Below are 115,343 nucleotides of genomic sequence, written 5' to 3'. Positions count from 1 at the left end.
CAAAAGATAAGGACAAAGCATGTACTTATTATCGGTGCAGGCGCATTAGGTAGTGCAAACGCAGAGATGTTTGTAAGAGCAGGCGTTGGTCAAGTAACAATTGTTGACCGTGATTATGTCGATTGGAGTAATTTGCAAAGACAACAATTGTATGCAGAGAGTGATGTAGAGAATAATCTTCCGAAGGCTGTAGCGGCAAAAAAACGTCTAGAAGAGGTTAATAGTGAAGTAAGAGTAGAAGCTCGCGTTCAGGATGTAACGGCTGAAGAGTTGGAAGAACTCGTTACAAATGTTGATGTAATCATCGATGCGACTGACAATTTCGAAACACGTTTCATTGTGAATGATATATCGCAAAAATATTCTATTCCATGGGTTTATGGGGCATGTGTAGGGAGTTACGGTCTTTCTTATACTATTCTTCCAGGAAAAACGCCATGTTTATCTTGTTTATTACAATCGATTCCGCTTGGCGGAGCGACATGTGATACAGCGGGGATTATATCGCCTGCTGTGTCTCTTGTCGTTTCTCATCAAGTAACGGAAACACTTAAACTGTTAGTAGAAGATTATGACTCACTTCGAGATGGGCTTGTATCATTTGATGTATGGAAAAATGAATATTCATGTATGAATGTGCAAAAGCTTCGTAAACATAATTGTCTATCGTGTGGTGAACAGGCAGTATATCCATATTTAAATAAGGAAAACACTTCAAAAACAGCAGTGTTATGCGGGAGAAATACAGTTCAAATTAGACCACCTCATAAAGAGGAAATGGATTTTGAACAATATAAAAAATTGCTGAATGATCGTGTGACTGATTTAAATGTAAATCCATATTTATTATCATTTTCGGTTGAAGAAAAGAGATTAGTTGCTTTTAAAGATGGCCGTGTACTTGTACATGGAACGAAAGATATAAGCGAAGCGAAAACAATTTATCATCGCTATTTTGGGTAGAAAAGGATGAGTGGAATGAAAGTGAATAAAGCTTTAACAATTGCAGGGTCTGATAGCGGAGGCGGCGCTGGGATTCAGGCGGATTTAAAAACATTCCAAGAGCTTGGTGTGTATGGAATGACGGCTATTACAGCAATTACTGCTCAAAATACGCTTGGCGTTCAAGGGGTATATCCTGTTTCTTTAGAAGGAATTACGGAACAGCTGAATTCAATTGGTACGGATTTAACGCCAGATGCTGTAAAACTAGGAATGTTATTTAGCAGTGAAATTATTCAAATTGTTGCAGAACATATTAAAAAATTCGGCTGGAATAATATTGTGCTAGATCCTGTTATGATTGCAAAAGGCGGGGCATCATTATTACAACAAGAAGCAGTACAAGCATTAAAGGAATATTTATTACCAGTAGCAACTGTTGTAACACCGAATGTTCCTGAAGCAGAAGTGTTAACTGGGATGGAAATTCAAAATATAGAAGATAGTAAAGAAGCTGCGAAAGTATTGCATGAATTAGGAGCTAAATATGTTCTTATGAAGGGCGGACATGCAGAATATCAAGGTAATGAAGTAATTGATTTACTCTTTGATGGTGAGCAGTTTATTGAATTTAGAAGTGAACGAATTCCTTCGAAGCAAACGCACGGAAGTGGGTGTACATTTGCTTCAGCGGTTACAGCAGGACTTGCGAAAGGCTACTTGATGGAAGAGGCAGTTCAAGAAGCAAAACGATTTATTAGTATAGCGATTGAAGAGCCGTTGAATATTGGAAGTGGTCATGGGCCGACGAATCATTTTGCGTATAAATTGAATAAAGCGCGTGCATAAGTGGAAATTCAACCAGTGGGGCTATATCCTCACTGGTTATTAAGGTTAATGATTAATAAAAGTTTAATATATGGTAGTGAATTTGATTTGGGTATCTTGTTTAAATGCGTCCTTTTAGATAAATAAAATATATAAAAGGTGTGATGATATTAATATTAAAAATATAAGGTATGGAATCATAGCCTTCTTATTATTACTTAAGTATTTACTATAAATTAATAACAAACAAGAAATTAAAAAAATGATTTCTAGTGTAGTACGGAATTCAGTATAACTAGTAATAGTAACTAAAATCACTAGAATTAAAAGTAACGAATTACCTAGAATGTTTATTATTTTAATAAAATTATTCTTTTTATCCTCGGTCATATAGCATCCTCGTTTCACGTTTAATTTTTAATCATTTCTTTATTTAGTATTATTACAATACGACTCATGAAAATTCCTATTGAATATAAATATTTATAATGTCTAGCAACAATGAAAAATCCACCTTAAGGATTTTTCATTGTTTACTTTTTCCAAATACAGGAGTAATATATCAGCCAGAATACATTTTTTGTAATACGCTGAGTCCAAATGTATGGAGCGGAGGAACCAATTTGTGCGTCGTCACTAGGGGTGAATCTTTCAATTTTGAAAGTAGGGCTACTCTCAAAGCCCGAATCCGACAGCTAACTTCGTAAGCGTCTTGAGAGAGGGCGGTGCCATGATGGATATATCACTTCGTCGGTCTGATTAGTATAGGAGAATATCAATCTATGTTTGAGTTCTTTTATACTAAGGAGGATGAGGTACATGGAATTAACGCTTATTTGCGTTGGAGAAGAAAATAAGGTAAAGAGTTTAAGAGAGCTAGCAGCATTTCAGCATGAGTTAATTATTTTTACAGCAAATGAAGAGATAGCAGATCAAGTTAGAAAGTGTGGATTTGATTGGACTTATAGCTGTAATAAGGAGCAGGATTTTACTAGTATTTGCGAGCGTATTAAGAAGGTGATTTTACTAGGAGATGAGCTTCCGATAGTTAGTTTCTTCACAGAACGCATTCGTTTTTCTTTTCAAGCGCCTATTACTGTTGTTACAAAGAATAAACGATATCCGGCCAGGCTCTATGAAACAATTGGAGCTAAATTTGTAGTGTTTACGAACTGTGATAATATTTCTTTTTTATTTTTTGAATAAGGTGGGGGAAATGAAGATGAAAGTGTTGTTACTAGGAGATATAGCGAATCGTTGGGCGATATCGGTAGAGCGAGTTCACGAATTGGTAGTGCTCGATCCTCTTTTTCCAGGGCCATATATTATATTACCATCAAAAGATGTTTTGTATTTAGAGGCGGATATTACCGAATATGAGCAGTTACATGCAGAATTATCACAAGTTTATATTCGAGGGAGAAATTTGCGTGCTTTTTTGCGTGGAGAATAAAGGTTGAATGAAAAAAGAGCGAATGCTGAGTGCAACAAGCTATGCACTTCATGTCATTCGCTCTTTTTATTTCATATTTAAAAGATCATTTCTATGAAAGAAAAAGAAAACACAAGAAAATAGATGAAAGAATATTAATAATAAGTAATGTAAGCGTTTAAATGGCGGAATTTTTTCTTATTTTAAGTAATTTGCCTCTTTACAAGTTAAATTTAGAGGAGTATATTTACTCTCATAAATCATTCATGAAATTTCCAAAAAAAACCTAAAATCGCTGAGTTCCAGAAATGGAGCGGGGGAACCAATTTTGTGCATCGTCACTTGGGGTGAATCTTTCAGTTTTGAAAGTAGGGCTACTCTTTAGGCCCGAATCCGACAGCTAACCTCGTAAGCGTTTAGAGAGGAGGTTTACTTTGTGTTGTTCGTTTCGAACACTAAGTAGAGCTTAGTGTTCTTTTTTTGATAACTAGATGGTAAAATTTAACAAAAAGTGAGGGGTAGTTATGTTAGATGTCGTAATGATCGGTATTTTTGTTGGGTTAGTCGCATCGATGGCAAGTCTTGCAAGTTGGTCAGATAAAGTTGTGAAAGAAGGGAAGCAATCATGATGATTGCCTTATCGGTTATTGTTGCAGCGATTACGGTGTACTTAGTGTACGCATTATTAAATCCAGAAAAGTTTTAATTAGGGGGAATCATTCATTATGATTTGGGTTGCAGTCGTTATTACAATGCTCTTGTTTATTCTAGTAGCAAAGCCAACGGGGATTTATTTAGAAAAAGCTTTTCAAGGTAGCAAAACGCTAGATAAAGTATTTGGGCCTTTTGAAAAACTTATTTTTAAAATTACGGGTGTAAAAGCATACAATCAAACGTGGAAACAGTACGCATTATCATTAGTTTTACTCAATGGATTTATGATTGTTGTCGTATATTTCATTTTCAGATTACAAGGTGTGCTGCCGCTAAATCCAGCGCATATTGAAGGAATGGAGCCTACACTCGCTTTTAATACGGCAATTAGTTTTATGGCTGATACAAACTTACAGCATTATAGCGGTGAAAATGGTTTATCTTATTTATCACAATTAGTCGGAATTACATTTTTAATGTTTGCGGCACCAGCAACGACGTTAGCGCTCGTTATGGCTTTTATAAGAGGACTCGCTGGAAAAGAACTCGGTAACTTTTTCGTTGATTTTACGAGAGCATTAACGAGAGTTTTTCTTCCTATCGCATTTATTGCGGCGTTAGTCTTTGTCGCACTTGGTGTACCACAAACGTTAGATGGAGCAGTTACAGCACAAACAATTGATGGTGCGAAGCAAAGTATTTTACGTGGTCCAGTTGCATCATTCGTTTCAATTAAGGAACTTGGAAATAACGGCGGTGGATTTTTCGGGGCAAACTCTACACATCCTTTTGAAAATCCAGGGCAAATGAGTAATATTTTGCAAATGATGCTTATGATGTTATTGCCAACAGCACTTCCATTTACGTACGGACGAATGGTAGGAAATAAAAAACAAGGTCGTATCCTTTTCGTTTCACTATTCATGGTATTTTTACTAGGATTTATAACGATTACAACATCTGAATTACATGGAAATCCAGTGTTAAATGGAATGGGTATCGAACATGTACAAGGAAGTACAGAAGGAAAAGAAGTCCGATTTGGAACAGTATTTTCTTCCCTTTATGCGACAGTAACGACAGCTGCGGAAACAGGGGCCGTTAATACGATGCATGATACGTTAACACCAATTGGTGGTCTAGTTCCACTCGTAAATATGATGTTAAATACAGTATACGGCGGTGTTGGAGCAGGCTTTGTTAACATTATCATGTATGCAATTATTGCAGTCTTTATATCTGGGTTAATGGTTGGACGGACACCAGAGTTTTTAGGTAAGAAAATTGAAGGGAAGGAAATGAAATTAATTGCGGTAACGATATTATTTCATCCATTGCTTATTTTAGGATTTTCGGCATTAGCTCTTTCAACAAGTTTAGGAACGGATGCAATTTCTCATTCCGGTTTCCACGGTTTAACGCAAGTTGTTTATGAGTATACATCATCAGCTGCGAATAACGGATCTGGATTTGAAGGATTGAGGGATAATACACCGTTTTGGAATATTACGACTGGTTTAGTTATGTTTTTAGGACGCTATTTCAGTTTAATTACGATGCTAGCTGTTGCAGCTTCACTGAAAGAGAAGACGGTAGTACCAGAAACAGTCGGAACGTTCCGTACAGATAATGGTTTATTTGGAGGGATATTTATCGGAACAATTGTAATTGTTGGTGCGTTAACATTCTTCCCGATGTTAGTACTCGGCCCAATTGCAGAATTTCTTACATTGAAGTAATGGAGGGTAAATGATGAGACCGGTAGTAGTAAAAGAAAAACAAGTAGATCAGTCACAAATACATGCTGTAGAAGATGAGGTTAGACAGGCAAAAACGCTGGATCGTGATATCGTGACGCATGCGATGAAACAATCCTTTGCGAAATTGAATCCGAAAGTAATGATAAAGAATCCGATTATGTTCGTTGTGGAAATTGGATTTATCATTACGTTAATTTTATCCTTTCTTCCAAGTAGTTCTAGTAGTGTACCAGGGTGGTTTAATATAACAGTTTCTCTCATTCTATTATTTACAGTTTTATTTGCTAACTTTGCAGAAGCTTTAGCTGAAGGGCGTGGTAAAGCGCAAGCTGATTCTTTAAAACAATCGAAGAAAGATGTGTTTGCAAATGTTGTAAAAGAAAATGGAGACATTGTTCAAGTTTCAGCAACTGAGCTGAGAAAAGGTGACGTTGTTATTGTAAAACAAGGGGAAATGATTCCGAATGATGGTGAAGTAATTAAAGGATTAGCGTCTGTAGATGAATCAGCAATTACAGGGGAATCAGCTCCTGTTATAAAAGAAGCGGGTGGCGATTTTTGTTCAGTAACAGGCGGAACGATGGTCGTAAGTGATGAGATTACGATTGTGATTACGAGTAATCCTGGTGAATCATTTATTGATAAAATGATTTCTTTAGTAGAAGGAGCTGCTCGTCAAAAAACGCCGAATGAGATTGCTTTAAATACAGTATTAACGAGCTTAACTCTTATTTTCTTAATCGTTGTTGTGACGTTGCCGATTTTTACAAATTATTTAGGGTTTCAAATTGATACAGCTGTACTTGTTGCATTGTTAGTTTGTCTAATTCCAACGACAATTGGTGGGTTATTATCGGCAATTGGTATTGCTGGGATGGACCGCGTAACAAAGTTCAATGTATTAGCAATGTCAGGGAAAGCAGTAGAAGCTGCGGGTGATATTAATACAATTATTTTAGATAAAACAGGTACGATCACTTTCGGGAACCGGATGGCACATACACTACTCCCTGTAGGAAATGAAACGATTGAGCAAGTAGGAAAATGGGCTGCGATTAGCTCAGTTTTAGACGAAACACCAGAAGGTCGATCAGTTATAGAATATGTACAAACGAAATCTATATCATATAATAGAGAACTTGCAGAACAAGGTGAATTTGTTCCGTTTAAAGCAGAAACGAGAATGAGTGGTGTTGATTTACAGGATGGAACGAAAGTAAGAAAAGGTGCTGTTGGTGCCGTTATTGAATGGGTTCAATCAAAAGGCGGAACGATTCCGAAAGATGTGAATCAAAAAGCAGATTTAATTTCAAAAGAGGGTGGAACACCACTTGTAGTTGCAGTGGATGATCGTATTTACGGTTTAATTTATTTAAAGGATACAGTAAAACCTGGTATGCGTGAGCGTTTTGAACAATTGCGCCAAATGGGAATTAAAACGGTTATGTGTACAGGGGATAACCCATTAACAGCAGCAACAATTGCAAAAGAAGCAGGGGTAGATGAATTCGTTGCCGAGTGTAAACCAGAAGATAAAATTGCAGTTATTAAAGCAGAGCAAGATAAAGGTAAACTTGTAGCGATGACAGGTGATGGTACAAATGATGCCCCGGCATTAGCGCAAGCTGACGTTGGGTTAGCGATGAATAGTGGTACGACAGCTGCGAAAGAAGCAGCAAATATGATCGATTTAGATTCGAATCCAACTAAAATTATTGAGGTTGTAGGAATCGGTAAGCAATTGTTAATGACACGAGGTGCGTTAACGACGTTTAGTATTGCGAATGATATTGCAAAATATTTTGCAATCATTCCAGCAATGTTTACACTTGCGATTCCGCAAATGGAAGCATTAAACATTATGAAATTAACATCACCGCTTTCAGCAATCTTATCAGCATTAATATTTAATGCGGTTATTATTCCGTTACTTATTCCGCTAGCGATGAAAGGTATCGCATATAAACCAATGAGTTCTAATGCATTGCTTAGCAGAAATTTACTCATTTACGGGCTTGGCGGAGTGATCGTTCCATTCATTGGAATTAAAGTAATTGATATGATTGTCGGCTTGTTCATATAAGAAAGAGGGGAAAAAAGATGGCGGAAAAACAAAGTATACTTTCACCAATTATTCGTATTACTTTTACGTTCTTAGTCTTGTGCGGCCTTGTATACCCGCTTATTGTAACTGGTATTGCGCAAGCGGTAATGAAGGATAATGCGGATGGAAGTCTTATATATAATGATAAGGATGAAGTAGTTGGTTCAAAATTAATCGGTCAAAATTTCACAGATCCACGTTATTTTCATGGACGTATTTCTAGTATAGAATATAAAGCAGAAGCATCTGGCTCAAATAACTATGCGCCGTCTGATCCAGATTTAGCAAAACGAGTTGAGAAAAGTATTGAAGACTGGAAGAAACAAAACCGGGCTGTTCCAGTTACAGAAGTACCGATAGATTTAGTGACGAATTCGGGTTCAGGGCTTGATCCTGACATTAGTCCAAAAGCGGCTTCTGTGCAGGTAGATCGCATCTCGAAATTAACGAATATTCCGAAAGAAAAGCTGAATCAACTGATTAAGGATCAAACGGAAGGTGCTGCACTTGGCTTGTTTGGAGAAGATCGCGTGAACGTCTTAAAGTTAAATTTAGAATTACAGAAATTAATGAAATAGTAACAGTGCTACCTCAATCTAACGGATTGAGGTAGTGTTGTTTCGAAAGAAAGGTTGTGAGTGTTTTGTATGCGGATGACTATAAACCGACGTTTCAAAGGCGAACACCAGAAGAGTATTTAGAATACATTCGTCAACAAAATCGTGGGAAGTTAAAACTATATGTAGGAGCGGCTCCAGGAGTAGGGAAAAGTTATAAAATGCTATTTGATGCAAGAGAGATGAAAAAAGACGGTATTGATATTGTAGTTGGTTTAATTGAAACACACGGTAGAAAAGAGACGGAAGAAGCAATTGCTGATTTAGAAAAAGTTCCTTTAAAAGAAATAGATTATAAAGGGAAAGTATTTTATGAGCTTGATGTAGAAGGAATTATAAAGCGGGCACCACAAATTGTTGTTGTGGATGAACTTGCGCATAGTAATATTCCCGGGTCGAAAAATAAGAAACGTTACATGGATGTGCAGGAATTGTTAGATGCCGGTATATCTGTATTATCAGCATTTAATATTCAACATTTAGAAAGTGTTCATGACATTGTAGCTCAAATTACGAATGTAAAAGTAAGAGAGCGTATTCCAGATTTTATTTTGCAAAAAGCAAATGAAATTCAACTTGTTGACGCAACACCTGAGGTACTCCGGAAGAGATTAATCGATGGAAAGATATATAAGGAAGAAAAAATTCAACAAAGCTTACAAAACTTCTTTACGCTTAATAATTTAGGGGCACTAAGGGAATTGTCGCTTCGTGAAGTTGCAGATGATATGGATGAGAAAATTAGTCAAACAGTTATAGAACCAATTGGGGTGAAAGAAAAAATTCTCGTTTGTGTACAATACAGTTCAACAGCAGAGAAATTAATACGGAGAGGTTGGCGCATGGCTGATCGGCTAAATGCTGAATTGTATGTGTTAAACGTAGAGCGGGAAAATATAGATTCACTTTCAGCAGGGAAAAAGCAAACAATTGAAGAGTGGAAATCGCTAACGAATCAATTTGATGCGAGCTTTGTATTAGAAGAAGCGAAAGGAAGAAAGCCAGCTGATGTTATTATTGAAGTCGCGAACAGACTACAGGTGACACAAGTTTTACTCGGACAATCGGCGAGAACACGGTGGGAGGAAATAAGAAAAGGTTCTATTGTAAATGAAATTATGAGACAAACGAAGTATATTGATATTCATATTGTTGCTGATCAAAGAGCTTAAAATAGAGACCGGATTGTTGAGGAGTCTCTATTTTTCTTTTTTTCAAGCCTTTTGAATATAATTTCTGAAAGAACTCATATATAATAGAAAAAGATACTTAACATAGTGAATAATTAAAGAGTCAATGTATATAAAGAGGAGAGAATAACATGCTTGAAAATACGGGGTTAGTATTAGAAGGCGGCGGTATGCGTGGTGTATATACGGGCGGGATATTAGAATATTTTATGGAACAAGATTTATATTTTCCATATGTAATTGGTGTATCAGCTGGTGCTTGTCATGCAGCGTCGTATCTTTCCAGACAAAGAAATAGAAATAAAACAGTAAATATTGATTATGCATCACATCCGCAGTATTTATCGTATAAAAACTTGTGGAAAAAACGTCAGCTATTTGATATGGAATTCATTTTTCATGAAATTCCAGAAAAGCATGTACCGTTTGATTTTGAAACATACTTTAATAGTCCAGAGCGTTTCCTTGTAGGAACAACTGATTGTGAAACAGGACAGTCTGTTTATTTTGAAAAAGAGGGAACGAATGATGATGCACTAAATTTATTGCAAGCATCTAGTTCATTACCTTTCATTGCACCGGCAGTGAACTACCGAGGTAAGCAATTGTTAGATGGCGGGATTTCAGATCCGATTCCAGTTCGTAAAGCACAGGAAGATGGATTTGAAAAATCAGTCGTTATTTTGACGAGAAATCATGGTTACGCGAAGAAAAAATCAAAATTTGGTTGGATTGCAGCAAAGGCTTATAAGAAGTATCCAAACCTTGTAAATACGATGCTGAATCGTTATGAAGTGTATAATGAAACACTTCACTACATTGAAAAAGAAGAGCAAGCTGGTAATTTATTTGTTATTCGCCCAGAAGTGCCGCTTCAAGTAGATCGTATGGAAAAGGATACGGCTAAATTACAAAGTTTATATGAGCAAGGCTATGAAGATGCAAAGAGACAATTTGCAGATTTACAGGCGTTTTTGCAAAAATAATAATTAGGCTGTGGAGAAGGAGTTCTCTGCAGCCTTTTTTATTATTGGTTTCAATACCGAATGTTGGTTATATACATTTTGGGATTATGGTATAATATGGATAAAAGTATGTAGAGAGGTGATACATATGGAAAATGTATATAAAGGGCTTAGACATACTGGATTTACAATGTTGCTTATTTTTGGTGGCGTATTTCTACTACGCTGGTTCATTCATGATGAAATGTTATTAGATCAGCTTATTGGTTTTAGTATAGGAATGGTAATGGTTATTTCATCAGTGTTCATTCAAAAGTATAGTAAAGAATTGCAGGTAAATGAGAAATATTAAAGGTTTCTAACCTCTTTTAAGTAGTTTGGTCGTAGAGGAGGCTTTCATATGACTTTTTTATTTGCGGTATATTTTGTTTTTATTATGACATTGTTAATTACATTTCTTCTTTCTAAAAGATCATTTGAGAAGCCTTTTATTAAATATATACCAGCGTTCATATTGTTTATTTTGGCTTTCATTTCTTCTATTATTTTTATATTTAATAACGGAATGGGAGAGCTTATGATAGCAAACTTCTTAGGTGTTACAGCAATAGCGAACGGTCTTTTGCTTTTTGCGTTGAAAGTAGTTCGTGTGATTGTTGCAAAAGGAAAGTAGCGCATCGGAATTCGATGCGCTACTTTTTTATTTACGCTTCTTTTTAATAAATGAAAAGGCTAAAGCTGCAATTAAAATACTGCCTTTAATGATATCTTGCGCATAATAAGGAACGTTCATCATTGTAAGGCCGTTTAATATGATTCCAATTAATACGGAACCAAGAAATGTTCCGATGACATTTGGTTTCTTAGCACCGAACATTGCATAACCGATATAGGCAGCTGCAACTGCATCCATTAATAATGGGGCGCCAGCTGAAACTTGTCCTGTTCCAACGCGGCTACATAGAATAATACCGCCAATAGAGGCAAGTAAACCGCTAATCATATAAGCATATACACGGTAACGATCAGTAGGAATACCAGCTAGTCTAGCAGCTTCTCGATTCCCACCTGTCATATAAAAGAAACGACCGTACGTTGTTTTTTCTAAAAATACATATGCAATTAAAACGACGATAAGCATGATAATGACAGGGACTGGAATTCCTAACACAGAACCTTGACCGATAAATAAAAAGGATGGAATAAAATGTCCTTTGGCACCAGACATTCCTTCATAAATAGAAGATCCTTTTGAAAATGTTAAGTGTAGTCCATTCACGATATACATGATACTTAATGTAGCTAGTAAATCTGGTAGTTTAATGCGGATAACGAGTAGTGCATTTAATAATCCAACTAATAGTCCACAAAGAATAGGAATAAGGAGTGTGACTATTAGTTCTTGTCGATATAAAACGAGACAAGAAGCCGCGGTAATTGTGGCTAAACTAGCGGTAGAGCCGACTGATAAATCAAATCCATCTACAATTAATGTAAAGGTAACGCCAATTGCGAGTAACGTTACAATAGAAATAGAACGTAAAATATCACTAATATTGTTGTATGTTAAAAAAGAATCGTTGGCGATAGAGAAGAAAATTGTAACACCTATAATGATAGCAATCGTACTAAATTGATAAAAAAGATGAGTAGGTAAATATAGTTTCTTAGTTTTTGTTTTATGAACGAGATTCAATGGAATAACTCCCTTCAGATAAATGTAAAAGCTGTTCAGGAGATAGTTCGTCTGGTAAGTATTCACCTACAAATTCTCCGTTTGCGAGTATAAGAATGCGATCAGCGATATGTAGTGCTTCATCTTGTTCTCCTGTGAAGTAAATTACGGAACTTCCGCCATCTGTAATGTTACGAATGAATTGAAAAATGTCTTGTTTTGCAGCTATGTCTACACCTTTAGTTGGCTCGTCCAAAAGAAATAGATTCGGTTTGAATCCATGCCACTTTGCAATGGAGACTTTTTGCTGGTTTCCACCGCTAAGTGAATGAATAAATGCTTTTGGGTCATTGGGTGAAATGCTGAAAGAAGAAATTGCTGTAGTAGCATTATTTAATTCGGTTTGCTTTCGTCTCCAACCTGATTGGTGTAAATTAGTGTGGCTTATAATATCTTCCGAAAGAAATACGCCTTGTTTTCTTCTTTCCTCTGGTACAAGTGCGATCTTTGCTTTAATCGCATCTCGCGGTGTTTTAATTGTTATTGTTTGACCATCTATTTCTGCGTGATAAGTATGATGAGTACCAAATAACGTTTCAGCAAGTGTTGTTTTGCCACTGCCAATTAATCCGTATATCACAACAGTTTCACCTTTCCGTACGGTGAGAGAAAGAGGAGAATGGTCTTTGTGTAATGGAAGTTCTTGTACTTTAAATAATTCTTCGTTCCCTCGTTTTGGCGCTGTATTAATAGGAAGTGTAAGTTGTTTTCCAGTCATCGCTTCCACAATTTGTTGATCTGTAACCTTTGTAATCGCTTCAGAAATTGCAACTTTACCGTTATGTAATATGGTTACATCATCCGCGAAATTTCGAATCTCTGATAAACGATGAGAAATTAAGATGATGCCAATTCCTTTCAATGTTAAATCTTTTAATAGTTGCCCGAAGGTTTCAACTTCTTTCGGTCCAAGAGAAGAAGTAGGCTCATCTAATAAAAGATAATTTGTATTGTTGGATAAAGCTCTTGCGATAAGAAGTAATTGTTTTTCATGTAATGAGCAGTTTGAAACATCTTCCGAAACATTTAAATCAGCCTGTACAGTTTGCAAATGTTGTTTAGCGAGTGAGACTAATTTTGACTTTGAAAATAGTACTTTATTTTGCATTGCTAAATGATCGATTAGTACATTTTCTAATACAGATAATCCAGGAATAAGTCCGTGATCCACTTCTTGTGTTACGAAAGAAATACCATGCTTTTTTGCATCACGTGGTGAAGTAAAGGAAATAGACTGATTATCAATTTTTATATTCCCAGCAACGGGTTGAATTTCACCAGTTGCTATTTTTAGTAAAGTACTTTTTCCTGCACCATTCATTCCTAGTAAAGCGTGAACTTTTCCTTTTTGTATGTTAATAGAAACATTTTCTAGTACAGGGGTAGAGATGTGATAAGAATGTGTAATGTTTTGAAGAGAGAATGTCATCATTTTTTCTCCTTCTCTAATTTTTTCATCCAAGGTGAATATGCATCTTTCGAGTCTCCCCAACCGTTTATATGTTTTGATAATTGATCCATCGTTATATTTTCTTGTGGCAAACTATTTTTCTTTACTAAATAAGGTTCTAGTGAATAAATATCTGGCGTTTGTTCACCAGCGATTTTCTTGTATAAGAAACGCACTTGAACTTTACCGACTTCAGCTGGATCGGTTGCAGCCGTAGCAGTCCAAGGTGAATTTTCTTTTTGCATGAGTTGTAAATCTTCATTACTTAAGTCAATGCTGTATACTTTTATATCTGTACGACCAGCTTGTTCGAGTGCTTTGACGGCCCCTTTAGCAAACTCATCCCACGAAGCGAAAATAGCTTGTAAATCACCTTTTTTCGGATATTTTTTTAGTAAAGCCTCTACTTGTGTTTGCGTATCAAGTGGTGTGTTATTACTAGCGGTACCAAAGCGTGCAACTTCTTTTATATTTGGATAACGTTTATAAAAAGCATCAATGATAACATTGCGACGTTCCATTGGAGCAAATCCGCCAACCCATACGACGGCGATATTCCCTTGTCCATTCAGATCTTCCGCTAACGTTTTTAATGATTTCCATGCAAGAATATAGTCATCTTGATCAATAATCGTTACGCCTGGTAAGCGTAGGTCGTTATCAAATGCAACTACAGGGATATTCGCTTGTAATGCTTTTTCTACTCCGGGTTTTAGTGCTTCAGAGCGACCGTGATCAATTAAAATACCATCAACTTTTGAATTAATAGCAGTATCTAGATTTGCTGCCATTTTTGCTAAATCATTATCAGAATTGTAGACTTGCACACTGCCGCCGAATAGCTCAACTTGTTTTTTGACACCCTCAATATATTGAGAGGAAAAAGTTCCGATGGACATTTGCATAATTAATGCGATTTTTAATGGGTTTTTTACTTGGCTTGGAATTTCTGTTTGTAAATGATTTGCTGCTGTAGTAGCTTCTTTCTTCACCGTTTGTTGCTTTTGTGAAGAGATAGCATCTTGTTCATTTGTGCAAGCTGTTAATGCGAGTAAGAGAATAATGAGTACGGTGGAACATAATTTTTTCATAAAAAAATCCCTCCTAAATTAAGAAAAGAGAGGAGGGAGTGAAAATAAAAACGTCTTTTCATATAGAAAAGACGTCTTATCATATTACTCTTATCTTTCAACACAATGTGTTGTAAGAATTAGCACCGTGCCCATAAATGGGTCGGTTGCCGGGCTTCGTAGGGCTCATCCCTCCACCTGCTCTTGATAAGACATCGAATATTTAACTATTTCGAATTATTCCATAAGTGTATGCTGTTGTCAAATGTTTTTTTGTAAATAAAAAATCCCTCACAACGAGGGATTTTAATGTGGTAAGAAAACTAATTGATAAGCGAACAAGATCCCGAATAAATACACAAGTGGGTGAACAGCACGGAATTGTCCTTTTGCCACTTTCATAAGTGGGTATGAAATAAATCCAAGTGCAATACCTGTTGAGATACTTGATGTAAGTGGCATGCTTAAGATTACTAAAAATGCTGGGAATGCTTCATCGAATGTATCCCAATCGATGTGGCGAACTGAGCCCATCATAAGACTACCAACGATAATTAGTGATGGTGCTGTAATAGCTGAAACGCCAGAAACAGCGCTCACTAACGGTCCGAAGAATGCTGCTAATGCAAATAGAACAGCTACTGTAACAGTTGTTAAACCAGTACGACCACCAGCTGCAACACCAGCAGATGATTCAATGTAAGCTGTTGATGGTGTTGTTCCGAACATAGCTCCAATTGTTGCTGAGAATGAGTCAGATAGAAGAGCTCGTCCTGCTTTTGGAAGCTTTCCATCTTTCATAAATCCACCTTGTTGTGCAACGCCAAGTAGTGTACCTGTTGTATCGAATAGTGTAACAAGGAAGAATGAGAACACAACGCCGTATAATCCGTAGTTAATTACATCAGATACAGCAGTAATTGGATTTGAAACGATAATTCCTTCTGGTAATCCAGGCATTGATGTAACGCCGCTTGAAAATGTTAATTGACCTGTGAAGTAAGCGATAATACCAGTTAATAACATTCCGATAAATAGTGCCCCGTTTATATTTAAAGACATAAGGATAATTGTAATTCCAAGGCCAGCTAATGCTAGTAGAACTGGAGCAGAGTGAAGATCGCCAAGCCCAACTAAGTTTGCATCATTTTTTGTAACAATTCCCGTTAAGCGCAAACCGATAAAAGCAATAAAAAGACCGATACCAGCAGTAAGTGCATGTTTTAAGTTCTCAGGAATTACTTCCATTAATTTCGTACGGAAAGATGTGAATGATAACAAAATTAAAATCATACCTGCTACGAATACAGCAGAGAATGCAATCGCGAAAGTCATGCCTTCATGAGCTTTTACAACAGAGTAAGAGAAGTAAGCATTTAATCCCATACCTGGTGCAATTGCGATTGGTAAGTTTGTAAAGATTGCCATAAATAATGTTCCGACAACAGCGGCGATAATAGTAGCTGTAAATGCTTGTTCAAACGGAACACCTGCATCCCCAAGGATGACAGGGTTTACGACAATGATATATGCCATTGTTAAAAAGGTAATAATACCTGCCATAATTTCAGTTTTAATAGAAGTTTTATGTTTTGAAAGGTTAAACATATAAACATCCTTTCTTTTTACGAATAATTTTCACAACAGTTATATATAATATTCGTTTTTTAACTATTTTGCAATAGTTTTGCATAAAAACTTTAGAACAACTCATATTTTATGTCGTAAATTCGAATATTAATCGTAAAACTGTGTGTGAATTTCGGTTTTTTAATGTGTAAGTAGTTTTTTTTATTGTGCGCATTATAAGGGGAAAGGAGTTGAAGGAAGTTATGCCGCAGCAAAAAAACTTTTTAACAATGCCAGCACAACATCAAAATAAACAACCTGGTATTGAATCGTTAATGAATCCTCTTCCAAAGTTTGAAGATCCAAATTATAAAGGAAGTGAAAAGTTAAAAGGAAAGAATGTATTAATTACAGGAGGAGATAGTGGGATTGGAAGAGCTGTTTCTATCGCTTTTGCAAAAGAGGGAGCAAATATTGCGATTGCTTATTTAGATGAGGACGAAGATGCAGCTGAGACGAAACAACTTGTGGAAAAAGAAGGCGTGAATTGTGTATTATTGCCGGGAGATTTGAGTAATGAACAACATTGTAAAGAGATTGTAGAAGAGACCGCCCAGCAGCTAGGGGGGCTAAATGTTCTTGTGAATAACGTCGCACAGCAATATCCGCAGCAAGGACTAGAGTATATTACAGCGGAACAGCTAGAAAAAACGTTCCGTATTAATATTTTTTCTTATTTTCATGTTACAAAAGCAGCACTCTCTCATTTAAAGCAAGGGGATGTAATTATAAACACGGCATCTATCGTTGCGTATGAAGGAAATGAAACGTTGATCGACTATTCTGCAACGAAAGGAGCAATTGTCGCTTTTACAAGATCGTTATCTCAGTCGTTAGTACAAAAAGGAATTCGTGTAAATGGTGTTGCACCAGGCCCAATTTGGACACCGCTTATTCCATCCAGTTTTGATGAGAAAAAAGTGTCACAGTTTGGGAGCAATGTTCCTATGCAAAGGCCTGGTCAGCCGTATGAATTAGCGCCTGCATATGTATATTTAGCGTCTAGTGATTCGGCATATGTAACGGGACAGATGATGCATGTAAATGGTGGAGTAATTGTGAATGGATAGTTTTCATTTATAAGAGCAAAGTAAAGCTAATTGCATTTATCCCGCTATTTGCGGGCAGTAAAATTCCACCTCAAAATTCAGGTGGAGCACAGAAGTTAGGTGGGAGATTAACTGCCCGTAAAAGCCCGATTGGTGAAGGCTAATAATCAGTGGGGGATGAACAAAACCCCCACTGATTAAAGTTTCACTTTATCCCGCTATTTGCGGGCAGTAAGATTCCTACCTCAAAATTCGGTGAATGCAAGGAAGTTAGGTGGGAGATACCTGCCCGTAAATGCCCGATTGGTGAAGGCTAATATTCAGTAGGGGATGGACAAACCCTCCCACCGAGTAAAGTTTCACTTTATTATGATGTTAGTGCTAGGGAGGATTTAGATGAAGAAAGTATGGTTTATCGTAATCCTATTTTTCTGCCTGCCAGCTAGCGTTTTTGCTAATACAGATCATTTAATATTAGTTAACCTTACGACGAATCAGCTGTCTTTTTTTGAAGATGGAAACTATACTAAGACATTTCCGATAACGACAGGAAGAGACAGGACCCCGACGCCTGAGGGTAATTTTTGTATTATAACTAAATATAAAAATAAAGAATACCATCGTAAAAAAATAGCTGGGGGTGCTCCGAATAACCCTCTCGGTACGAGGTGGTTAGGTCTAGATAAAAAGGAATATGCAATTCATGGAACAAATCGGGAATGGACGATTGGAAGCAGGGAGTCGAATGGTTGTATTCGCATGCACGATCGGGACATACAATGGTTATACGACCGGGTACAATTGCAGACGAAAGTAATTATTTCTCGTTTTCATACGAGTCCCGAATATGAAGCATATAAGCTAGGTTATCGTGTTGTGAGCTGGAATGGTCGTAAAGTAGAAGAAGAACAAATTGGAATGCTTACGTTAGTAGATCGTGTAAATATATATTGGCAAGAACCAAATGGACAATTGACGAAAGTAAAAACAGTATTGCCAAATGAAAGATACACAGTGTATTCCAAACGAAAAGATGGAATCTATTATATAGGAAACAATTTGTATATTGTAGATGAAACAGGAGAAAAAATTCGTTATGAACAATTACCTTATTCGATTTTAAGTAACCTATATAAACGGAAATATAATGTCCCGTAATAGCTACCGTAAATAGACGGTAGCTTATTTGTGATGAAGTTTAGTTGGTTTTAATGATTTCATACCAATCGAGCGCCTGTAAATAGTGAGATGAAAAAATTGAAACAGCAACTATTATGTTTTTCTGAATATAATACAGTACAGACTGGGGGGCGGTCACATTATGAAAAGTGAATTTGCATTTAAAATTTTCTTAATCACGACTTGTTTATTTATCGTGTATTTATATGCGTTACTCGTCTTTTCCTTTTATGTTCCATATATTGATTTAATATTGTTCGTCGGATTTATTTGGGCATTTGTTAAAGCGAGGGAAGGGGAGAAGAGTGTATATCGACGCATTACTTTATGCGGGACGGTCCTTCTCGTTATTTTGTACTTTTTTATGATGCATGATGTTTGGAGAGGAATGTAAAAAAGCATACGACTAATCGTATGCTTTTACGTTTAATATTTCGGTTTAAATGTATGACAACACGTTTCTACACTCGTTGTTACAGAACTTTCAAGCGTCTCGTTTGTTAAAGTAGCGTTTGTATATGAACTGTTTTCAATTTGACCTGCTTCTTGTGCATCAGGTTGAACAACGATTGCACTTGCTTGACAAAGGTTACCTTGTCCCCAAAATGAACAATTGGAAACAGAGCATTTCACTTCTGGCATAAAACCCCCTCCTTATACATTAGTGTGGGAGTTTACACGCATTTCATGTATAGAAGGAGTTTCCTTTTCTTATTATTTTTTCGTTTGCTCAAGCCACTCTTTTAATTTGTCTTCCGGTTGTTCGCCGCTAATACGGCTCACTTCTTTACCATCTTTAAAATGAATGATTGTTGGAGTTCCTTTAATTTTATATTCATCCCAAGGAGCATCTAATTTTTCAATATCCATAACTTTCATATCAACATTCAAGTCTTTAGCCATTGGTACTACGATAGGAGATAGCTTTTGACAATGAACGCAAGATGTTTGATAAAAGTATACTGTTTCTTCTTTTTTCTCTTTTAAATTCTTTTGGAGATCTGAAAGAGAGATTTTATTTGTATAGTAGTCAGGGCCATTTGTCTTACTATCGGTAGCATTATCAATTTTTTGGCTTGTTGAAGCATTTTTTTCTTCCATTTGTGTTACAGCGAAAATTGCTGCAAACAAGGCGATAATAATACCGCCAAATATAAGCATTTTTTTCATTCTTTCATCTCCTTATTTGTTTTTAATTACGATGAAGCTACAAACAGCGATTGTGATAAAGCCGATAAGTGCTAAAAACGGGATTGTCACAAAGCCGAACCAGTTTATGTATTCTCCCGTACAAGGTACGCGGCCGCAAGCTGCCCCAGCAGCTGAAAATGCTGCGATTTTTTGAATTGCATAGTGATATAAAGAAATACAAGCACCAATACTTGCGATTGGTAAAGAATAACTTGCAATGCGATAGTCTTTCTTTACTACAGCGATACCGAGCCATAAAACAAATGGATACATAAAAATACGTTGATACCAACAAAGGACACAAGGCTCAAATTTCATAATTTCGGAAAAGTATAGACTTCCTAATGTAGCAATAAACGAAGCTCCCCATGCAGTAAGTAAAGCATATTCTTGCTTTTTTTCTCGTCCCATATTTTATACCTCACTTATAATAGTTACATACTAAATTATAGTATGAAGTAGTAGGGAAAAGAAAGAAAAAATATGTTTATCAATAAAAGTTTTATGAAGAGAAACATTTATTGATATGAACATTTTAAAAAGCGCCATTCTCATAAAGAGAATAGCGCTATATTTTACATTTGAATTTGCTCTACTTCTTCTACATGTGACTTTTGGGATGCGTGGTCAATATATTGAAATAGGAGCTGCAATTGTTTATCAACTTCTGGTAGTTCTTTACTGTATTGATAAGCGTGTAAAAAATGCTCAATACGCTTAGAAAATAATTGATCGTTCGTTTGAACCATGAGAACGAGTAATTTATCCCAATTACAGCAATACGTGTAATAGAGAGCTTTATCATAGTCGTTATATGTTTGCACTGTGTACCCTCCTTACCGAGGAGTTATATATAGTGTGTGACAAGTAAGGAGAAATACACTTGAAAGAATTTGTTAAGAAAAAAGGTGAATGAAAAGAGAAAAACGAGGGATTTCCTCGTTTTTATGCTTTTGGCATTGGCGTAGGTGTTGGCTTGCCATAGCCTTCTTTGTATTTATTGTCGATATAGTTACGAATTTCGAGCGTTGATTTTCCTTTTTGTTTCATGGAAGCCGATTCAACCGCGATTTCTAGGCAGTTGACACAAGTTGTTGCATGGGAATCCCAAACAACTTCACCATTCTTTTTGATTTCACGAATAAAGCAATTTTTATTATTTTTATGTCCTACACTTTCACCACAACCGCAGTAACAAGGAATCCAATCCAATAATTCAGCATTTTGTCCAGCGACAGTGTAGATGTCTTTCATTTGTGGATCAAGCTTGTCTAGAAAGGTAGGGAGTGTGTCGACTCCTTTTGTCTTTTCTTGAATGTCAGCTTGCTGAGTGTGCGTGGCATGATCATGTTCTTCTTTTGATTCAGAAGATTTTTTGTCATTTGTACTAGTACTCCCGCATCCAGCAAGAATTAGGCTCAGTACTGCAAGTAAAGAAAATACATACTTTTTCATTCGCTTGTCCCCTTTACAAATGTATTAACCAAATTGTATCAAATATCATGGTGTGTCGGGTGAAGATTTTTTCGACTGATTTTTGAAGCGCCATCGTAGTGAATGGAATAGAAATAAAATTGGGATATAAGCGTATACAATATATAAACCAGCTTGAGACAGTACTGTATTTAATGTATTAATACTTTCACGGTTTGTGAAAAATAAGGATGAAATAAATATAGCTGCAATAAAAAATGGAAGTGTAATTTTAAATGGTACGTGAAAAGACCTTTTACTAATGCAACAAGAAGACCAAATTGTTAAACAAAGATTAGGTAAAATAATAAGATACCATATGAAAATAATGATGTACTCAAACCTTTGGATAAAAGGAATCTTTATAATTTTTAGCATTGTTAATGTTGGCCAAATTGTATGATGTAGTTGTCCTTGGCTATAGTACATAAGGGAAACGATGGCTAGTATTACGTATAGAATTGTTGTAAAAGCAATACCACCATGCGCCCATTTATTTAATGATTTTTCTTTTTTTATAAATGGATAAAAAACAAGAATTGCTTCAAATCCAAGAAATTCTAATGCAGATGATTTCGCTGCAGTTAGAATTTCTAAAGGTGAATGAGTTAGAATTGGGAGGATGTTACGGACATGCGCGTATTTCATTGGGAAAACTAAGAAAAATAGGACGAAAATCGGTATTACGACGCCCCAAAAACACATTCCTGTTACAGAGCGAAAACCACCTTTAATTACGTAGTAAGTCACAAGTAAAAATAATAAAGTTAATTTCCACGGTTTAATTGTAGGGAAGACCCAAACTTGAATGACTTCAATATATGTACGAAGGACAGTAAGGCAAAATAATAGAAGGTATGCAGCAAAGCATACGGACAAAAATGTTCCAATCCACTTTCCGAAACATGTCGTATGAATATTCATTAAATCATTATCTTTTTCTAACATTTTAAGCATGCAAAATAGCACGATATGAGTTGCAATGCCCGCAACAATAAGAGAAATCCAAGAATCATAACCGGCATATTGCGCAATAATCCTTTGGTAACCTAACACACCTACTCCAATTTGAAGGGAGTGTAATAGAAGAAATGTGAAATAAGGGGAAACAGTATGTGTTTTATCTTGTCCAGCCATTACAGCACCTCACTATTCTCCGATACCAGATTGTACGACATTAATTTTCACATTAACTGCAACGTCTACGCTAGGATACATTTCTTGAATTTGTTTCATGCTCCATTTTCTTGAGTGACTACGAATTTCTTCACGTATACCGATTGGATCGATTTCTTTTTCTTGGAATTGTTTTATTAATTCGTTTAAATGTTTTTCAAGTGTCTTTTCTACATGTTTTTTTACGTAAGTTACATTTTCGCTCTTTGATAAATCAAGCCAGTCAGGGGCATTTTTTATAAGTCCATTTAATTTCAGTTGAATGTGAACTTTCGGAATGTCACCGGCTTCGGAAAGAGAACAAACACTATTTCCAGATAAGTTTTGGGTTGCGATTAAGCCTTTATGTTTACCTTGACGTATCGGAACTTCGTAACGTCCATTGTTAGTTGGATTAATGAGTAATTTAAATAAAAAAGATCCTGTTTTATCTGTATACATAGCTACTTTATCCTTTTTTAAAAAAGCGAGTCCTTTAATGGAAGCAGACTTGTCTTCTGCAACTTGAATGTAAGGAAGAAATGGATCGCAGCCAGATGAATAAAAATCATATAGAAAAATATTTAAGGCCATCCGAGGGATTGTCTCCGTTTCTATATTTTGCTCCAATAAATCAGATAGATATAGCGATCCATTTGTTTTGACATGTTTAAGTAATTCTTCTGTTGAACCGTCTACAAGCGCTAGCTGCACATCTCGGCCAATGTTAGGGTCACGTTGTAAGTTGTTAATAATATCTCCGATTCCACGTTCACCGAATGATTTTCCAAATAGGACAACGCGCATTTGACCTACAGCAATCGTATGTGGTGATTTTGCGTTTAGAAGTGAAGAGATTGTTTCAATGGTACCAGCAGTAGTGGATTGAGTTTCTGGTTTTGATTGCACTCCTTTTGTGTAATCTGGATAGAGAATCGTCCCACGAAATTTCTTCTCTTTCGTTATATCGAATCCACCCACATGAATAATCCGCTGTGTATCTACTATGTTAGGTTGTGTACAGCCAGATAGAAAAATTAAAATGATAATGGAAAAGCGTAATAAAATATTTTTCATTTTTCCTCACCGTCGCGTTTTTCTTCCGCTTGGTTTGGATCATAGCGCCATTTCTTCTTTGGTCTTAGAAAAGAAGCCCGTCCTGCAGTTTGACTAAATGGAAGACGAAGGAGCCCTTCAGCTGTACCTAACCCGCGAAATGGATATAAAGGTAATAAATAAGGTGATCCAAGTGATTTTAAGCGAATTAAATGAGCTAATATGAATACAAATCCGACGATTAGCCCTACACCTCCAAATGCTCCAGCTAAAATGATGAGGGGAAATCGTAATATCCGGATAGTGGAAGACATTTTTACTGTTGGTGTTGTAAAAGAAGCAAGCGCAGATAACGCAACCGCAATTAATAAAATAGTACTCGTTAAAGCAGCCTCAACAGATGCTTGGCCAATGACAATCCCCCCAACAATACCAATCGTTTGACCAACTTTAGTCGGTAAACGAGCTCCAGCCTCGCGCAGTAATTCGATTGTAATTTCTAAAAAAAGTGCCTCCAAAACAGGTGGGAATGGTACATTGGCTCGGGAATAAATAATTGGTCCAAGTAAATCTGCGGGAATCATTTGATAGTGATACGTTAATACAGCTGTATAAATAGCTGATGAAAATAGGGAGAATGCTGCTCCGAAAAAACGAACCAATCTAAGAAATGAGCCTGCTATCCATGGTAAATAATAATCTTCTGGAGATACGAAGAAATCGAGTAATGTCGCCGGTCCAGCTAATGCGTATGGTGAACCATCTGTTAAAATGACAACACCGCCATTAATGAGTGCATAAACAGAACGATCTAAGCGCTCTGTAGGTAGTAAAACAGGGAAGGGAGAGTTACTATTATCGCTAATAAATTGTTCGATCATAGTCGCATCGAAAGGAACATCAAAGTCAATGCCCTGTAGGCGCTGCATCGCAGTATTGACGTGCTGATCATTTGTAATGCCTTCGATGTAAGCAACTATGACCTTTGTTTTTGATATAGAGCCAACTACAACTTCTTTGAAAATTAATTGCTCCGTTATAATACTTCGGCGAAGTAAGTGTGTATTTGTATCAATATTTTCAACGAATCCGACTTTGGGACCGATTACACTATATTCATTTTCTGTATCGTTATATAATCGTGTACCTAAAGCTAAACTTTCAGCGCGAAGAAGTGCATATTCGGCTGCTTTGGAATTAACTTTTAGCTGCAAAAGTACATATCCACCTAACAGTTTTTCACGGATATCATCAATAGAAGGATTGGTGATAATCTCCTCAAGTGTGACGATATTTGCTATGTCACTTATATTTTGAATGTGATCTAATTCTTTTTTGATAGGTGTTAAAATGAATCGATTAATAATAAGTGATTCTACTGTAGATTTATAATAAAACAAACATAATGTCCCATCGGCTACTACGTTATAAGAAACGAAATCACTAGATTCTTTCATCGTGTGGATAAACTCGGGAATGGAACAGATTGTTTTTTTATTCTTTTTAGATGTTGAACGAAACATTTTCTCACCCCTGACATGCACCATTTACTTGTGTTAGTTTTTGGGAAAGACGGGAATTTATACTTGAAAACTGAAAGTTCATAAAGTGAAAATTTAATCAGTGGGATTTTATTCATTCCCCACTGATTATTAGCCCGCACCAATCGGGCTTTTACGGGCAGCCCGACTCCCACCTAACCTCTTTGCTCCAGCAGAATTTTGAGGTGGGAGTTTTACTGCCCACAAATAGCGGGATAAAGAAAAGGAAGAGTATTGAATATCTCTTCCTTTTTGGCAGGCTAATTTGTTTTCTTTTCTTTAATAGACTTCACTAATTTAATCATCTCTGCTCGTATATCTTCTTTTTTAACATTTAATTTTTCCGCAATTTGTTTAATATCCATCCCATCTTTTTTCATTTTTAGTACATCGTCAAGAGGGGTATTACTTTTTTGAGAGATGATTGTTAACACCGCGAGCTGACGTAAGCCGATGTTATACTCTTTCATTTTTTGTTTTAGCTGATCAGGTGTAGATTTGTGCATGTTTGCTAATTCTTGCAGTAGTGCTTTTTTCGTTTCTTTATTCATATGATGTTTTTTCAATTTACTTGGGTCTACACCGAAATGCTCGGCTGTTTTCTCCCAAGATTTATTTTGCTTATAGTAAGCTAAAACGTCCTTAATTTCTTTTTTACTTATTTTTGCAATGTGGGCAGCTTTCCAAATTTCATGTTTATTATAGCCGAGTTTTTCGAGCGACTGCATTTCTTCTTCTGAAATAGGCTTATGATGGTGCATTGTTACTTCTTTTGGCTTGGCAGCGGAAGCAGAAGCGGGAAAGGCAGATATCCCGCACAATAATGCTGCCATAGTCATACTTACTGCGATTTTCTTGTACATATAAACTCCTCCTAGATGGGTAATGTGGAAAACTTACACATATCATTTCCATAAAATGTGAAAAACTTGTGAACAAGTTAAGTTTTTTTATTCACAGTATAAAAAGAAGTTTTTCATGGTTTTCCAACATAAAACATTGATTAATAGTGAAAAACTAGGTTATAATCGAAATTGAAAATCAATATCAATGACGGATTTATACATATAGATAAAAATAAGGGAGAGAAAAATATGACTACATATACTTCCATCGCAAACGTTATTAAAGAAAGACGTTCTGTTCGTACATTTACAGATAAAGCAGTAGAAAAAGAATTATTAATTGAACTATTAAACGACGCAACATGGGCACCGAATCATAAACACCGTGAACCATGGAATTGTAAATTATACATTGGAGAAGGCCGTCAGAAATTAGTAGACGCAGTATTAAACTCTTTCACAGAAGAAGAAAGAGCGAAACGCGGCAAGATTTTATCTGATCGTTTCTTAAGCACACCTGCACAAATCGTTGTTTACATTAATGAAGATCCGCGTCAAATTCAACGTGACGAAGATTACGCTGCAACATGTGCATTTATGCAAAACTTCCAATTACTTGCTTGGGAACGCGGCTTAGGGTGCGTTTGGAAATCAGGTGGATTAAACTACAATCCACTATTTATAGAAGGAATCGGTTTAACAAGAGGTCAACGCGTCATTGGAATTCTTCATATCGGCTATTTCGATAAAGCACCAGAAGGAAAAGCTCGTACGCCGATTACGGAGAAGATGGAGATTATTGAAGGTTAATTAGAAAGAGGCATTCTCGTTTTTTAAGAGGGTGTCTTTTTATTATGCAATCAATCCTCATGAAAGCTTGTTCCTCATCATACACTTTCTTAAGGGAAAGTGTAAGGAGGGAAAATAATGAGAGCAAGTGAAGATAAAGCGCTGCAATATGCGATTGCGGAAATTACGGAAATTGCGACTGGATTTGGGCTTGATTTTTATCCGATGCGTTATGAAGTATGTCCAGCGGAAATTATTTATACATTTGGTGCATATGGGATGCCGACGAGGTTTTCACATTGGAGTTTTGGAAAGCAATTTTTCAGAATGAAATTACAATACGATTTAGGACTTAGTAAAATTTATGAACTCGTTATTAACTCTGATCCATGTTACGCCTTTTTATTAGATACGAATTCTTTAATTCAAAATAAACTAATCGTGGCGCACGTTTTAGCGCACTGTGACTTCTTCAAAAATAATGTTCGTTTTTCTAATACGAAACGTGATATGGTGGAGAGCATGTCAGCAACAGCTGAACGTGTAAAAGCATATGAGCATAAGTACGGAAAAGAAGAGGTAGAAACGTTCTTGGATGCAGTACTTGCCATTCAAGAACATATTGACCCGTCACTTATGCGCCCGAAACTTGCATGGAGTATTGAAGATTTAGAAGAGGATGTAGAAAAGAAAAAGATATCACAGTACGATGATTTATGGAATTTAGATGATCGAAACAAAAAGAGAGAACGACCTAATATGCATAAAAAGAAGAAAATCCCTCCGCAACCAGAAAAAGATTTACTACTCTTTATTGAAGAATACAGCCGTGAGCTAGAAGAGTGGCAGCGCGACATATTAACGATGATGCGCGAGGAAATGTTATATTTCTGGCCACAGCTTGAAACGAAGATCATGAATGAAGGCTGGGCTTCGTACTGGCATCAACGTATACTTCGTGAAATGGACTTAACATCTGGTGAAGCAATTGAATTTGCGAAATTAAATGCAGGTGTCGTACAGCCATCAAAAACAAGTATTAATCCATACTACCTCGGTATTAAAATGTTTGAAGATATTGAAGAACGCTATAACAACCCGACAGAAGAAATGAAGCGGCGCGGTGTGAAGCCAGGTTCTGGTCGTGAGAAAATGTTTGAAGTACGAGAAATTGAATGGGACGTATCGTTCCTAAGAAACTACTTAAATAAAGAACTCGTAATGAGAGAAGATATGTACTTATTCCAGCGCCAAGGTAAAGAATATAAAGTAATTGATAAAGAGTGGGAACATGTACGCGATCAACTCGTAAATATGCGCACAAATGGAGGTTTCCCGTACTTAGTAGTAGAAGATGGAGACTACTTAAAGAATGGGGAATTGTACATTAAACATAGCTATGAAGGAATTGAGTTAGATTTAAAATACTTAGAAAAGGTATTACCTTATCTGCATCAGCTATGGGGAAGAACAGTGCATATGGAGTCGATGGTGGAGAGTAAGGGTGTTGTATTTTCTTATGATGGGAAGATGGTGCATCGGAAGTATGTGTGATGAAAAGAACGGACATAGAATTTCTTGTCCGTTCTTTTTATTTTGAAAATGGTAAATATGCTATTCTTGAAGAGAGGGATTTACATAGAGAAATGGAGCGATTCAAATGAGCAAAGTAGGGGTATGTAAGGTGGATATTACACCACCCTTAGGTATTGATTTTATCGGATATCATAGAGATACAGGAATTAATAATATTGAAGAGCGTATTTACGGGACGGTCTTTGTGTTTGAAAAAGATGAAATGAAGACTGCGTTTATAAGCATTGATAATATCGGGATGTTAGTAGAAGATACGAATATTATTCGTGAACGAGTAGCGAGTGAGCTTCATGTACCAGTTGAGCGAATAACAGTTGTTTATACACATACACACTCTGGTCCGGAAACGGTTGGTAATCATCCTTTAATAAAGTCGTATAAAACGATTTTACTAAATAATGTAGTGCAAGGTGCTGTTATTGCAAATACCAACATGACGCCATGTGAAGTTGGGTGGGATGTTACGACAGGTGATATTGGAGTAAACCGAAGAGAGAGGACACCTGATGGAAAAGCAAAGATGGGAACAAATATAGAGGGCATTGTAGATAAACGAATTGGCTTGTTGGCAATAAGAAATGCTGAAACGAAGGAGCTATCTGGTATTGTAGTATTTTGTACTGCGCATCCGAATGTTTTAAAAGGTGATAGCGATGTATTATCAGCGGATTATCCTGGAATGACGAGGGAGATTCTTGAGAGGATCGTAAACTGTCCTGTTATTATTGTGCAAGGAGCTGCTGGTAATGTAAATGCGAAGTATCGCGGTTCAAGGGAAGCATTAAAGAAAATGGCTTACACACTTAGTGGACATGTATTAACGATGTTGCCAATAGTTACATATAGCCCAATTGTAAATTTAAGAACAGTTTCGAGTACGATGCAAATGAAGTTGAAAGATATTCCTGAAATGAATGAAATACGAAAAATGGCTCAATTGGTGGAGAAGCAGTGGGGTGTGAACACGGATGAATGGCTTACTCACGTTTTAGAGAAATATAAGCAAGGTATTCGGCAGTTACGTGTGGATTTAGAAGTTCAACTGTTTCAAATTAATGATGGTATATTCTCTGGTATACCGATGGAACCTTTTTCAGAGACTGCGTTAGAAATGAAAGAGAGTCTTCAAAATGACCTAGCTTTTTTGTGTGGATATACGAATGGATATATTGGCTATTTACCGACAAAGGAAGAGTATGCATATGGTGGATATGAAGTGGAATTAAGTTCTATTGTGTATGGAATGGTTACAAATTTGTTGATGCCGTCAGAGGAGAATACGGCAGAGTTGATTGTGCAGAAGGTTACTTGTTTATGTAATAAAGTGAAGCTTTAGTGAGACAGATTTTTGAACGCAGAGTAAAGAATATGACTCATTGTTTGATTTTGTTAAGTCAATGTAATTAATAATGATAATCATTATTAATTACATTGACTTCTGAAAAAAGAAAAACTAGAATTTATAAAGGGATCTTCAATTGTTCGCTATCATTTGTATAGGAGGTAAGTTATGTTGGATAGCTTTATTTCTATAAGATGTAGGTTGGCTCTTTATAGTTTTGGTGTTCTTTTTATCTTTTTTTGTACAGTATTTTTGGTGAATCAGAAGGTGTATGCAGAAGATGTACCGTGGACATCAGTTTCAAATGAGGGAGAAAGGGTGCTTTTTCAAGAACAATTTTTGCGTATTAAGGATGGAGAAAAGGAGGATCTCATTTCACCTCCTTTTGTAGGTCGTAAACACCTTGGAGAAGATTGGGGATATTTATTAAGAGACAGTAACTTTAAATATTCATCTAATATCCTTACACATTCTATAATAGGAAGAGATGATCGAATTAGAGTTACTGATACAACTTTGTATCCTTATAGGACTATAGTGCACCTAGTAATTCAATTTAATGGACAAGAGGTTTATGGGTGTACAGGAGCGATGGTCAGTAAAGATACAGTGCTTACAGCAGGGCACTGTGTTTACGATAAAAAGCTTGGTGGATGGGCAAAAAATGTTATTGCGACGCCTGGTCGAAATGGAAATCAGGCACCCTATCTACCTTTTAGTTGGAAAAAGCTCTATTCAGTAAGTGGATGGACTGATGACGGAAATTCAGAATTTGATTATGGAGCTATTAAATTAGATGGATCTCCTGGAGATTATACGGGATGGTTAGGGTATAGAACCACTAATGTAGAATCACCAAAAGGTTTACTCGCGGTAGTTCCGGGGTATCCATGTGATAAAGTAGGAAATGAAAAATATACTATGTGGACAGATTATGGGCCAATTGAAGGTACTAGTCCTAGAATTTTAACATATAGGATGGACACTTATGGGTGTCAAAGTGGAGCGCCTGTATATCATGACTATTCTCGTACGGGTGTAACAATAATAGCTACCCATACAGTAGGAAGTAATTCTTGGAATTCTGGAAATCGGGTGACAGACGATGTTTTTAATAATCTTAAAAAATGGTCTGAATAAATATAGTAAACTTATATGGATTTTAGTTTGTGTATTAGTCACTATTGTTACATCCGTTTATATAGAAAATTATAAAATGAAATGTAGTAAGGTTGTTAATTCTGTAACTTTTTACGTGAAAAATAAAGAAAAACAGCCAATAAAAGATTTTGAAATTATACTTATGAAAGACGAATCACCTCAGCCGAGTAAAGAAATTGGAATTTCAATAGGGAGAACGGATGAGGAAGGAAAAGTTATTTGGAAGAATGTGAGAACGGGAAAATATATCGTATTTTTGCCAAATAACGAGGCGCAGAAGGTTAAGATTAATGATAGAGATGAGACGAAAATAGTAAATATATCATTGTAAAAAACGAATCCATTTTGAAAAAGAATAATCAAAGTGGATTCGTTTTTTATATGGAGTTTTTATTTACCAAACAGGTCGTATGTTTGATGATAATTTCCCTGTATTTTCTTTAGTAACGAATGTTGTTAGATCTTCTTTAAGCATTTGCATTCGTTCTGCACCTATGTTTTCAATCCATCGTTGTTCTATTTCAGCTACTATTTCTTCTTTTGCTTTCAATACTGACAAACCACGTTCGGTTAAAACAATGATTTTACCTCTTTTATCAGTAGGATGCGTTTGGCGCGTGACATAACCACTGTTCTCTAGAGAATCTACCATTTTACTTACAGCTTGTTTAGAAACTCCTAAATATTCGGCTAGTTCTATACCGGTTGCTCCATTAGGAAGGATGCGTTTGAACATAAAACCGTGCGCTGGTCTAATATCTTCAAATCCCAATTCACTTAATCTGTCATGTAGTTCAGTAATTAATGTGCTGAAGGATAAGGATAAAAGTGATGTCAGGTCTAATTCGTTAAATGTTTGCTTCATGTATATGGCCTCCTTACTTATAGTCAAACAAATTGACTATAAGTAAAATCTATTGTACTATACGGAATATAGTCAATCAAATTGACTACATAATAGTGATAGAGCACAAATGATTTATCTAAATAGAAGCAATGGAGGTTTCACATGGTTAATATCGTTAAAATTAGAGGGAGTGTATTTGCACCGTATGCTTTGCTGAAACCTATTCAGGATCCTGCGACGGGAAGAGTGTTTGAATATGCCGGAGATGCACGTGAATTTACACCATACGCTGTGAACACAAAGCGTTCAAGATTAGAACAAGAAGTGGTTGTTGATTTTTATAAAAGAGAAATTTTCACATATGCAGATGCTTGTATCGTTACTGTGAAAATTACAAATCCAGATGGCTCAATTGAGTATCAAAAAGGAGAAACAAGTACAGAAAACATTGCATGTACAAATATTGTATGGAGTGAAGATGAAGTTTCATTTGAAATGAGAGCAAGTGCAAGTAATCCGTTAAACGCGGCAGCACCTGCAGCTGATTATTTTTTGACTATACGAGTTAATGAAAGTGGTACTGTGCATGTTGAAGGTTTACATGATGGTTTTCCTTGCTATGAATTTTATAAACAAATCGACTTTGGTTCATTTGAATTAATATATACACATGATTTCAGAAAAACGGATGATACCCCAGCAGCACTAGCTGGAGAAATGGAATATAGCTTTAAAACGAAAATCTAGATATAAATATAGCGCTATTTTTTAGAAGGAAGTAGCAAACGTAAAAGAGAAAGCTATTGGTTCTAGGATTGAAATTGTGGTCTATTTTATTCAATAGCATGCAGTATATAAAATTAGAATTATAGGGGTGTTTCTTATGACGAATATCGTTAAAATAAGAGCCAGTGTATTTATTCCAATGTCTTGGACAGAACCGCGGAAGGATGCACAAACAGGGAAAGTAATCCAGTTTGAAGGTGATTCACGTGAATTTACACCACATGCGGTAAATACTATGCGCTCTAGAGTTGAGCAAGAGGTAGTAGTGGACTTTTATAAAGAAGAAGTATTTTCATATGCAAACACGGGTATTACGACAGAGAAGGTCACAAATCCAGATGGTTCTGTGAATAAAAGAACAGGAAAAGCGAGTACTGAAAATATTGTGTGTACGGATATTTCATGGAATTCTGATGGTGTGCAATTCAAAATGAGTGCAAGCGCTAGTAATCCGTTAAATGTGTATGCCCCTCCTGTGGACTATTTATTAACTGTATGTGTGAACAAGGATGGTAGTATCGATATTCAAGGAGAACATGATGGATTCCCTTGTTTCGAATTTTATAAGCAAGTAGATTTCGGTTCATTTGAACAAATTTATACACATGATTTTAGAGAAACTGGTGATACACCTGAAGCGTTAGGTGGAGAAATGGATTATAGTTTTACAAAGAGGTTATAGGAAGTATGACAATGGAACGATGGATTAATTCATTCGTAAATAAAATGAATTAGTTGGACTACAATGCAGTGTAGTTACTAAATGCAAAAGCCAATGAAATCAGTGGCTTTTGCATTTTTACTATAGAAGGTTTCAAAATGAAACTACTTTACAATATACCCTAAAGGGTATATGATATTATACAAAGTTACAAAGTAATGTATAATATAGTTATAATTACGGAGGTGATCTACAGTGGAATATAATCAAGATATGAAAAATAGATTGAAACGTATTGAAGGTCAAGTTCGTGGTGTGCTTCGCATGATGGAAGAGGGAAAAGATTGCCGAGATGTTATTACACAGTTAACTGCATCCCGTTCTGCACTTGATCGTACAATTGGACTCGTTGTTGGAACAAATTTAGAGCAATGTTTACGTGAGCAGTTTGAGACAGGCAATGGCTCAAATGAAGAGTTAATTAAAGAAGCTGTTCAATTGCTTGTAAAAAGCAGATAATCTGTCAAACGTATGTGTTGACAGATTTTCAAAAACATTTTATTATACCCCTACAGGTATATGTATGCTAATTAGGGAGGAAATGATTATGAGTATAAAAGTTGATATGAATTTAGACTGTAAAGGCTTGGCTTGCCCGATGCCAATTGTGAAGACAAAAAAGGCGATGGAAGGCTTGGCATCAGGGCAAGTTATTGAAATAGAGGCGACAGATAAAGGTTCTATGCTAGATATTCAAAGTTGGTCAAGTAAAGTAGGGCATCAATATATCGGAACGAAACAAGAGGGAGATATATTAAAGCATTATGTACGAAAATCCCATAAACATGAAGTAAATGAAGTTGTGAAGTATCCTCATACAATTACGAATGGGGAATTGCAAGATCTATTATTAAGTGGTGAAGAGTGTATTGTAGTAGATGTTCGTGAAGCGGCGGAATTTGCCTTTGGTCATATTCCATCTGCCATTTCGGTTCCATTAGGTGAAATAGATAGTGCTATGTTAGACAGTGCGAAACCAATTTATGTTGTTTGCCGAACTGGTAACCGTAGTGATGTAGCTTGCCAAGTGTTGAAAGAGAGAGGTTTTTCAAACGTGAAAAATGTCATTCCAGGTATGTTAGAGTGGCAAGGAAATATAGAAAAATAAAATTTTTTAAATATAAATATACCTCAGGGGGTAATTGAATGGGTGTTAAACTGTTACAAGCAAAAGATGTCGCAGAGAAAGTTTTATTCGGAGAATTGTTTATTTTAGATGTTCGTAATGAAACGGACTATGAAGATTGGAAAATTGAAGGGAAACAAGTTTCTTCTATAAATAAACCGTATTTTGACTTATTAGATGGTGTAGATCATATTGTAGATGAATTGCCGAGGGAGAAAGAAATTTTAGTCGTATGTGCGAAAGAAGGTTCTTCGCAGTTTGTCGCAGAGCAATTGTTACATGCTGGATTCAATGATGTTTATTATTTAGCTGGTGGGATGAAAGCTTGGAGTGAATATGTAAAGCCGTTAAAAGTAGGAGATGTACAGGGTGGAGGAAGTATATATCAATTTAACCGTCTTGGAAAAGGCTGCTTATCTTATATGGTTGTTTCAAATGGTGAAGCAGCAGTCATTGATGCGGTGAGAACGATTGAGGCGTACGTAGATTTTGCAAAAGAGCACGGAGCTACTATTACTAACGTAATGGATACACATCTACATGCAGATCATATTTCAGGTGGCCGTAAATTAGCTGGAAAAGTAGGCGGTACGTATTGGTTACCTCCAAAAGATGCGGGGGAAGTTGTTTTCTCTTACGAACCGCTAATAGAAGGTACTGTTATTACGGTAGGGGGTACCCTAATTAATATTGATGCACTATACTCACCAGGGCATACGATTGGAAGTACATCATTTATTATCGATGAGACTTATTTATTATCAGGTGATATTTTATTTGTAGATTCAATCGGGCGTCCAGATCTTGCTGGGAAGGCGGAAGACTGGGTAGGCGATTTACGAAATACTTTATATACACGTTATAAGGAATTATCTCAAGATTTAATTGTTTTACCAGCTCATTATTCAAAAATAAGTGAAATGGACGACAGAGGCATTGTGAGTGCGCATTTACAAGATTTATTTAAGGAGAATGTAGGGTTAAATATTGTTGATGAGGGAGAGTTTCGTAAAACTGTGACAGAGAACTTACCGCCTCAGCCGAATGCTTATGAAGAAATTCGTCAAACGAATATGGGTAAGATTTATCCGAGTGTGGAAGAAGAGCGTGAAATGGAGATTGGCCCAAATCGTTGTGCAGTTCATGATTCATTATAAAATAACAAACTGGAGGAATAGATGATGAATGTAAAACAAGTATTAGATGCGAAGGGTTTAGCATGTCCAATGCCGATTGTAAGAACGAAGAGAGCGATGGATGCTTTACAATCTGGAGAAGTGTTAGAAGTACATGTAACGGATAAAGGATCAGTAAAAGATATTCCAGCATGGTCAAAAACAGGCGGTCATGAAATAGTAAAGCATAATATAGAAGACGATGTGCTGAAGTTTTGGATTAAGAAGGCGTAGTGAAGAACTAGTTTTGTAAAGGCGGAGAGGTTGTTTATATGAATACAATATTAAGTACGCTTTTCATTGTAATTGCTGCATGGCTTGTTATTTCACGTTTTTTACCGGTGAAAGGTGTTCAAAATATAAATGGAAAAGAATTAAAGAGTATATTGGGGAAAAAGGGAAAACAATTTATCGATGTTCGTACAGTTGGAGAATATAGAGGAAATCATATGAAAGGATTTCAGAATATCCCACTAAATGAGTTAGCTAGTAAAGTAAATCAGTTAGATAAAAATAAGGAAGTAATTGTTATTTGTCAGAGTGGGATGAGAAGTAAGCAAGCAGCAAAAGTATTAAAGAAATTAGGATTTCAGCGCATTATAAATGTTTCAGGCGGTATGAACGTTTTGTAAGGGGAAAAGTAGCATTAGGTGTAGCTAGATAATTTGAGCCTTTTTACAAATTTCAAAATACCCCTATAGGTAATTAGGAGGAGAACAACATGGAACAACAGAAGAAAACGACGATTGTTTTATTTAGTGGAGATTATGATAAAGCAATGGCTGCGTATATTATTGCAAATGGTTCAGCGGCGTACGATCATGAAGTGACTATTTTTCATACTTTCTGGGGTTTAAATGCTCTTAGGAAAGATGAGCATGTGAAAGTAAAGAAAACATTTATAGAGAAAGTGTTTGGAAAAATGATGCCGCGCGGCGCTGATAAGATGGGATTATCAAAAATGAATTTTGCTGGTATGGGGCCAAAAATGATTAAAGGTATTATGAAAAAACATAATGCGATGCCTTTACCAGATTTAATCGATTTGGCGAAAGAACAGGGAATTAAACTTGTAGCTTGTCAAATGACAGTAGATTTATTAGGGTTAAAAGAGGAAGAGATTATGGATGGGGTAGAGTTTGCAGGAGTAGGAGCTTATTTAGCAGATGCTTCGGATGGGAATGTAAACTTATTCATTTAATTCACCTTCTTTTTAGAAGGGAGGGGATGTAAGATGAGCTTAGTCGTATTACTTTTTATAATTGGGTTTATAGGATCGTTTATATCAGGAATGGTTGGAATTGGCGGTGCAATTATTAATTATCCGATGATCTTATACATTCCGGTATTGCTAGGATTTGCTGGATATACATCACATGAAGTGAGTGGTATTACAGCGATTCAAGTATTCTTTGCAACTTTTGCAGGCGCGTGGGCGTATAGGAAAAGTAACGATATGGATAAAACTTTAGTTGTGTATATGGGAGCTAGTATATTAATAGGAAGCTTTGTAGGTAGCTTTAGTGCGAATCTATTAAATGAGCATGCTGTAAATGTTGTTTATACAATATTAGCTACTATCGCGGCTATTATGATGTTTATACCGAAGCGAAGCAATCGTAAGGGATCAGAGGGAATTACGTACAATAAGTGGCTCGCTAGTTTACTAGCGTTTATTGTAGGAAGTGTTTCCGGCATTATTGGGGCTGGTGGTGCATTTCTTTTAGTACCGATTATGCTAGTTGTTCTAAAACTACCGATACGTACAACAATAGCAACATCTATCGCTATTACTTTTATTTCCTCGATAGGAATTACTACTGGGAAAGTGATTACTGGACAAATAGTTGTTATTCCGGCTCTTATCGTTGCGATAGCAAGTTTATTTGCCGCTCCTCTTGGAGTGAGAGTAGGGAAGAGAGTGAATCAAAAAGTTTTGCAGTATGTATTATCTATTTTAATTGTAGGAACTGCGATAAAGATGTGGATCGATATGATATTGAAGTAAAAGGATGGTGCTGCTTGCAGCCCATCCTTTTATTTTATGCCCAAATAACTTTCATTAAGTTCTTATATTCATCGTTTGCCAGTTTATATAGCATTCTCGTATGTTCAAAGACAAGTGCGGGATTAAAGTTTGGTTCTGAGAATGCAAGAGATGTTGAAATATCAATTGCATTTTGTTTGTTTAGCGTGAATTTTGCAAATCGATAAGATGTGTTTAATTCATTGATGACATGTAAAATATCATTTGTTGATGTTGAATCAGGTACAAGAGCAACATTGAAGCAGTATATATCCACAGCAGGATGTTCGCTTTGGAAAGCAGCGATAAGTTGAATTTTTGCGCCAGCTTCTGTTTCTAATCCTACTGAAAAATGTACCGAACCATCATTTTCATCTATATTTTCTTCCATGTATATATCGTTTGATTTTAAGTACTCTTTAAAATCTGAAATGTTATGTTTTACTGCAGCTTTCATATGCGTGGGCCCCCTGATAATTGGAATAGATTACTACTATTTATTATAATTTAAAAATATTAAAAAAGATAGTTGGAAAGTTCTGATTTTTTATTTTGAAAGCATTAAAAAGAAGCAGTGCTCTACCTCCATAGAGCACTGCTTCACTTTATTCATTGTTATTAGACGATGTTTCTGTATCTTCACTGTTATTCTTATTTTGAGTTTCATCGTTACTTGATTCGCGTTCACTCGTATTTTCAGACGTAGATTCTTTTGTTTTCTCTAAGCTTGTTTTTTTCGAATCAGAATCAGATTTTGTATAGGCAGGTAGTCCAAGGTGACTACGAAGTTCGTTTGTAACATTAGCTAATTCTTTTTTATCTGGATTGTAGTAGTAAGTTCGGCCACCACCAGCTGACTTACTACATGTATCATCACCTTTTGCCATGTAACAATCTTCACCTTGAAGTTGTAATTTCTCAATTTCCGAATCCGATCCATATTTATAGAATGAAAGCATGTCATCGAATGTTAAGTTTGTAACGAATTGTCCGTTAATATCATCAATGATGTTTCCAACTTTTGTTACAGATCCAGCGCTTGTTAGTTTCTTTAAAATTGCTTCAATAACAAGTTGCTGACGTTGTCCACGCATTGCATCACTATCAATGTGCCTTGTTCTGGCAAGAGCAAGAGCTTCTTCACTATTTAACTTTTGAACACCTTTTTTCAGGTGAATTGCATCGGCGTTATCATTACTATCTTGTTCAGTAAACTCAACTGGTACGTCAACTTCAATGCCGCCTAAATCATCAACGATTTTCATGAATGATTTAAAGTTGAATTTTACAAAGTAATCGACGGGAACATTCATTAATTTTTCAACTGCATCAATACTAGCTTGTGGTCCACCATCTTTTCCGTTTTTGGTAGCACCGAATGCATGAGCGTGTGTAATTTTATCTTTTTTCTTTTCTACTGGAATATAAGTATATGTGTCACGTGGAATACTTAATAGCTTTACAGTTTTGCTATCTTTATTAAACGTTGCAAGTAATAGTGCATCCGTTCTTATAGCTTCACCATATTCTTTTCCGCGGACATCGCTTTCATCAACGCCCATTATTAAGACAGAGACGTTATTTGTAATAGGTTTTACAGCTTTAGCGCGTAAATCAGACTTATCACCGCGTGCTAAATCGTGAGCGGCGTTTCGAACAGCAGAAGATGCTTTATTTACTAAAAACCATGTATAACCGCCACCTATTATTAAAACTAATAGAATAACGCTTATAATAATTTTTGCTTTTTTCTTACTATTTTTCGGTTTACTTCGTGTATTTTCTTGTAAAGATGGGTTTTGCTCCATTTCTTGTACTCCTTCATTTGGATTGAAATACGACACTCATATCCACTTATTATAATGAAATTTAGCGAAAAAAAACATTACAAATCATTTACATTTCGTAAAAATTCAATTTATTTATAAAAAGTTAGATTTTCTATATTTTATTTTAAAGATGTAGAACAAGTATAATGTGTTTTAGTAGAAATGAAAATATGTAATGTGAGAAAGTGATAGAGAAGTAAGATTTGTTGAAATATAGCCAAGAAGATGTGATTAGCTGTATATGTACTTCTTATATAATAAAGAAAGATTTTACGGATGAAGGAGAGAGCGTAATGAATCATACATCATTCCGAGCAATGGTCGTGAAAGAAAAGGAAAATAATCAATTTGAAAGAACCTTTGTTGAGAGAGAAGTAAATAGTTTACCTGAAGGAGACGTAGTAATACGTGTTCATTATTCTTCATTAAATTATAAAGATGCCCTTTCAGCTACTGGTAATAAAGGTGTAACGAGAACATACCCTCATACACCAGGTATCGATGCAGCGGGAGAGGTAGTTAGTAGTGAAAATAACGCCTTTCAGGAAGGCGATCAAGTTATTGTAACTGGATATGATTTAGGTATGAATACTTCTGGTGGTTTCGGAGAATATATTCGCGTGCCATCATCTTGGGTTGTGCCTTTACCAAAAGAAATGTCTTTGAAGGAAAGTATGATGTACGGGACAGCCGGTTTTACAGCTGCCTTATCGGTATATAAGCTCATTAGAGCGGGAATTACGCCTAGTATGGGAGATGTTTTAGTAACGGGTGCTACGGGCGGAGTAGGCAGTGTAGCAGTGAGCATTTTAGCGAAGCTAGGATATAACGTAGTAGGATCGACTGGGAAAATGGAAGAGGAACAGATGCTGCTACGTTTAGGTGCAAAAAAGATGATTCATCGCGCGGAGTTGAGTGATGAATCAGGAAGACCGATGCTTAAAGGAATATACGCTGGGGTTGTCGATACTGTAGGCGGGAACATGTTAGAAAGTTCTTTAAAGGTAGTTAAGTATGGAGGCTGTGTAACAACGTGTGGTAATGTAGCAGGGCATGAATTAAATACAACTGTATACCCATTCATATTACGAGGGTAACTAACTGTTACGATTTATTTAACCAATTATAACTAAAGTTAATTAAATATATCAGTAAGCCCTGCTAGTCAAGTGATTGGCTAGTAGTGAGGGGTAACTGCGGGCAATCCCTAAAGCTGATTGAACTACAGCGTGGCTAGAAATAGCGAGCGCGAATGTCGCGAAAGCAGAAAAAATCAATCAGATCGTGCAAGGTTAAATCCTAAACACTAGAACAATGGGTCTTCCGCCTCGAATCATCTAAGTCAAAATGGATAAGATGAACGTTCAACGACTATCTCGTATAACTGACGAGAGTACATCACAAGCCTATGGTGGTGGAAAAATCCTCTATCTCTAAGTAGATAAACATATAGTCTGCGCTCATGTGAAAACATGAGAAGTTCATAAGAGAACTGGCTAAGGAATTGCGCCCTTAGTTGAACAAGATAAATTTTATTGAATCTATCAAACTTCATTGAACCAAACGTATGTGCTATGTTTGGTTCAATGAGGTGAGAATCATAATGAAATTTTCACGAGTTAGTCAAGTATCAGAATTAACAGGTTTGCATCCGAGTAGTCTAAGGAGAATGCTGGTGGAACACGCTACTATTCAGAAGAACAAATCTTTCATTAAAGGAGTTAAATTCTGATGATATTGGCGAAGAAAGTCAGACTAATTCCAACGCCTGAACAAGAAAAAGTGCTTAGAAACCATGCTGGTGCTGCAAGATTCGCTTATAACTATTGTAAAAGAATGAGTGATAGGTACTATAAGCTATTTGGAAAATCTGTTTCACAGTTAGCTTTACAGAAACGATTTACAAAGATCAAGAAGCGAAAGAGATATAAGTGGTTAAAAAATATCAATGCACAAGTGCCCAAACAGGCTTCAAAAGATTTTGACAAGGCGAGGAAAAATTCGTTCGAAAAGTGCAAAAATGGTTATCATACTTCTTATAAATCCAAAAAAGATTTAATCCAAGGATTTTATGCTAATTATGAAAGACTGATTATAGGAAAGAAAGTAGTTCATATTCAGTCTATTGGAGAAGTGAAAACAAGCCAACAACTACCAAGAAACAAAAAAACATCAAATCCAAGAGTTACATTTGATGGTCGTCACTGGTGGATTAGTGTAGGGTTCAAAGAAGAATTCGAACCACAAGAATTAACCGATGAGTCGATTGGTGTGGATGTTGGTTTAAAAGATCTGTTTGTAGCTTCTAATGGTACGAAAGAACGAAATATAAACAAAGATGCCAAGGTTAAAAAACTTTTGAAAAGGAAAAAGTCAGCGCACAGAGATATGTCTAGGAGATTTACAAAAGGTGTAAAAATTCAATCCGCAGGATATGAAAAAGCAAAAATCGAACACCTTCGGTTGTCTAGGAAAATTACGAATATCCGAAATAGCCATATCCATCAAGCAACAGCTAAATTGGTGAAAACCAAACCAATGAGGATTGTTGTGGAAGACTTAAATATCTCAAACCTGTTAAAAAACAAAAAACTATCGAAAGCATTTTCATTTCAAAATTAAACTTCTTCTTTCAATGTTTATCATACAAGTGTGAGAAGTACGGCATTGCATATGTAAAAGCTGATAAATGGTTCGCCTCAAGCAAGATTTGCTCATGTTGCGGAGTAAAATACGACCATTCAGTTCAACCAGAAGGACAGTGGAGTTTAAAAATACGTGAGTGGTGTTGTGTTGGGTGCAATAGCCATCACGAGAGGGGTTTAAATGCGTCGATAAATTTATCAAGATGGGTAAAATAAATGCTTGATAATAGGAGGTAACGATACTGCCTCGTGTGGAGTGTTATACCCCTCGTCCCTTCGGGGTTGCGAGAACACTTTGAAGCACTAACTTGTGTAAATTTGATTGAATTGTATAGATTTAGTTAAGTTTATCGTATCGGATTAGCCTTTTAGGAATAGATTCAGTTCAATGTCCAGTAGATGTGAGAAGAGACGTGTGGGCATTGCTAGCAGGTGAGTGGAAAAATTCAGAGCTATTATCTTATACAGAAGAATGTACATTAAAAGAATTAGATGAGAAGTTTGCACTTATACTGCAAGGAAAGTTAAAAGGAAGAACGGTTGTAAAGATGAAATGAAAAAAGAGACGCTTAAATTAGCGTCTCTTTCCTATTATAATGATTGTTTTAAATTTACTTTTCCTTGTTCACCTAAAACACCATCAGCGATATTTACAGCGTGATCACCGATACGCTCTAAGTTACTTACCATATCAACGTAGATGATGCTTGCATCACCTGAACAGCTACGTTCGTTCAGACGTAACACATGGCGTTTACGTAAAACACGTTCCATTTGGTCAATTTTACGTTCTTTTGCAATAACAGTTTGAGCTAGTTCAGTGTCAAAGTTTGTTAAAGCATTGATTGCATCTTGTAATGTTGAAATTGTTAATTCAAGCATTTCATTTAATTCAGCTAGTGCTTCATCTGATAGTGAAACGCGGTTTGAAATTTGGAAATCTACAAGTTCTACAAGGTTTTCTACATGATCACCGACACGTTCAATATCTCCAACAACACCTGCTAAAACTGAATGTTTCTCAGAGTCTGTTGGTGAAAGTGGTTTTTCTGATAGTAAAACTAAATACTCAATAATTTTTTTATCTAAATTATTAATAGCTCCTTCTAATTGAGTAGCCATGTCAGCATGTTTTTTATCTTGTGTATTTAAAAATTGGTTTGCTTCTTTTAATCCATGTAATGAAAACTCAGCCATACGAACGATTTCTTTTTGAGCTTCTGTTAAAGCGATAGCTGGAGATTGCTCAATAAAGATTGGATTTAAATGTTGCGGTTTGAAGTTAATAGATGCATCTTCACCACGAATAATTTTTGTTACAATCCAGGCTAATAATGCAATGAATGGGAACTGAATGATTGTATTCGTTACGTTAAATGTTCCATGTGCAAATGCAATTGTCATTTCTGGATTTAAATTTAATGACGTTTGGAAATATTGAATTAAACTTGTAAATGGTATTAATATAATCGTAAAGATAATGGTACCGATAATATTAAAGATAACGTGAACTAATGCTGCACGTCTTGCTGCAATTGAAGTACCGATTGCTGCTAATACGGCTGTAATTGTTGTACCGATGTTATCACCGAATAATACAGGAAGAGCAGCTTGTAAATCAATAGCACCCTGGCCGAATAGTTCTTGTAAAATACCGATTGTTGCGCTTGAGCTTTGTACAATTAAAGTGAACACTGTACCGACAATAATTCCTAAAATTGGATTATCACTCATGCTAACCATTAACTCTTGGAATGACTCTAAAGAACGAAGAGGTTTCATACCTGCGCTCATTAATTCTAAACCGAAGAATAACATACCAAAACCGAATACAACTTGACCTACAGAATGTACTTTTTTATTTTTAAAGAAGAATAGTAAAATCGCTCCAACTGCCATAATTGGGAGAGCGTATTCTCCGATTTTAATCCCTATAATAAATGCAGTAACTGTCGTACCGATGTTCGCACCCATAATAACACCAATTGCTTGTCTTAATGTCATAAATCCAGCACTTACAAGTCCGACTGTTAAAGCGGTTGTTCCTGAGCTTGATTGAATTAATACTGTAACTAACATACCTGCTAGTACGCCCATAAGAGGGTTTGTTGTAAAACGATCTAGAATATCGCGAAGACGATCTCCAGCTGCTTGTTGCAGTCCATCGCCCATGTATTTAATCCCGAATAAGAAAATACCTAATCCACCAATGAACTGGAAGATCATATCTTGAATATTGTATTCCACGCATTCCACTCCTTAAATTTCATGTACGATGTAATTATTAACTAAACCTTGAGGCACTGTAAACGGTTTATCAGTAAAATTTACACTAAATTTACAAAGGGATAAAAAGTTTACAAATCTTTAAAGAAACACCTGGATTTAATTGGTTTTTTAGACGATATAACTAATCGGTTTGTAAAGAAGTCACATTTGTCACACTATTTGCGGATAGTAAAAATAGGAGAGGTAAACTATCCAAATTGGATGCGCTAAGTAAAGTTTCACCTTATTTATAATAATGGTTCTTTGTATATTTTTTGATTAAAGTTAGAAAAATATGTAGGGGAAATGAGGAGGTTTGAAATGAATGTATTAAGTGAAAATGAAAAAAGCAATGTGATTTTTTTAGGAATCCACTGCTTTTACAAATGTGTATACATGATTTTTTGGTCCAAGTACTTCGAAAAAGAACCAATTAGCATTACCCAACGGCTTTTTCTTTTGTTTTATCCCCCTGTTTTTGCTTCCGTAAGCTTGTGATGTAAATGAAAAGAAAAGCGATAAGTAATAGAGAGGAATATCGATATACTGTTGCATAGTTGGTAAAGTGTGCAATGAATCCAAAAATAATCGCTCCAGCACCAATTCCAAGATCAAATGCTGAGAAGAATGTTGCTGTTGCTACTCCTCTCCGGTGCGGTGCTACTCGGTCAATCATCCATGCTTGTAGTGCCGGTTGAATTGCTCCGAAACCACTGCCGTAGCACGCTGCGGCAATAATTAAACTCGGAATTGTAGTTGTATACGACAGCAAGATAATACCTGTAAACGTAATAATAACTCCTGGAATGATGACGAATGTATGGCCTTTCGTATCATATAATCTTCCAGAAAACGGACGAGTTACAGCGATTGCAAGTGCGTTAAATAAAAAGAAGAGACTAATATCAGCAATCCCGACTTCTGTAGCAAATAATGTGATAAAGCTCCCAATTCCCCCGTACATTAATGTAATACATAATATTAATAATGAAGGAAGTAAAGCTTTACGCTCAATAAATCCATCGAGAAAGGTACCAGATGTTTGCTGTGGTGGTTGCGGCGATTTTTTGATTTGAAGTAGTTTCGTTAATATTAATGAAACTATTGTGCATGAAAGTGCACATAAAAAAAGAATCGTGAAGTTATATGCTTGCATAAGCCAAAGTCCGATAAGCGGACCGAGCGCCATGGCGATAGTTCCAGAAAGACCGAAATACCCCATGCCTTCACCGCGGCGAGCTTGCGGAATTAAATCTGAAACGACAGTTCCGTATGTAGTCGTTGTAATACCAAAACCAGCTCCGTGTAAAATTCGAACGGCAAGCAATAGAAAAATGGTTGAAGCGAAAAGATAACTGCCCATAGCGAGTAAACAAATAGCGGTACCAATCATTAAAATGATTTTTTTGTTGAATTTCTGCAAGGCATTTCCAGTTAGCGGCCTAATAAAAAGTGCTGCAACGGTAAACATGCCGACAACGAATCCGATATTTGAACTTGTGCCCCCAATTTCTTTCACATAAACAGGTAAAGTTGGAATTAACATTTGAAATCCTAAAAACATACATAAGTTTGCTAGAATTAGCGCAATAAACTCTTTTGTCCATAACGGTTCTCGTTTTACGAGTACTGCCTCTCCCATATATTCATCCCCTATATAAATTTTTTCCTGCTATTTGTGGGCAGTAAAACTCCCACCTCAAAATCCGGCTGGAGCAAAGAAGTTAGGCGGGAGCCCTGCTGCCCGTAAACGCCCGATTGGTGAAGGCTAATAATCAGTGGGGGATGAACAAAACCCCACATTGATTAAAGTTTCACTTTATCTCTGTTCTTTCGAGTATATGTATTGGTCAATGTAACAGTCAAGGGAGGTGTCTTGAAAGCGGATAACAATTTTAAGCTGGAAAACTGACAAATTTGTGTAAATGCTACACAACTATGAAAAAAAGATGTAAAGTATAGATGTATAGACTTGTAGTTGTTATGAATGATAGAAATTGTTTTTTCTTTAAAGAAAGCGGATTCAAATTGTAGTGGAAGAAAAGGGGATACATACTTTTTCGCTACATATATTTGAAAAGGTTTACAATATGATGAAGAAAGAGGCGTGTACATATGAGACGATTAGGTATTTCTATTTATCCAGAGCATTCGACAGTAGAGAAAGATAAAGAGTATGTAACATTAGCGAGTAAATACGGATTTACACGTGTATTCACATGTTTATTATCTGTAGATGGCGAGAAAGAGACAATTATAGAAGAGTTTAAAGAAACGATCTCTCATGCAAATGCATTAGGGTTCCAAGTATTAGTTGATATTAGTCCGTCTGTCTTTACACAATTAGGTATTTCATATAATGATTTATCGTTCTTCCATGAGTTAGGAGCGTACGGTATCCGTTTAGATGTTGGATTCTCTGGTTTAGAAGAATCGATTATGACTTACAATCCATACGGCTTAAAAATTGAAATTAATATGAGTAACGGTACGAAATATGTAGATAACATTATGAGCCATAGACCAAATCGTGAAAATTTAATTGGTTGCCATAATTTTTATCCACATCGTTATTCAGGATTATCATACGATCATTTCATTAAATGCTCGAAACAATTTAAAGATTACGGTATGAGAACGGCTGCTTTTATTTCATCATTTGATGCAACATACGGACCTTGGCCAGTAACAGAAGGGTTATGTACGTTAGAGCAGCATCGCGAATTACCGATGACAACACAGGCGAAGCATTTGTTTGCAACAGAATTAATTGATGATGTTATTATTGCGAATGCTTATGCTTCAGAAGAAGAATTACAAGCACTAGGTGCGTTAAATAAAGAGAAACAAACATTTGATATAGAACTATACGATACAACAACAGATTTAGAAAGAATTATCGTATTAGAAGAACCTCATTTTTATCGCGGGGATGTATCTGAATATATGATTCGTTCTACACAAAGTCGTGTGAAATATAAAAAGGAAGAGTTTAAACCGCATAATACGCGTGAAATTAAGCGTGGCGATCTTTTAATTGATAATGAGCAATATGGCCAATATAAAGGTGAATTGCAAATTGCTTTAAAAGATATGGTGAATACAGGAAAAACAAATGTAGTTGGCCGAATTATAGAGGAAGAAATCTTCTTATTAGATTATTTACAAGCTTGGGATAAGTTTGGATTTACGCTAAAGAAATAATGAACGCGGGATAAAAGGGAAAAAACTACTGATTTCAGTGGCTTTTTCCCTTTTATATAAAGAGCGAGAGGAAGAGCTATGACAAAAGTGCATCAGCGATTAATTTCCATTTTAGAGGAGTTTTTAGAAGAGAAATCGATGCTAAATCGAGCTTTTTTAGCGAGCCGTTTACACGTATCAACGAAGACGATTCAAAAGGATATAAAATTATTAAATGATATATTGGAAGAACACGGGGCGAAAATTGAATCACAAAGAGGGAATGGGTACGAACTAGAAATTATGCAAACTAAGAAATTTGAAGATTTTTGCGTAAATGTATTTCAAAAACAGACAGAAAAGATTCCAACTTCTTATGAAGAAAGAGTAGCGTATATTTTACACCGTATTTTAACGACAGATGGGTATGTGAAGCTTTCACAGCTAGCGGAAGAGATTTATGTGAGTAAATCTACTGTAAACTTAATTATGAAAGATGTTACGGATATTTGTAGTCGCTATGAGTTACAAATTGAAAAAAGACCATATTATGGTATACGTATTGTAGGAGAAGAATTTAATATTCGTTCTTGTTTATCACAATATGGTTTGCCACGTTATGACCATACTCCGTTTCATGAGAACTATGAGCAGACGGACACATATTTATCGTTACCCCATATTTCTCTCATCCGCTCAGTTATACTAAAGTATATCGAGGGAGGAACGATATATTTATCAGATATAGAAATTGATAATTTATCAATTCATATTGCGATTGCTTTAAAGAGATGCAGGGATGATCATTACATTCAAGCACTACATGTAGAGGAATCTGAACTTATAATAAAGAAAGAATATAAAATTGCGAAACAGATTTTAGGGAATTTAGGGGAAGAGCTAAAACTTCAATTTCCAGAAGAAGAAATTTTATATGTGACGATGCATTTATTAAGTACTGCTGTTACAGCGAGAGATCGCTATGAAAATGTGGAAGAGCTATTAGGGAAAGACGTATATGCATTCATGCAGCATATTCTTTTCAAGGTAGCGGAAGAACGGAATCTTACTTTTTATTATGATGAAGAATTATTATTTGGTTTTGGTGTTCATTTAAAAACGTTATTAAATCGTTTGAAATATAAGTTAAATACGAGAAATCCTCTTTTGGCAGAAGTGAAAAAAAATTATCCATATGCTTTTGAAATTGCAGTTCTCGTTGGAGATATAATTGGTGAATATACGGGTGAATCCATTCCAGAGAGTGAGATTGGTTATATTGCCATTCACTTTGGTGGGGCGATGAGCCGCTTGCAGGAAAATAATCAAAAGAAAAGAAGTTTATTAGTTTGTGCAACTGGTCAAGGGAGTGCACAACTACTGAAATATAAAATTCTATCACATTTCCGAGATAAATTAGAGATTGTAGGTATTACAGGGTACTATCAATTGAAAGTGGAAGATCTTTATAAAGATAAAATAGATTGTATTATTAGTACGATTCATATACCAAGTGGTTTGCCAGTGCCAGTTATAAAAGTGAATTCAATATTTGATGATAAAGAGATTAAATCAATTGGTCAGCAATTGTTTACGCATGTGAATAATAGTGTGCAGCAATATATTAAGGAAGATTTGATCTTCTTAAATCGTAGTGCTTCTACGAAAGAAGAGGTTATCCAGTTTTTATGTGAGAAAGCTGCTGAGAAAAACTATGTACCCGCAAACTTTTATGCTTCTGTTATGGAGAGAGAGAACACATCTCCTACAGCGGTTGGAAATTTAGTGGCAATTCCGCATCCGATGCAGTTATTAAGTGAGAAAACATTTTTGATGTTTTGTACACTCGATAAGGCGATTGACTGGGGAGATAAAAAAGTACAAGTTATTATTTTATTTAGTGTGAAGCGCAATAATAATGAAGATTTACAAAAGCTTTATGATTTTTTATATGATATTATGTCTAATCAAACTATAATAGAAAAATTGCATCAGGCTCAAGCTGTTGATGATTTTCAAGAAATCTTACTATCATTATGAAAAAGTATATTAAAACTTCCGTTACACAACGGAAGTTTTTTATGTTTAATTGTATGCGTTTTCATAATAAGATAAAAATATAGAAAAAACATAACTTGGGGGAATTTTAAATGACTGATATGCAAACTCCATTTGCGTTAATTTTACATGGTGGCAACGCGAGAAGCGCGGCGCTTGAAGCAATTGCTTTTGCAAGACAAGGAGATTTTGAGAATGCGAGTGAAAAGATGACACTTGCTAGTGAGGAAATATCATCCGCTCATCGTATTCAAACGGATTTAATTCAAGAAGAAGCAAGAGGAAATCATGCAGAAATAAGTTTATTATTAGTGCATGCACAAGATCATTTAATGAATGCCATTACAGTGAAAGAACTTGCTGAAGAATTTATTACTCTTCATAAACGAGTGGAAGAGAAAGTGACAGTATAAGATGTACATTTTATTATGTTGCGCGGCAGGTATGTCAACGAGTATGGTTGTAAGAAAAATGCAAGAAGAGGCAAAGAAACAAGGGAAGGATTATAAAATTAAAGCAGTTGATTCAGAACTTGTGAAACTGGAAATAAAAAATGCTGATGTTGTTTTAATTGGACCACAGGTGAAGTATTTGTTTCCAGCAGTAGAGTTTCTTGCGAAATCATACGATATACCAGTTGCAATTATAGAACAACGAGATTATGGCATGTGTGATGGTTTGAAAGTACTTAAGCAAGCTGAACAATTAGTTTTAGCGTAATTATATTTTTTTAAATATAAACATTATAATGTTATAACTTTTGAATTTCGCCACATTGAACATAGGGAGGGTTATCGATGAATGGTTTTATGAGTTTTATGGAACAGAAGATTATGCCGACAACGCAAAAGATTGCGGGGCAACGACATTTATTAGCAATTCGAAATGGAGTTATTTCTACATTACCGTTAACGATTGTCGGGTCATTTTTCGTTATCTTTTTAAACTTACCAATTGATGCATATATGGAGTGGATTGCACCGTTTCGCCATATTTTAGATATTCCATTCCGATTTACAGTAGGATTAATGGCATTATACGCAGCGTTTGGGGTAGGGGCTTCACTCGCGAACTTTTATCAGCTCAATCAATTAAGTGCAGGATTATTATCTGTACTCGCCTTTTTACTAGCATCAGTTGAACCAATTCAAATAACAAAAGCTGTACCAGGTGTTATTGATGCAGGTAGATATATTTCAGTAGGAACATTAAGTGCAACTTCTTTATTCGGAGCAATTGTTACAGCATTAATTGCAGTAGAAATTTATCACTTTATGATTAAGCATAATATTTCGATTAAATTACCAGATAGTGTACCACCAGCAGTTGCAAACTCGTTTGCAGCATTAATTCCAACTTTAGTAGTTATTCTTTTATTCTGGGGGATTCGTTACGGTTTAAAATTTGATGTAAACACAACAATCACATATTTAATCGCACCATTAAAATCAGTATTAGTAGGAAATAATTTATTCGGCGGTTTATTAACAGTATTCTTAATCGTGTTCTTCTGGTCGTTCGGTATACATGGCCCAGCGATTTTAGGACCAATCATTCGTCCGATGTGGGATTCAGCAATTCTTGAAAATATGGAAGTATTTACGGCTACAGGAAATGCACATCAGTTACCAAACTTATTTACAGAGCAATTTATTCAATGGTTCGTATGGATCGGTGGATCAGGCTCAACGTTAGCTTTAGTTATTATGTTTATGTTCTCTAAATCTAAGTTCTTAAAAGAGTTAGGTAGATTATCATTCGTACCAGGATTATTCAATATTAACGAGCCAATTATTTTCGGGGCACCAATTGTAATGAATCCAATCTTAATTATTCCGTTCGTTATTACACCGTTAGTTACAACGACGGTATCATATTTCGCAGTTGTTTCAGGTATGATTCCGCTCATGATGGCGAAGCTGCCATTTACGATGTTAGCGCCAATTGCAGCGATTATTAGTACGGACTGGACAATTATGGCTGGTGTACTTGTACTTGTTAACTTTGTTATCTCATTCGTTATTTACTATCCATTCTTCAAAATGTATGAAAAGCAACAATTAGCAGGAGAGGAGAAAACAGAATGCTCGGAGCAATTATCATCTTAATTACATTCGTGGCGGGGCAGTGTATTGCACATTATTCAAAGTGGGTACAAAGTAAATCGCTATTAGTTTTACTACTTGTGTCGATATTATTTATTGGATGTTCAATGGGAGCTTATGTGGCATTTAGTTTAGAATCACCGTACTTTATCATCGTACCAACGATTTTATGTGCAACATGTTTATCTGCAAAATATAGATTTACGAGCATGGCATTAATACAACGTGTGAAGGAGATGCAAAAGCATGGAGCGTAAATTAGGAATTTCACTTTATCCAGAGCATTCAACGAAAGAACAAGATATGGCATACATTTCGGCAGCGGCACGCCACGGTTTTTCAAGAATATTCACATGTTTACTGTCTGTTAATCGTCCAAAAGAGGAAATTGTAGCTGAATTTAAAGAAATTATTGGGCATGCAAAAGAGTATAATATGGAAGTTATTTTAGATGTAGCTCCGGCTGTATTCGATCAACTTGGTATTAGTTATAGTGATCTATCATTCTTTGCAGAGTTAGGTGCAGATGGAATTCGTTTAGATGTAGGGTTTGACGGGTTAACAGAAGCGAAAATGACGAATAATCCATATGGCTTAAAAATTGAGCTGAATGTAAGTAATGATATTGCCTATTTAGAAAATATCCTTTCGCATCAAGCGAATAAATCAGCTTTAATTGGTTGTCACAATTTTTATCCGCAAAAATTTACTGGTCTTCCGTATGATTATTTCATTCGCTGTAGTGAACGCTTTAAAAAGCATGGTATTCGCACGGCAGCATTTATTACGTCACATGCAGCTGAACTTGGTCCATGGGATATTAATGACGGATTATGTACGTTAGAACAACATCGTAACTTACCAATTGAAGTACAAGCGAAACATTTATGGGCAACAGGGCTTATTGATGATGTTATTATCGGAAATGCTTATGCGAGTGAAGAAGAGTTAGAGAAACTAGGAAACTTAAATCGTTACATGTTACAGCTAAAGGTACAATTTGTAGACGAAGCGACTGAAGTAGAGAAGAGAGCGACACTGCAAGAATTACACGTAAGACGCGGTGACATAACAGAGTATATGGTACGTTCTACAGAAGTACGTAAAAAGTACAAAGACTATGACTTCCCAGTGCGCGAAAGTGTACGACAGGAAAGAGGGCAAGTTGTAATTGGTAATAACTTATTCGGAAAGTATAAAGGTGAACTACAAATCATTCTGAAAGAAATGCCAATAGATGAACGGAAAAATATTGTCGGTACAATTGCAGAAGAAGAGTTATTCTTACTAGATTATGTAGGAGCTTGGACACAGTTTACTTGTGTGGAATAGGGAAGGGAGGAGAGGATGCTATGGCATCCTCTTTTTTCTGTTGAAATAGTAATCTATCGTATATAGAATGCAAAGAGATAGATTTAATTTGGACGGGAGAGAAGGAGATGGAAGAGTATATAGATGATTTATTAAGGAGGATGGCGGATGAAGAAACAGAGATTTGGCATCGTGCGTATGATGAAGCAAAAGAGCTAACTGACCTATTAGCTTTTCCTTATTTACAGCAGAGGATAATCAAAACCAAGAAGGTATCTATGAGGAAAAATATTTATTATTTAATGACGAAACTCGCTATAAATACGAAAGAAATCTGTATTGCTGATTACCTTATAGATCGTTTGGAATGTGAAGAAAGTCCGACTCTGTTAAGTGAAATGCTTAGTAATATTTATCAGTTACCAGAAGTAAGTAATACCAATAAAATTATTCCTTATATTTATCATAAAAACGATGGAGCTCGTTCTTGGGCTATTTCTTCCTTAAAGTTATATAAATCATTAGAAGCGGAAAGTGCTTTACTAAAGTTACTAGCTACTGAAGAAAATAAGGGTGAGATTACAAATATTTGTTATACTTTGCTTGAGATTGGAACAAATCAATCGATTCTTCCATTAACAAAGCTTTTATATAGGGATAGTGCTTATGTTCGTTCAACCGTTATTGAAGTGTTAGCGAAAATAGGGGGAGTGGACTTACAAATAGTTTATATTGAAGCTTTAAAGGATAGAAATATTATGGTGAAATACGAGGCCATTCGAGCTATTTATGCATATGGAGATGAGATGGCGATTAAGCCAATTTGTGAACGTGTGAATAAGATTGTTTCTAGAAGGCGTAAAAATGAAGTAGTACCTACCGATGAATCAGAGATTGTTATTGCTCTTCGTTTCTTACATAAGTTTGCTGATCAAGAAGAAGTTTTAAAGACGTTTGATAAAGTATATAAAAAACGAGGGAACTTGTTTATGTCAGAGAGAAAGTGGCTTCGAGATAATATTAGTTACTTTCAAGAGAAAGAAAGAATGTAAGAATCATAAAAAAAGAGTCAGCCTCAATAATGAGACTAACTCTTTTTTTATAATTAGTTTAAAATTTTCACTGTAACTGTTTGGCGTCCCCAGTTACTTGATGTACCTTTATCTGGCATTAAAACGTCAATTTTATTTCCTTTAATAGCTCCACCAGTATCACCAGCGATTGCTACTCCGTAACCTTCAACCCATACTTTTGAACCTAATGGAATTACACTTGGATCAACTGCAATTAGTTTCATGTTTGGATTAGCTGTTAAGTTATGGCCCATAGCTGATTTTACTTGATCTCCGGCTTTGTAACCATTTTCAAGTGGATCTGCTGTGTAAGCTGTTGCTACAACTCTTAATTCACGAGAAGAAGATGGTGCACTTGTTTCAGTTTCTTTCGCAACAGGTTGTTGTGTAGCTGGTTTTTGAGCTTTAGCCGCTTCACGAACTTTAGCTGCCTCCCCGGCCTTAGCTGCTTCACGAGCTTCAGCTGCCTCTTGAGCTTTAGCCGCCGCTTCACGAGCTTCAGCTGCTTCTTGAGCTTTAGCCGCTTCACGAGCTTTAGCTGCCTCTTGAGCCTTAGCTTCTGCTTGAGCTTCAGCTGCTTCTTGAGCTTTAGCTGCTTCACGAGCTTTAGCTGCTTCTTGAGCCTTAGCTTCTGCTTGGGCTTTAGCTGCTTCAGTTGCTTCTTGAGCTTTAGCTGCTTCACGAGCTTTAGCCGCTTCTTGAGCCTTAGCTTCTGCTTGAGCTTCAGCTGCTTCACGAGCTTTAGTTGCTTCTTGAGCCTTAGCTTTTGCTTGAGTTTCAGCTACTTCCCCGGCTTTAACTGCTTCACGAACTTTAGCTGTATCTTGAACGTTAGTTACTTTTTCAGCTTTAACTACTGGCTGAACTTTAACTGGTGCTTTTCCTGTTAAGTAAGGAATGTGTACATAAGCTGTTTGGCCGTTATATTCAAATTGGATCCAATCATTTTGTACTTGGTGTGTTGTTTCGATTACATCATCTTTTTTCAATTTACCAAGAATCGCTGAATCTGTATTCGCTCCAGCACGTACGTTTAATACGTTTGCTGTTACGTAGTAAGTATCTTTTGTGTAGTCAGCGCTTATGAAAGCCTCTTTACCACTATTTAATTTAACTTTTGACCAGCCGTTTTCTGTATGTAAAACGTTAACTTTATATCCATCTAATAACTTTCCGACAACTTGTGATTCAGTAGTTGGGTTTTCTCGTACATTTAGTACATCAGTCGTTACGATTGTTTCTGCTTTAGCAGATGTTGTGAAAATCCCAAGACCAAAAACCGCTGCTGTTGCTATACCCATAAATTTTTTCATAATAGCCTCCATTGCATTTGTTTTCGTTGACCTCATTATAGCAACCATTATTTTCTTATTTGCGGAAAACACAAAACTACAAAGCATTCGTAACGAGGCATTAATATTCTGTAATAATTCCATTAATATCCTGATAGCGTTTTCTTTGCGTTTTTTAGGGGATTAGAACATAAGAATCATAAAATCAATACAATTTTAATTGCTAATAGATTAATAATGTATCAGTAGTGTTGCATAAATGTTTCTGTAACATTACAAAAAAGGGATATTTAACTATTTGAATCGTAATGTAGTTATGAAAATATAATCTTCTTGTGTGTGAAGTCGTATATATAGGGGGGATTTTAATGAAATAGAGATATAATTGTTACAAAATAAATTGTAGTATGGAAAAAATTACGCCTTGAATTTGTGTTATTACATATTATTTTTGCAATAATAGGATTGCTTGATAGCTTTCGCGAGAAATGAAAGTTTAAATGATAAAAAGATATTCGTAACATGAAACATATATAATAGAAGAAACATGATTTAGAGGGACGATATCGTTATGAATTGGTTCACGAATTGCAGTAGAATTATCCCGCTATTTGTGGGCAGTAAAACCCCTACCTCAAAATTCGGCTGAAGCAAAGAAGGTAGGTGGGAGATTAACTGCCCGTAAAAGCCCGATTGGTGAAGGCTAATAATCAGTGGGGGATGAACAAAACCCCCACTGATTATAGTTTCACTTTATATAATAGAAGTTAGAGGTTCTTATTTTTGTCAAAACGTCGATGAAATTACATTTGCCTTCAACAAAATAAAAAACGTAGGAGTGTAAACTCCTACGTTTTTTTATTTACTCATATCGTAAACATTCAATTGGATCAAGTTTAGCAGCTTTGTTTGCTGGTAGTAAACCGAATGCAATACCGATTAGCATTGAGATACCTACTGAAAGAAGTCCAAGTTCTTTTGAGATAACGAGTGGCCATCCGGCAAAGATTGAGACGATCCAAGCGAAGAAAATACCGAGCATGAATCCGATGAAACCACCGAGTCCTGTTAAAATACAAGATTCAATTAAGAATTGTGTTAATACTTTACCGCGCGTTGCACCAAGTGCTTTACGAATACCGATCTCACGTGTACGTTCTGTTACAGATACAAGCATGATGTTCATTACACCGATACCACCAACAAGTAAGGAGATAGCGGCAATGCCACCGAATACCATTTTCATCATACCGATGGATTCGTCTAATTGCTTCGTAAATTCACCTAAGTCCTGTGCTTCGAATTTGTGCTCGAATTTAGGAGCTTTCATGTCGTTTAAAACAGAAACAGCTTGTTTTTCTACACTTTTACGTTCTGTTGGAGAGGTCATTGTTAATTTTACAGAGTCATACTCATTTACTCCTGAAATGACAGGCGCGTTTTCAAGAGATGTATAACCTTCAGGCATAGCCATTCCAAATTCGTTTTTCGTTTCGTATACACCGACTATTTTATATGGCTTTCCTTTTACATCTGTGTATAAATTTGATTCCCAACCACTAAATAATTTGTTGAAAGCTTCTTCATTTAATATAACAGCAGGAATTGCTTGGTTTAATTCGCTGTCGTTTAATTCACGACCGTGAACTAATTTTATTTTCGAATCTGTCATAAAGGCGCCTGTTCCACCTTTTAAATCAAGAGAGACATCTTTTGAACCAGAAGATGCTTTTACTTTCATACTTACATCTGGATAAACATCTTTAACGCCTGGTACAGTTTGAAGACGTTTTAGCATATCAGGTGTGATTTTGGCACTATCAGTTCCATAATCAGGGTTGTTGTAGTAAATCGTTACTTCAGTATCTTTTCCTTGGCCTAACTCTTTTTTAAACTTTGCATTTGTACCATCACCCATTGAAATGATAGTAATAATGGCGCTAATACCGATAATAATACCTAGCATTGTTAATATAGAACGCATTTTATGAGCAAAGATAGAGGAAAGGGCCATGCGTATATTTTCACTCGTGTTCAAAATTAACCTCTCCAATCTTGGACGATATTTCCGTCACGAATTACAATTTGACGTGCTGCCGCTTCCCCAATTTCACGATCGTGGGTAATCATAATGATTGTTGAGCCTTGTTTGTTTAATTCGTAAAAGAGATCCATAATTTGTGTACTTGTTTTCGTATCAAGTGCACCCGTCGGTTCATCTGCTAAGAGAAATTTCGGGTTATTTACGATTGCACGTGCGACTGCGACACGCTGCTTTTGTCCACCTGACAATTCATTTGGTAAGTGAGTAGCACGATCAGCTAAACTGACTTTTGTTAAAGCTGCTAATGAGCGCTCACGTCTTTCTTTTTTATCGACTCCAGCGTAAATAAGAGGTAGTTCTACATTTTGAAGTGCTGTAAGTCTCGGTAATAACATAAAGTTTTGGAATATGAATCCGATCTCTTTATTACGAACATGTGCAAGTTCTGTTTCAGACATGTCTGAAATGTTTTGACCAGCTAGTTCGTACGCACCTGTCGTTGGCTTATCTAAGCAACCGATAATGTTCATTAATGTTGATTTACCAGAACCAGATGGTCCCATAATAGAAGTGAATTCTCCTTGGTTTAGTGTTACATCAATTCCGTGTAATATTTGAACGGACTCTGCACCATTTTGGAAAGATTTCGTGATGCCTTTTAAGTTAATCATTGAGTGACAACCTCCATACCGTCTTTTAAGTCTTTTTCAGGTTTAGAGATAATTTCCTCTCCTTTTTTCACTCCGGAAACTTTTGCTTCGCTATCTGTCTCGAATTCAACAGTAACTGCTTGTTCTTTCGCTTTACCGTCTTTTACAACGAAGACAACATTTTTGTCACCTTTTTTCACAATGCTGCTTTTCGGAACAATCGTACCAGTTGCTTCGCCAGATTTACTTGTTACGTAAACATGGAAGCCGTTTTGTAATTCTTCACTATTATCTAATGTGACAGTGAATTGATAATTAGAAACAGTTTTATTTTCGTCCATGCTCTTTAATGGTGTAGAACCGATTTCTGTTACTTTTCCTGTCCAAGTCTTACCAGCGACAGTTTTTGATGAAACAGTTACTTCTTGCCCAACTTTCATACTAGCAAGTTCATATTCAGAAAGTTGACCTTTTACTTTAAATTGACCAGCGTGACGAAGTGTAATGCCACTCATACCTGTTTTTTCATCAGCAGTTTTTACGATATCATCAATTACACCGTCGGCTGGACTCGTTACAGAAAGTGTGTTTACTTTCTCTTTTGCTACTTTAATCATTTCATCAGCTTTTTCTACTTCAAACTTCTTCATTTCAAGTTGTGATTCTAATTGCCCAACTTCAATTTCTGATGCTTTTAATGCTTCAGCGGGAAGGCCTGCATTTTTATCTTTTTGTAATTTTTGTTTCGCTGCATCAATTTGTTTTTGGAACAATGTTACTTCTTTTTGTGCGATTTTCTTTTGCATTTCAGCTTCTGTTACACCTTGTTTAGCAGTAGGGTCATTATATTTAAACAGAAGCTGACCTTTTTTCACTTCATCACCTTTTTTAACAGCTAATTCATACGTACCTTTTGTTGGATCGAATGAAATTGTTTCAATACCATTTGGAATAACTTCGCCGCCAAATTTTTGTGCATTTTCAATTTGTTTTTCCGTAATTTTATAACCGCTATATGCCATTGCTACTTCTGAACCACCGCCAGCAAATGCAAAATATGATCCAGCTGCAATTCCGATCGCTACTACACTAGTAATTAACACTTTATTTTTCTTCTTCATCTATTTATCACCTTTTCGTTCGTTTTAGTATCTACATTAAGTATAGAAGAGGTGAAGAATCTGACAAATCGTTTTAGCTTACAATAACCTTACAGTTTTGTAAGGTATCGATATGTAAATGTAATGTAGAGGTTGTACATGGTTTAAGCAGATGAATTGACTCGTTGTTTCTTTCTAACAATAATATTGTATGAAGGAGAGGAGGAAGGAAGATGGAAGCTTATTTTAGTGCGCATCCATTAAAACCATTTATTCCGTACTCGAGGCAACATGTCATTATATTATTTATTATGTTGGTGGGGATATTTTTTCTGTATCAATACCAAGATTTATTGCGTCAAAGTGAGTGGAATATAACGGTTCGATATGCGATTGCATTTCTATTTATAGGAAGTGAGATTGGACTTCATATGTGGGAATGGAAAGCCGGTATTTTTGAGCTAGGCACTTCATTACCATTTGAGTTATGTACGATTAGTTTATTGTTAGCATCGATTATGATTGTAACGAAAAGCTATCGAATATATGAGATTGTGTTTTTTACAGGAATTATCGGTGCATCGCAAGCTATTTTAACGCCGAACGTGCAATATGCTTTTCCGCATTTTCGCTTTATAGAATTCTTCGTTGCACATGTATTACTCATTTGGGCACCGCTCTTTATGACGTGGGTAGAAGGATATAGACCTACCTTGCAATCAATTAAGCGTACGATGATATTTTTAAACATAATAATTCCAATCGTTTCTTTTGTGAACTACAAAACAGGTGGCAATTATATGTTTTTAGCTCGTAAGCCAGAAACTGCTTCATTACTCGATATGTTAGGGCCACACCCTTACTATATTATTTCATTAGAAATAGCTGCACTTATTGGATGTTTTATTTTGTATATGCCGTTTGCGAAAAGAGAAGGGCATGCGCATAAAGAATCACTAGAATCATAACCTAGTGATTTTTTTATGTATAAATATTTACAATTCAGAAAATTAAGAATAAAATTAAAGGGGAAATTATATAGAGAGAGAAGGGAAAACGTGGTCAAAAAAGTTTTTCTGAATGGGATGGAAGTGACGGTTCAATTTATTATTTCGATTTTGGGTATTATTTTTTTAGGGGCACTGCCAAAATTATTTTATGGATTTGAGTTGCATGCATCAAAGTACATACAGAGTTTAAAAGAAGTGTTTGTGAACTTAATGGATATCTCCAATTTTCAATATGTGAGAGGTAAATTTTTATTTCCGCAGTTGTTCGTCCATTATAAAGAAACGATTGTGATTTTTTTGGCGGCTTTTTTCATTTCATTATTTGTAGCATTTTGTATTGTTTATGTCATTATGAATAGTTCACCGCGTATACAGCATCGCATTAAATCATTTCTCATCTTCCTAGAATCTATTCCAGACATTCTACTTATTTTAGTATCACAAATTTTAGTTATATGGTTTTTTAAAAGAACAGGCTTTTTACCTTTTCAAATTGCGTCAATTGGAGGCGAGTCGATTAGAGGATTGCCGATATTTTGTTTGAGTATACCGACTACGATTCTGTTTGTAAAAATGTTAGTGCTTCGTTTTGAAAATGAGCTAGAAAAAGATTATGTACTATTTGCTAAGGCGAAAGGGCTGAATCGTTTTCATATTTTAAATCGTCATGTTTTACGAAATGTGTTGCTTAGTACACTTTACTTTGCGAAAACGAATATCTTTTTTATGTTATCTAATTTATATATTATAGAATGGATTTTTAATACGGGTGGTATTTTTATGTTTTTGAAATCGTATGAGAGTATTAGGGTTGAGGTTTTCATCGTTAGTGTGCTGCTTATTTATATTCCGATTTTTATTTTGTTTAAATTGTTTCATTATCTCATTCCAGCTGCGATGAAGGAGAGACTATAATATGTGGACGTATATAAAACGCGATAAAAGATTTTGGATAAGCATTGGGTTTCTTCTCATATTAGTTCTTTTGAGCATCGGAAATACGATATGGAATGATGGACATATTAGACAAGTTACATTGCAATATGATGCGGATGAAAATCCACAAGTGCCACCGTTTTCACCTTCATTACAATTTTTACTTGGGACAGACCGGAAAGGATACGACCTGTTACATTTAGTCATTGAAGGCGCGAAGTGGACGATTGGTATATCTATTTTAATTGCGGCACTTAGAATGGTGATAGGTGTGTTTTTTGGTGTTGTGCTTGGAACATATGTAAAAAGAGGGTTTTCAAAAATCGAGGCTTTTTTTGATAGTTTTACAGTTATTCCAACAGTTATGATTGCGTATTTTTTTCTTCACCTTGCAAATGCATTTGGGAGTGGGGAGGAAACAACAACCTTTTTTGAAAGAGCTTCGTTTCAAGTTTTATTACTTGTAATGCTTGTGATGCCAGTTATTGCACTGTATGTTGCGAAGGAAGTACGTAAATTGAGAACCGAAGAATTTATTGAAGCTGCGTGCATATTGGGTGGATCGAGAAGGCACATTGTTATAAAGCATATTTTCCCGCATCTCTATATGACGTTTATACTTGTATTTTTTCAGCAGTTTACGCAAACTCTTACTATTTTACTGCACTTAGGATTACTGGAAATATTCTTTGGTGGAACAGTTCAGTTTTTAGGACCGATAGAAGAAATAGAGTCTTACACGCATGAATGGTCAGGTTTAATTGGAGTCTATTTTAGATCATTAACAGTGCATCCATGGATCCCTCTCGTCCCAATTACATTTTTCGGGCTTACTATTTTTTCAGGAAATATGATTGTAAAAAGTATAGAAGAGGCGATGACAAAAGTTCGATTAGGGGGAGAGATAAAGAAGACGGATGTAGAAGAGGAACAGCCTGCTGTGCAGTCAAAAGAAGAGTTATTTACTTTTAAACATACGATGTGAAGAACCTAGGAAACTAGGTTCTTTTATTTTGTTATATTACAATATCGTAAGAGAGATGTAATGAAAATCGATAGGGGAGAAATACAATTTTGTGTACACTTCATGTATAGAGAAATGTGAGAGCAGGTGAAGGTGTACGATGGATTTTCTAGAAGTATCAAAACGTAGTATAAAACGAAATATGAAAGATTATTTTCTATACTTTATTTCATTAGTAGGCAGCATTATTATTTATTTTACATTCGTATCGATTAAACGAAATGAAAGTGTAGTAGCTCTTTTAAAAGAGTCGGATAAAGTGGAAACGACATTTACGTTTGCACAAATATTGTTGATTATCTTTTTAACGATATTTGTTTTTTATTGTAATAGCTTCTTTTTGAGAAAGAAGAAAAAAGAAATTGCGCTATATAGTTTATTAGGTATCCGTAAAGAAGAAATTGCGAAGTTACTCTTTTATGAAACGTTATTAGTTGGTGCTGCGGCAAGTGTATTAGGTATTATTTCTGGTTTATTTATAGCGAATATATGTGCAGGGCTTCTTGTGAAGTTAATGGGAAGTGCGTTTACGTTCACATTTACGATTTCATTTTTATCTATAGTAGAAGTCCTTATAACGATAGGTGCGATTTTCTTTATTGCATCATGGAAAAGTAAAAAGTTAATTTATGAGCATCGTTTAGTTGAATTACTATATGGTGAAAATCAGAAAGAAGAGGCACCTACGTATTCAAGTAAGAAGGCAAAACGAGCGATTGTTTTATTAATGACAGGTTATATAATTGCGTTACTCACACAAGTTTTTGGGTTTGGAGCAATTTTTATTACAGGTCTACTTATTTTTGGGTGTATTGTAAAAGGTACGTTTTTACTATTTGAGCAATATACAGTGAAATCACTCCATAAAATAAAGGGAGATAAAACGAAATATTGGAATGGAACGAACATTTTATCCATTTCTTCATTGTTCTTTAGAATAAAAGGGAACGTAAAGATGCTTGCGCTATTATCTTTATTAAGTGCAGTGACGCTATGTACGATTGGAATTAGTTCTAGTATGTATTATGGAGCGCAGAAAACGGCGACATTAATGAATCCAGTTAGTTATGAGTATGTAACAACTGGAAAAGGATTAGATAAGAAAGTTAGAGAAGAAATTCAAAAGCATGAGTTAGCAATCAAACATGAAACGTCTGTAGCTATGCTCTCTATGCAAGGGAAGATAGATGGAGAACAAATATTAACTGGGTATTTAATAGGTAATGGTAATGTACAAGTTATAAAAGAGTCGGATTTTAATAAATCAGCTTCTATGTTAGGTAATAAAAAAGCTGTGCTTCATTCGGAAAAGGAAGCAATTTTATTAGATACGTATAAATCATATAACATTGAAAAGAATTCGCTTGAAGGAAACAACGTGTCTTTTGAAGGGATGAAGAATGGTATAACAATTGTTGATCATCGTGAGGAAACAATTGTTAGTGCGAAACTGGCACCGGTTGGACTTGTTGTTCAAGATTCGTTATTTAATAAGTTGCAGCAAGGAAATGCTGTTTCAAAGGTAAGGGGATTTATCGTTGAAGGAAACGGTAGTAGAGAGCTAACGAAAGAGCTAGAGACTATTCTTTTTAAGGAAGCGAAATTCCAATCATTTGAACAGGCGAGTCAAGCTGAGTTGCAAGATGGTGCAGTGTTGTTATTTGCAAGTGTATTTTTAGGGATTGTTTTTATTCTTGCTACTGGCTGTATTTTATACTTTAAACAAATAACAGAAGCGATGGCAGAGCGACCAGCATACGGAATGTTAAAGAAAATCGGACTAACGAAAAGAGAAGTAACAGAGTCTGTAAGAAAACAAGTAGGAGCGATTTTCGTAGTACCATTACTGCTTGCGATTTGTCATACGTTCTTTGCATTTTTAAGTTTGATGGGCTTTACAGGAATGTTTGAATATAGTCTTCCTATACTAGGTAGTATAGGAGTGTATATCATGATTTACTTTAGTTACTATATGTTAACGGTTCGATCGTACACAAATACAGTATTCAGCGATAGAAAATAAAAAAGAAGCGAGCAATTTTTCATGCTTGCTTCTTTTCTTTATTTTGTAGAAACTTCACCTGCAGCTTCTGTTTGTGGAGTACAGTATCCGATTATACCACCGATTATTGCTGGAACAATCCAGCCGATTCCTAAGTTATAAAAAGGAATTGTGTGTACGATATTAGCGATAAAACTTGGTATCATTCCCACATTATCAAGTGCATGAATACAGCTAATAATGAATGCTGCGATCATCGCTCCGATATAGACAGAAGGTTTACGTTTCGTATATTTATCGATAAATGATACGAAAATTAAAATGATTGTAATTGGATATAAAATAATTAATACGGGTAATGTAATTTTGATTAATAAACTTAATCCTAAGTTTGAAATAACGAAGCTAAAAATACAAACGTATAGTACAAGCTTCTTATATGAAACATTTGTTAATACTGTTGTGAAATAGTTGGCGAATGCACTTACAACACCGATTGCAGTCGTTAAACAAGCAGCTATAATTGCGATACTTAATAAAACATTACCGCTTGTCCCAAAAAATTGATACATAATAGTTGCTAATAGTTGACCGCCATTTTCAAATTGTCCTAAGTTTCCGTTTGAAGCGCCGATATAACCTAGTAAGAAGTAAACAATTGTTAAGAAAAGAGCCGCAATGCTTCCGCAAATAATTGTATATTTCGCAATGGATTTCTTATCTTGTATACCGTTTTGGCGAATTGCATTTACAACAATCGTTGATAATACGAGTGCTCCGATTGCATCTAATGTTAAAAAGCCTTCAAGAAATCCTTTGAAAAATGGAATTTCTTTATAGTCACCAACAGGTTCTGCAAATGATCCTGGTGAAAGAATCGCTTTTGTTGCCATAATTGCAATAATTCCAAGCAAAATTGGCGTTAATATTTTTCCGATATGATCTACTAATTTGGATGGATTTAACGATAAGAAGTAGACGACTATAAAGAAAATCGCACTAAAAACTAACATAGAGTACCATTGATCTGGGAAAAGTGGTGCAATCCCAATTTCATAAGATACAGTTCCAGTTCGTGGAATAACAAATAGTGGGCCGATGGAAAGATAAATAATGATAGCGAATACTGCTGCGAATTTTGGGTGAACACGGCTCGCTAAAGTATTAAAACTACCACCAGCAAGGGCAACAGCGACGATAGCTAGTAAAGATAAACCGACATCTGTAATAATAAATCCTGTAATGGAAACCCACATATTTTCTCCGGAAGAAAGACCGAGAAGAGGCGGGAAAATCATATTACCAGCACCGAAGAAAACTGCGAATAGTAATAAACTAATCGAAAGTATTTGCGCTGGTTTTAAAGTTGTACGCATATAAAGAAAAGCCTCCTAATGAGCGTTTTTTTGTCGAAAATTCAAATAATTTGTCGATTGACTGTTATTATTTTAAAGGTCTGATGACTAGAAAGCAAGAGGGAATTTTAAAAATATTTTAAAATAATGCGTAAAATTGAATAAATATACTATTTATATGTTAATGCAGGAAGAATTTCACTTTTAACGTAAAAAAACACATATCGCTAGGATATGTGTATTAAAAATAAATTTGCCTATCACGTTCTTCTTTTAAAATTTCTACAGCCTCTCGGAAACGTTGAGAATGGACAATTTCTCGTTCGCGTAAAAAGCGTAAGCTATCATTTATATCGGGATCGTCTGATAAATCAATTAGCCATTGATAAGTCGCTCGTGCTTTTTCTTCAGCTGCAATATCCTCGTATAAATCTGCGATAGGATCTCCTTTCGCTTGAATGTAAGTGGCAGTAAAAGGAACACCACCTGCATTATGGTAAAACAAGGCACTATCATGATTCGCATAATGCGCGTCTAATCCGGCAGCTTTCATTTGTTCAGGTGTTGCATCTTTTGTTAATTTATAAATCATTGTAGCAATCATTTCTAAATGTGCGAACTCTTCTGTACCAATATCGGTTAGTAAGCCAACGACTTTATCAGGAATTGTATAACGTTGATTTAAGTAGCGAAGAGCAGCCGCTAATTCACCGTCCGCACCACCGTACTGTTCAACTAATAATTTTGCGAGTGCTGGATTACAAGTACTCACCTTAACAGGATACTGTAATTTTTTTTCATAAATCCACATAGTTTCTCTCCTTCATATTTGCCATGGCCATGGTCCTTTGCTCCATTCCCATGGAGCGTTAGAATAACTGTTTCCAAACTGCTGAAGTGGTCCGTATCTTTCTTCAATTTTTTGTTTTAATACTCTTCGTTTATAAGAAAAATCGTTGAATTGATTTATAGCTACAGTATCGTCGGGATGCGTATCTAAATAGAGAGTAAGTTCAACTAATACAAAGTCTAATTCTTGCAGCTCTTCAATCCATTTGTAATATTCATCAGGCAATGTTTGTGTCACGTTTTTGTTCACCGTCCTTTTTTGTAAGGATTTTCATAATAATCATAAAAAGCAGGCCATAAAGTCCCTTTTCTTAAAGCTTCTTTTGGTGTGAATTGGAGTAAATTAGTTGGTTGAAAACCCATATATAAGTGAGGGGGAGTTGAGTAATATTTCTTTCCAATTGGAGGGCAAGGATCGTTTGGGCCATGAAAAGGTATGTAGGATTTCATAAATTCATCCATGTTACACGCCTCCTTTATAAATGAAATATTCATCACTACGTATTGTATTCGTACATAATTGCAAATTATGACTCATATAGAAAACTAAAAGGGGCAGGGGGAGTGCGGATGGAAAGTGTTACAACATGTATTGTATTAGAATCTAAAAACTTAAAGGAAACATTATATTTTTATGAAGGAATTCTAGGGTTTAAACCGAGCAAGGAGAGGCCACAAATACGTGTAACAGGTGTGTGGTATGATATCGGCTCAACGAGAATTTGTTTTGTTGTAAACAGGGGACTGGGAGAACATAGAGAGACTGTCACATCATCAGCTACGGAGATATTTTTAAGAACCTCAGATATCGAGCGGATAAAGAAAAAGTTAGAGTTTTATCATATATCATTTGTGGAAGATTGCTGTGGTGAAGAAGTAAGAATAACTTTCTATGACCCAGATCGTTTTAAACTCCAATTTGTATCAAAAGAGAATACAGAATAGCTTCTTTTGTAATGTAATAATCTTAATGGCGATGAAAAAAATATTGACAAGCTCCTCCAAATATTTTAATGTGATTGTATAAAATTGTGTATATAAAGGGGAGTAACTTATTACAATAAAGTCGTCATTACAGGGAGAAACCCTCGGCTTTATTGGCAACGATTTCGTTGTTAGTGAGACCTTTACCAGCAATGGTAAAGGCCCCTTATTGTCTTTTTAGGACCCTTACCATATTTGGTAGGGTCCTTTTTGTATACAAAGAGAGGAGATATAAAAATGAAAAAACTTTTTAGTAGATTAAGAGTTGTATTTCATGTCCGCAAGTTTGTTCCATTCCTATTTGACTTTTTTACTTCAAAAGAGGTTTCAATAAAGAAGAAAATCTTATCTATAGCTTTTTTAGTTGGCTATGTTGCGATGCCACTCGATTTAATTCCAGACTTCTTACCGTTTATCGGTATTTTAGATGATATTGGAATTGTTTTATTCATTTTGAACCGAATTGTAAAGATGGCACCAGTACAATTACAAGAAAAGCATAACGTAAATGTAGGATAGGAGTTAAAAATATGGAGCAAATTATTTTAGATATAATCGAGTATTTAAAGCAGTTTTCTTATTTTGGAGTTGTGTTAGCTTTAACTTTTGAATTTATTCCAGCAGAGGTAGTTTTGCCTCTTGTTGGGTATTGGGTATACGAGGGTGATATGAATTTTTGGCTTGCTGTATTAGCTGGAACAATTGGAGGAACGACAGGACCATTAACGTTATATGCACTCGGTTATTACGGTGGTCGTCCTCTGTTAATAAAATACGGGAAATACTTCTTTATTAAAGAAGAACAAATTCAAAAAGCAGATGATTTCTTTGAGAAATATGGGCCGGTTGTAGCATTTTTAGGACGCTTCATCCCGGGAGTTCGAACACTTATTTCCGTTCCATGTGGTATGGCGAAAATGAATATATGGAAATTTAGCATATATACATTTGTAGCAATGTTCCCGTTAACGACTTTGTATATTTATTTTGGAATGAAATTAGGTCCGCATTGGGAAAAAGCAGGGGCTATTGTTGGGGAGTACATGTTACCTATATTAGTAGTTGTCCTTGTAATTGTGGCTTGTATCCTAATCTATAAATATATGAAAAAGAGGGACAAAACGGAATCTATTTAAAGATAAAGGCGCATAATTTTTGGTGAATATAGATGAATAATACAGGCAAAGGACTCTTAAGGACATACACATATAAGGAATAAGTAAGAGAGAGGGGAAATTTCTATGGCTTGTGAATGCTCAGGGGCGGCGTTAACTTGTTGTCCAGATAAAAATTTTGTACAAGATAAAGTGTGTAGTCCATGGTCAGGAACTGTAGTTGCTACTGCAATTACAAATGTGCTGTATAACAACAATATTAATCAAAATATGATTGGAACAGGGTTCGTTAGGTATGACGTCGGGCCAGGTCCAATCACGCTGACAGTTTTGGATGCAACAGGAGCTACACTTGATACACAAACATTAAATCCTGGAACGAGTATAGCTTTTACGTACCGTCGTTTCCAGACAATTGAAGTAACTTTACCTGCTGGAACAGCTGGAACATATCAAGGAGAGTTTTGTATAACAACACGTTATCCACTTTCATAATAGAAAAGGAGAGGACTAAGATGTGCAATTCTAACTTATCATGCTGTTCCAGTAAAACACTTGTTCAAGATCAGGTGTGTATAGATTGGGCTGCTACTGGTGCGGTCACTGAAACGGTATATACGGATAATATTACACAAGACTTGTACGCATCTGGATATGTAAAATATGATGTGGGTGTAAATCCAGTTACAGTAAACTTTCTAGTAGGAGCGACAGTAGTTAATACAATTACTGTACAACCACAAAGTAGTGGATCGTTTACAGTAAGGTATTTTACTACAATTCAAATTGTAACAACAGGGACGGCAACGAGCCAAGGGCAATTATGCCTTACAGTGCGTTATCCGATTTCATAAGGAAAAGCATACCGTAATGGTATGCTTTTTTGTATAGTTTGTAAGTTAGGGTGGTAAAGAATTTTATAAGCAAAATGAGAATTGGCAACAATATTTTCCCTCTATATATTGAATTGGGTTATTTGGAATATTAACGATTGTCACAGATTGTAATGATTGACCTGTATATGACATTGTGTTGCCAGGATAGACAGTAAAAGTATTTGTCACCTGCCCAATAATTTGAACGGTAATCCCTCCAGTACTACTAGTGCTATTATACACAGAAATGGTACCTGATATTTTAAGTAAACCATCTCCTTCCCATAAAACTAATGTGGAATTTTCAGAAGGTGGAGGGATTTCTTTTGTTATAAAAAAATTACCAGCGAATTCATTCGTGACTAGTTCACAGCTTGGTGGTTTAGGTGGTTTAGGTGGATCGTAGGGAGGGCAGATGATAGATAAAGGGGCATAGCAGCCGATATTTTTTTTACAAGCCATTAATAGTTCCTCCCTTCATAGCTACTATTTATTACTATTAAATGTTGTAAAGCGATAGGTTGTGTTAATAAAGGAGCGAAAAATTTCACGAAAGATGTTTAATAGGCTTACAGCTCATAATAAGTTATGAGAATCTGTAAGACAAAAGGTGGTTGTATAAGATAATACAAGTAATGTGGGATGTTACACAAAATTGACTGTATATTTACAAAACTTAAATAAATTTCATTCTTAATTCAAACTAAGTTAATATGCATTCGATACAATAACCATTGTAAATAGTTTATTATATGAGGAGGATTTACGTGGAAAGAACTGCTTTAAGAAAAGTAAAAGGACTTATTGGATTATTGATGGTTTTTGTATTAGCATTCGTGTCATTTCCGTGGAGTGCGTCGGTTAAAGCGGAAGAGAAAAAGCAAGAAAAGGCACCAAGTGAGAAGAAGCTTGTTTTTCCAGTTGTAAGTGATGTGCATATTAAAGATAGTGGAACAGATGATACGTTCCGCTGGAAAAGAGCGATTGAGCAATTTAATACGCTTGCACCAAAGCAAGATGCGTTTGTCATTGTAGGTGATTTTACTGATTCGGGTTCAGTAAAGCAATATGATCGTTTTATGCAAGTGTATAACGAAAATGCAAATAAAGATGCGGTACGAATGAATTCTCTAGGTAATCATGATTATTGGAACGGCTTATCTGTAGAGGGAGCACAGAAGCGTTTCTTAGAAAAGACAGGAATGGAATCGATTTATTATCATAATGTAGTAAAAGGGTATCACTTTATCGTAATGTCACCAGAGGATGGAACAACGCATGGCTATTATTCGGACAAGCAAATTAATTGGTTAAAAGAAGAAATGGCAAAGGCACAAAAAGATGATCCAGAAAAACCGATTTTTGTGTTTTTACATCAACATATTAAAGATACAGTGTACGGTAGCCAAGAATGGGGAACGAAAGATAGTGCAAAAATTAATGCGGTATTAAAAGAATTCCCACAAGTAATTACGTTTTCAGGTCATTCACATTATCCGTTAGATGATCCAAGATCGATTCATCAAAAAGACTTTACGTCTGTTGGAACATCTTCTGTAAGCTATATGGAAGTTGAAGGTGGTAAAGTACAAGGGAATATCCCGCCAGGAGCTAGCACGTTAAGCCAAGGTCTATTAGTAGAAGTAGATGATAAAGAAGTAACAATTAATCGTCGTGATTTCCATACAAATTCTTGGACAGGTGAGCCTTGGAAAATTAAATTACCAACGAAAAAAGAAGGATTCAACTATGGAGAAGATCGTGATAAAGAAAAGCCATACTTTGCGAAGGATGCAAAGCTTGCTGTATCAAATGTAACGGAAAATGCGGCAACAGTAACATTCCCGCAAGCATTGGACAACCTTCTTGTTCATTCTTATCGCTTGCAAGCAAAGGATAAACAAACAGGTGAGATTAAAAATAAGCTATTAGCGTTCTCTGAATTTTATCGTGATCCAGTGCCAAAAGAACTTACATTTACGCTTGCTGGATTAGATGGCGGGAAATCATATACACTTGAAGTGGTTGCAATTGATTCGTTTGGCAATGAAAGTGAGCAACCATTAACTGCAGAAATCACAACGAAAAAAGATAATATTGATCCGAATGTGAAAGTACCAAAGGCAGACGTTTTTGATGTGAATTTCTTAGATGGTACATTTAAAGATAACTCACCGTTTGGGACGAAAGGTGATGTGAAAGGGAATGTATTTATTGAATATGATAAAGCTCTGAAAACAAATGTAATGAAATTAAATGGAAAAGCAAATACATTTGGGTACCTTCCATTTTCAGCAGCACAAAAAGAAAAAGTAGCGAATACGTTTACGTTAGAAACTGTATTTTCGATGAATGAAATTCGTGGACAAGGAATTTTACAAAATACAGAGAGTGGCGGAATTGGTTTTGAATCTACAGGAAATGGATATGTAGAACTATGGGCTCATATTGGTGGCAGTTATAAACGTGTAGGCGTTCAATTAGCAGCAAACAAAACGTATCATTTAACAGGAACGTATAACGGTAGTGAAGTAGCAATTTATGTAGATGGTAAAAAAGTAAATAGTCAACCAGCTCAAGGGAAAGTATATCACCCGAACGTGCCATTTGCACTTGGTGCAGACCCAGATAGTAACGGAAATGGTGGTATTCCGTTAAATGGACAAATTGCACTTGCAAAATTATATAGTAAAGCGTTGAGCTCTTCAGAAGTATTAGCAGCATATAACGAGTTTTCTAATCGTACAAAATTAGAGCAAGTAAATGCGTTATATGAAGAGAGTGGAAAAGTGAAAGAAGTGTTAGCTGGTACTTATGAATTTGGTGAAAAACCAGGTCAGTATTCACAAGCAGCTTTTAACGAATTACAAAGAAGTTATGACAATGCAAAGAAAGTGTTTGAGAATATAGCAAGTACAGGAGAACAAATTGTTCAAACGTATAATGAATTAAAAACAGCAAACCAAACATTTGTACAATCAAAGGTAGCAGAAGAGCAGCCAAAAACACCGAAAGAAAAATTAAAAGTGAATGTTGAGTTTGCAAAAGCTTTAGTAAAGAAAGCGCAAGATGGAAATGTAACAGACGGTTCTGTTAAATCATTAAGTCAAAAAATCACAGTTGCAGAAGCTGTGTTAAAAGATAAAAATGTAAAAGATGAGTATGTGGAATCAATGAATCGTACGCTAGAGCACGCTATTTCACTTGTTGAAAAAAGCATTAACAAATAAGGTATAAGAAAAAGAAGCTTATCATGATAGGCTTCTTTTTTGTTATACTAAAAGTAGCATAGAAAAAGGGTAATTAACTGTTACGATTTATTTAACCAATTATAACCAAAGTTAATTAAATATATCAGTAAGCCCTGCTAGTCAAGTGATTGGCTAGTAGTGAGGGGTAACTGCGGGCAATCCCTAAAGCTGATTGAACTACAACGTGGCTAGAAATAGCGAGCGTGAATGTTGCGAAAGCAGAAAAAATCAATCAGATCGTGCAAGGTTAAATCCTAAACACTAGAACAATGGGTCTTCCGCCTCGAATCATCTAAGTCAAAATGGATAAGATGAACGTTCAACGACTATCTCGTATAACTGACGAGAGTACACCACAAGCCTATGGTGGTGGAAAAATCCTCTATCTTTAAGTAGATAAACATATAGTCTGCGCTCATGTGAAAACATGAGAAGTTCATAAGAGAACTGGCTAAGGAATTGCGCCCTTATTTGAACAAGATAAATTTCATTAAATCTATCAAACTTCATTGAAAATTTAGAACGTACGTGCTATGTTGGGTTCAATGAGGTGAGAATAATAATGAAATTTTCACGAGTTAGTCAAGTATCAGAATTAACAGGTTTGCATCCGAGTAGTCTCAGGAGAATGCTGGTGGAACACGCTACTATTCAGAAGAACAAATCTTTCATTAAAGAAGTTAAATTCTGATGATATTGGCGAAGAAAGTCAGACTAATTCCAACGCCTGAACAAGAAAAAGTGCTTAGAAACCATGCTGGTGCTGCAAGATTTGCTTATAACTATTGTAAAAGAATGAGTGATAGATACTATAAGCTATTTGGAAAATCTGTTTCACAGTTAGCTTTACAGAAACGATTTACAAAGATCAAGAAGCGAAAGCAATATGAGTGGTTAAAAAATATCAACGCACAAGTTCCCAAACAGGCTTCAAAAGATTTTGACAAGGCGCGAAAAAATTCGTTCGAAAAGTACAAAAATGGTTATCACACTTCTGATAAATCCAAAAAAGATGTAATCCAAGGATTTTATGCCAATTATGAAAGACTGATTATAGGAAAGAAAGTAGTTCATATTCAGTCCATTGGAGAAGTGAAAACAAGCCAACAACTACCAAGAAATAAAAAACCATCCAATCCAAGAGTTACCTTTGACGGTCGTCACTGGTGGATTAGTGTAGGATACCAAGAAGACTTTGAATTACAAGAACTAACGAATGAGTCGATTGGTGTGGATGTTGGTTTAAAAGAGCTTTTTGTAGCTTCTAATGGTATGAAAGAACGAAATATAAACAAAGATGCCAAGGTTAAAAAACTTTTGAAAAGGAAAAAGTCAGCTCAAAGAGATATGTCTAGGAGATTTAAAAAAGGTGTAAAAATTCAATCTGCCGGATATGAAAAAGCTAAAACTGAGCACCTGCGGTTATCTAGGAAAATTACGAATATCCGAAATAACCATATCCACCAAGCAACAGCTAAATTGGTGAAAACCAAACCAATGAGAATTGTTGTGGAAGACTTATTTATCTCAAACCTGTTAAAAAACAAAAAACTATCGAAAGCATTTTCATTTCAAAAATTAAACTTCTTCTTTCAATGTTTGTCATACAAGTGCGAGAAGTATGGCATTGAGTATGAAAAAGCTGATAAATGGTTCGCCTCAAGCAAGATTTGTTCATGTTGCGGAGTAAAATACGACCATTCAGTTCAACCAGAAGGACAGTGGAGTTTAAAAATACGTGAGTGGTGTTGTGTTGGGTGCAAGAGCCATCACGATAGGGATGTAAATGCGTCGATAAATTTATCAAGATGGGTAAAATAAATGCTTGATAATAGGAGGTAACGATACTGCCTCGTGTGGAGTGTTATACCCCTCGTCCCTTCGGGGTTGCGAGAACACGATGAAGCACTAACTCGTGTAAATTTGATTGAATTGTATAGATTTAGTTAAGTTTATCGTATCGGAGCGAATAATTTGGAAGAGAAAAAGCTAAAAAGAATTCTTGAATATGTATGGATCGCGGTTGTGCTCCTTGTAGGATATTATTTCTTAAAAGAGAAAAGTATATGGGTTCTATTTTTAATGACGTTTTTATTAGCGGGGTTAGGAACGCTATTTATTAACTTTTTCTTTGATAGTGTAAACGCGTGGAGAAAGAAAAAGAAAGAGACGAAGTAAGGGGAGATAAGTATGCAAAAGTTGCAGGTTATGTACTCACTTGCATCGGTATATTTATCATTTTACAAACGTTAACGAAAAAACATAATAGAACATGAAAATAGCTCGCCTTTATTATAGGCGAGCTATTTTGTTATGCTTCTTTTTCTCATCATTTGTTTTTTCAGTAGCTAAATGACTAAGAAGGGAACCGAATAGTGTGAACCCATTGGAAAAGAGTATGTAAGTGAATGAAGATACAGTTATGGCATGTAGTTTTTTTGAAATTTCTGGATTAATCTTATTATAATTCAGAATATTTTGTCAAATAAAACTTTAACAAATAAAATGCTGCTTGTAAGGAGAAACTATGTGCAGAAATAGATGTAGGAACAAAAAGATTTACTTTATATAGTAGGAGAAGATGCTATGTTATTTTATTTTGAACTTGTCGTCATTTTACTTTGTACGAAATTAGCTGGTGATATTAGCGTTAGGCTCGGCCAGCCTTCTGTACTCGGTAAATTAATCGTTGGTATTATTATCGGTCCGGCTTTGCTAGGTATTATTAATAGTTCAGAACTTATTGATGAGCTTAGCGAAATTGGTGTTTTGCTACTTATGTTTATGGCGGGACTTGAGACAGATTTAGAAGAGTTAAATCGGAATTTAAAATCTGCATTCGCAGTAGCGATGGGAGGAATTATTTTCCCATTCCTTGGTGGGTATTTAGCAGGACTTGCGTTTGGAATGTTACAGTCGCATGCGATCTTTTTAGGGTTATTACTTTGTGCCACTTCGGTTAGTATTTCTGTTCAAACACTAAGAGATTTAGGGAAAATGAATACGAGAGAAAGTACGACGATTTTAGGTGCAGCTGTATTTGATGATGTAATTGTCGTTATTTTATTAGCGTTTGTCATGAGTTTTTTAGGCACACAAGATGTAAATGTAACGCTAGTCATTGCAAAGAAAATCATCTTTTTTGTAAGTATTGTTTTCATCTCTTGGAAAGTTGTTCCGTGGATTATGAAAATGCTCGTACCACTTCGCGTAACAGAAGCGTTAATTAGTGCTGCACTTATTATTTGTTTCTCTTTTTCGTATTACAGTGAAATGATGGGAATCGCAGGTATTATTGGGGCATTTGCAGCAGGAATTGCGATTTCGCAAACAGAGTATAAGCATGAAGTGGAACATAAAATTGAACCGATTGCTTACGCGATATTCGTACCGGTTTTCTTCGTAAGTATTGGAATGGAAATTACATTTCAAGGTATCGGAAGCCAACTTTGGTTCATTATAATTATGACGCTCATCGCAATTTTCACAAAGTTAATCGGATCAGGTTTAGGAGCAAGATTAACAGGGTTTAACTTACAATCTTCTATTAGTATTGGTGCGGGAATGGTGTCGCGCGGGGAAGTAGCGCTTATCATTGCAGCAAATGGACTTGCGGCGAATTTGTTAGCGAAAGAAAATTTCACAGCGATTGTCATTGTTGTTATATTGACGACAATTATTACGCCGCCACTTTTAAAGAAGTATTTTGTATAGAGGGAAAGAGCTTATCTGACGTAGATAAGCTCTTTTTTATTACAAAATGCAGTGGTCATGTAGCATGAATGGATTGTAATTATGATAAAATCTATGTATGTGATATGACAAGGAGTGGGAAGTGTGAGGATTACGAAGGGGAAGGTTATCGGTGTAATCATACTTATTGCACTATGTATGCCATTTACCGCATGGAAAGAATCAAAAGTGAAAGATTTTCCAGTTTCTATTTTTTCTTCCTATGTAGAAGACGAAAACCCGAAAGACTATAAGTACACTGCTTTTGTACCTGACTTTGCAATTTGGATACATGGATGGGAAAAACAGCGATCTGAAGGTGAAATAACGTCATATAAAAAAGGGGATCGAACTGTAATTGTTCACCATCCTCCTGGCGATGATGGTTTTTATCTTTTTGAAGCAAGAGAAAATAAGTGAAAGCAACCATAAGAAGTGGAGGTTAAATAGTGAAAGCTTCAACATTACTATTTAAAATTGAAAGTAATATGGATCAATTTTCACCAGCCGAAAAGAAGGTTGCCATGTACATAATGGAGAATGCAGAGATTGTTCCGAACTTAACGACGAAAGAAGTGTCAACGAATGCAGGCGCAAGTGAGGCAAGTGTTGTTCGCTTTTGTAAGTCGATTGGGATTGGGAGCTTTAAATCATTTAAAATCGCGCTCGTTCGTGAATTAACGATTGCTGATTATAATATTAATGATTTTTCAGTGATGAATACGGAAGATGGACCGTACGACTTGTTTAATAAAGTTACATATGTGAATAAAGCTGCAATTGAGGCGAGTGTCACGGCGATAGATAAGAAGGAACTTGAGAGAGCTGCAGATCGTATTGTAAATGCGGATAAAGTTATATTTTACGGAGTAGGTGGTTCAGCTACTCCAGCGATGGACGGGGCTTATAAATTTACACGACTCGGATTTACAGCGATGATGCTATCTGATTTTCATATGATGTTACCGCTTGTGACGAATTTAAAAGAAGATGATATATTTGTTGCGATTTCAACTTCTGGTCGTACGAAAGATGTACTTGAAATGGCGCAATATGCGAAGAAGCGAGGAGCTACAGTTATTGCGATTACGAAGCTAGATCAATCATCTCCTTTATATAAAGCGGCAGATATTCGCCTTTGTATGCCAGATGTAGAGCAAGACCATCGCATTGCGAGTATTGCTTCGAGAATGACGCAACTGAATATGATTGATGCTTTATATGTGATTACTTTCAATCGAATTGGTAATAAAGTATTAGATCAATTTATGGAGACGAGAGAAGAAGCATTACGGTTACGGAAATTGAAGTAGAAGAAAAGATGGGGAGACTCATCTTTTTTATTATCTTTGACACAAATATGTCATGTTATGAAATTTTATTTCATAAAATAAGAAAGAGTTATTGATTTTTAGTTTCTTAAAGTTATAATAAAAGTGTGAAATATAATTTCGAAGAGGGTGGCAATATGTTAGAGAATTTATCGACAGAACACCGTAATGAGAAAACGATGAATCTAGATGAGATGAGTATAAAAGAAGTGTTACAAAGTATGAATGAAGAAGATCGAACTGTTGCGTTAGCAGTTGAAAATGAAATAGAAGAAATTGAAAAGGTTGTACAAATTGTTACTAAGTCTTTTGAAGAAGAAGGCCGTTTAATTTATATTGGGGCTGGTACGAGTGGCCGTTTAGGCATTTTAGATGCGGTTGAATGTCCACCGACATTTGGAACAGATGATAAAATGGTGCAAGGATTTATAGCAGGTGGATTGAAAGCGTTTACCAAGGCGGTGGAAGGTGCCGAAGATCGTGAAGAGTTAGCAGAAGAAGATTTAAAAAGTATTGGATTAAATGAGAAAGATACAGTTATCGGAATTGCAGCAAGTGGCAGAACTCCTTATGTAATTGGCGGCTTGAAGTACGCAGGCAGCGTGGGAGCGAGTACAGCTAGTATCTCTTGTAATAAAAATGCTGAAATAAGTAAATATGCAAAACTAAATGTGGAAGTGGAAACAGGCGCAGAAATATTAACAGGCTCAACACGGTTGAAGGCTGGCACAGCGCAAAAATTAGTACTCAATATGATTTCTACAGCGTCTATGATTGGTGTAGGGAAAGTATATAAAAACTTAATGGTAGATGTTCAATCTACAAATGAAAAATTGGTAGAACGCTCAAAACGAATTATTGTTGAAGCGACAGGCGCTAGTTATGAAGTAGCTACAGAGTGTTATGAGAAAGCAGATCGTAATGTGAAAGCTGCGATTGTTATGGTATTGCTACAGTGTGAGTATGGGGAAGCACTGGAGAAATTAAAAGAAGCGAAAGGATTTGTGAAGAAGGCATTATAAAGTGAAACGATAAGAATAGGGAGGGGGATTCTATTATGAAGAAAGAAGAGAGAATGGCCAAAGAAATTTCGGAGCAACTTGGGGGAATAAAAAATATTCGTGGCATTGCTCATTGTATGACGAGACTGAGGTTAACGCTTCATGATGAAAGTAAAGTGAATATGGATCTTTTGAAAAAGGTTGAAGGCGTTATGGGCGTCATTGAAGATGAAACACTTCAAGTTGTTGTTGGTCCAGGAACGGTAAACAAAGTAGCAGCCGAAATGGAAGTTTTAACAGGATTACGAATTGGTGAGGTTGCAGATCATCATCTTGAAGATATTGGTCAAGAGATTAAATCAGAGATGAAGAAGAAAAATAATACACCAGTGAAGAACTTTTTACGAAAAATAGGTAACATTTTTATTCCGTTAATACCTGGTCTTGTTGCATCAGGAATTATAAACGGAGTTGCTAACTTCGCAAAAAACGCAGGTGCTGATCCGAATGCAACATGGCTACAAATGTTACTACTTATTGGCGGCGGTATCTTTACATTTTTAGGGATTTTAGTCGGTTGGAATACAGCGAAAGAATTTGGCGGGACACCAGTTCTTGGAGCGATTGCGGGTATTTTAATTTTCAATCCAGCGATGGCAAATGTGAAATTATTTGGTGAAGCAATGGTACCCGGGCGGGGCGGATTGTTTGCAGTTATTTTTGCAGCATGGCTTATGGTAGTAGTTGAGAGAAGAGTACGAAAAGCAGTGCCGAATGCAGTTGATATTATTGTAACACCGCTTATTACTGTATTAGCTGTAAGTATAGTAACGATGTTAGCGATTCAGCCAGCAGCGGGATTTTTATCTGATGGTATTACGAGCGGTATTAACGCAATTTTAAATGTTGGTGGGGCATTTGCTGGAGCAGTGCTAGCCGGAACGTTTTTACCACTCGTTATGGTCGGATTACACCATGGTTTAACACCGATTCATATGGAATTTATTAATCAAACGCACGTAACACCTTTATTACCAGTACTCGCGATGGCTGGTGCTGGGCAAGTGGGCGCAGCAATTGCGATTTATGTAAAAACAAAAAATAAACGACTTCGTAACGTAATTAAAGGTGGATTACCAGTTGGGTTTTTAGGAATTGGCGAACCATTATTATACGGGGTTACATTACCACTTGGGAAACCGTTTATTACCGCTTGTTTAGGAGCGGCAGTTGGTGGTGCATTCCAAGCAGTTATGAAAACGGCTTCACTCGGAATTGGCGTATCAGGATTATCTTTAATCCCGTTAATTGCTGATAATAAATATTTACTATATTTCTTAGGTTTAGTCATTGCGTATACTTTCGGATTTATCTTCACGTACTTCTTCGGATTTAAAGAAGAAATGGCAGAAAACATATAGAGAAAGGGATTCCTTTCTCTTTTTCTATTCATAGAAAGGGAGATTCATATGATAGGAGTTTCAATTTATCTTTCAAAAGGGCAAGTAGACAAACAAAAAGAGTGGCTAAAAATAGTGAAGGAAAACGGGTTTTTGTCTATTTTTACATCACTTCATATTCCGGAAGATGACCCAGGTACGTATAAAGAGTTAATTCAAACATTAGGGAAACAGGCTCTCGAAAATGAAATGGAATTAATGGTTGATGTCTCTCCGAAATCGCTACACCATTTAGGAATGACGTATGAAAATGGGGAAGAATTATTGGGGTGGGGCATTACTGGTTTAAGAATGGATTACGGCATTGCGCCAAAAGAAATTGCCCACGTATCTCATAAGATGAAAGTGGCTTTAAATGCGAGTACGATTACAGAATCTTTTTGGGAAGAGTTACTTGCGGAAAATATACGAGTAGAGAATATAGAAGCATGGCACAATTTTTACCCGCGTCCAGAAACAGGACTAGCAAAATCCTTCTTACAAAAACAAAATAAGTATTTACATGAGTGCGGAATAAAAACGATGGCATTTATTCCGGGAGATGGTGAAAAACGTGGTCCGTTATATGAAGGTTTACCAACGTTAGAAAAGCACCGCAATATGCGCCCGCTGGAAGCGTATTTAGAACTTGTACAAGATTGTGGTGTCGATAAGGTGTTAATCGGGGATATAAGCGGAAGTCTAGAAAGTGTACAAGAAATAGCGAGTGCGAGTGGTGGGATTATTCCAGTGCGATATGAGTCATTTATAAATGCAAGTGAAGTATTAAAAGTGGTAGAGCAAGTGCATACGAATAGATTAGATCCAGCACGTGATGTCATTCGCTCTGTCGAATCAAGAGAAGGAAATAAAGTTGTATTACAACCGATGAATACAATTTCAAGAAAGAAAGGTAGCATTACAATTGATAATGAATTGTATGGTAGATATGCTGGTGAAATGCAAATAGTTATAAATGATTTACCTGAAGATAGGAAAGTGAATGTTGTTGGAATGGTGATGGAAGAAGATGTGTCTTTATTGTCTTATATAGGTGCTGGGAAAAATTTTCAACTTTTTTCTAAGTAATAGAGCGAAAGCTTGAATTAGCGCTATTTTGTAAAAGACATTATTCGTAAAACGGATAATGTTTTTTGTTTTCTTTAAAAAAAGCATTTGACGAATGAAAAGAAATACCGTATTGTTTTGTCTTGTGAATAAATGTTCACCATAACAAAACAAAAAAGGAGAGTTCAAAATGAATCAATATATTGGTAATTTAATTATTCGTATCGTATTAGGAGTTACGTTCTTTGCACACGGTTTAGCAAAGTTTCAATCAGGTATAGATAACGTAGCAGGATGGTTTACAAGCATCGGTTTACCAGGTGGTCTTGCATATGGCGTAGCGACAGTTGAATTAGTAGGTGGTATATTATTAATTATCGGTTTAGGCGTGAGGTATGTAGGATTGTTATTCGCTCTTATTTTAGCCGGAGCTATCGTGAAGGTAAATGGAGCAGCAGGATTATTAGGAGATGGAAAGAACCCAGGGTATGAATTAGATCTTGCGTTATTATCAATGGGTGCGTATTTATTCGTTGTAAAAGCAGAAGGATATGTAGATCGTTTCTTAAAAGAGAAAGTAATGAAAACGAAGTAAATTTCATTTTTTAAGTGTTGACTTGACGACTTGGTGTAACTATAATGATTACATCAAGTCGATTAGTAATAAAATGATTCGTATATTTTTTTATTCTAGTTGTAACTAACTTAGTTACAACTAGAATAAAGCTTAAAGAATAAAGGAATATAAAAGAGTAAATAAAAAGTGGAGGAAATAACATGTCAAAATTACATTTAGAGGTTTTTACAGGGTCTGAGCAAGCATTTCAAGTTACATCCACAATTGTATACGGAGAAAAAGATGCAATTCTTATCGATGCACAATTTTTATTAAGTGATGCGCACCGTTTAGCAGCTCAAATTATTGAAACAGGAAAGAATTTAACTCATATTTATGTGACTCATTTCCATCCAGATCACTATTTTGGATTAAATGTATTACATGCAGCATTTCCAGAAGCGAAGATTGTTGCATTACGGAATACTGTTGAAGATATTCGTAACACATTTGAGAAGAAAGTGGAACAGTGGAAACCATCTATTGGGCATAATGTTCCTCATCAACCAATTGTTCCAGAGGAATTAACAGAAGAGAAATTGATTTTAGAGGGAAATGATTTAATCATTAAAGGTGGTTTGCAAGGTGATACACCGAATAATAGTTATGTATGGATTCCATCATTAAAAGCCGTTGTTACAGGCGATATCGTTTATAACAATACTTTCGTATGGACGTTAGAAACAGATGCTGAAGCTCGTCATAAATGGTTAGAAACATTAAGTGAACTTGAAAATCTTCATCCTGAAATTGTTGTAGCGGGTCATCGTGATTATGACGTACCAAATACAGCAGACGCGATTAAACATACTCGTAAATATTTAGTTGCATTTGATGAAGTTCTTGCAGGAAATCCTTCAAGTGAAGAAATTCAAACGGCAATAAAGGAGCGGTTCCCGCACGTTAAAGCGTTAGAAATTGGACTTGTTTTAGCGGCAAACGCGTTTGGGGTGAAAAAATAATGAAGCAAAAAACAAATTTAGAAATTGTTCGAAGCACATATGAAGGACCATCTTCTTCAAATGCAAAACATTTAGCGGAAGCTTTCTCTGAAAAAGTAGAGTGGACAGAGGCAGCAGGTTTTCCGTACGGCGGAACGTATATAGGTACAGAAGCTATAATGGAAAATGTATTTAGTCGTTTAGGATCAGAATGGGATGATTATAAAGCGAGTGTAAATACGTACCATGAAGTAAACGGAAAAGATGTGATTATTGCTGAAGGTGTTTACTCAGGAGTTTATAAAGAGACGGGAAAATCATTTGAGGCGGAATTTGTTCATGTATGGCAGCTTGAAAATGGAAAAATCGTGAAATTTAAACAATATGTGGACAGTTACATTGTACGAGAAGCGATGAAGGTTTAAAATGAAATAAGGAAACAAATGGAATCGGCTGTGCGCAGGCGATTCCATTTGTTTATGTAATTATTAGGGGAATGGGGAGTACATAATATGAAAAAATGGATAATAGGGGCAATTACAATGATTGTAATTGCGATAGGAGCTGTATTCGGTGTTACTAAACTTCTTAATTATATAGAGGAAGAGGAGAAGAGTCTTAAAACACAAAAAGTGATGAGCCAACAGGACAAGAAAGTTGCGGAAGAGAAGCCACAATTTAGTGAGGATGAAATTATTTCTACAATGCATAGGATGGTACATCAAAAAGTGAAATCATCTGATAAATGGGGATTTATCGAAATGACAAATAAGGAAATTCGTAGTGCGAAGAACGCAGTAGAAAGCAGTACAAATTTTAAATATAAAGCAAAGCTACTTTCTACTTTGGAGCGTTGGGAGAAAGGAGATTTTTCACAAACGGTTGAGGATCATAACTTTTTGTGGGAAATTCAAGGTGGTGATACCGGAAAGGCAACAGAACGTTTATCGCCAGAAGAAGAAAAGCAGTATGTGAAAGAAATGAAAGGTAAATAAAAGCATCGCCACTTTGGTGGCGATGCTTTTTCATTAAGAATGCTTTCGTACTAAAGCTCTAGTCGTCTGAGGAGAAACAGTTTTAAAATGAGAGAATAAATAGCACCCTGTAACGACGATAATTGTCCCGAAAATTTGAATCCATGTTAGTTCTTCTCCAAGGAAAATAAATGCTAAAATAGCTGTGAAAATTGGATTGAAATTTAGAAAAATCCCCGATGTAGTAGCGCCTAATTTCTGTACACCAATATTCCAAAACACCATACAAAGTACCGTTGAAATGAGTCCTGTATATAAAAGTGATGTAATGAAAGAAGAATTAATATTGGAAACAGTGAAGCTTCCTATGTTAAATGGTAGTAATAAAATAACGCCGAAAATACCAGAATATAATGTTGCCATGAGTGGTGTAGTTGTTTTTGTAGCCCATTTACTACAAACAGAATAGATTCCCCAAATACAAACAGCCGCAATCATCCATAAATCCCCGCTATTAAAATGTAGTGAAAATAAAAGAGCAAAGTTTCCTTTTAAAAGAACGAGGATGACCCCGAAAAATGAAAGAATCATAGAAAGAACTTGAAGCGTATTTACTTTTTCTTTTAGAAATAGCACAGAAAATAATGCAATTGAAATAGCGTTCAATGTAGAAATAAGACCTACATTCGTTGCGGATGTTTTTTCTAATGCTAAAAATTGAAAAATGTTGAAAAGAGCGACGCCTGTAATGCCCATAATTACTAACGGGATTATAGCAGCACGCGGTGGAATAATTTTCTTCTCTTTAAACCATACGAGTGGTAATAAACAAACAATCGCAATCATCCATCTTAAACTTGTCAGTGTCATTGGTGATGCATGATCAACGAGCGATTTCCCAACGACGAAATTCCCTCCCCATAGTAAGCTCGTTAATAATAGTAAAAAGACGTAAAAATAAGGCATGTCAAAATCCCCTTTGCCGTAATTAATATGAATTGTAAATAATTTTAGCATTTTTCTTTATTATGTAATATATTCTTTTGTATAATGATTAAAAAACAATAAAATATTTTGTTGTAAATATAATTTATAGAAAGATGTTCAGTTTTGTGTAAGGTGTGAGGTGTTTTTTCGAATAATCATCGGTAAGAAAAAGGAGGGATTTTGATGGAGTCATCTGTTATTAAAGTGCTTGATGATTTAGATGTACAAATTTTAGATATATTGCAGAAGGAGTCACAAGTAAGTAATGCAGAGCTTGCACGACGCGTTAATTTATCACCGGCTGCTATGCATGCAAGAATAAAAAGATTAGACGGGGAAGGATTCATTGATAAGCAAGTAGCAATTTTAAATCAAGAAAAGCTTGGATTTGATTTATTATGTTTCATTTTTATGAGCACGAATATTCATCAGTATGAAAAGCTTGAAGTGTTAGAACGAGAATTAGAATCTATGCCTGAAGTGTTAGAATGTCACTGTTTAACAGGAGAGTATGATTATTTATTAAAAGTTGCAAATCGTGATCGTAAGGAACTGGAGCATTTTATTAGGAAACTAAATAAATTAGGTATTACACGTATACAGACGAGTTTAGCACTTCGTGAAATTAAATATTCGACGGTATTGCCGATACGAAATGAGGAACCGAGCATCGATTAAGTTGCTTGGTTTTTTTGTTTGTGTAAAGTGAAACTTTAATCAGTGGGGGTTTTGTTCATCCACCACTGATTATTAGCCTTCACCAATCGGGCGTTTAGGGGCAGCCCGACTCCCACCTACCTTCTTTGCTTCAGCCGAATTTTGAGGTGGGAGTCTTACTGCCCGTTAATGCGGGATAAAATTCAGAAAAGTGATTGACGGAGAGAAAAGAGAGATGTATTATTATATAAAATTATGAATTAAAATTCATTCATTGTTATAAATATTAATGCTGGGGGCAAGGGGATATAATATGAAAATCTTTAATGCGGTTACAAGTGATGTGAAAGAAATTTATAATCTCATTGAAATGTATGCAAAAGAAGGAGTTGTTTTGCCGCGTTCTCTTTTGTCTCTCTATCAATATTTACAATGTTTATATGTTATGAAAGAAGGGGAGGAAGTCGTTGGAGTTGCTGGTTTGCATGTGTTAGGAGAGGATCTCGCAGAAGTACGATCGTTAGTAGTTTCGCATACATATGCAGGAAAAGGGATAGGGCGTAAGTTAGTGAATCATGTAATGAATGAGGCGGCGAAGATAAAAGTGAACAGGGTAATTTCTTTAACATATGAAACAGAATTTTTTCAAAAGTGCGGGTTTGATTTTATGAATAGAGAAGCATTGCCAGAAAAAGTGTGGATTGATTGTAGACATTGTCCAAAAGTTGATTATTGTGATGAGGTGGCGATGATACGGTATGTGGGTGAAATTTTTAGAGAGAAAAAAGGCCCACTATTATTTAAGAAATAGTGGGTATCTATATTTTGATCAGAAATGAGATGTTGTTAAGAATTTGAATTCGTTTGTCTCACTGCAAAATTAAAAATGGGATTTTTAAGCTCATAGTTATAAGTAGAACCATCGACCAGCCCTACAACTTTATCGCTATCATAAAGGTCGAGCATAAATTGTGCCATTTGTTTTGCCGTGTGGAATTTCGGTACAACACCATCATATTGGAACTCATCAATATTAAATGAACGTTTCGCAAATTCTGTTTCAGTTGCACCAGGAGCTAAAACTTTTGCTTGTAATTTTGCACCTTGTTCTTTCAGTTCGTGAGATAGTCCTTCTGTAAATGCACTTACATAAAATTTCGTAGCGCAATACGTAACAGCATTGGCAACAATCGTGTATCCACCGCCTGATGAAACGTTAATAAGCTGTGTTCCTTCGGTCATTGAATAATCTCGAACGAAAAGGGAAGATAGTATTGTTAGTGCTTCTATATTTACATGCAACATCGTTTCTATCTTGTTTAAATTTTGTTCAGCAATTGAGGCGAAATTACCAAAACCTGCGTTGTTAATCCACGTTTCAATTTGAAAAGTTTGTAGGCTTTCATAAAGTTTATAAACATTTTCAGTGACGGATAAATCAGTTCTTCGAATGACAACATCCAACTCTGGATGCATTTCGTTAATTTTTAATTTTAATCCGTCTAATTCTTCTTGTCTTCGAGCTACAAGTATTAAATTTTTTCCGCGAGATGCAAAGGCTAAAGCGGATTCATAGCCAATTCCTGAACTAGCACCAGTAATAACAGTATATTTCATATAAAAGCCTCCTAAATTCAAATTAATTTATCATGGTTAGATTGTATTTGTTAGAGTATACTCTAAGTCAAATGTTTTTTATAATTTGGATAAGGCAGTAAAATATATGAGAGTAAATGGCGTGCGGAGGGAGAATGGTTATGTACACAATTAGCGAGGTAGCTAAATTATTAGGAGTGAGCACACATACATTACGTTATTATGAAAAGGAGAACATATTAATTGCAAATCGCGATGCAAATGGGAATAGATTGTATGAAGAGTCACATATAAAGTGGTTGCAGTTTGTAATGAAATTAAAACAAACACAAATGCCAATAGCGAAAATAAGAGAATATGCTAGATTATATTTAGAAGGGGAGCATACAACCGAAGCTCGTTTACAACTGTTAGAAAATCATAAAAAATCTATTCGAACTCAAAGAGAAAACTTAGAAATTACAGAGAAGATGCTCGAAAATAAAATTATTGCATACAAAGACTCGTTGAAAAGTAAATAGCGTACAAAATATTTCGTTCTTTGTTGCATGTTGAAAAGGGAGTACAGGTCTTTGTTTTGGAATTTATCTATGAGTATTTTATTATAATGTGCCGATAAATTAAAAAAGAGCAGTTAGCTAAAAGCAACTGCTCGATTCAAAGGGATCTCCAAGGGGGGAATGGAGAAAATATTATGTTACTACCATTATTCACAGATTATTAAGAAATATTCATGTGGATTTAAGAAATTTAAAATATTTTTGGTTAATAGAATCCGGGTGTTGACACTTTATCAATTGGTCATGTAGAATGTTTATGAATGACATTCAGTCATTTTTTTATGAAAGGGTGTAGATAAGCAACTTTTATATGTAGTTAGCTTAATAACGGAACAAATATAAGGATAAATGAGGATGATATTGGTTTTTTAAATAGTAGTTAGAGTGAGATTATATTTTTTAAATTAAAAATGACTGACGGTCAGTCAGTGAAAAATAGAAGGTGAGAGATATGAAAAATAAAGCTTGGTTATATGTCATATTAACATGTATCTTTGAAATTTTTTGGGTGTTTGGTTTTAATACAGCTCATACTTGGTGGCATTGGGTCATTATTGTAGGAGTTATCGCTGTTGATTTTTACTTCCTATCGAAAGCGTGCGAACATCTTGCAACAGGGACTGTATATGCTGTGTTTGCCGGAGCTGGTACGGTAGGTACTTTCCTAATGGATGTATTCCTTTTCGGCGGCAGTTTCAGTGTAGGAAAACTATTCTTTATCGTAATGGTTGTAGCGGGCGTTATCGGTTTAAAACTGGCTGATAATAAAGAAGAAACCGCGGAAGAAATTGTGAAAGGAGCTGCTTAAAAATGGGTTGGTTTTTCGTATTTTGTGCTGCAATTAGTGAAATAGTCGGTGTGATAGGCCTTAAAATGTATAGTAAAGATAAGACGTTAGCAAATGGAGCGATTTATATAGGTGGATTTGCAACTTCCTTCGCATTTTTATACACATCTTTCTTGTTCTTACAAGTAAGTGTGGCTTATGCGGTTTGGATTGGCATTGGAACAGCAGGCGCAGTTTTATTAAATATGTTTCTGTTTGGTGAATCGAAAAGTAAGGCACGTTTGATTAGTGTAGCTCTTATCGTATGTGGAGTTACGGGATTAAAGGCTCTTTCATAAGAAAATGGTATTAAAGTTGAATCTCCTAACGATTTGTTGGGAGATTTTTATTATGAAAAGTGCACTATAATTGACAGTACAGCTAGTTATTTTATAAAATGAGTGACAGTCATTCAATACGCGTGTGAAAGGGTTTAGATGATGAATAAAAAAGAAAAAATTGTCTATGCAGCTATTGAAGTGTTTCAGGAAAAGGGCGTTGAAAAAACGAAGATTTCTGATATCGTGAAATTGGCTGGCATTGCACAAGGAACTTTCTATTTATATTTTCCTTCTAAGTTATCTGTTATGCCTGCAATAGCAGAAGTGATGGTTGAGAAGATGATACTTGCAGTGAAAGAAAAAGTACAGAACGATTCACCTTTTTCAAGTAAAGTTGAGCAAGTAATAGATGCAGTGTTTAACTTTATAGCTGAATATCGTGAAATACAAGCATTAATGTATGCGGGCCTTGCATCAACTGAACATATAAAGGAATGGGAAGCTGTATATGAGCCTCTTTATATATGGCTAAGCGACTTTTTAAGTGAGGCAAAAGAATCAGGTGAAATTCGTGATTCGGTTCACGCAGAGCGAACAGCGAAGTTATTTATCGCTCTTGTTGAATCAGCAGCGGAACAAGTTTATTTATATGATCATAAAGATGATGAGCAAGTCGAGCTACAAAAGACAGAAGTACTAGATTTTTTAACACATGCACTACATATAAAGAAGTAGTAAGATGAACCTGTCTGAAAAGGTAGGTTCATTTCTGCGGGAAACTGAATGATAGTCATTCACCCTGTGTTTATGTATGTGTGGAAGGATAGAGTGAAATTCTAATGAGTGGGGACATCTTTACTCAGTATGAGCCCACAAATAGCAGGATAAAGAAAAAGCTTCTTGGGCATTATTTTTGAGAGGAACTACGGGAAGAGGTGTTAAAAATTGAAGAAACCGATAAAAGAACAAAAGATGGTATTGATCATTCTTTTGAGTAATATATTTATCGCTTTTTTAGGGATTGGATTAATCATTCCGGTTATGCCGTCCTTTATGAATGATATGAATTTAACAGGAAAGACGATGGGTTATCTCGTTGCAGTGTTTGCAATGGCTCAGCTTATTACTTCACCAATTACAGGTCGTTGGGTTGACCTGTACGGCAGAAAGAAAATGATAATCATTGGATTATTTATTTTTGGTGTTTCAGAGCTTCTTTTTGGATTAGGTACAGATGTGTGGATGCTTTATGCAGCGAGGGTGTTAGGCGGAATTAGTGCCGCGTTTATTATGCCGGGTGTTACGGCATATGTTGCTGATATTACTTCTATTCAAGAACGTCCAAAGGCGATGGGATATCTTTCAGCGGCTATTAGTACCGGATTTATTATAGGGCCTGGAATCGGCGGGTTTATTGCAGAATACGGTATACGTGTGCCGTTCTTTGTGGCAGCAGTGATTGCTTTTGTCGCATGCGTGATTTCTATATTTATTTTGAAAGAGCCGTTAACGAAAGAAGAGCTTGCAGAGATTTCTGCTAATACGAAGGAATCAAGCTTTATCGGGGATTTAAAGAAATCATTAAATCCAATGTATGCAATCGCATTTATTATTGTATTTGTACTCGCATTCGGATTATCGGCATATGAAACTGTGTTTAGTCTGTTTTCTGATCATAAGTTTGGTTTCACACCGAAAGATATTGCTGCAATTATTACGATTAGCTCCATCTTTGGGGTAGTTGTGCAAGTATTTATGTTTGGCAAATTGGTTGACATGTTCGGTGAGAAAGTGTTAATTCAAATATGTTTAATTGTGGGTGCAGTATTAGCATTCGTCTCAACTGTAGTCTTTAATTATTGGATTGTACTGCTTGTTACTTGTTTTATTTTCTTAGCATTTGATTTACTTCGTCCAGCTTTAACGACGTTCTTATCAAAAGCAGCTGGAAAAGAGCAAGGATTCGTTGCTGGTATGAACTCAACGTATACGAGTTTAGGAAATATCGCAGGACCAGCGATGGGCGGAATATTATTTGATATAAACATTAATTATCCATATGCATTTTCAGGTGTTGTTTTAATCGTTGGTCTCGGCATTACATTTATGTGGAGAGAGAAACAGCTAGCTCAAAGTTTTGCGAAGTAATGTAGTGAATAACGAAAAGCCTCTTACTATTTTTATGGTAAGGGGCTTTTCGTTTATAAACTTAATCCAAACCGCTTTAATTCAATAAATATCCCCTCTAATTGCTTTCCTTTATCCGTTAACGTGTACTCTACGCGAGGCGGAACTTCTGGGTATACTTTTCGCGTTATAATCCCTTTCGTTTCCAATTCTTTTAGGCGAAGCGATAAAGTTTTCGGACTAATCCCATCCATTGATTTTTGTAAATTACTAAAGCGTAAAGTTCCTTCGATAAGAAGGTCACGAATGATTAAAAACGTCCATTTTGTACTAATTACGTCAAGCGTTTTAGCGATAGGACAAGGTATACCAGGTAAACCTTTCGTTAATACAACTGGATCTATATTGTTCATGGAACTAGCCTCCATAAAAATTTTTTGAATGAATGTGCTTTATAGTATCACAAAACTATACTTTTGGTAACTATATGAAAAAAATATCACTACTTCCATAAAGGAAGTTAGTGCATATACAATAGCAATACGAAATACAAAGGGTTTGTATGAGGAGGAGGTGATTTCCATGGATATGAAAAAGTTGTTTATGTTCCTTAGTTTTTTTGTCATTTGTATTGTGCTTGTAGCATGTAGTGGTGAGCAAAAAACTGAAATTCAGTTATTAAAGGAAATGCCGAAGCCAAAAGCAATGACAATTGATTCTTCATTAAGTAAAAAGGAAGCGACAGAAATCGTGCATGCAGCTCAGCGTTTTTATGCATTTTGGGATACAGGTAAAGAGGAGCTTATTCCGGAGACTGTTACGGAAAATTTTTTCGATAATACACTGCCGAAAGGGCGACCACAAGGCACTGAAGGATTAAAGTTTGCGGCACAAAATTTTCGGAAAGTCGTTCCAAATATACATTGTGAGATTGAAGAATTACTAGTTGCTGGTGATAAAGTAACGGCTCGTCTTTCTTTTACAGGAACTCATAATGATAAGGAAATTAATTTTTTTGCAATTGATATTTTGCATGTGAAGGATGGCGAGATAACGGAAGATTGGCATTTAGAAGATAATCTTACGCTGAAGCAGCAACTGGGCTTAATAGCTGAAGAGTAGATCATATAGGGGAGAGAAAAGCGATGAAAAATATTTTTATTATAAATGGACATGAAAAATACGGTACGAAAGAAGGACGATTAAATAAAACGTTAGTTGATTATATGGTAACTGTATTAAGCGAAAATCATCATGTGAAAACAACAACGATTCAAGATGGATATAGTATTAAAGAAGAACAAGAGAAGTTTTTATGGGCCGATGTTGTGGTTTATCAAACACCAATTTATTGGTTTAGTGTCCCGGGATTATTTAAAACATATATGGATGAAGTATATGAATACGGCTTGTTCTTTAAAGGTGCAGATGAATATGGAACAGGTGGTTTATTAAAAGAGAAGCATTATATGTTTTCTACAACTTGGAATGCACCTGAAAAGGCATTTGGAGATAAGACGAAGTTCTTTGAAGGAGAAAGTTTAGAATCAGCGCTTAGTCATTTACATCGTGTGCAGAAGTTTCTCGGTATGAGTCTGTTAAAGAGCTTTGCTTGTTATGATGTGGTGAAAAATCCTACTGTTGAGAAGTATTTAGAGAACTTGAAGAACCATTTAGAAGAAGTCATTCAATAATTACAGTCATCCCCGTATTTAATGCGGGGATGGCTGTATCCATAACTTCGCAAAATTCGCCCAACCGAATGAATCAATTGTTACGTTTTTTAAAGAAGAAGGGTATGTTTTTCTTTTTAAAACGTGATAGTTAAATAAAATGATGTTTTCAGCTTGTAAAAACTCTTCAATCTCATACATGAGCTTATACCGTTTTTCTTTATTGTCTTCTAATAAAAAGGTATCAAGTAAACAATTAATTTGTTTTGCATAGTGTGGGTCCATGAATCGATTTACGAAGCAACTTTTATTTTTAAATACATTTAAAAATGCAATTTCATGATCGGTAGCAAATACTTCCCCCATGAAAATAATATCCGCATGTTTATCAATAGAACGATCCATATAATCTGAAACGAGAAATGGGTGAAGTTCTACTTGTATACCTAAACTTTCGCAACGCTCTTTTAGGAAATATGCATCATTTGCACTATCTTTAAATGCGAAGAAGTAAATATGAATCGTCTCTCCATTATAGGTGCTCTTTTTTAAATACTCTTTCGCTTTTTCTAAAGAGTAGGACCTGTTAGGAACTTGGCGGCTTCTTTCAGGAAAAAAGCTTGATGCAGCAATTGTTCGTCTGCCTTCTATGCTATGAAGTATCGTTTCAACGTCATATAGTTCTCTCCAAGCTTTTCGAAAGTGAATGTCGTGATGAGGACCAGGTTTTGTAAAGTTGAAGCTAGCATAAATACAACCTATTTCTTCTATTTGTATATCATGCCTTTCATTTTCCTCTTCATTTGGTAGTTCATAATCAGCATTTATTTGCAAATGATCAGGAATACCCCAAAATTCAATACGGTCTAATAACGCACGCTCTTTAAAATAATGGGTGAACGCTTCGAGTACGATATTGTCTTCAGAGTAATGAGTAAGTTTAAAAGGTCCAGTACCTATGTAGTGATGATTTTGAATAACTGCATCATGCGGTAAAATTGCGAGTTGCATGGAACTCACATAACGTAAGAAAAATAAATTTGGTTTTGCTAAATGGAATCGAATTTGCAGTGGTGATGGTGTTTCAATTTGGACAATTTCCTGTGTTAACCATGCGTAAGGAGATTGAGCTTGCTGCAATCTTTCAAATGAAAATTGAACATCTTTAGAAGTTAAAAGAGTTTCATTATGAAAATGTATATCTTTTCGTAAATAAAACGTCCACGTAAGTTGATCCTGACTTAATTCCCACGTATGAGCAATGTGCGGTTCCATTTGTTCTGTCACATCGTTATAAAAGACTAATGTATCAAAAATCTGACTAGTAAGATGGCTCTCCGTAGTTACAGCCACAAAAGCCGGATCTAATGGGAATATCTTTCTTGATATAGGAATCTTTAATACGTCGTACATATCATTTGAAGGTTCGTATCCAAAATGATGATGTAGTTTATTTTCTATTTTTTTTTGAAGTGCAAGAGGAAGGGGCTCTTTTAAAAGAAGAAAGACATCTTTTAATTTTTCTTGGGCTAACAGTTCATCTGTATAGGATTCAATTGCTTCTAGGAAACTATGTACAAATATAATTTCTGTTTTATTTCCGCGACCACGCCCTGGTGTCCACTTAATGAATTGTTCCTCGCTCATTTTCTTTAATAAAATCTTCACGTTTTTCGTACTGCAATATAAAATATCCGCTAATTCTTGTAAGCTATTTCGTATAAGTTGCTGATCTTGTGAATGTAACCTTAAACGAACATAATAGTCCATAATCTTCATATGTATGCACTTCCTTCTATTTAAAAGGGGAAACTCTTTAGAATATTCTAACCTTTTTCTTCCTCTTTTTCAAAGTAAAATGAATAAGCATAAGGAGGGGGAACCGATGGGATTCTGGAGTATGCATCGAAATATAAAAATTAGAATTATAACATCATTTTTAACACGAGCGGTATCAACGATGATTTTTCCGTTTATGGCAATTTATTTTTCAATAAAGTTAGGTAGTGCGATGGCTGGTGCTTTACTACTAATTAATGTAATAGCTTCATTAGTAATTGGTTTATACGGTGGATATATTGGAGATCGACTCGGTCGTAAAAAAGTGATGATTATCGGCCAAAGTATACAAGTCGTTTCCATTGCTTGTATGGGAATTGCGAACTCAGATTATGTAGATTCACCGTGGTTAACATTTTTATTTATGCTAGTGAACAGCTTAGGATCTGGACTTATGAACCCAGCGACCGAAGCGATGTTAATCGATGTGAGTACACCTGAAAATCGAAAAATCATGTACAGCATTAACTACTGGGCTATTAACTTGTCAATTGCGATTGGAGCAATATTTGGCGGGTTACTATTTGAAAACTATAGATTACAATTGTTTATCGTATTAACGGTTGTTGCAATCATTACTTTATATGTGATGGCTGTATATATGGAAGAAGTGTATGTAGCACGAAAAACAGTGGAGAAGAAAAATGTATTAAAAGATATGGCAGATAGTTATAAAGTCGTGATGAAAGACCGAGCGTTTTTAATTTTTTGTGCAGCAAGTATATGTACATTATCTTTAGAGTTTCAAATTAATAATTATTTAGGGATACGTTTGCAGAAGGAATTTGAAACGATTCACTTTTTCTTCGGAAATGGTTTTACGTTTGATTTAACAGGTATTCGAATGCTGAGCTGGATATCTACAGAGAATACAATTTTAATTGTATTATTTTCGGCGCTTGTTATTAAAATGTTGAAGAGCTTCAACGATTTAAAGATTTTATATGTAGGCTTATTCATTTATACAATTGGATTTACCATACTCGGAACGAGCAATAGTTTATGGATTTTATTAATTGCAGGGCTTTTCCAAACTGTAGGAGAGATGATGTATGTACCGGTTCGTCAATCCATAATGGCAGATATGGTGCCAAATGAGGCGCGAGGTTCTTATATGGCGATTAACGGAATGGTCTTTCAAGTGGCGAAAATGAATGGTGCATTAGGTGTTATGCTAGGTTCATTTATTGCATCTTGGGGCATGAGCGCTCTATATTTCATCGTTGGTATGAGCAGTATTTTATTATTTATGAGGGCGATAGGGAAAGAGCAGTATGAGGATGAGAGGAAAGTTTCTCATATTGGGTAAATAATATAGATGTATTAAAAATAATGAATTCCTCTTGAACCTACAGTTACGTGAGGTAGTATGATGAAGGTGTAGAAGGACGATAACATCATTTAGGGAGCAATATAAGATGAACCAAAAACAGCATTATTCTATTGGCGAGTTCTCAGAAAAGACAGGAGTATCCATTAGAACATTACACTATTATGATGAAATTGGATTACTAAAGCCTGTAAAAAATCCTAGTTCTGGCCATCGTTTATATACGAATAAAGATGAACTTGTTTTACAACAAATCGTAAGTTTTAAATTTCTAGGTTATAGTTTAGAGGAAATAAGCGAAATCATTAATAGTCCTATTTTTAACGTAGACTTATATGAAAGTTTAAAAATACAAAAAAAGGCATTTGAAGATAAGAGAGAACACATTGAGACAGTTCTTAAGGCTATTAATCGCACATTAAATTTATTAGAGGAAAAAGAGGAAATAGATAGCGGATTTCTCATGCACTTAATTAGAAGTATAGAATGGGAGAGAGATAACCGGAAATGGTATGAGCAGCATACTTCGGATGAAGTAGTTAAAGTTTTATTTGATCACTCCAAAGAAGTGTTAGTAAAAGGAGATAAAGATTTTATTCGCTATACGAAAGGTGTAAAAGAATTAGTGGGAAGACCAGTGGATGATCCCGAAGTACAACAGTTAATGGGCTGGTGGATGACGATAGCCAATGAGGCAATTTGTTCTACATTTTCATCTATGAATGAAGAAATGGTTAATGAGCTGGAAGGACTAGGTGGAGAGGAAGAGGGAGAACTCCCACCATCTCCATTTACAGAGAAGGAAGAAGAATGGCTAGACCGCGTAATGGAATATTATTTTGAGTATGGTGCTGGTGCTACTCATGAAGAAGAGAGATAAAGGGAGAAATCAAATAATTTCTCCCCTTATTTCTAAAGTTAAAAAGAATCAGCTTCAGCTAAGTTAGGATTAGCGTTAGGATTAGTTAATAAATTCTTCAGTTCACCTACTTCTGAGAGAGCGACGAGGATATAACCACTAATGAGGACGATGAGTCCGATGACCCGTAATGTTTGCAATTTAATGTCACGGCTATTTTCTTCTGAGTTGTTTTGGGGCGTTGAAGGCGGATTGTTGTTCATAATAGAGCTCCTATCTTTTTTATTTATATGTGCGAAATCATTATTTAACGTATGGATAGGAATTGTATAGTCATTTTCACTATATGAGAAATGCCTACGAAAAGTGATTAGAAATTTTAGGACGAGAAAAAGAGGCTGTTATGTACAGCCTCTTTTTCGTTAAAATGAAGAAATGCGTTTCTTCGTTTTTGGTACAATAATAAACCTTATCCAAAGTACACCGATTACCATAATAATCAAAGCATGTAGTAATTTTCCTGTAGCAATGAGTATAACACTTGAAAATACAATGAGTTGAGCGCTTAGCAATATAAAGATTAAGCTAAGAAATTGACTCATTCGTTCTTCAGTATCAATTGGATATAATGCTACGATAATATTTCCTGAAAAATATTTCCACAGAGAACGAAGCTGCATAGAAATCATATATAGGATGATATAAACGATAGCACCTTTTACGTATATATTCGGAACAAAATATAGGATGAAAGCACCGATTACCCCCAAGCGAATATATATACCGAAATAATCATTACCACGTAAAAATGCAAGTGTATGTAAATAGAAGAAAGTAGCTTGTTTTTTATGTAGTAAAGGTTCGATCCAATTTGTAAGCCATTTTCTGCCGTTTACTTGTTTTTTAATTTGCGGAACATCGGTAAAGATGCTAGCGAATTGATAAAATCGTATGTCCATTTTTTCTTCTTGCTCGATTATGTATTCCCACGGTATTCGCTTTGTGGGCTGTTTTTTTGTATATAGGAGTAGGAAGGCAAGAAGTAATAGTAAGCCGCCTAGCACAATGATATTTGCAACATAAAACAGCATGTAAATGAAAAGTGCATTACAAGCAACACGAATGATAAGCCATATGCTTTTTTCATAACTATCACGCCATATCCAATGTATGTATATGTTCCAGCCTTTTAAAATCATTAAAACGATAAAGATTGTACATAAGAAAGGTACGGTCAATTGTAATGATTGCAGTGCAAGTGGTACGAGAATAAGGAACGTAAATAATAATGGGAAGAGCTGAATGATGTAATTATATAGAAGAGATTTTTTAAAATAAGAAGTTAATTTCTCTTCTAGTGCTAGTAAATAGACAGCATCGGGCTTTTGAATAAATGTACGTATTGGGCATCTCGTTATAATCGCTGTTAAGACGATTGTAATAAGCAATAGAGATATTCCTTTAGAAGGATCCGTTTTAAGAAACTTAGCGTAATAATATGCACCTACACATGAGACGAAGATGAAGCTATATAGTAAACCGTTAATCATACGTGCAAAGTATGTGATGGCATTTTGAATATGTTGTTGAAAGCGAGAGCTCCATAGTGATTCGATTGACATGTTTTTCACCTCTTTTTTCTATTATATATGTTTTATAAAGTAAAAAACGAGCAAATTGCGTTACGCAACTTGCTCGTTTTTCTTTTCTTTATTTTTTTTCTGATCACGATTCATTAATGGATAGAAGGCAAAGCCAACCCCGAATAAACCAATTCCGAGAAGGAATGTTTTTATATCGGACGCGCCTGTTTTAATAACCCATAACGCATAGCAAATTGCAATAACTGCGACCACACCATCTATAATTCTTGCCCGTAACTCATTTTTATAAGTTTCACCAGTTGCGACCAGTTTTAACTGGAATATTGGTGAAACGAGATATGGAATGAGGTAGGCTAAAGTTGATACTGTAATAACGAATGTATAAGCTTCCGCAATGGTTCCAGATAGTGTTGAGAATAAGAACACTTGTGACATAATGTTTGTTAATCGTAATGAGTAAATTGGACTTCCTTTTTTATTTGTTTTTGTAAAGAAGGAAGGGAAGAAACCTTCTTTGGCTGCTTGATAAGGTACTTCTGAGCTTAATAAAATCCAGCCTAATATTGAACCAAATAGGGAAGTAAGAGCAAGTAATGCCATAAGTTTCCCGCCACCATGACCCATTGCAGCGTTTAATGCATCTGCTAATGGACGTTCAGAAGCTTGTAATTTATCAACGTGAAGCACACCCATTGTTAAAATTGTAATTCCTAAATAAATTGCAACCGTTATTAATAAACCGGCAACAGTCGCACGTTTTACCGTTTTTGGAGAGGTAGCTCGGTTTGATAAAAGAACGGCTGATTCAATCCCGATAAATGCCCAAAGCGTTGTAAGAGCCGCTAAATTTACTTGTGAAAGGAGGCCATGTGATACGCCTTCTTTATCGATCATTGGTGTGTACCATTGTCCAAATTTTGAAGCTTCGAACGCAAATAACGTAACGACGATGAATAGAAGGAATCCAGTTACTTTCGTTGTTGTTGCTAGGAAGTTGAGCTTCCCAGCTCCGCTTACACCGTTTGTTAAAATTAAATGTGTGCCCCATAGTAAGACGGAACAAATAGTAAATGTAATGAGCTTTCCAACTTCTATATCGAACGAGCCGATTGAAAATAATAGTCGCGTATCTTTCATAATCGGGAAGAAGAGTGATAAATATCCCGCGAAAGATGTAATGATGGCAACGTTACTTGCCCAGTTTGCAACCCAATATCCCCACACCATGCTGAAACCAGCCATTTTCTTTCTTTTTGGTGTTGAGAATAAAGCATATGCATGACTTTGTGGTCCTGTCGTTAAATCAGGACGACGAATTGCTAAATTACCGAAAACAAGAGCTAGCATTAAAACACCAAATCCTGTTGTTAACCAAGCTAAAGTGACACCGAGTGGGCTTGCTGTTTGTGCCAACGTACTTGGCACCATGAAAATACCAGCGCCAACCATGTTACCGACAACGAAAGCTGTTAGTACCCAAAAGCCCCATTTTTTTTGTTGCATAGAAAATACCTCCAAAGTTAGTATAACCAAGTCAAGCGAGGAGATATGTATGTCTTCCTGATAAGGAAGAGAAGGTCCAAACAAAACAAAAAAAGCACGTAATTTGCCGCTACATGCTTTCTATCTTATAAGAAACCCACGACATACCTCTCGATAGCTCTCCACAAACGAAACGTTTGTGACAGTTCTGCACTTATTAAATGCAGACCCAGCAAGCGTGCATGGTGGACACGACTTACTTCGGCAATCATTCCTTTCTCATTTCTTCATCAATGCCACTACATCTCCTGAAATGATACTTTTAATGATTGCAACCTCTACCTCACCGAGATACGAATGAGGATTTATGTATTAAATTAACATGTTTAAGAGTAACAAATGTATTTTTATACGTCAATGGATATAGTAATAATCAGATTATAGAGAAGAATTTGTTATTAGGTCCCGGAGGATTTTAACTAAAAAGCAGCTGACCTAAATATTAGATCAGCTGCTACATATAAGATTAAACTAAGTTTAATACAGTTACTTTTTGACGAGTCATAGACTCAAGGCTCTTACGAATACCTTGTGCGCCCATACCTGAACCTTTTACACCGATGAATGGGAAGTGGTCAGGGCCGCGCTCTGTGCGTCCGTTAATTTGAACAGAACCAGTGTCGATTTTGTTAGCAATTGCAAATGCTTTGTTAATGTCTTTTGTGAAGACACTTGCTTGCAGACCGAACTCTGATTTGTTAGCAATTTCAATCGCTTGTTCGTCAGAAGAAACACGGATGATTGGAAGGATTGGGCCAAATGGCTCTTCCCAAGCAACTTTCATTTCTTCTGTTACGTTGTCGATTAATGTTGGATAAATTAGGTTACGCTCACGTTTGTTACCGATAACGATTGTTGCACCTTTTTCAGCAGCATCGTCAATTAAACCTTGAACGAAGTCAGCAGATTTGTCGTCGATTAATGGAACGATTGTGCTGTTTTGTTCTGGAGATCCAACTGATAGTTCAGCTACTTGCTCTTTTAATAAGCCAGCTAGTTCGTCTGCTACATTTTCATGTACAAGTACACGCTTAATAGCTGTACAACGTTGACCTGAGTAAGAGAATGCACCGCTTACGATATGCTTTGCAGCTTCTTGTAAGTCTGCATCTTCACAAACGATACCAGGATCTTTACCACCAAGTTCTAATACAAGTGGAATCATCGCAGCTTTTTTCGCTAAATGTTTACCTGTATTTGTACCACCTGTGAACGATACCATATTTACGCCAGGATGTTCTACTAAGTAGTCACCAATTACAGAACCGCGTCCTGTAGCTACGTTTACAAGACCTTTTGGAAGGCCAGCTTTATGAAGTGCTTCAACCATTTTAACACCGCTAATTGCACCTTGAGTTGCTGGTTTGAAGATAACAGCGTTACCCATAATAAGTGCTGGTGCAAGTTTTGCAGCAGATAAGTTTACTGGGTAGTTAAATGGTGCAATTGCTAATACAACACCAAGTGGTGCGCGCTGAATAATCGCAAGTTTAGATTTAGATCCACCAGGGAAGCTATCACCCATCATGCTTTCACCGTGCATGTGAAGTGCTTCGTCAACTGTGTAACGAATTAAGTCAGCTGTACGAACGACTTCTTTTTGCGCATCTTTATAGCCTTTACCGACTTCTTTCATAATGATATCGGCAATTTCATCTTGCATATTTACGAGCTCATCAGCCCATTTATATAAATATTTTGCGCGATCTTGTAGAGAAGCTTCAGCCCATGATTTTTGAGCTTCTTTTGCAGATGCAATTGCTTCATCTACTTCTCCTTGAGTAATTGCTTGTACTTGCCCAATTACTTCGTGTAAGTATGGAGATGGAATGTCGATTGTTTGACCTGAAGAGCTTTCTCTCCATTCTCCGTTTAAATAAAATTTGTACGTATTGCTAGTTGTCATGATTAGTCCTCCTAAAATAGCAACTTGTAAGAGTGAGTATAAGGTGATTGTAGGTGGTTTGATAATATTTTTCAAATGAAATGTTTGTGAAAACGATTTCTTACTATTTTTTTATTTTGTATGCCCTTTCTTACAGAAGATTCTCTTATTTCAAGCTAAATTATAAGCAGAATGCATCACTTTTATTTTTTGTGATAAAAGATTATTTTATTCTAAAGTGAAAAAAATAATTGACAGAATACTCAATAAAGTTGTAAGATTATAAATGGAAAATAAATGAAGGGGGTGTGCGTAATGATTGTAATCGTAAATGTAATGGGCTTAGCTCTGTTAAATGGCGGAAAACATTCATATCATTACGCAACCCGTGCGGATATATAGGACCTTTTTGTCTTATGAGAAGCGTACGTTGCGTATATCGTAACGTACGCTTTTATGCATTCTATTGCATATCGTCAAAGCGGCGGTATGCTTTTTTTTGTTTATTTTCCTTGTTACTATAAAAAATCAGAATTTGGAAGGTGGAAAAATGTGATGAAATTGTATGGCTTACGAAATGTAAATGTGATGGGTTTGGATAGCGGTTAAAGAAATGTGAATCAAACGGGAACGAGAAAGGGGAGGTTATATTGTTTTCAGTATTACTAAAGTTAAGCTGGTTTTTTAGAGAGCATTGGAAAAGGTATAGTATCGCAATTGGGGTACTTTTAATTGTAAACGTGATAGAGGTAATTCCTCCGAAAGTGTTAGGAATTACCATTGATAACATTAAAACAGGGGCCTTAACGAACGAGGCGATTATGCAATATATTTTTATTTTACTTGGGGTAACGATTGGTGGGTATGTGCTTACTTTCATTTGGCAGCACCAACTATTTGGCGGTGCGTTCGTACTTGAGAAAACGATGCGTTCAAAATTTATGGGGCATTTACTTAAGATGACACCGACGTTTTATCAAAAAAATCGTACTGGCGATTTAATGGCGAGAGCGACAAATGATTTAAAAGCAATCTCCATGACAGCTGGTTTTGGTATATTAACGCTCGTTGATTCTAGTCTATATATGCTTACAATCGTTTGTATGATGGGCTTTTCAATTAGTTGGCAGTTAACATTTGCTGCGCTTATACCGCTTCCGATTATGGCGTATGCGATGAATAGATACGGAAAGAAGTTGCATGAAAGATTTACAGTCGCGCAAGATGCGTTCGGGGATATGAACGATAAAGTACTTGAATCAATTGCGGGTGTACGCGTTATTCGTGCGTATGTACAGGAGAACGCTGATCAAGAAAGGTTTCATCAGTTAGGAGATGACGTATACGAGAAAAATATGAGAGTAGCAAGAATCGATGCATTATTCCAGCCGACTGTGAAAATGCTCGTCGGTCTTAGTTATTTAATTGGTTTAGTGTACGGTGCATATCTCGTATTCCAATCAAAGGTGACACTTGGCGAGCTCGTTTCTTTTAACGTCTATTTAGGGATGATGATTTGGCCGATGTTTGCAATTGGTGAATTGATTAATGTTATGCAAAGAGGAAATGCGTCGCTCGACCGTGTAAATGAAACGTTAGCTTATGAACCAGATGTAAAGAGTCCGAAAGATCCAAAGGTTGTACAAGAGCCAGATTACATTCAATTTGATAACGTTACTTTTTCATATCCTTCATCAATTGAAACAAATTTAAAAAATGTTTCGTTCTCATTAAAACAAGGAGAGACACTTGGAGTTGTTGGGAAAACAGGAAGCGGGAAAACGACGCTCGTTCGTCAGTTTCTTCGTCAATATCCACTTGGAGAAGGGGATATTGCGGTTTCTGATGTGAAGCTAGATAAAATTACGAATGATAACGTACTTGGCTGGATTGGGTATGTACCTCAGGAACACATTTTGTTCTCAAAAACAGCGAAGGAAAATATTTTATTCGGAAATAGAGAAGCGACTGAAGAAGAACTTGAAAAAGCGATTGAAATAGCTGCGTTTAAAAAGGATTTAGAGTTTTTACCGGAAGGTTTAGAAACGCTCGTTGGAGAGAAAGGTGTTTCTTTATCAGGTGGGCAAAAGCAAAGGATTTCGATTGCGAGGGCTGTTATTCAAAATCCGGAAATTTTAATTTTGGACGATTCTTTATCAGCTGTTGATGCTCGTACTGAAGCGGCAATTATTGAAAACATACGAACAGAAAGAAGCGGGAAGACGACGATTATAACAACGCATCGTTTGTCAGCAGTGCAGCATGCGGATTGGATTCTCGTTATGGATAACGGTGAGGTTATTGAAGAAGGTTCGCATGAAGCGCTCGTTCGAAATGGGGGCTGGTATGCAGAGCAATTCGAAAGACAACAAGGTGAAAGTGAAAGTACGGATAGTGGGGTGAAAATATGAGTGTTTCAAAACGATTGTTTCAATACGCGATGAAAGTAAAAGGGCCGATTTTTGCAGCGATGGCGATGCTATTTGTTTTCGTTATTGCAGAACTCGCGGGTCCTTTCGTCGCAAAAACGATGATCGATGAGCATATCGTTGGAATAGAGAGACCTTGGTATGAAACAGAAAAGAGTGAGGATGCTGTTTCATATAATGGCGCCTTTTATAAGCGAAGTGATCGCTTTGAACAAGGTGAGCAAAAAGGGAAAGAAGTCCGAGTGATTCAAGTTGGTTTTCAGTACTATTTTGTACCGAATAAAATAACGCTTGAAGGAACTCGTTCTGTTAAGGGTGATGTGCTTACAGTACAAAGTGGTAAGGCAGTGCAAGTGTATAAATCGAAAGCCTTAACGAAAGAAGAAGTATTTGCGTTTTATAAACCAGAAATAAATAGGTTATTACTACTTGGCGGTGGATATTTCGCTTTATTAGTAGTCGTATCATTATTTGCATACGGAAAGCAGTTCTTCTTACAGAAGGCGGCAAACAAAATTATTCAAATTATGAGGGAAGACGTCTTTTCCCATATTCAAACGTTGCCAATTCGTTATTTTGACCATTTACCAGCAGGGAAAATTGTATCGCGTGTAACGAATGATACAGAAGCGATTCGTGATTTATATGTAACAGTGCTTGCGACATTCGTCTCTAGTATCATCTATATTATCGGGATTTTCGCTGCGCTATTTTTACTTGATGTAAAACTGGCGGCGCTATGCTTACTTATCATCCCAATTTTAATTGTCTGGGCGATTATGTATAGAAAGTATGCGTCTGTATACAATCATAAAATGCGTTCGCGTTTATCGGATATTAACGGAACAGTGAATGAATCAATTCAAGGGATGCCAATTATTCAAGCATTTCGTCAAGAACATGAAACGAAGAAGGAATTTGAAGAGTTAAATGGTGATTATTTTAAATATCAAAATAAAATTTTAAATTTAAATGCAGCAACTTCGCATAATTTAGTGTCTGTATTAAGAAATATCGCTTTTACAGGTGTAATTTGGTATTTCGGTGGTGCTTCATTAAGTGCTTCTGGCCTCCTTTCTCTAGGGATACTGTATGCTTTCGTCGATTATTTAACGAGGTTATTCTCGCCAATTACGAACATGGTGAATCAACTTGCTAACTTAGAGCAATCGCGTGTTGCATCAGAGCGTGTGTTTGAATTGCTAGAGGAAAAGGGAGAGGCAGTAGAAGAAGAACGTATGCCTCGCTTAACCGGAAATGTGAAATTTGATAATGTTTCGTTTTCTTACAATGGAAAAGATGAAGTGTTAAAAAATATTTCTTTTGAAGCGAAACAAGGGGAGACAGTGGCACTTGTCGGTCATACTGGATCAGGAAAAAGTTCCATTATGAATGTGCTCTTTCAGTTTTATGAATTTCAAAAAGGGAAGCTTACGATTGATGGTCACGATGTAACAGAGATGCCGAAACAAGCAACACGTGAACATATGGGAATTGTATTGCAAGATCCGTTTTTATTTAGCGGGACAGTGGCATCCAATGTAAGCTTAGAAAATGAAAAAATTTCAAAAGATCGCATCGTAAAGGCGTTACGAGATGTTGGTGCGGAAAGGTTTGCTAACAATATAGATGAAAAAATTACGGAGAAAGGAAGTACACTTTCAACCGGAGAACGTCAGCTTATATCGTTTGCTAGGGCACTTGCTTTTGATCCTGCTATTTTAATTTTAGATGAAGCGACTTCCAGTATTGATACAGAAACAGAAGCGATGATTCAACAAGCGCTAGAAGTTGTGAAAAAAGGACGAACGACGTTTATTATCGCTCATCGTCTTTCAACAATTAAGAGCGCTGATCAAATTATTGTGCTTGATAGAGGAACGATTTTGGAAAAAGGTTCCCATGATGAATTAATGAAAAAGCGCGGGCGTTATTACGATATGTATAAAACGCAAATGGAAGGAAACCAGAGTGCTTAATTTTTAGAAGAACTTGCGATTTTCGCAAGTTCTTTTTTGATTGGATTGTCCGCTTAGAAGTTAATATATTTTACCGGCTGAAAAACTTATAAATAAGTAGGTATTGTTTTACCTTTTTCTTTATAAATGCTATATTAAAAAATGTTACTTATTTTTTGTATGTAGCGCTATTTTTCCATTTTGTTTGATTATGAAGAAAAAGGTTAAACTAAATAAGAACATTTTCATTGAAAAATTGTTCGAAATTGCATACAATCAATATAGTTTTTAAATTCCTATCAGAATACTTGGAGGACTACTATCATGAAAAAATTATTTTCAGTGCTTGCAGTAACTACATTAGCGATTGGGATTGTAGCGGGCTGCGGTAAAGAAGAGAAAAAAGATACAGCTAATCAAGATGCATTACAGAAGATAAAACAAAGCGGTGAGCTTGTAATTGGTACAGAAGGTACATATCCACCATTTACGTTCCACGATACAAACGATAAATTAACTGGGTTTGACGTTGAATTAGCAGAAGAAGTTGCAAAACGTTTAGGTGTAAAGCCTGTATTTAAAGAAACACAATGGGATAGCTTACTTGCAGGAATAGATGCAAAACGTTTCGACATGGTTGCGAACGAAGTTGGTATTCGTGAAGATCGCCAAAAGAAATATGACTTCTCTAGTCCATACATTTCTTCTTCAGCAGCATTAGTTGTTGCGAAAGATAAAGATAAACCTGCTACATTTGCTGACGTAAAAGGATTAAAAGCAGCACAATCTTTAACAAGTAACTACGCAGATATTGCTAAGAAAAATGGTGCGGAAATCACAGGTGTAGAAGGATTTAGCCAAGCAGCAGAATTATTAAGTTCTGGCCGCGTTGATTTCACAATCAATGATAAATTATCAGTGTTAAACTATTTAGAAACGAAAAAAGATGCAAAAATTAAAATTGTAGATACAGAAAAAGAAGCGTCACAAAGTGGATTCTTATTCCGTAAAGGTAGCGACAAACTTGTACAAGAAGTAAATAAAGCGTTAGAAGATATGAAAAAAGATGGTACGTACGATAAAATAACGAAAAAATGGTTCGGTGAAAATGTATCTAAGTAGCGCATTGATGTCAGATCGATTGTCTACTTGGATAGATATTATGCAGACTTCCTTCGCGCCTATGCTGAAGGAAGCTGTCTTTACGACAATTCCGTTAACGCTTATTACATTTATTATCGGTATTATACTTGCGACGTTAACAGCGCTCGCACGTATTTCAGGTAGTCGTATTTTACAATGGATTGCTCGTATCTATGTATCTATCATTCGCGGAACGCCACTTCTTGTACAGTTATTTATTATTTTCTATGGCCTTCCAACTCTTAATATTGAAGTTGAGCCGTATACAGCAGCAGTTATTGGATTTTCATTAAATGTAGGTGCATATGCATCTGAAATTATTCGTGCTTCTATCCTTTCAATCCCGAAAGGACAGTGGGAAGCAGCTTACACAATTGGGATGACATACCCGCAAGCATTAAAACGTGTTATTTTACCACAAGCAACACGCGTATCAATTCCGCCGCTTTCGAATACATTTATTAGTTTAGTGAAGGATACGTCATTAGCGTCGTTAATTTTAGTAACAGAAATGTTCCGAAAAGCGCAGGAAATTGCGGCAATGAACTATGAGTTTTTAATTGTTTATTTTGAAGCAGGTCTAATTTATTGGGTAATTTGCTTCTTATTATCTATTGTGCAACAAATATTAGAAAAACGTTCAGAACGTTATACTCTAAAATAACCCTTTCATAAAAGGAGTTTTTGTTTTTATGATTTCAATTCAACATTTACAAAAAAGTTTCGGAGATAATACCGTATTAAAACATATAGACTTATCAGTTGAGAAGGGCGAAGTGGTTGTTATTATCGGGCCATCTGGATCTGGTAAAACGACATTCTTACGTTGTCTCAACGTGTTAGAAACGCCGAACGCTGGTAACATTCGCATCGGCAATAAAGAGCTCGATTTCTCTCAAAAAGTATCGAAGAAAGATATTGTAAATCTTCGTACGCAAACAGGTATGGTATTCCAACACCATAATCTATTTCCCCATTTAACAGCAATTCACAATGTAATGGAAGGGCTCGTTACAGTGAAAAAGATGGGGAAAGAAGAAGCGAAGAAAAAAGCAAACTATTTCCTTGAAAAAGTTGGTCTTGCGGATAAAGTAGACTTATATCCGTTCCAATTATCAGGTGGACAACAACAGCGTGTTGGAATCGCTCGTGCGCTTGCGATGGAGCCGGAAGTTTTACTATTTGATGAGCCAACGTCAGCACTTGATCCTGAGCTAGTTCAAGAAGTTTTAAAGGTTATGAAAGAACTTGCTAAAGAAGGAATGACGATGGTCATTGTAACGCATGAAATGCGCTTTGCTCATCAAATTGCGAACCGTGTTATTTTCATGGATGGCGGTGTCGTTGTCGAACAAGGTACACCGGAAGATGTATTTACAAATCCAAAAGAAGAACGAACGAAGAAGTTTTTACAAATGTTGCAGTAAATTAAGGAAGGTCTCAGGGCATATGCCCTGAGACCTTTTTGCCATATATATTTATTTTTGGAATCCGCCAAGACTTTGCTCAGCCATTGCAACTAGACGTTTTGTAATTTCTCCACCAACAGAACCGTTAGCGCGAGCCGTAGAATCTGCTCCTAATTGTACACCAAATTCTTGAGCGATTTCGTACTTCATTTGATCGATTGCTGCTGTTGCACCTGGTACTACTAATTGATTGTAAGAGCTTTGGTTTGCCATAGGAATATATCCTCCTTAGAGTTATAAAAATTTTTTTGGTTGGACTAGCTGGATTTGAACCAGATTATCGCCCCGTTTGGCGCTAATCCATCGGTAATTAAGTTTGTACTCATAGTATGGATGTTACCTAGAAAGATATACAAAAAAATAATTTGTAAATTTTGTAAAAAATATTTCATCATTTCGTAAATTATGAAATAAGAGTAATCGTTGTATTTTTAAGAAAGAAGGCTAAACTAAGAGCGAAATCATATGCGTTTTTTTCTTTGTATAACCAGCTTGGCTTACTTAACTTATGATTTGTTAAAGTGAGACAAATTCCAGTTTAGTAAAATGAAAATTAAATCGGGAGCAACTGCATAGTTCTGTTTTAAACCAGGGCAGGGCAGAAAAAGGAACTGACCGCGTCTATGCACGGCTAGATGCTCTCTTTAATCTAAAAAAGAAGCTTTTAAACGAAAATGTAATTAAAGTGAGATAAATTAAAGCTTAGTAAAATGAAAATTAAACGGCAACAACTGCATAGTTCTGTTTTAACCCAGGGTAGGGTAGAAAAAGGAACTGACCGCGTCTATGCACGGCTAGATGCTCTCTTCAATCTAAAAAAAGGGCTTTTTAATTGTTTTTAAACGATAACGTATGGAGGAATCATGATGGGAATTTGCCCGCTTTGCAACGCGCTAGAATCACAAACATATTCTTGTCAAAATTGCCAAGGTATACTCCAAGATTATGGGAAAACTGTAGATTACATAGATGATTACAGTGCATATATGGATCAAGAATTATTAAGTGCAGTAGACGGTTTAACACATAATAATTCACAGGAGTATTGCAATCATGTTTTTTATTGCGGAGTATGTAATGTGGAAACTGAAGTTGTAGTGAAGCTCGTTTAAATAAAAAACTTCCACCTTATGAAGGAGGTGGAAGTTTTTGTTTTTGTATTTGTGAGTTAATCATAGGGGAAGGGATGTTTTCGGTATGTGACGAAGGATCTGATTTTATTTGTGACATTTTTTCTTTCGTATCGCGCAAAGAGTGTTCAGTTAAATAGATGGCATATTCATAAAATAATTGGCGCGTAAGTTCACTTTGTTCTTTTAACTTTTCATCTTGGAATACAGTTCGCCCCGGTTTAGAATTTGCTTCAAATAGCCACGGGTTTTCCGTGGTGTCTAAACCAATGTCAAAACCAATCTCTCCAATGTTCCCGGTTACTTGCCCATCAAGTGCATAACTGATTTGTAAGGCTGTTTGTTTTAGTTTATTTTCAATTTGAACTTGCTTTGTTGAATCAGGAAATAGTTCCTGAAGTAATTTCGTATCACCGCCGCTATTTACATGAGTTGTTAAGCTACCTTTGCCGGCGATTTTTGCGACGATTGCACTGACTACCCAATTACCAAAATGGTTTTTATTTGTATGAATGCGAAAATCGACGGGTTGCCCTTCGAAGCGGAGCAGTGAGATACCTTGTTGTACGATAAACTTTTTTAAATCATGTCCTTTTAACACATGGTTAAGAAGGGCTTCTAATGATTGATACTTTCTTAGTTTGTTTTGTTCATTTTCACGATAACGACAATAGTAGCAATTATCAGTTTGAGAATAGAGTATTTGATGAATATTTCTTCCGAAGCTACCGTGTATTGGTTTCATATAAATGTACTTATACGTACCGAGAAGTCGTTCTACTTGTTCAAAATGTTGAAATACTTCTGTATTTGGTAAGAATGGTTTAATTGAATCTTCTTTCATTAAAAGTTGATGCACTTCCCATTTATTGAAAAATCCCGGATTAAACCACGGAATCGCATAGTCGCTTTCTAAACGTTTTTTTGCTCTTACGATAGGTTTGTAATTTTCTGCTTGCCGATTTGGTAAACGGTCGTAAATGACATTTGGTAAAGGGACTTTGTTTTTTACCCATTTTCCTTCTTGAAAGAAGTACCCTTCAATTGTTTCCTCTTCCCAGTTTATATGTTGAAGGCCAAAGACAAATACAAATGGCTGTAATGTGAATGGTGGTGTTAATAACTCACTGAGAGAGATGGAACGACTTCCTAAAGGAGAATTAGAATCATCGTTAAAGCCAGTTGTGAAAATCCCGATTAATGGGCCGAAAACAATGGTTTGATTGTGTAAGAAGGCATGGATTGTCGTCGAATGCGGTAGTAAAAGATCGGCTGCAATCTGTTCGCCAATAATAATTTCTCGCGTGAATGAATAATGAATTTTAATATTCTCACATGTAATATAACGTAAGCCAAAGAAAAAGGATGTAATTGGTGGTGTAATAGAAAAAACGTAAGGTAAAGTAATACTATTTGGATGCTCATCTGAAATACTTAATGTATATATGTGCTCTTTCAACGGGGATTTCCTCCTTTCGTTATGGTGTAAATCGGCTAAACTTTAATGGACCATGAAAAATTTGTTCAGCCAGTTCGTCGTTGTACCTAGTATAAACTTCGTAAGAAGGCATCGTATTGACGTACATAAGCCAAATGGCACCTTTTTGATCCATAATGGTAGAAAGCTCTAGTTCAAATAATGAAGAATAGGACTGATCGAGTGTTTTAAAAACTTCGGTTACAACATCATGTAAAGCATCTTTTAATAATTGGACGCCAGTTGGAGAAAGTAAATATTTAATTTTAGAAAATGGATGTAACATAGAACGTTCTGTTGCTGAAAGTAAAAATTGTGCTGGGAATGAAGATTTTTGTATAAATTGACCGAGCACTTTCCAATTCTGTTCTTTATTTTTTTGCATAATGGTTCGAATATGAATCGGATATGATAGTTGATTTGGAGGTTGTAACATTGGATGAATCATATAACGGAATGAGTGTATGTTCGATTTGCACCATGATATAAATTCATCTGTTCGTTTGAATTGAGTAGAAGTATGATGTTGTTCATTTATTGTCTCGATATGAAATGTTTTATTTTTGTAAGTGGCCCGATATAAATTTTCATTGGAGTGTATATTGATTGGTCTTATAATAATATCTCTTGTTTCTAGTAGTAATTTAAAAATTCCTTGTACTGTTCCTTTTATTATTTTTGGTACGTAAGGGGAAAGACGTTTATTAGTAAGAAAAAGATTGTGCAAATCGCTTGGGTTAATAAGTGTGTTGTTTAAAAAAGTAGTGGAAGAACGTTTGTGTAATGAATGAATAATCGCATTTGCTTGTTGGAATTCCTCATCCTCTTTGAAATGACAACGATCATATATATATGAAGGAATGGGAAAGGTTTGATCTATCCAATTTCCTGTATCTGTATCGTAAATAAGACCAGAAACAAGATCTGTCTTTGAATCAATGCTAAACGGTGTGAATTGGGCAACGACGTTATGATAAAGACGAGCTCGCTTAGCGATTTCGGTGTAATACGTTTGCTCGTGATGGAGCTCGGAAGTTAAAAGACCAAGAACCAACGAAATCACTCCTTTAGTAATAAGATGTTTGCATTATAGGCGAAGCTATATATTGCAAATACGTTTTTATACCATTATACTTTTGTCCGTATGATGATATGCTATAGTTTTGGAGAAGTGAAAGGTTGATTGTGATGAATATATGGTTAAATATGTTAATAACGACAGGGCTCGGGGCAATTATTGGAGGATACACAAATCATTTAGCGATAAAAATGTTATTTCGTCCTCATCGTCCGATTTATATTGGAAAGTTTCAAGTTCCATTTACGCCAGGGTTAATTCCAAAGCGCCGCGATGAGCTTGCTGTTCAATTAGGTAAAATGGTTGTAGACCATTTGTTAACACCAGAAGGAATCGGAAAAAAACTAACAAATAAAGAGTTTCAAACCAGTTTAATTCGCTGGACACAAGTGGAAGTTGATAAAGTAATTACAAATGAACAGTCGTTACGGGATATGTTAGAAAAATGGAATTTAGAACATGTAGAAGAAGAGGCGATCGGGAAAATCGAACATGTTATTACAGAAAAAATTCATGCATTTTTAGCAGAGTACTATACATATACATGGGAACAGGCGTTACCTCATTCTGTTCATGAAAAAGTAGAGAATGCGATTCCGAATGTAGCATCTTTTATTTTAAAAAGAGGAATTAGCTTTTTGGAAAGTGAAGAAGGAAAGGAACGCCTTTCAAAAATGATTGATGACTTTTTCGCTTCTCACGGGACGATGCTTAACTTAGTTGGTATGTTTTTAGGGAATGTAAGTTTAGTTGATCGCGTGCAGCCGGAAGTCATTAAGTTTTTAGGACAAGATGGAACAGAGCGTCTGTTAACTGATGTACTGCAAAAAGAGTGGGAAAAGTTAAAAGGAAGAGACGTAAAAGAATTAGAAATGTTCGTAGAGAAAGAAATGATTGTGAACTCCATATTGTCAGCAGTTAAAGTAGAGGAAACAGTGAGTAGATTTTTAAATCAGTCTGTTCAGCAAGTATGTGAGCCAGTTCGAGAAACAATCGTTGAAAAAGTCGTCCCTAGCGTAGTAGAGAAAGGCTTGAAGTGGGGGACAGAAAATGTGGGAAGTATATTGGGAAATCTACAGCTTGCGGAAATTGTCCAGCAGGAAGTATCTACATTTTCAACAGAGAGACTAGAAGATCTCGTATTGTCCATTACAAAAAATGAGTTAAAAATGATTACATATTTAGGGGCGTTATTAGGGGGGACAATTGGATTTATTCAAGGCTTGTTACTCTTGTTCCTTAAGTAATAAAGATGGGTGTATAGAAATAAAAGTGAAATTTCTTCCCATCTCATGCATAGTTTGATATGGTAAGAAGAGGTGCGTATGTAAATGCACTTAAAAGGCAGTGTGAGCGAAAAGCGCTAGCCTTCTAAAGGAGGAAAAATAAAATGACAAAAAACATTCATGATGTTGCATATGAATTACAAAAAACAATCGCTGAAAACGAAGATTTCCAAACATTAAAAGCAAGCTACGCAGCAGTACAAGGAGATGCAGAGTCAAAGAACTTATTCGAAGAGTTCCGTACAATGCAACTTGGCCTACAACAAAAAATGATGCAAGGCCAAGAAATCACTGAAGAAGATAACCAAAAAGCACAAGAAGTTGTAACTCGCATTCAACAAGATGCAAAAATCACAAAGTTAATGGAAACTGAGCAACGTTTAAACATCGTTATCACTGACGTTAACAAAATCATCATGAAGCCACTTGAAGAATTATATAGCGCGCAACAAGCGTAATGATGGAAGACGCTCCTAGTATGGGGGCGTTTTTTTTTGTGGGTAATTTGATAGTCCTTCCACAAAAAAATCCCCGCCGAAATAGCCATTTGTTAGTGACTATTTTGACCGGAATATATGATGTATCTTTCAATTTCTCTTATATATATAATTACTTGTTGAAATACTCAGTTCTAATATTTTTTTCTTTCAAAAACTTTTCAATCTCTTTTTGCTTTCTACCATTAACTTTCTCAAAGCGCTTTGTAAAAGAAAAATCGGTCTTGAATAAGTTACCATCTTGAGCGATTTTTTCTATTTCTTGATCTAGTTCTACTGAAAGTGCTGTAGACGATGAAATAAATTCATAGATTTCTTTCGAAGGCTTTTTGTAATCATCGGGTATAGTATTGTTACTAATAAAATCATGGAAATTCGCATCATTTTGTTTCGCTAAATTTATTAGTTTTTTTAATTTCTCTCGGTCGGATTCAGTGACATTCTCATCAGACATGGCTGATGAAAGGGGAACGATGTTTTCGTATAACTCTCCGCTATAATCTAAATAAGTCTTTATATTTTGTTTCATTTCGTTTTCATTAATATTTTCATTTTTCTTTGAGGAACTAAATATAGTTTCTGGAATTTTAACCGTAACATCTTTAATGGATTGTACATCGTTTTTTTCATTAGATTGGTTACTGTTTGAACAAGCTGATAGAAATAAAATTGTAAGTAACATGAGTGGATATAAAATATACTTTTTCATATTAATCTCCTTTTACATTCATTATTATCTTTGTAAAATAGCTACATTCCATTTCAAATATTTTACTAAAAGTGCGTATATATGTTTTATCATTTGGTAAGATATTACGGATATGAGTAAGCCGATGCAAAAAGCGATGAACACATTATAAACATCGGAATAACTGATTTGATGAAAACCGTTAAAAAATCCTAACCCTATTAATAAAATAGGTGAAATGATTAATAATGGAGTGGCAATTATAAGTGCTAGAAGAACCGGTAATAAAAAGAGTAGTACGAAAAAGGCGATAATGATAAAGGCAAAGTTTAAAACACTTAAGCTCATAACAGAAAATAGTGCGGTTATCATATTTTTGAAGCTTCGTTTATTGTCAGCGTTGTTTATTGCATATGAAACATTAAGTTCTTTAGCAATAGTTTTAGGGTCTCCTAGTTTTCTAGAAATTTCTTCTTCAGATTTCCCATCCTGTTTAGCACTGATAAAATGAGTTTCATACTCTGAAATAATATCTTTCTTTTCTGCATTAGGCATATTCCGCAAGGAAGAACTAAGTTGTTCCAAAAATTCACTTTTGTTCATAACAATCACTTTCCTTTATAAAATGATGAATTACAGCTGAGAATCCTATCTTTTGAAAAGGGGGATACGAATTACAAGGTGCGTTCCAATTATTGGGCATTCCAATATTTACAAATATATCATTTAGTAGTGTTCTTTGCAAGGTACTATAATCTTATTAATACTGTGATTAGATGGAATTTTTTCGTGCATTTTTAGAGGAGATATAAAAATATTATTTTAGGATAAACAAAGGGTTGTAAGCGTATTCCTTAGAGGTTGTCAAAAAACTGTCAAATTCATATTGTTGGAAAAATAATGCATTTGTAATATAATGATAAACAA

At 35.8% G+C, this 115,343-nt stretch carries 119 protein-coding genes, 3 pseudogenes and 4 riboswitches (1 of these 126 running past the window's edge); of the genes and pseudogenes, 82 read left to right on the top strand and 40 right to left on the bottom strand.

The genetic code is table 11. From position 1 onward, the window contains the following. The 13 genes from DET63_RS11320 to DET63_RS11255 form a co-directional block, all read left to right on the top strand. Positions 1-963, top strand: partial view of a thiazole biosynthesis adenylyltransferase ThiF gene (locus DET63_RS11320; protein ID WP_113936768.1) — the 3' portion only. Its footprint begins 57 nt before the window's first position; only the last 963 of its 1,020 coding nucleotides appear in the window; the start codon falls outside the window, past its left edge; it ends in the stop codon at positions 961-963. Positions 964-978: 15 nt separating this feature from the next. Then, complete coding sequence (gene thiD, locus DET63_RS11315) at positions 979-1,791, top strand: bifunctional hydroxymethylpyrimidine kinase/phosphomethylpyrimidine kinase (RefSeq protein WP_113936767.1); 813 nt, start codon at positions 979-981, stop codon at positions 1,789-1,791. A 557-nt stretch (positions 1,792-2,348) separates the two neighbouring features. Next, a riboswitch (cyclic di-AMP (ydaO/yuaA leader) is annotated at positions 2,349-2,496 on the top strand. A gap of 93 nt (positions 2,497-2,589) precedes the next feature. Continuing rightward, positions 2,590-2,976, top strand: coding sequence for a hypothetical protein (locus DET63_RS11305; protein WP_113936765.1), 387 nt, complete (start codon positions 2,590-2,592; stop codon positions 2,974-2,976). A gap of 16 nt (positions 2,977-2,992) precedes the next feature. Beyond that, on the top strand, positions 2,993-3,223 hold the full coding sequence (locus tag DET63_RS11300) for a hypothetical protein (RefSeq protein WP_016101779.1): 231 nt from the start codon (positions 2,993-2,995) through the stop codon (positions 3,221-3,223). Positions 3,224-3,485: 262 nt separating this feature from the next. Beyond that, positions 3,486-3,631, top strand: a riboswitch (cyclic di-AMP (ydaO/yuaA leader). A 95-nt stretch (positions 3,632-3,726) separates the two neighbouring features. Continuing rightward, on the top strand, positions 3,727-3,831 hold the full coding sequence (locus tag DET63_RS11295; protein WP_000887888.1) for a SipW-dependent-type signal peptide-containing protein: 105 nt from the start codon (positions 3,727-3,729) through the stop codon (positions 3,829-3,831). Next, on the top strand, positions 3,828-3,908 hold the full coding sequence (gene kdpF, locus DET63_RS11290; RefSeq protein ID WP_000972378.1) for a K(+)-transporting ATPase subunit F: 81 nt from the start codon (positions 3,828-3,830) through the stop codon (positions 3,906-3,908). Before DET63_RS11295 ends, kdpF begins: the two co-directional genes overlap by 4 nt. 19 nt (positions 3,909-3,927) lie before the next feature. After that, positions 3,928-5,595 carry a potassium-transporting ATPase subunit KdpA gene (kdpA, locus tag DET63_RS11285; RefSeq protein WP_113936764.1) on the top strand — a complete coding sequence of 556 codons (1,668 nt, stop codon included), beginning with the start codon at positions 3,928-3,930 and terminating at the stop codon, positions 5,593-5,595. Between the two features lie 13 nt (positions 5,596-5,608). Continuing rightward, positions 5,609-7,699: a potassium-transporting ATPase subunit KdpB gene (gene kdpB / locus DET63_RS11280; RefSeq protein WP_113936763.1), complete on the top strand. Its 2,091-nt coding sequence runs from the start codon at positions 5,609-5,611 to the stop codon at positions 7,697-7,699. A 17-nt stretch (positions 7,700-7,716) separates the two neighbouring features. Further along, positions 7,717-8,298 (top strand): K(+)-transporting ATPase subunit C, encoded by a 582-nt coding sequence (gene kdpC / locus DET63_RS11275; protein ID WP_113936762.1) that lies wholly within the window; start codon positions 7,717-7,719, stop codon positions 8,296-8,298. 56 nt (positions 8,299-8,354) lie between these two features. After that, positions 8,355-9,509: a KdpD-like non-kinase potassium sensor gene (gene kdpDN / locus DET63_RS11270; protein WP_142675678.1), complete on the top strand. Its 1,155-nt coding sequence runs from the start codon at positions 8,355-8,357 to the stop codon at positions 9,507-9,509. A gap of 149 nt (positions 9,510-9,658) precedes the next feature. Continuing rightward, positions 9,659-10,513 carry a patatin-like phospholipase family protein gene (locus DET63_RS11265; protein ID WP_044444609.1) on the top strand — a complete coding sequence of 285 codons (855 nt, stop codon included), beginning with the start codon at positions 9,659-9,661 and terminating at the stop codon, positions 10,511-10,513. 127 nt (positions 10,514-10,640) lie between these two features. After that, positions 10,641-10,844 carry a hypothetical protein gene (locus DET63_RS11260; RefSeq protein WP_000432819.1) on the top strand — a complete coding sequence of 68 codons (204 nt, stop codon included), beginning with the start codon at positions 10,641-10,643 and terminating at the stop codon, positions 10,842-10,844. A gap of 48 nt (positions 10,845-10,892) precedes the next feature. Beyond that, on the top strand, positions 10,893-11,165 hold the full coding sequence (locus DET63_RS11255) for a sugar ABC transporter ATPase (protein WP_113936760.1): 273 nt from the start codon (positions 10,893-10,895) through the stop codon (positions 11,163-11,165). 27 nt (positions 11,166-11,192) lie between these two features. On the opposite strand, the gene DET63_RS11250 is transcribed toward DET63_RS11255, so the two are convergent. The 4 genes from DET63_RS11250 to DET63_RS11235 all read right to left on the bottom strand — a co-directional run bounded on the left by DET63_RS11250 (position 11,193) and on the right by DET63_RS11235 (position 16,355). Further along, entirely contained in the window at positions 11,193-12,188 is a 996-nt protein-coding gene (locus tag DET63_RS11250; protein ID WP_113936759.1) for an ABC transporter permease, read from the bottom strand. Beyond that, complete coding sequence (locus DET63_RS11245) at positions 12,172-13,659, bottom strand: sugar ABC transporter ATP-binding protein (RefSeq protein ID WP_113936783.1); 1,488 nt, start codon at positions 13,657-13,659, stop codon at positions 12,172-12,174. The genes DET63_RS11250 and DET63_RS11245 overlap by 17 nt, the downstream gene beginning before the upstream one ends. Then, the gene (locus DET63_RS11240; protein WP_113936758.1) at positions 13,656-14,768 is read right to left on the bottom strand and encodes a sugar ABC transporter substrate-binding protein; all 1,113 of its coding nucleotides are present in this window, start codon (positions 14,766-14,768) and stop codon (positions 13,656-13,658) included. The genes DET63_RS11245 and DET63_RS11240 overlap by 4 nt, the downstream gene beginning before the upstream one ends. 87 nt (positions 14,769-14,855) lie before the next feature. Next, positions 14,856-14,961, bottom strand: a riboswitch (SAM riboswitch). 92 nt (positions 14,962-15,053) lie between these two features. Beyond that, positions 15,054-16,355, bottom strand: a complete 1,302-nt coding sequence (locus DET63_RS11235; RefSeq protein ID WP_002029878.1) for an NCS2 family permease — start codon at positions 16,353-16,355, stop codon at positions 15,054-15,056. 224 nt (positions 16,356-16,579) lie between these two features. Between DET63_RS11235 and DET63_RS11230 the strand changes: the two genes are divergently transcribed. The 3 genes from DET63_RS11230 (at position 16,580) to DET63_RS11215 (ending at position 18,998) form a co-directional block, all read left to right on the top strand. Next, complete coding sequence (locus tag DET63_RS11230; protein ID WP_113936782.1) at positions 16,580-17,446, top strand: SDR family oxidoreductase; 867 nt, start codon at positions 16,580-16,582, stop codon at positions 17,444-17,446. A gap of 375 nt (positions 17,447-17,821) precedes the next feature. After that, positions 17,822-18,583: a L,D-transpeptidase gene (locus tag DET63_RS11220; protein WP_113936757.1), complete on the top strand. Its 762-nt coding sequence runs from the start codon at positions 17,822-17,824 to the stop codon at positions 18,581-18,583. Positions 18,584-18,746: 163 nt separating this feature from the next. Continuing rightward, positions 18,747-18,998 (top strand): hypothetical protein, encoded by a 252-nt coding sequence (locus DET63_RS11215; RefSeq protein WP_002029881.1) that lies wholly within the window; start codon positions 18,747-18,749, stop codon positions 18,996-18,998. 32 nt (positions 18,999-19,030) lie between these two features. On the opposite strand, the gene DET63_RS11210 is transcribed toward DET63_RS11215, so the two are convergent. The 9 genes from DET63_RS11210 to DET63_RS11170 all read right to left on the bottom strand — a co-directional run bounded on the left by DET63_RS11210 (position 19,031) and on the right by DET63_RS11170 (position 25,883). Further along, entirely contained in the window at positions 19,031-19,246 is a 216-nt protein-coding gene (locus tag DET63_RS11210; protein ID WP_002029883.1) for a DUF1540 domain-containing protein, read from the bottom strand. Between the two features lie 72 nt (positions 19,247-19,318). Next, positions 19,319-19,774, bottom strand: coding sequence for a thioredoxin family protein (locus DET63_RS11205; RefSeq protein WP_016093295.1), 456 nt, complete (start codon positions 19,772-19,774; stop codon positions 19,319-19,321). A gap of 12 nt (positions 19,775-19,786) precedes the next feature. Continuing rightward, positions 19,787-20,206, bottom strand: coding sequence for a disulfide formation protein C (locus DET63_RS11200; RefSeq protein WP_000532269.1), 420 nt, complete (start codon positions 20,204-20,206; stop codon positions 19,787-19,789). A gap of 164 nt (positions 20,207-20,370) precedes the next feature. After that, positions 20,371-20,619, bottom strand: coding sequence for a YhdB family protein (locus tag DET63_RS11195; RefSeq protein WP_001195459.1), 249 nt, complete (start codon positions 20,617-20,619; stop codon positions 20,371-20,373). A gap of 121 nt (positions 20,620-20,740) precedes the next feature. Continuing rightward, positions 20,741-21,250, bottom strand: a complete 510-nt coding sequence (locus tag DET63_RS11190) for a PCYCGC domain-containing protein (RefSeq protein ID WP_002134510.1) — start codon at positions 21,248-21,250, stop codon at positions 20,741-20,743. Between the two features lie 45 nt (positions 21,251-21,295). Next, a complete protein-coding gene (locus DET63_RS11185) occupies positions 21,296-22,405 on the bottom strand; it encodes a GerAB/ArcD/ProY family transporter (protein WP_113936756.1) in 1,110 nt (369 codons plus the stop codon). Positions 22,406-22,417: 12 nt separating this feature from the next. Beyond that, positions 22,418-23,500 carry a spore germination protein GerYC gene (gene gerYC, locus DET63_RS11180; protein ID WP_113936755.1) on the bottom strand — a complete coding sequence of 361 codons (1,083 nt, stop codon included), beginning with the start codon at positions 23,498-23,500 and terminating at the stop codon, positions 22,418-22,420. Next, entirely contained in the window at positions 23,497-25,002 is a 1,506-nt protein-coding gene (locus DET63_RS11175; protein WP_113936754.1) for a spore germination protein, read from the bottom strand. Before DET63_RS11175 ends, gerYC begins: the two co-directional genes overlap by 4 nt. A gap of 278 nt (positions 25,003-25,280) precedes the next feature. Next, positions 25,281-25,883, bottom strand: a complete 603-nt coding sequence (locus DET63_RS11170) for a hypothetical protein (protein ID WP_113936753.1) — start codon at positions 25,881-25,883, stop codon at positions 25,281-25,283. A 231-nt stretch (positions 25,884-26,114) separates the two neighbouring features. Between DET63_RS11170 and DET63_RS11165 the strand changes: the two genes are divergently transcribed. From DET63_RS11165 to DET63_RS11145, 5 genes are all read left to right on the top strand, one after another. Then, on the top strand, positions 26,115-26,675 hold the full coding sequence (locus DET63_RS11165; protein ID WP_113936752.1) for a nitroreductase family protein: 561 nt from the start codon (positions 26,115-26,117) through the stop codon (positions 26,673-26,675). Between the two features lie 117 nt (positions 26,676-26,792). Continuing rightward, entirely contained in the window at positions 26,793-28,208 is a 1,416-nt protein-coding gene (spoVR, locus tag DET63_RS11160) for a stage V sporulation protein SpoVR (protein WP_113936751.1), read from the top strand. A gap of 106 nt (positions 28,209-28,314) precedes the next feature. Further along, positions 28,315-29,586, top strand: a complete 1,272-nt coding sequence (locus DET63_RS11155; RefSeq protein WP_113936750.1) for a neutral/alkaline non-lysosomal ceramidase N-terminal domain-containing protein — start codon at positions 28,315-28,317, stop codon at positions 29,584-29,586. 174 nt (positions 29,587-29,760) lie between these two features. Continuing rightward, the gene (locus DET63_RS11150; RefSeq protein WP_113936749.1) at positions 29,761-30,732 is read left to right on the top strand and encodes a trypsin-like serine peptidase; all 972 of its coding nucleotides are present in this window, start codon (positions 29,761-29,763) and stop codon (positions 30,730-30,732) included. After that, positions 30,698-31,084 (top strand): DUF2606 family protein, encoded by a 387-nt coding sequence (locus DET63_RS11145; protein WP_113936748.1) that lies wholly within the window; start codon positions 30,698-30,700, stop codon positions 31,082-31,084. Before DET63_RS11150 ends, DET63_RS11145 begins: the two co-directional genes overlap by 35 nt. A gap of 63 nt (positions 31,085-31,147) precedes the next feature. Here the strand turns inward: DET63_RS11145 and DET63_RS11140 are convergent, their stop codons facing one another. Continuing rightward, complete coding sequence (locus DET63_RS11140) at positions 31,148-31,618, bottom strand: MarR family winged helix-turn-helix transcriptional regulator (RefSeq protein ID WP_113936747.1); 471 nt, start codon at positions 31,616-31,618, stop codon at positions 31,148-31,150. Positions 31,619-31,762: 144 nt separating this feature from the next. Between DET63_RS11140 and DET63_RS11135 the strand changes: the two genes are divergently transcribed. The 9 genes from DET63_RS11135 (at position 31,763) to DET63_RS11095 (ending at position 37,416) form a co-directional block, all read left to right on the top strand. Next, positions 31,763-32,347, top strand: coding sequence for a DUF3238 domain-containing protein (locus tag DET63_RS11135; protein WP_002140455.1), 585 nt, complete (start codon positions 31,763-31,765; stop codon positions 32,345-32,347). Between the two features lie 136 nt (positions 32,348-32,483). Further along, on the top strand, positions 32,484-33,068 hold the full coding sequence (locus DET63_RS11130; RefSeq protein WP_002140456.1) for a DUF3238 domain-containing protein: 585 nt from the start codon (positions 32,484-32,486) through the stop codon (positions 33,066-33,068). A gap of 234 nt (positions 33,069-33,302) precedes the next feature. After that, positions 33,303-33,566 carry a metal-sensitive transcriptional regulator gene (locus tag DET63_RS11125; protein WP_000456201.1) on the top strand — a complete coding sequence of 88 codons (264 nt, stop codon included), beginning with the start codon at positions 33,303-33,305 and terminating at the stop codon, positions 33,564-33,566. Positions 33,567-33,654: 88 nt separating this feature from the next. Further along, positions 33,655-34,215: a sulfurtransferase TusA family protein gene (locus tag DET63_RS11120; RefSeq protein WP_113936746.1), complete on the top strand. Its 561-nt coding sequence runs from the start codon at positions 33,655-33,657 to the stop codon at positions 34,213-34,215. Between the two features lie 38 nt (positions 34,216-34,253). Then, positions 34,254-35,390 carry an MBL fold metallo-hydrolase gene (locus DET63_RS11115; protein WP_113936745.1) on the top strand — a complete coding sequence of 379 codons (1,137 nt, stop codon included), beginning with the start codon at positions 34,254-34,256 and terminating at the stop codon, positions 35,388-35,390. Positions 35,391-35,411: 21 nt separating this feature from the next. Then, entirely contained in the window at positions 35,412-35,642 is a 231-nt protein-coding gene (locus DET63_RS11110; RefSeq protein ID WP_002134528.1) for a sulfurtransferase TusA family protein, read from the top strand. Between the two features lie 38 nt (positions 35,643-35,680). Continuing rightward, positions 35,681-36,040, top strand: coding sequence for a rhodanese-like domain-containing protein (locus DET63_RS11105; protein ID WP_113936744.1), 360 nt, complete (start codon positions 35,681-35,683; stop codon positions 36,038-36,040). Positions 36,041-36,129: 89 nt separating this feature from the next. Next, the gene (locus DET63_RS11100) at positions 36,130-36,609 is read left to right on the top strand and encodes a DsrE/DsrF/DrsH-like family protein (protein WP_002087459.1); all 480 of its coding nucleotides are present in this window, start codon (positions 36,130-36,132) and stop codon (positions 36,607-36,609) included. Positions 36,610-36,642: 33 nt separating this feature from the next. Then, positions 36,643-37,416, top strand: a complete 774-nt coding sequence (locus tag DET63_RS11095; protein ID WP_113936743.1) for a sulfite exporter TauE/SafE family protein — start codon at positions 36,643-36,645, stop codon at positions 37,414-37,416. Positions 37,417-37,450: 34 nt separating this feature from the next. Here DET63_RS11095 and DET63_RS11090 read toward each other — a convergent pair whose 3' ends face one another. Beyond that, the gene (locus DET63_RS11090) at positions 37,451-37,891 is read right to left on the bottom strand and encodes a hypothetical protein (protein WP_002029912.1); all 441 of its coding nucleotides are present in this window, start codon (positions 37,889-37,891) and stop codon (positions 37,451-37,453) included. Between the two features lie 148 nt (positions 37,892-38,039). Continuing rightward, a complete protein-coding gene (locus DET63_RS11085; protein ID WP_113936780.1) occupies positions 38,040-39,242 on the bottom strand; it encodes an LCP family protein in 1,203 nt (400 codons plus the stop codon). Positions 39,243-39,556: 314 nt separating this feature from the next. On the opposite strand from DET63_RS11085, the pseudogene DET63_RS11080 reads away from it, so the two are divergent. The 3 pseudogenes from DET63_RS11080 to DET63_RS11070 form a co-directional block, all read left to right on the top strand. Next, positions 39,557-40,357: pseudogene (locus DET63_RS11080) on the top strand (YhdH/YhfP family quinone oxidoreductase); the annotation flags it as partial. Between the two features lie 637 nt (positions 40,358-40,994). Then, a pseudogene (locus tag DET63_RS11075) lies at positions 40,995-42,124 on the top strand (RNA-guided endonuclease InsQ/TnpB family protein). 143 nt (positions 42,125-42,267) lie between these two features. Continuing rightward, positions 42,268-42,465, top strand: a pseudogene (locus tag DET63_RS11070) (oxidoreductase); the annotation flags it as partial. A 34-nt stretch (positions 42,466-42,499) separates the two neighbouring features. Here the strand turns inward: DET63_RS11070 and DET63_RS11065 are convergent. Together DET63_RS11065 and DET63_RS11060 are read right to left on the bottom strand one after the other, a co-directional pair. Continuing rightward, positions 42,500-44,155 (bottom strand): Na/Pi cotransporter family protein, encoded by a 1,656-nt coding sequence (locus DET63_RS11065; protein WP_113936742.1) that lies wholly within the window; start codon positions 44,153-44,155, stop codon positions 42,500-42,502. Positions 44,156-44,615: 460 nt separating this feature from the next. After that, a complete protein-coding gene (locus DET63_RS11060; protein ID WP_063219340.1) occupies positions 44,616-45,818 on the bottom strand; it encodes an MFS transporter in 1,203 nt (400 codons plus the stop codon). Between the two features lie 473 nt (positions 45,819-46,291). On the opposite strand from DET63_RS11060, the gene DET63_RS11050 reads away from it, so the two are divergent. From DET63_RS11050 to DET63_RS11015, 8 genes are all read left to right on the top strand, one after another. After that, positions 46,292-47,380 (top strand): DUF871 domain-containing protein, encoded by a 1,089-nt coding sequence (locus tag DET63_RS11050; protein ID WP_113936741.1) that lies wholly within the window; start codon positions 46,292-46,294, stop codon positions 47,378-47,380. 78 nt (positions 47,381-47,458) lie between these two features. Continuing rightward, complete coding sequence (locus DET63_RS11045; RefSeq protein ID WP_113936740.1) at positions 47,459-49,399, top strand: BglG family transcription antiterminator; 1,941 nt, start codon at positions 47,459-47,461, stop codon at positions 49,397-49,399. Positions 49,400-49,509: 110 nt separating this feature from the next. Next, complete coding sequence (locus tag DET63_RS11040) at positions 49,510-49,830, top strand: PTS lactose/cellobiose transporter subunit IIA (RefSeq protein ID WP_002087442.1); 321 nt, start codon at positions 49,510-49,512, stop codon at positions 49,828-49,830. Between the two features lies 1 nt (position 49,831). Then, positions 49,832-50,137, top strand: a complete 306-nt coding sequence (locus tag DET63_RS11035) for a PTS sugar transporter subunit IIB (RefSeq protein ID WP_002087440.1) — start codon at positions 49,832-49,834, stop codon at positions 50,135-50,137. A 77-nt stretch (positions 50,138-50,214) separates the two neighbouring features. Further along, complete coding sequence (locus tag DET63_RS11030; protein ID WP_001013048.1) at positions 50,215-51,525, top strand: PTS sugar transporter subunit IIC; 1,311 nt, start codon at positions 50,215-50,217, stop codon at positions 51,523-51,525. Continuing rightward, on the top strand, positions 51,501-51,779 hold the full coding sequence (locus tag DET63_RS11025; RefSeq protein ID WP_002087437.1) for a hypothetical protein: 279 nt from the start codon (positions 51,501-51,503) through the stop codon (positions 51,777-51,779). Before DET63_RS11030 ends, DET63_RS11025 begins: the two co-directional genes overlap by 25 nt. Then, positions 51,769-52,854, top strand: coding sequence for a DUF871 domain-containing protein (locus tag DET63_RS11020; RefSeq protein ID WP_113936739.1), 1,086 nt, complete (start codon positions 51,769-51,771; stop codon positions 52,852-52,854). The genes DET63_RS11025 and DET63_RS11020 overlap by 11 nt, the downstream gene beginning before the upstream one ends. Positions 52,855-52,961: 107 nt before the next feature. After that, positions 52,962-53,885 carry a HEAT repeat domain-containing protein gene (locus DET63_RS11015; protein WP_113936738.1) on the top strand — a complete coding sequence of 308 codons (924 nt, stop codon included), beginning with the start codon at positions 52,962-52,964 and terminating at the stop codon, positions 53,883-53,885. A 53-nt stretch (positions 53,886-53,938) separates the two neighbouring features. On the opposite strand, the gene entC is transcribed toward DET63_RS11015, so the two are convergent. The 4 genes from entC to DET63_RS10990 all read right to left on the bottom strand — a co-directional run bounded on the left by entC (position 53,939) and on the right by DET63_RS10990 (position 59,013). Next, complete coding sequence (entC, locus tag DET63_RS11005) at positions 53,939-55,342, bottom strand: cell wall-binding protein EntC (RefSeq protein WP_113936737.1); 1,404 nt, start codon at positions 55,340-55,342, stop codon at positions 53,939-53,941. A 718-nt stretch (positions 55,343-56,060) separates the two neighbouring features. Continuing rightward, a complete protein-coding gene (locus DET63_RS11000) occupies positions 56,061-57,212 on the bottom strand; it encodes an ABC transporter permease (RefSeq protein WP_002029935.1) in 1,152 nt (383 codons plus the stop codon). 26 nt (positions 57,213-57,238) lie between these two features. Beyond that, the gene (locus tag DET63_RS10995; protein ID WP_016101751.1) at positions 57,239-57,913 is read right to left on the bottom strand and encodes an ABC transporter ATP-binding protein; all 675 of its coding nucleotides are present in this window, start codon (positions 57,911-57,913) and stop codon (positions 57,239-57,241) included. After that, complete coding sequence (locus tag DET63_RS10990; RefSeq protein ID WP_088038535.1) at positions 57,910-59,013, bottom strand: efflux RND transporter periplasmic adaptor subunit; 1,104 nt, start codon at positions 59,011-59,013, stop codon at positions 57,910-57,912. Before DET63_RS10990 ends, DET63_RS10995 begins: the two co-directional genes overlap by 4 nt. A 212-nt stretch (positions 59,014-59,225) precedes the next feature. On the opposite strand from DET63_RS10990, the gene DET63_RS10985 reads away from it, so the two are divergent. The 4 genes from DET63_RS10985 to DET63_RS10970 all read left to right on the top strand — a co-directional run bounded on the left by DET63_RS10985 (position 59,226) and on the right by DET63_RS10970 (position 63,985). Next, positions 59,226-59,960: a YwaF family protein gene (locus DET63_RS10985; protein WP_113936736.1), complete on the top strand. Its 735-nt coding sequence runs from the start codon at positions 59,226-59,228 to the stop codon at positions 59,958-59,960. A gap of 90 nt (positions 59,961-60,050) precedes the next feature. Beyond that, positions 60,051-60,917: an ABC transporter permease subunit gene (locus tag DET63_RS10980; RefSeq protein WP_113936735.1), complete on the top strand. Its 867-nt coding sequence runs from the start codon at positions 60,051-60,053 to the stop codon at positions 60,915-60,917. Between the two features lies 1 nt (position 60,918). Then, positions 60,919-61,923 (top strand): ABC transporter permease, encoded by a 1,005-nt coding sequence (locus DET63_RS10975; protein WP_113936734.1) that lies wholly within the window; start codon positions 60,919-60,921, stop codon positions 61,921-61,923. Between the two features lie 139 nt (positions 61,924-62,062). Next, complete coding sequence (locus tag DET63_RS10970; protein ID WP_113936733.1) at positions 62,063-63,985, top strand: FtsX-like permease family protein; 1,923 nt, start codon at positions 62,063-62,065, stop codon at positions 63,983-63,985. A 38-nt stretch (positions 63,986-64,023) separates the two neighbouring features. Here the strand turns inward: DET63_RS10970 and brnQ2 are convergent, their stop codons facing one another. The 4 genes from brnQ2 to DET63_RS10950 form a co-directional block, all read right to left on the bottom strand. Further along, positions 64,024-65,340 (bottom strand): branched-chain amino acid transport system II carrier protein BrnQ2, encoded by a 1,317-nt coding sequence (gene brnQ2 / locus DET63_RS10965; RefSeq protein WP_113936732.1) that lies wholly within the window; start codon positions 65,338-65,340, stop codon positions 64,024-64,026. 220 nt (positions 65,341-65,560) lie between these two features. After that, positions 65,561-66,130 (bottom strand): spore coat protein CotJC, encoded by a 570-nt coding sequence (gene cotJC, locus DET63_RS10960; RefSeq protein ID WP_002010774.1) that lies wholly within the window; start codon positions 66,128-66,130, stop codon positions 65,561-65,563. A 12-nt stretch (positions 66,131-66,142) separates the two neighbouring features. Beyond that, the gene (locus DET63_RS10955; RefSeq protein WP_002134568.1) at positions 66,143-66,406 is read right to left on the bottom strand and encodes a spore coat protein CotJB; all 264 of its coding nucleotides are present in this window, start codon (positions 66,404-66,406) and stop codon (positions 66,143-66,145) included. 8 nt (positions 66,407-66,414) lie between these two features. Further along, positions 66,415-66,630: a spore coat associated protein CotJA gene (locus DET63_RS10950; RefSeq protein ID WP_113936731.1), complete on the bottom strand. Its 216-nt coding sequence runs from the start codon at positions 66,628-66,630 to the stop codon at positions 66,415-66,417. Between the two features lie 108 nt (positions 66,631-66,738). On the opposite strand from DET63_RS10950, the gene DET63_RS10945 reads away from it, so the two are divergent. The 5 genes from DET63_RS10945 to DET63_RS10925 all read left to right on the top strand — a co-directional run bounded on the left by DET63_RS10945 (position 66,739) and on the right by DET63_RS10925 (position 69,121). Next, positions 66,739-67,113: a VOC family protein gene (locus tag DET63_RS10945; protein ID WP_113936730.1), complete on the top strand. Its 375-nt coding sequence runs from the start codon at positions 66,739-66,741 to the stop codon at positions 67,111-67,113. Between the two features lie 276 nt (positions 67,114-67,389). Further along, positions 67,390-67,671 carry a YkvA family protein gene (locus DET63_RS10940; RefSeq protein ID WP_002134573.1) on the top strand — a complete coding sequence of 94 codons (282 nt, stop codon included), beginning with the start codon at positions 67,390-67,392 and terminating at the stop codon, positions 67,669-67,671. An 11-nt stretch (positions 67,672-67,682) separates the two neighbouring features. Then, on the top strand, positions 67,683-68,288 hold the full coding sequence (locus tag DET63_RS10935) for a DedA family protein (RefSeq protein ID WP_113936729.1): 606 nt from the start codon (positions 67,683-67,685) through the stop codon (positions 68,286-68,288). 105 nt (positions 68,289-68,393) lie between these two features. Continuing rightward, entirely contained in the window at positions 68,394-68,762 is a 369-nt protein-coding gene (locus DET63_RS10930) for a DUF3992 domain-containing protein (RefSeq protein WP_016093264.1), read from the top strand. A gap of 20 nt (positions 68,763-68,782) precedes the next feature. After that, the gene (locus DET63_RS10925; protein ID WP_113936728.1) at positions 68,783-69,121 is read left to right on the top strand and encodes a DUF3992 domain-containing protein; all 339 of its coding nucleotides are present in this window, start codon (positions 68,783-68,785) and stop codon (positions 69,119-69,121) included. 63 nt (positions 69,122-69,184) lie between these two features. On the opposite strand, the gene DET63_RS10920 is transcribed toward DET63_RS10925, so the two are convergent. Beyond that, positions 69,185-69,604 (bottom strand): S-Ena type endospore appendage, encoded by a 420-nt coding sequence (locus tag DET63_RS10920; RefSeq protein ID WP_113936727.1) that lies wholly within the window; start codon positions 69,602-69,604, stop codon positions 69,185-69,187. A gap of 305 nt (positions 69,605-69,909) precedes the next feature. On the opposite strand from DET63_RS10920, the gene DET63_RS10915 reads away from it, so the two are divergent. From DET63_RS10915 to DET63_RS10855, 13 genes are all read left to right on the top strand, one after another. Continuing rightward, positions 69,910-72,372: a LamG-like jellyroll fold domain-containing protein gene (locus DET63_RS10915; protein WP_113936726.1), complete on the top strand. Its 2,463-nt coding sequence runs from the start codon at positions 69,910-69,912 to the stop codon at positions 72,370-72,372. Between the two features lie 711 nt (positions 72,373-73,083). After that, entirely contained in the window at positions 73,084-74,214 is a 1,131-nt protein-coding gene (locus DET63_RS10910; protein ID WP_113936725.1) for an RNA-guided endonuclease InsQ/TnpB family protein, read from the top strand. A 153-nt stretch (positions 74,215-74,367) separates the two neighbouring features. Then, positions 74,368-74,571 carry a hypothetical protein gene (locus tag DET63_RS10905; RefSeq protein ID WP_061674975.1) on the top strand — a complete coding sequence of 68 codons (204 nt, stop codon included), beginning with the start codon at positions 74,368-74,370 and terminating at the stop codon, positions 74,569-74,571. Positions 74,572-74,979: 408 nt separating this feature from the next. Beyond that, positions 74,980-76,107: a cation:proton antiporter gene (locus DET63_RS10900; RefSeq protein WP_000899801.1), complete on the top strand. Its 1,128-nt coding sequence runs from the start codon at positions 74,980-74,982 to the stop codon at positions 76,105-76,107. A 123-nt stretch (positions 76,108-76,230) separates the two neighbouring features. Beyond that, entirely contained in the window at positions 76,231-76,545 is a 315-nt protein-coding gene (locus DET63_RS10895; protein WP_113936724.1) for an outer surface protein, read from the top strand. 29 nt (positions 76,546-76,574) lie between these two features. Next, complete coding sequence (locus tag DET63_RS10890) at positions 76,575-77,438, top strand: MurR/RpiR family transcriptional regulator (protein ID WP_002188418.1); 864 nt, start codon at positions 76,575-76,577, stop codon at positions 77,436-77,438. A gap of 155 nt (positions 77,439-77,593) precedes the next feature. Further along, a complete protein-coding gene (gene murQ / locus DET63_RS10885) occupies positions 77,594-78,478 on the top strand; it encodes an N-acetylmuramic acid 6-phosphate etherase (protein ID WP_113936723.1) in 885 nt (294 codons plus the stop codon). Between the two features lie 35 nt (positions 78,479-78,513). Then, entirely contained in the window at positions 78,514-79,878 is a 1,365-nt protein-coding gene (locus DET63_RS10880; protein WP_000711285.1) for a PTS transporter subunit EIIC, read from the top strand. Between the two features lie 48 nt (positions 79,879-79,926). After that, entirely contained in the window at positions 79,927-80,985 is a 1,059-nt protein-coding gene (locus tag DET63_RS10875; protein WP_113936722.1) for a DUF871 domain-containing protein, read from the top strand. Positions 80,986-81,154: 169 nt separating this feature from the next. Then, complete coding sequence (locus tag DET63_RS10870; protein ID WP_001077751.1) at positions 81,155-81,559, top strand: DoxX family protein; 405 nt, start codon at positions 81,155-81,157, stop codon at positions 81,557-81,559. A gap of 182 nt (positions 81,560-81,741) precedes the next feature. Beyond that, the gene (locus tag DET63_RS10865) at positions 81,742-82,542 is read left to right on the top strand and encodes an MBL fold metallo-hydrolase (RefSeq protein ID WP_113936721.1); all 801 of its coding nucleotides are present in this window, start codon (positions 81,742-81,744) and stop codon (positions 82,540-82,542) included. Further along, a complete protein-coding gene (locus DET63_RS10860) occupies positions 82,542-82,946 on the top strand; it encodes a nuclear transport factor 2 family protein (protein WP_033729782.1) in 405 nt (134 codons plus the stop codon). The genes DET63_RS10865 and DET63_RS10860 overlap by 1 nt, the downstream gene beginning before the upstream one ends. 87 nt (positions 82,947-83,033) lie before the next feature. Further along, positions 83,034-83,516: a PRK06770 family protein gene (locus tag DET63_RS10855; RefSeq protein ID WP_002125464.1), complete on the top strand. Its 483-nt coding sequence runs from the start codon at positions 83,034-83,036 to the stop codon at positions 83,514-83,516. Between the two features lie 33 nt (positions 83,517-83,549). On the opposite strand, the gene DET63_RS10850 is transcribed toward DET63_RS10855, so the two are convergent. Beyond that, positions 83,550-84,461 carry a DMT family transporter gene (locus tag DET63_RS10850; RefSeq protein ID WP_002169088.1) on the bottom strand — a complete coding sequence of 304 codons (912 nt, stop codon included), beginning with the start codon at positions 84,459-84,461 and terminating at the stop codon, positions 83,550-83,552. A 204-nt stretch (positions 84,462-84,665) separates the two neighbouring features. Here DET63_RS10850 and DET63_RS10845 point away from each other — a divergent pair, with 204 nt between their 5' ends. Then, a complete protein-coding gene (locus DET63_RS10845) occupies positions 84,666-85,160 on the top strand; it encodes an Lrp/AsnC family transcriptional regulator (RefSeq protein WP_002140498.1) in 495 nt (164 codons plus the stop codon). Between the two features lie 292 nt (positions 85,161-85,452). Continuing rightward, positions 85,453-85,950: an N-acetyltransferase gene (locus DET63_RS10840; RefSeq protein ID WP_113936720.1), complete on the top strand. Its 498-nt coding sequence runs from the start codon at positions 85,453-85,455 to the stop codon at positions 85,948-85,950. Between the two features lie 35 nt (positions 85,951-85,985). Here DET63_RS10840 and DET63_RS10835 read toward each other — a convergent pair whose 3' ends face one another. After that, entirely contained in the window at positions 85,986-86,756 is a 771-nt protein-coding gene (locus DET63_RS10835; protein ID WP_113936719.1) for an SDR family NAD(P)-dependent oxidoreductase, read from the bottom strand. 140 nt (positions 86,757-86,896) lie between these two features. Between DET63_RS10835 and DET63_RS10830 the strand changes: the two genes are divergently transcribed. The 5 genes from DET63_RS10830 (at position 86,897) to DET63_RS10810 (ending at position 90,550) form a co-directional block, all read left to right on the top strand. Continuing rightward, positions 86,897-87,256, top strand: a complete 360-nt coding sequence (locus DET63_RS10830) for a MerR family transcriptional regulator (protein WP_002087388.1) — start codon at positions 86,897-86,899, stop codon at positions 87,254-87,256. A 490-nt stretch (positions 87,257-87,746) separates the two neighbouring features. Continuing rightward, positions 87,747-88,103, top strand: a complete 357-nt coding sequence (locus DET63_RS10825; protein WP_002134594.1) for a DMT family transporter — start codon at positions 87,747-87,749, stop codon at positions 88,101-88,103. Positions 88,104-88,105: 2 nt separating this feature from the next. Further along, complete coding sequence (locus tag DET63_RS10820; RefSeq protein ID WP_000539672.1) at positions 88,106-88,420, top strand: DMT family transporter; 315 nt, start codon at positions 88,106-88,108, stop codon at positions 88,418-88,420. A 138-nt stretch (positions 88,421-88,558) separates the two neighbouring features. Beyond that, positions 88,559-89,137: a TetR/AcrR family transcriptional regulator gene (locus tag DET63_RS10815; protein ID WP_113936718.1), complete on the top strand. Its 579-nt coding sequence runs from the start codon at positions 88,559-88,561 to the stop codon at positions 89,135-89,137. Between the two features lie 210 nt (positions 89,138-89,347). Further along, the gene (locus DET63_RS10810) at positions 89,348-90,550 is read left to right on the top strand and encodes an MFS transporter (protein ID WP_088038569.1); all 1,203 of its coding nucleotides are present in this window, start codon (positions 89,348-89,350) and stop codon (positions 90,548-90,550) included. A gap of 53 nt (positions 90,551-90,603) precedes the next feature. On the opposite strand, the gene DET63_RS10805 is transcribed toward DET63_RS10810, so the two are convergent. Further along, positions 90,604-90,942, bottom strand: coding sequence for a winged helix-turn-helix transcriptional regulator (locus DET63_RS10805; protein ID WP_113936717.1), 339 nt, complete (start codon positions 90,940-90,942; stop codon positions 90,604-90,606). A 169-nt stretch (positions 90,943-91,111) separates the two neighbouring features. Between DET63_RS10805 and DET63_RS10800 the strand changes: the two genes are divergently transcribed. Further along, a complete protein-coding gene (locus DET63_RS10800) occupies positions 91,112-91,651 on the top strand; it encodes an ester cyclase (RefSeq protein ID WP_113936716.1) in 540 nt (179 codons plus the stop codon). Positions 91,652-91,674: 23 nt separating this feature from the next. Beyond that, positions 91,675-92,223 carry an NAD(P)H-dependent oxidoreductase gene (locus DET63_RS10795; RefSeq protein ID WP_113936715.1) on the top strand — a complete coding sequence of 183 codons (549 nt, stop codon included), beginning with the start codon at positions 91,675-91,677 and terminating at the stop codon, positions 92,221-92,223. 18 nt (positions 92,224-92,241) lie between these two features. On the opposite strand, the gene DET63_RS10790 is transcribed toward DET63_RS10795, so the two are convergent. Then, the gene (locus DET63_RS10790; protein ID WP_113936714.1) at positions 92,242-93,981 is read right to left on the bottom strand and encodes an SgrR family transcriptional regulator; all 1,740 of its coding nucleotides are present in this window, start codon (positions 93,979-93,981) and stop codon (positions 92,242-92,244) included. A gap of 106 nt (positions 93,982-94,087) precedes the next feature. Here DET63_RS10790 and DET63_RS10785 point away from each other — a divergent pair, with 106 nt between their 5' ends. Both DET63_RS10785 and DET63_RS10780 read left to right on the top strand, forming a co-directional pair. Then, entirely contained in the window at positions 94,088-95,350 is a 1,263-nt protein-coding gene (locus DET63_RS10785; RefSeq protein WP_113936713.1) for an MDR family MFS transporter, read from the top strand. A gap of 109 nt (positions 95,351-95,459) precedes the next feature. Beyond that, positions 95,460-96,251: a MerR family transcriptional regulator gene (locus tag DET63_RS10780; protein ID WP_113936712.1), complete on the top strand. Its 792-nt coding sequence runs from the start codon at positions 95,460-95,462 to the stop codon at positions 96,249-96,251. A 38-nt stretch (positions 96,252-96,289) separates the two neighbouring features. Here the strand turns inward: DET63_RS10780 and DET63_RS10775 are convergent, their stop codons facing one another. The 4 genes from DET63_RS10775 to gapN form a co-directional block, all read right to left on the bottom strand. Then, positions 96,290-96,493 carry a hypothetical protein gene (locus DET63_RS10775; protein WP_113936711.1) on the bottom strand — a complete coding sequence of 68 codons (204 nt, stop codon included), beginning with the start codon at positions 96,491-96,493 and terminating at the stop codon, positions 96,290-96,292. Positions 96,494-96,652: 159 nt separating this feature from the next. Beyond that, on the bottom strand, positions 96,653-97,852 hold the full coding sequence (locus tag DET63_RS10770; protein WP_113936710.1) for an ABC transporter permease: 1,200 nt from the start codon (positions 97,850-97,852) through the stop codon (positions 96,653-96,655). A gap of 60 nt (positions 97,853-97,912) precedes the next feature. Beyond that, complete coding sequence (locus DET63_RS10765) at positions 97,913-99,337, bottom strand: amino acid permease (protein WP_113936709.1); 1,425 nt, start codon at positions 99,335-99,337, stop codon at positions 97,913-97,915. Positions 99,338-99,483: 146 nt separating this feature from the next. Beyond that, positions 99,484-99,665, bottom strand: a riboswitch (Lysine riboswitch). A 177-nt stretch (positions 99,666-99,842) separates the two neighbouring features. Further along, positions 99,843-101,282, bottom strand: a complete 1,440-nt coding sequence (gapN, locus tag DET63_RS10760; protein ID WP_002010835.1) for an NADP-dependent glyceraldehyde-3-phosphate dehydrogenase — start codon at positions 101,280-101,282, stop codon at positions 99,843-99,845. 629 nt (positions 101,283-101,911) lie between these two features. Here gapN and DET63_RS10750 point away from each other — a divergent pair. The 5 genes from DET63_RS10750 to DET63_RS10730 all read left to right on the top strand — a co-directional run bounded on the left by DET63_RS10750 (position 101,912) and on the right by DET63_RS10730 (position 108,218). After that, on the top strand, positions 101,912-103,672 hold the full coding sequence (locus DET63_RS10750) for an ABC transporter ATP-binding protein (RefSeq protein ID WP_113936708.1): 1,761 nt from the start codon (positions 101,912-101,914) through the stop codon (positions 103,670-103,672). After that, a complete protein-coding gene (locus DET63_RS10745) occupies positions 103,669-105,669 on the top strand; it encodes an ABC transporter ATP-binding protein (RefSeq protein WP_002140515.1) in 2,001 nt (666 codons plus the stop codon). Before DET63_RS10750 ends, DET63_RS10745 begins: the two co-directional genes overlap by 4 nt. A gap of 303 nt (positions 105,670-105,972) precedes the next feature. Further along, entirely contained in the window at positions 105,973-106,770 is a 798-nt protein-coding gene (locus DET63_RS10740) for an amino acid ABC transporter substrate-binding protein (protein ID WP_002010840.1), read from the top strand. Then, entirely contained in the window at positions 106,757-107,455 is a 699-nt protein-coding gene (locus tag DET63_RS10735; protein ID WP_033706449.1) for an amino acid ABC transporter permease, read from the top strand. The genes DET63_RS10740 and DET63_RS10735 overlap by 14 nt, the downstream gene beginning before the upstream one ends. Positions 107,456-107,483: 28 nt before the next feature. Continuing rightward, entirely contained in the window at positions 107,484-108,218 is a 735-nt protein-coding gene (locus DET63_RS10730; protein ID WP_002010843.1) for an amino acid ABC transporter ATP-binding protein, read from the top strand. Between the two features lie 51 nt (positions 108,219-108,269). On the opposite strand, the gene sasP is transcribed toward DET63_RS10730, so the two are convergent. Beyond that, the gene (gene sasP / locus DET63_RS10725; RefSeq protein WP_000013349.1) at positions 108,270-108,473 is read right to left on the bottom strand and encodes a small acid-soluble spore protein, SasP family; all 204 of its coding nucleotides are present in this window, start codon (positions 108,471-108,473) and stop codon (positions 108,270-108,272) included. 653 nt (positions 108,474-109,126) lie between these two features. On the opposite strand from sasP, the gene DET63_RS10720 reads away from it, so the two are divergent. Then, on the top strand, positions 109,127-109,372 hold the full coding sequence (locus DET63_RS10720; protein ID WP_002087367.1) for a hypothetical protein: 246 nt from the start codon (positions 109,127-109,129) through the stop codon (positions 109,370-109,372). Between the two features lie 16 nt (positions 109,373-109,388). Here the strand turns inward: DET63_RS10720 and DET63_RS10715 are convergent, their stop codons facing one another. Together DET63_RS10715 and DET63_RS10710 are read right to left on the bottom strand one after the other, a co-directional pair. After that, a complete protein-coding gene (locus tag DET63_RS10715; protein WP_113936707.1) occupies positions 109,389-110,849 on the bottom strand; it encodes a YheC/YheD family endospore coat-associated protein in 1,461 nt (486 codons plus the stop codon). A gap of 19 nt (positions 110,850-110,868) precedes the next feature. Beyond that, on the bottom strand, positions 110,869-111,921 hold the full coding sequence (locus DET63_RS10710) for a YheC/YheD family protein (protein ID WP_113936706.1): 1,053 nt from the start codon (positions 111,919-111,921) through the stop codon (positions 110,869-110,871). Between the two features lie 125 nt (positions 111,922-112,046). On the opposite strand from DET63_RS10710, the gene DET63_RS10705 reads away from it, so the two are divergent. Then, positions 112,047-113,192: a DUF445 domain-containing protein gene (locus DET63_RS10705; protein WP_113936705.1), complete on the top strand. Its 1,146-nt coding sequence runs from the start codon at positions 112,047-112,049 to the stop codon at positions 113,190-113,192. Positions 113,193-113,335: 143 nt separating this feature from the next. After that, complete coding sequence (locus DET63_RS10700) at positions 113,336-113,689, top strand: YlbF/YmcA family competence regulator (RefSeq protein ID WP_002087363.1); 354 nt, start codon at positions 113,336-113,338, stop codon at positions 113,687-113,689. A 151-nt stretch (positions 113,690-113,840) separates the two neighbouring features. On the opposite strand, the gene DET63_RS10695 is transcribed toward DET63_RS10700, so the two are convergent. Beyond that, complete coding sequence (locus tag DET63_RS10695; protein ID WP_113936704.1) at positions 113,841-114,437, bottom strand: NDxxF motif lipoprotein; 597 nt, start codon at positions 114,435-114,437, stop codon at positions 113,841-113,843. Between the two features lie 24 nt (positions 114,438-114,461). Then, positions 114,462-115,019: an HAAS signaling domain-containing protein gene (locus tag DET63_RS10690; RefSeq protein ID WP_113936703.1), complete on the bottom strand. Its 558-nt coding sequence runs from the start codon at positions 115,017-115,019 to the stop codon at positions 114,462-114,464. Positions 115,020-115,343: the final 324 nt, after the last annotated feature.

The sequence above is a fragment of the Bacillus sp. DB-2 genome (genome assembly GCF_003315125.1).
GTDB classification, from domain to species: Bacteria; Bacillota; Bacilli; order Bacillales; family Bacillaceae_G; genus Bacillus_A; species Bacillus_A mycoides.
This window is presented reverse-complemented; position numbering and strand designations above follow the sequence as displayed.

Coding starts and splice junctions, on each gene's coding strand:
- kdpB (WP_113936763.1), top strand. CDS start 5,609: ATGAGACCGGTAGTAGTAAAAGAAAAACAAGTAGATCAGTCACAAATA.
- DET63_RS10745 (WP_002140515.1), top strand. CDS start 103,669: ATGAGTGTTTCAAAACGATTGTTTCAATACGCGATGAAAGTAAAAGGG.
- sasP (WP_000013349.1), bottom strand. CDS start 108,473: ATGGCAAACCAAAGCTCTTACAATCAATTAGTAGTACCAGGTGCAACA.
- DET63_RS11035 (WP_002087440.1), top strand. CDS start 49,832: ATGTACATTTTATTATGTTGCGCGGCAGGTATGTCAACGAGTATGGTT.
- DET63_RS10900 (WP_000899801.1), top strand. CDS start 74,980: ATGTTATTTTATTTTGAACTTGTCGTCATTTTACTTTGTACGAAATTA.
- DET63_RS11255 (WP_113936760.1), top strand. CDS start 10,893: ATGACTTTTTTATTTGCGGTATATTTTGTTTTTATTATGACATTGTTA.
- DET63_RS11115 (WP_113936745.1), top strand. CDS start 34,254: ATGGGTGTTAAACTGTTACAAGCAAAAGATGTCGCAGAGAAAGTTTTA.
- DET63_RS11165 (WP_113936752.1), top strand. CDS start 26,115: ATGACTACATATACTTCCATCGCAAACGTTATTAAAGAAAGACGTTCT.
- DET63_RS11220 (WP_113936757.1), top strand. CDS start 17,822: ATGAAGAAAGTATGGTTTATCGTAATCCTATTTTTCTGCCTGCCAGCT.
- DET63_RS11230 (WP_113936782.1), top strand. CDS start 16,580: ATGCCGCAGCAAAAAAACTTTTTAACAATGCCAGCACAACATCAAAAT.
- DET63_RS10825 (WP_002134594.1), top strand. CDS start 87,747: ATGAAAAATAAAGCTTGGTTATATGTCATATTAACATGTATCTTTGAA.
- DET63_RS10695 (WP_113936704.1), bottom strand. CDS start 114,437: ATGAAAAAGTATATTTTATATCCACTCATGTTACTTACAATTTTATTT.
- DET63_RS10985 (WP_113936736.1), top strand. CDS start 59,226: ATGGAAGCTTATTTTAGTGCGCATCCATTAAAACCATTTATTCCGTAC.
- DET63_RS10700 (WP_002087363.1), top strand. CDS start 113,336: ATGACAAAAAACATTCATGATGTTGCATATGAATTACAAAAAACAATC.
- DET63_RS11175 (WP_113936754.1), bottom strand. CDS start 25,002: ATGTTTCGTTCAACATCTAAAAAGAATAAAAAAACAATCTGTTCCATT.
- DET63_RS10970 (WP_113936733.1), top strand. CDS start 62,063: ATGGATTTTCTAGAAGTATCAAAACGTAGTATAAAACGAAATATGAAA.
- DET63_RS10785 (WP_113936713.1), top strand. CDS start 94,088: ATGGGATTCTGGAGTATGCATCGAAATATAAAAATTAGAATTATAACA.
- DET63_RS10855 (WP_002125464.1), top strand. CDS start 83,034: ATGAAAAAATGGATAATAGGGGCAATTACAATGATTGTAATTGCGATA.
- DET63_RS11020 (WP_113936739.1), top strand. CDS start 51,769: ATGGAGCGTAAATTAGGAATTTCACTTTATCCAGAGCATTCAACGAAA.
- DET63_RS11095 (WP_113936743.1), top strand. CDS start 36,643: ATGAGCTTAGTCGTATTACTTTTTATAATTGGGTTTATAGGATCGTTT.
- kdpA (WP_113936764.1), top strand. CDS start 3,928: ATGATTTGGGTTGCAGTCGTTATTACAATGCTCTTGTTTATTCTAGTA.
- spoVR (WP_113936751.1), top strand. CDS start 26,793: ATGAGAGCAAGTGAAGATAAAGCGCTGCAATATGCGATTGCGGAAATT.
- DET63_RS10860 (WP_033729782.1), top strand. CDS start 82,542: ATGAAGCAAAAAACAAATTTAGAAATTGTTCGAAGCACATATGAAGGA.
- DET63_RS11090 (WP_002029912.1), bottom strand. CDS start 37,891: ATGAAAGCTGCAGTAAAACATAACATTTCAGATTTTAAAGAGTACTTA.
- DET63_RS11100 (WP_002087459.1), top strand. CDS start 36,130: ATGGAACAACAGAAGAAAACGACGATTGTTTTATTTAGTGGAGATTAT.
- DET63_RS11300 (WP_016101779.1), top strand. CDS start 2,993: ATGAAAGTGTTGTTACTAGGAGATATAGCGAATCGTTGGGCGATATCG.
- DET63_RS10720 (WP_002087367.1), top strand. CDS start 109,127: ATGGGAATTTGCCCGCTTTGCAACGCGCTAGAATCACAAACATATTCT.
- DET63_RS10735 (WP_033706449.1), top strand. CDS start 106,757: ATGTATCTAAGTAGCGCATTGATGTCAGATCGATTGTCTACTTGGATA.
- DET63_RS10690 (WP_113936703.1), bottom strand. CDS start 115,019: ATGAACAAAAGTGAATTTTTGGAACAACTTAGTTCTTCCTTGCGGAAT.
- DET63_RS11245 (WP_113936783.1), bottom strand. CDS start 13,659: ATGATGACATTCTCTCTTCAAAACATTACACATTCTTATCACATCTCT.
- DET63_RS11170 (WP_113936753.1), bottom strand. CDS start 25,883: ATGTACAAGAAAATCGCAGTAAGTATGACTATGGCAGCATTATTGTGC.
- DET63_RS10815 (WP_113936718.1), top strand. CDS start 88,559: ATGATGAATAAAAAAGAAAAAATTGTCTATGCAGCTATTGAAGTGTTT.
- DET63_RS10865 (WP_113936721.1), top strand. CDS start 81,742: ATGTCAAAATTACATTTAGAGGTTTTTACAGGGTCTGAGCAAGCATTT.
- DET63_RS10925 (WP_113936728.1), top strand. CDS start 68,783: ATGTGCAATTCTAACTTATCATGCTGTTCCAGTAAAACACTTGTTCAA.
- DET63_RS11060 (WP_063219340.1), bottom strand. CDS start 45,818: ATGGGAGAGGCAGTACTCGTAAAACGAGAACCGTTATGGACAAAAGAG.
- DET63_RS11305 (WP_113936765.1), top strand. CDS start 2,590: ATGGAATTAACGCTTATTTGCGTTGGAGAAGAAAATAAGGTAAAGAGT.
- DET63_RS10765 (WP_113936709.1), bottom strand. CDS start 99,337: ATGCAACAAAAAAAATGGGGCTTTTGGGTACTAACAGCTTTCGTTGTC.
- murQ (WP_113936723.1), top strand. CDS start 77,594: ATGTTAGAGAATTTATCGACAGAACACCGTAATGAGAAAACGATGAAT.
- DET63_RS10775 (WP_113936711.1), bottom strand. CDS start 96,493: ATGAACAACAATCCGCCTTCAACGCCCCAAAACAACTCAGAAGAAAAT.
- DET63_RS10730 (WP_002010843.1), top strand. CDS start 107,484: ATGATTTCAATTCAACATTTACAAAAAAGTTTCGGAGATAATACCGTA.
- DET63_RS11210 (WP_002029883.1), bottom strand. CDS start 19,246: ATGCCAGAAGTGAAATGCTCTGTTTCCAATTGTTCATTTTGGGGACAA.
- cotJC (WP_002010774.1), bottom strand. CDS start 66,130: ATGTGGATTTATGAAAAAAAATTACAGTATCCTGTTAAGGTGAGTACT.
- DET63_RS11130 (WP_002140456.1), top strand. CDS start 32,484: ATGACGAATATCGTTAAAATAAGAGCCAGTGTATTTATTCCAATGTCT.
- DET63_RS11110 (WP_002134528.1), top strand. CDS start 35,412: ATGATGAATGTAAAACAAGTATTAGATGCGAAGGGTTTAGCATGTCCA.
- DET63_RS10790 (WP_113936714.1), bottom strand. CDS start 93,981: ATGAAGATTATGGACTATTATGTTCGTTTAAGGTTACATTCACAAGAT.
- DET63_RS10770 (WP_113936710.1), bottom strand. CDS start 97,852: ATGTCAATCGAATCACTATGGAGCTCTCGCTTTCAACAACATATTCAA.
- DET63_RS11240 (WP_113936758.1), bottom strand. CDS start 14,768: ATGAAAAAATTATGTTCCACCGTACTCATTATTCTCTTACTCGCATTA.
- DET63_RS11260 (WP_000432819.1), top strand. CDS start 10,641: ATGGAAAATGTATATAAAGGGCTTAGACATACTGGATTTACAATGTTG.
- DET63_RS11140 (WP_113936747.1), bottom strand. CDS start 31,618: ATGAAGCAAACATTTAACGAATTAGACCTGACATCACTTTTATCCTTA.
- brnQ2 (WP_113936732.1), bottom strand. CDS start 65,340: ATGCGTACAACTTTAAAACCAGCGCAAATACTTTCGATTAGTTTATTA.
- DET63_RS10835 (WP_113936719.1), bottom strand. CDS start 86,756: ATGAAATATACTGTTATTACTGGTGCTAGTTCAGGAATTGGCTATGAA.
- DET63_RS10930 (WP_016093264.1), top strand. CDS start 68,394: ATGGCTTGTGAATGCTCAGGGGCGGCGTTAACTTGTTGTCCAGATAAA.
- DET63_RS10920 (WP_113936727.1), bottom strand. CDS start 69,604: ATGGCTTGTAAAAAAAATATCGGCTGCTATGCCCCTTTATCTATCATC.
- DET63_RS11215 (WP_002029881.1), top strand. CDS start 18,747: ATGAAAAGTGAATTTGCATTTAAAATTTTCTTAATCACGACTTGTTTA.
- DET63_RS10990 (WP_088038535.1), bottom strand. CDS start 59,013: ATGAAGAAGAAAAATAAAGTGTTAATTACTAGTGTAGTAGCGATCGGA.
- DET63_RS10975 (WP_113936734.1), top strand. CDS start 60,919: ATGTGGACGTATATAAAACGCGATAAAAGATTTTGGATAAGCATTGGG.
- DET63_RS10820 (WP_000539672.1), top strand. CDS start 88,106: ATGGGTTGGTTTTTCGTATTTTGTGCTGCAATTAGTGAAATAGTCGGT.
- DET63_RS10870 (WP_001077751.1), top strand. CDS start 81,155: ATGAATCAATATATTGGTAATTTAATTATTCGTATCGTATTAGGAGTT.
- DET63_RS11205 (WP_016093295.1), bottom strand. CDS start 19,774: ATGAAAAAAATGCTTATATTTGGCGGTATTATTATCGCCTTGTTTGCA.
- DET63_RS11190 (WP_002134510.1), bottom strand. CDS start 21,250: ATGAAAAAGTATGTATTTTCTTTACTTGCAGTACTGAGCCTAATTCTT.
- DET63_RS11155 (WP_113936750.1), top strand. CDS start 28,315: ATGAGCAAAGTAGGGGTATGTAAGGTGGATATTACACCACCCTTAGGT.
- DET63_RS11265 (WP_044444609.1), top strand. CDS start 9,659: ATGCTTGAAAATACGGGGTTAGTATTAGAAGGCGGCGGTATGCGTGGT.
- DET63_RS10830 (WP_002087388.1), top strand. CDS start 86,897: ATGTACACAATTAGCGAGGTAGCTAAATTATTAGGAGTGAGCACACAT.
- DET63_RS11045 (WP_113936740.1), top strand. CDS start 47,459: ATGACAAAAGTGCATCAGCGATTAATTTCCATTTTAGAGGAGTTTTTA.
- DET63_RS11000 (WP_002029935.1), bottom strand. CDS start 57,212: ATGGCCCTTTCCTCTATCTTTGCTCATAAAATGCGTTCTATATTAACA.
- DET63_RS10875 (WP_113936722.1), top strand. CDS start 79,927: ATGATAGGAGTTTCAATTTATCTTTCAAAAGGGCAAGTAGACAAACAA.
- entC (WP_113936737.1), bottom strand. CDS start 55,342: ATGGAATTATTACAGAATATTAATGCCTCGTTACGAATGCTTTGTAGT.
- DET63_RS11295 (WP_000887888.1), top strand. CDS start 3,727: ATGTTAGATGTCGTAATGATCGGTATTTTTGTTGGGTTAGTCGCATCG.
- DET63_RS10805 (WP_113936717.1), bottom strand. CDS start 90,942: ATGAACAATATAGATCCAGTTGTATTAACGAAAGGTTTACCTGGTATA.
- DET63_RS10780 (WP_113936712.1), top strand. CDS start 95,460: ATGAACCAAAAACAGCATTATTCTATTGGCGAGTTCTCAGAAAAGACA.
- DET63_RS10880 (WP_000711285.1), top strand. CDS start 78,514: ATGAAGAAAGAAGAGAGAATGGCCAAAGAAATTTCGGAGCAACTTGGG.
- DET63_RS10850 (WP_002169088.1), bottom strand. CDS start 84,461: ATGCCTTATTTTTACGTCTTTTTACTATTATTAACGAGCTTACTATGG.
- DET63_RS11040 (WP_002087442.1), top strand. CDS start 49,510: ATGACTGATATGCAAACTCCATTTGCGTTAATTTTACATGGTGGCAAC.
- DET63_RS11145 (WP_113936748.1), top strand. CDS start 30,698: ATGTTTTTAATAATCTTAAAAAATGGTCTGAATAAATATAGTAAACTT.
- DET63_RS10910 (WP_113936725.1), top strand. CDS start 73,084: ATGATATTGGCGAAGAAAGTCAGACTAATTCCAACGCCTGAACAAGAA.
- kdpF (WP_000972378.1), top strand. CDS start 3,828: ATGATGATTGCCTTATCGGTTATTGTTGCAGCGATTACGGTGTACTTA.
- DET63_RS10800 (WP_113936716.1), top strand. CDS start 91,112: ATGGATATGAAAAAGTTGTTTATGTTCCTTAGTTTTTTTGTCATTTGT.
- DET63_RS11135 (WP_002140455.1), top strand. CDS start 31,763: ATGGTTAATATCGTTAAAATTAGAGGGAGTGTATTTGCACCGTATGCT.
- DET63_RS10940 (WP_002134573.1), top strand. CDS start 67,390: ATGAAAAAACTTTTTAGTAGATTAAGAGTTGTATTTCATGTCCGCAAG.
- DET63_RS11085 (WP_113936780.1), bottom strand. CDS start 39,242: ATGGAGCAAAACCCATCTTTACAAGAAAATACACGAAGTAAACCGAAA.
- DET63_RS11120 (WP_113936746.1), top strand. CDS start 33,655: ATGAGTATAAAAGTTGATATGAATTTAGACTGTAAAGGCTTGGCTTGC.
- DET63_RS11025 (WP_002087437.1), top strand. CDS start 51,501: ATGCTCGGAGCAATTATCATCTTAATTACATTCGTGGCGGGGCAGTGT.
- DET63_RS10995 (WP_016101751.1), bottom strand. CDS start 57,913: ATGATTAACTTAAAAGGCATCACGAAATCTTTCCAAAATGGTGCAGAG.
- DET63_RS11185 (WP_113936756.1), bottom strand. CDS start 22,405: ATGGCTGGACAAGATAAAACACATACTGTTTCCCCTTATTTCACATTT.
- DET63_RS10840 (WP_113936720.1), top strand. CDS start 85,453: ATGAAAATCTTTAATGCGGTTACAAGTGATGTGAAAGAAATTTATAAT.
- DET63_RS11050 (WP_113936741.1), top strand. CDS start 46,292: ATGAGACGATTAGGTATTTCTATTTATCCAGAGCATTCGACAGTAGAG.
- DET63_RS10740 (WP_002010840.1), top strand. CDS start 105,973: ATGAAAAAATTATTTTCAGTGCTTGCAGTAACTACATTAGCGATTGGG.
- gapN (WP_002010835.1), bottom strand. CDS start 101,282: ATGACAACTAGCAATACGTACAAATTTTATTTAAACGGAGAATGGAGA.
- DET63_RS10935 (WP_113936729.1), top strand. CDS start 67,683: ATGGAGCAAATTATTTTAGATATAATCGAGTATTTAAAGCAGTTTTCT.
- gerYC (WP_113936755.1), bottom strand. CDS start 23,500: ATGAAAAATATTTTATTACGCTTTTCCATTATCATTTTAATTTTTCTA.
- DET63_RS11015 (WP_113936738.1), top strand. CDS start 52,962: ATGGAAGAGTATATAGATGATTTATTAAGGAGGATGGCGGATGAAGAA.
- DET63_RS11200 (WP_000532269.1), bottom strand. CDS start 20,206: ATGGGACGAGAAAAAAAGCAAGAATATGCTTTACTTACTGCATGGGGA.
- DET63_RS11105 (WP_113936744.1), top strand. CDS start 35,681: ATGAATACAATATTAAGTACGCTTTTCATTGTAATTGCTGCATGGCTT.
- DET63_RS11235 (WP_002029878.1), bottom strand. CDS start 16,355: ATGTTTAACCTTTCAAAACATAAAACTTCTATTAAAACTGAAATTATG.
- DET63_RS10950 (WP_113936731.1), bottom strand. CDS start 66,630: ATGGATGAATTTATGAAATCCTACATACCTTTTCATGGCCCAAACGAT.
- kdpC (WP_113936762.1), top strand. CDS start 7,717: ATGGCGGAAAAACAAAGTATACTTTCACCAATTATTCGTATTACTTTT.
- DET63_RS10795 (WP_113936715.1), top strand. CDS start 91,675: ATGAAAAATATTTTTATTATAAATGGACATGAAAAATACGGTACGAAA.
- DET63_RS11150 (WP_113936749.1), top strand. CDS start 29,761: ATGTTGGATAGCTTTATTTCTATAAGATGTAGGTTGGCTCTTTATAGT.
- DET63_RS11030 (WP_001013048.1), top strand. CDS start 50,215: ATGAATGGTTTTATGAGTTTTATGGAACAGAAGATTATGCCGACAACG.
- DET63_RS10945 (WP_113936730.1), top strand. CDS start 66,739: ATGGAAAGTGTTACAACATGTATTGTATTAGAATCTAAAAACTTAAAG.
- DET63_RS10845 (WP_002140498.1), top strand. CDS start 84,666: ATGGAGTCATCTGTTATTAAAGTGCTTGATGATTTAGATGTACAAATT.
- thiD (WP_113936767.1), top strand. CDS start 979: ATGAAAGTGAATAAAGCTTTAACAATTGCAGGGTCTGATAGCGGAGGC.